The sequence below is a fragment of the Eubacteriales bacterium mix99 genome (assembly GCA_038396605.1).
Classification (GTDB): Bacteria; Bacillota; Clostridia; order Caldicoprobacterales; family DTU083; genus UBA4874.
In genome coordinates this window covers 2,076,174-2,191,516 of the sequence record CP121690.1, presented here as the reverse complement: position 1 = coordinate 2,191,516, position 115,343 = coordinate 2,076,174, and the positions used below count along the sequence as shown (strand labels likewise).

Genomic DNA, 115,343 nt, shown 5'->3' with positions numbered 1-115,343 from the left:
CCTTTTTCATAAGATACCCGGCAGCAGCAGGCAGATAATGAGCTACGCCCTCCGTGGAAGCATGCGCGCGGTGAGCTGTGCCAAACGCGTCATTTATGTAAACCTCCCCAAACCCTGCCAGCTCCTTGGCAAATCCGGGATCGTTCTTCTTTTCCTCTTTGTGGAAGCGAAGATTCTCAAGCAGTACCACTTCGCCTTCCTGTATATTTCCTGTCAGCGATTTTGCACTGTCCCCGATGACATCCTCCGCCGCATGAACTTCCATGCCCAACAGCTCACTCAGCCGCTTCGCCACGGGGGCCATGCTGAAATCCGGTTCAAAGCCGGTTCCCTTCGGCCTTCCCAGATGGGACATCAGAATCACCTTCGCATTATGATCAAGTAAATACCGGATAGTGGGAAGCGCAGCGCGGATTCTGGTATCATCGGTGATATTGTGCTCTTTATCCAGTGGAACATTGAAATCCACACGTACCAGAACTTTCTTACCGCTTACCGGAACATCTTCCAGTGTTTTTTTGTTCATAGGATCACTCCTTCTAATTAATCTGCATGACACCTCTTGTTAACCCCTTGTCAATGTTATTTTACTATACCGCAAATGAAAATTCAATAGTGCCGCACAGGTTGGCAGAGCAATCGCATCCTCTATATTCCTTTATATGATAATTCAAGTGCTTTCTTTAAATAATTATTATCCCATCCGCATCTTAACCGTTTGGTAATATACCCTAAAATTATGAAATGTCAATGAAACATTGGAAATAGCTGCATTATACCGGCTCATGCCATATGCTGCTTTTCCCGGTCAGGGCGCCTTCCCGCTTCAATCCGGTAAAATCAAGCTGTCTCATGGCTTCATACAAAACAATTGCCACCGAATTGGACAGATTCAGGGACCGTGCGCCGGGGATCATGGGAATCCGAATGGCCTTATCATAGTTGGCAGCCAGCAGGTTTTCCGGCAGGCCCGCCGTTTCCTTGCCGAAAAACAGAAAGCTGTTTTCCGTATAGGAAACCTCCGTATAGGAACGTTCACCTTTGGTGGTGCAAAAATAGAAATCTCCTGTAGGATAATCCCTGAAAAAATCGTCCAGTGACTCATGCTGTCGGATGTCCAGAAAGTGCCAGTAATCCAGACCGACACGTTTCAAATAGCGATCCTCCAGAGAAAAGCCAAGAGGCTTTACCAGATGAAGGACCGCTCCCGTTACTGCACATGTTCTGGCAATATTGCCGGTATTCTGTGGAATCTCCGGTTCCACCAATACAATGTTCAATGACATGAAAAATTCCCGCTTTCTGTAATTCACCGTTTCCGGTTCTTTTGTTTCAACAATCAACGCAATCCATGTTGACATGCTTTTCCGGCACAGCGGCAGGATCACGGCTGAGCAGTCTGTTCAGCAGTTTCGCACAATATATAAATATTCGTCCGGCCGTCGAAGAGTCAGATAGGGGTTTTCCTTATGCCGGCGCCGGGCCGCAGCCAGATCAATATCTGCCACCACCAGTTCAGATTCCGCGGATCCTTCCACAAGAATGTCCCCATCCGGATCGGCTAGCATGCTCTTTCCAATAAAACGGGTCCCGTTCTCCTCTCCCACACGGCTGCACATGCCGGCATACAGACAATTCTGATAGGCAATGGTCCGCAGCTCCGCCCGATACATATCCGGATCCTGTCCTTCCGCGATAAAGCCGGGAATCAGGATAATATCAGCTCCCCGCAATGTCAGGGCACGCGTCGCTTCCGGAAAATGCCGGTCAAAGGAAACCAGAACTCCCACTTTTCCGAATTTCGTATTGTATACCTGAAAATCCCCGCAGCTTGGTGTAAAGTAGCTCTGTGCACAATATCCCATGATCTGGGGAATATGTACCATACGGGATACCCCCAATAGCTTGCCGGAACTGTCTATGACGGGAGAGGAGCTGTAATATTCATAGTTGAACTGTTCCATATAGTTCAGGACGACTGCCATTTTTTGCTCTCTGGCAGCTTTCTGAAATCGCTCCACTGTCGGACCGGGGATCCCTTCCGCATACTGAAACGGATAATGATGATCCGCACGGGACAGGAAAAAGTCCGTTAAATGCATCTCCGGGAAGCAAAGAAGATTCACTCCCAGTTTTCCGGCTAAGGTCATGAAGTCCAGACATTCCTCCAGGTTTTCCGAAAACCGTTCCCTGCTTTTTGTCTGCGCAAATCCTATTTTCATGTCTCACACGCCCCTTTTTACAATCTTATGAAAACAGGCGAAAAAACATGTTGGGAGACAAGTCGGAAAAGCCCTATTTTTCAATATAAAAGAAGCCAAAGGAATTCATGTATCCGGTTCGTCCTCCCTGTCATCAAATAATATGGCGGGGCGAATGGCAAAAACGCCATGTTTCTCCCGAATGCGGTCCACTGTCCTCTCCAGCTTTTCCTGCTTTGTATTCTGTTCCCCTCCGGGTGTATCAAACAGCGAGATCTGATCTGCCGCAGAGTCCGCATCAAATCCGCTAATGCTGATGCCCAGCAGGCGCACCGGTTTGTTCCGGTTCCAGTTCTGCCGCAAAAGCTCCGTACCGGCTGTATAGATCTCCTTCGTAAGGTAAGTGGCACGGATTCCTTTCTGCCGGGTTATGGTATGAAAATCGGAATACTTTATGGTAATCTGCACGGTGCGGCCTTTCTTTTTATGCTTTCTGGCAGAGGTGCCGATGGAATCCGCCAGACGGTAGAGAATTTTCTCGGCTTCTGCGATATCACGGATATCCGAGCTCAGGGTGGTGGATCTTCCGATGGATTTCATTTCATGCTCGGCATGGGGAGTCACCTTCGACGGATCGATTCCGTTGGCCAGCCGGTACAGCTCCGTTCCTCCCTTGCCAAATTTCTCCCTCAGAAGCTCCTCCGGGAAGCGTGCAAGCTGTCCGATGGTTTCAATCCCCAGTCCATTCAGCTTTTCCGCCGTTTGCGTTCCCACCCCGTACATAGCTCCCACCGGCAAAGGCCACAGCTTTTCAGGGACATCTTCCTTCCACAGCTCCGTAATACCCATGGGCTTTTTCATATCGGAAGCCATCTTGGACAGGAATTTATTTTCCGAAATCCCAATGGAACACATCAGACCCGGCTTTCTCCGGATTTCCGCCATGATCCGGCGGGAAGACTCCAGTGGGGGACCGAATAACGCTTCACAGCCCGTCATATCCAGCCATGCCTCGTCAATGCTGTTCTGCTCAATCACCGGGGAATAACGGGACAACAGTTCCATAACCTCCCGGGATTTCCTTTCATAAAAGGCATGATCCGGGGGAACCAGGAGGATATCCGGACATAGCTTTCTCGCCCGATGCAGAAGCATGGTTGTTTTCACTCCATATTTCCGGGCTTCATAATTGGCTGCCAGGATAATCCCGCTTCGGTTTTTCGGATCTCCGGCCACAGCGGCGGGCCGTCCCGCCAGCTCCGGATTCTTTGTCGTCTCGCAGCTGATAAAAAACGCATTCATATCCACCAAAAAAACTGTTCTCTTCATGGTATCTCCCCACTATTATCTTATACCAAAACGACAGTTTTTAAAAGCCGGTAATGTTGTATTGCCATATAGAAGAGAACAGCAGAAATAGAGAGAGTTATTAAGCAAAGTTGAACTATGTGGCGATGATATTGCCGGGGTAAATAATGCAAGTAACCAATTGCCCTGATTCCTCCACAGGAAGTTTTAGATTTCGATCTGTTTCAGAAACTCTTTCAAAACTCCGGCGGAATGGCGGAATCCTTCGATCTCCTCCTCGCCGAGAGGCAGCTCCAATATGCGGGACAATCCCTTCTCATTGACCACGGATGGCAAGCTGAGGCACACATCCTCCACCCCATACTGCCCCTTCATCAGAGATGAGACAGACAGAATGGAATTCTCATTCCGGAGGATGGCTTCCACAATCCGGCGTACCGCAAGGGCCACAGCGTAATAGGTGGAGCCCTTCCCTTCAATGATGCGGTAAGCGGAGTTCTTTACCTCCTCAAATATCGCTTCCCTTTCCTTCTCCGCACAGTTTCTGCCACACTGCTTACAAAATTGTTCAATGGGCAGACCGGCAATGTTGGTGATGCTCCACGCCGGAACCTCCGTATCCCCATGCTCGCCTATAATATAGGCATGAACATTCTGAGGTGCCAAATGGCAATGCTCACTGAGAAGAAATCTGAGCCGGGCACTGTCCAGCACTGTGCCGGAACCAATCACCTGATGATCCGGCAGGCCGGACAGTTTCAGAGTGGCATAGGTCAGAATATCCACCGGATTGGTGACGACCAATATGATACAGTCCCGGTTTTGCTCCACAATTCCGGGAACGATCTGCCGGAACACATCGATATTGCGCTTCAGCAGATCCATCCGGGTTTCGCCCGGTCTCTGACTTGCTCCGGCCGTGATAATTACGATATTGGAGTCCGCGCAGTCCTCATATGTCCCTTTCCGGATGCGGACCCGGGGTACAAAGGAAATCCCATGATTTAAATCCAGCACTTCCCCTGCCAGCCTTTTCTCGTTGACATCGATCAATGCAATTTCCGAAACCACTCCGCCCGTCATCAGTGCAAAAGCTGTCGTGGCTCCAACATAACCTGCTCCGATAATGGAGACCTTATCCGAATTTATTTCCTTGCCTGCCATAAAACAGATCCTCCTTTCATGAAATCCATCTATAAGATATATAAAGCAGTTCCGGCATAGCGTAACCCAAAAAAGGAAAAAAAATAACAGTAGCGCAGGCAGAATAACGATAATGCAAAAAGCAGGAGTTTTTGATATAATGTTGACGAAACGACGAAATGGAGTCTGAAACGTAAAGTAATCAGAAAAGCTGCCGCTTTTCTGTAAAATCAAAAGGAATTAATAGCTAAAGCAAGGGAACCAATGCCGGGAAAGGAGTCACACATGCACGAGGAGAATTTTTCTTTTCAGAATATTCATGCTCAATTGGAAAGTACAGAAACGAAGGATCTATTTGCCAAATTATACGGGGGAAAGGAACAGACAGTACGTACACAGATAACCCGTTATCAAAAGCTGATTGAAACGTATCAGGAACAGTTCCCGGATGCGTCGGCCCCGATTCATCTGTTCAGTACACCGGGACGTACCGAAGTGGGCGGCAACCATACGGACCACAATGCGGGCCATGTCCTGGCCGCAGCGGTGCACTTCGATACCATTGCCACAGCAGAAAAAACCAGGGACAACAAAATCACCATTTGTTCCGAAGGTTATCCTGAGGTATTTCAGGCGGATTTAAGCACCCTGGAACCCATACCGGAGGAAAAGGAAACCACGACGGCCCTGATCCGTGGAATTGCTGCCCGGTTCCGTCAGCTTGGCTTTTCCATCGGCGGATTCCGGGCGTATGTAGCCAGTTCGGTCGCCAGAGGCTCCGGCCTCAGCTCCTCCGCTTCCATAGAGGTCCTGCTGGGGACCATTCTGAATGCCCTGTACAACGATGACCGGTTGGCACCTGCTTTGCTGGCCGTCGTTGGTCAATATGCGGAAAACATCTTCTTTGGGAAGCCCTGTGGACTGATGGATCAAATGGCCTGTGCCGTTGGCGGGTTTATAACCATAGACTTTAAGGACAACGAGAGACCTGCCATCCGCAAGATCAATTTTGATCCGGCAGCCCACGGATACCACATGCTGGTTGTGGACACCGGCGGGAATCATGCCGATCTGACTCAGGATTATGCAGACGTTCCCCGGGAAATGAAGCAGGTGGCAGAGGCTTTGGGAAAAAAGGTTCTGCGGGAGCTGACCATGGAGGAACTGATCGAAAACATCCCGACTCTCCGGAAAAAGGTGGGCGACCGGGCGATCCTACGGGCGATGCATTTCTTTGGCGACGACCAAAGGGTCGTTCGTCAGGCGAGAGCTTTGGAGGAAGACCGGTTCCGGGATTTCCTGGATATGGTCAACGAATCCGGCAGCAGTTCCTGGCGGTTTCTCCAGAACTGTTATTCCAATCAGAATCCGCAGGAACAGGGAGTCCCCCTGGCACTGGCGGTAACGGAAAACTTCATCCGGCAAAAGGGAGAAGGCGCATGCCGGGTACACGGCGGGGGATTTGCCGGAACCATCCAGGTTTATCTGCCGGACTCCTGCCTCGCCGAGTATGTGGAACAAATGGAGAAAATCTTCGGAGACAAAGCGGTCACCATTTTAAATGTCCGCCCCTTCGGAACACTGCACCTGAACCCTTATTGGAATGAATGAAACGGATGCCGGGACCATTTTTGCAGCCGGACAGGAAAGGATTCCTTCCGGCTGCATAGTATAAACTGGAACAAAAAGAGACTAATCAAGAAGAGGTGTACGGACTGTTATGAACGCTGATGAAGATCGTGGATCGGTTTTAATGGAGGAACTGCTGCACTTTGCCGTGCAAAATAAGCTGATTGAAGAGAGCGATGTGGTTTTCATGCGAAACCGGCTGATGGATTTCCTTGAAATCCGAGAGCCTTTGTCCCATCCCGAAGAGGTATGGGACAAAACCAGGGTGCCGGAGTATGCCACACCGATTCTGGAAAAGTTCCTGGACTACTGCTATGAAAAAGGAATTCTGGAGGAAAACACGCAGACCTTCCGGGATCTGCTGGACACCCGTATTATGGGACTGCTTCTGCCCAGGCCGTCCGAGATCCTCCGTAAATTCAAGGATTTTCAGCGCAGGGATGGCATCCGTGCCGCAACGGATTATTTTTATTGTCTGTGCCGAAAGTCCGATTACATAAGAATGGATCGTATTGCAAAAAACCGGAAATGGGATTATAAAAGCTCTTTTGGCAATCTGAACATCACCATCAATCTGACCAAGCCGGAAAAAGACCCCAGGGAAATCGCTGCACTCAAAAGCGCTCCTCAATCCGGCTATCCCAAATGTCTGCTCTGCCCGGAGAATGTAGGGTACGCAGGGAGAATCGATCATCCTGCCCGCCAGACGCACCGTACCCTGCCCCTGGATCTGTGCGGGGAAACCTGGTACTTCCAGTATTCCCCCTATGTTTATTACAATGAACACTGCATTGTCCTGAAGGAGAAGCACGTCCCCATGAAGCTGACCCGGGAGACCTTTGACCGCCTGTTCCAATTCCTGGACATCTTCCCCCACTATTTTATCGGCTCCAATGCGGATCTTCCCATTGTCGGCGGATCCATCCTGAACCACGATCATTTTCAGGGGGGCCGTTCCGTTTTTCCCATGGAAAAAGCACATGAGGAATATTCCCTTGTCTGCGACGGGTTCCCGGATGTTCAGGCAGCTGTGGTTCGCTGGCCCATGTCCACGCTTCGCCTGCTCAGCTCCGATCCGGAAAAGCTGGGAGATCTGGCCTTCCGGATCCTGACCGCCTGGAGGAAATATTCCGATCCGGAACGTGAGATCCTGGCTTTCACCACCGATCCGAAGGGAAATCATATTCCCCACAATACCATTACTCCCATTGCCAGAAGGAAACCGGATGAAAGTTTTGAACTGGACCTGGTCTTCCGGAACAACCGGACCAGTGAGAAATACCCTCTGGGGATCTTTCATCCCCATCCGGCGCTGCACCATATCAAGAAGGAGAATATCGGCCTGATCGAAGTGATGGGCCTGTTCATCCTGCCGGGACGGCTGCAGAAAGAGCTGGGCGGCCTGAAGGAACACCTGACCGGAACGGCAAAGGAAAGCGTGGATCGCCTGGACGATCCGGAGCATCCGCTGCATTCCCACAGCACATGGATCAGGGAGCTGATAAGCCAGTACGGCAGCAGCCTGTCCGAACCGGAAGCAGAGTCCGTACTGAAAAATGAGGTGGGAGCCGTATGTCAGCAGGTACTTACCGATGCCGGGGTATTCAAGGTGACGTCCGACGGCCGGAATGGGTTGGATCAGTTCCTTGCCACGGTGGGGCTACACCGGTAGCTAAAGAATACAGCGGCATTATTTAGTATTATTTTCATGAACTTTTCAGTTCATTTTGCCGGATTTCCGTAACGCCTTGCTTGTCCAGACCATTCATTGGCTCATCAAGCACCAACAATTTGGGCTTTTCCATAATGGCCTGGGCAATTCCAAGACGATGACGCATGCCCAGCGAATATTTGCGTACCGGCTTCCGGCTGTCCGGATCCAATCCGACCTGAACCAATGTATTGCGTATGTCTTTATCGGATATAACCCGCTGTACAGATGCCAAAAGTTTCAAATTTCTGTATGCACTCATGGAACCAATAAATCCGGGATCCTATCATTGAGCATAAGCCTTACGGCATTCTTAAGGAATATTCCGGACCTTTTTACTGAAAGATCCGGAACAACCAGCTGCGTTTGATTGCAACGGTTTTCTGCGGGCACAGCTCCTGGCAGCAATAGCATCGGATACATTTTTTCAAATCGACTTCCGGCCTGTGGTTCACCATGGTGATGGCCTTTGGCGGACAGTTCCCTGCGCAGTTCCCACACCCTATGCAGCCTTCCTGGAGAAAAACCGGCCTGGGGCCGAAATGAAAGTTAATAAACCGGCCAATCCGGCTGTCCTTGCCGAAATATTGTTCCACCATGCCCACATGTTTGTGTTCCGGTATCCGAAAATCCCGCACAAGCAGATCCTCCATGGGATCGCCAAGCAATGTCAGATCCTGCAGCCGGCTGCTGCACAGTCCCCTTTCCCGTGCCCTTTGGATGGTGCACACCGCGTCCGGGTCAATCCCCACCATGGAACAGGCCGCCACATCCAGTGCAAAGGGACTTTCGCTTGCCAGGATCGCTCCGATCTTCCTGGGATCCCCTGCGGAAGGTCCCTGCCCTTCCATTCCAACCACTGCGTCCATAACGGAAAGCACGGGTTTCACATAGGTGCAGATATCCACCAGCATATTGGAGAAGTCCTCCAGGCGCTTCATCCGCAGATGATATTCCGCCTTTGCCGTCCCTGGGATCACCCCGAACAGATTTTTTACTGCTCCGGTATAGATCGTCATGCCGTGGGTCTTGAGCTTGGCAATGTCTATCACGGCATCGACTTCCTGAAGGATCTCCATCACCGTCAGACTTCGGATAATCTTTCCCTCCGGATGGAAAACCTCCGTTTCCCCGACGTTTTCATTCAGCGCAACATGATCCCGCCGGGCGATCTTCTCCATTCCGCATCCCCGGTAAACCACCCTCAGGGCATGCACATTGAAAAGCCCGCTGGGGCTGTCGGCAAGAACTGGAACGGCACCGGCCTCCCGGACCAGCCTGGCAACAGCCGCCGCCACTTCCGGATGGGTCGTCGTCGCTTCCTCCGGACTCTTTTTCATCAGCAGGTTACATTTCAGTAATACCTTCTCGCCCGGCTTCACAAAATGATCCATACCGCCCAGAAGCCCAATGCTTCGGGACACCGCCTGATAAACCTGTTCCGACGTGTAGTCCCCGCATTTTATAATGGAAACGTTTTCCACCCTGCACCTCTCTCCCCTTTTCTGTTAATCCATGAATTGTCAAAGCAGCCTTCGCATCGATGCCTCTGTCTGGAAGAGCCTCACGCTGCAGGGTATTCCTATTCCCCGGCTGTGGTGCTTCGGGTACGGGGGATCCTGGCAGACGGGGATAGCTGCCTATCCTATATTTTTCTCCGCCATACCACAAGCCAAAAAGAAAAATCAAGGCGATCAGAACCCAGGTCAGCAGCTTTTTCATCTGAAATCCGCTTTCCCGGAAAAGTCCGACGGCATTCCCAACCAGATAACCGCCTGCCAATCCGCCGATGTGTCCCCAGTTATCAATCCCCGGCTGTACCATTCCGAAAAACAGGTTGATGCCAATGACCATCAGCAGACCCGTTCCAAACACACGATGGAACACTTCCCTGTTCCGCTGCCGGAAATACAGGAGGGATCCCAGCAGTCCGAATATGGCGCCGGAAGCCCCTGCCGCACTGTTGTCACTGAACAGATAGCTGAACAGACTTCCCGTCAGGCCGGACAACAAATAAATCAGCGCAAACTTTGCCTTGCCAAACAATCGTTCCACCACCGGACCATATACATAAAGCGCATAGGAGTTGAAAAGCAGATGAAGGAGGCCGACATGGAGAAACATGGCAGTCAACAGCCGCCAATACTGCCCATGGGCGATCAGTACATTGACCTTTGCTCCAAACACCAGCAGCTGCTCACTTTGATTTAAATTAAAATACGCCCCTGCAATGCGCATCAGCAGGTATGCGGCGATGTTCAGTCCCAAAAAAACATACGTCACATAAGGCGGACGGGAATCCATATACAGAAAACCCGGAGAATAATATCCTCCCGAGCCCGGATCTTCCCGGGCGTCCTTTTCGTTCACCACCTCATACTCCCCTTCGATAAAGTCTTTTCTGTCCTCTTGATCCGACATATCATCCTCCTAAACGGTTCTGCCGTCTGATTCATTCCACTATCCTAAAGCTGCTGCTGTCACAAACCCGCTATCACGGACCAATCCTCCTCCGTATAGCCCCGTTTTCTCAGCGGATCCAGAACATTGCTCTCCTTGTCCGGCACATAGGCGCGGATCACCGTGCCCTTCCCCTTCAGGACAAAAGAATTCAGGGAAGCCGGGATCAGACACGAACTGCCGGATGCCAGATTTTTCGAACCTCTTTCATATTGAATGACAGCGGATCCTTCCACACAGGTCAGGGTCTGAAACCGTTTGCCGTCCAGGTAAAGCTTCATGCTTCCGTCTATCTCCAGCTTTTCCATGGCAAAATAATCACAGGCTACATACAGAGTACGTCGGCCTCCTTCTTCCTCCAGAGTCAATCCCGACAGAGCGGTCCTGGTATACCTGCCTTCAAAGTCAATCACGTCCAGCGCCTTTTCCTTATGGAGCTGCCGGGGCCTGCCATCCGCATCCACCCGGTTCCAGTCGTAAACCCGGTAAGTGGTATCAGAACTTTGCTGAATCTCACAAATCAGAATTCCTGCCCCTATGGCATGTACCAGTCCGGCCGGAATGTACAGCACATCACCTGGCTTTACCTCCAGCTCCCTGAGACAATCCTCCAGCTTCCCCTGCTCCAGGCTGCTGCGAAACTCCTCTCTGGAGATTCCCCGGCGTACGCCGTACACCAGCCGGGCTCCCGGCTCGGCATCAATCACATACCACATCTCCGTCTTGCCCGATCCTCCGTTCTCATGCAGGGCAGCGTATTGATTGTCGGGATGAACCTGAACGGACAGAACATCCGAAGCGTCCAGAATCTTGATCAAAAGCGGAAACCTGCGGTATGGATCCTGATAAACTGCAGATCCCAGCAATTCTTCACCATATTTGTCGATGGCGTCCTTCAGGCTGAACCCCTTCAGCGAACCGTTCACAATGATGCCCATTCCGTTCTGCAGGCAGGCAATCTCCCAGCTCTCTCCAATTTTGCCGTCGGGCAGATTTCTATGATATTTTTCTGACAGCTTTCTGCCGCCCCATATTCTTTCCTTATAAACAGGGCGAAAAAACAATGGATACAAACTTATCACCTCATCATGAAACTTCATGAAACTTCCTTTATTATAATATGCTTTGCGGGAAATGAAAAGCAAAACTGCGTTCAATAAGGAAAAGCCCCTCCCTGATCCGCCAAAGGGGCTATGTCCCTATTCATCCGGTCAATGTAATTTTTGAAATAGCAGCGGACATCAATAATCATTCATCCGAAAAGAAAGCGTATAAAGACTGTCACTCAGGTGGACATTCTCCACAACCACGTCCTGCGGAACGGTAATGTCAACCGCCGCAAAGTTCCATATTCCCTTAATGCCATTGCGGATAACCCGGTCCGTAACTTCCTGGGCTTTTTCCTTGGGAGTACAAATGGCAGCGATCTGGATCGGATTTTGATCTGTAAAGCGCTCCAGATCATCCAGATCATAAATATTGATGCCCCGGATGGAAATTCCGATCAGCCTGGGATTGATATCGAACAACCCTTCGACAAGAAAACCATCTTTTTTGAATCCGTTATAATTGGCAAGGGCCTGTCCAAGATTCCCCGCACCGATCACAATGACATGATGGTCCATATTCAGGCCCAATATCTTTTGAAGCTCCTGCCGGAGCTCACTGACATTATAGCCATAACCCTGCTGCCCAAATCCACCAAAGCAATTGAAATCCTGTCGAATCTGAGAAGCGGTTAATCTCATACGCTGACTGAGTTCCCTGGAGGATATCCGTTCCGTCCCCATTTTTTCAATGTCTGTTAAATAACGGTAGTATCTTGGAATACGCCGCATCACCGCTTCCGAAACATAATTTTTCTGCTTTGCCAATTGTGAATCCCTCCCCTCTCATTACGTTAATTTTTCTACAATTTAATTCTACCATTCCCGGCAATCCAATGTCAATCATTAGCAGGATCACGAATTGGCAGCAGTATCCGAAGTTCGGAAGACAGCATCTGCCTGTCGGCATAATTCAACAGCATACCTTCAGATCTTTTCAATCCCGGCTGTTTTTGATAGAATAGTCTAGAAGCATGGAAGGAGAACCTTATGATACCATTATCCTGTGACAAAATCTCAAAATCATTCGGAGTGAATACTGTCCTGAGCGATATCAGCTTTTCTGTATCGGAAGGATCCCGCCTGGGCATCGTGGGAACAAACGGAGCCGGCAAAACCACTCTGTTCAAACTGATTACCGGAGAGCTTTCCCCGGACAGCGGCAGCCTTTACACGGCAAAAAATCTAACTATCGGCTATCTGAAACAGAACGAGGCTGCGGACTCCTCCCGAACCATATGGGAAGAGGCTCTTACCGTTTATGAAAGCACCCTGGAAATCGAAAGGAAACTGCACTCCGTGGAGCGAGCCATCTCTCAATACACCAATACGGACGATCCGGATTATATCTCCCTTTCCGGGGAATATGCCTCCCTGCTGGAGAAATTTGAGGCGAAAGATGGATATCTTTATGAAAGCCAAATAAGAGGTATCCTCATCGGACTTGGCTTTTCCGTGGAAGACTTTGACCAGCCCATCCGGCAGCTGAGCGGCGGTCAAAAAACAAGAGTGGCCCTGGCCAGGCTGCTTCTCCGGAAACCAAGCCTGCTTTTACTGGACGAGCCCACCAATCATCTGGACCTGGACGCCACCCAATGGCTGGAGACGTTCCTCAGGGATTATGCCGGCACCATCCTGCTGATCTCCCATGACCGGTACCTTCTGGATCATTTATGTAACTGCATCCTCGAAGTGGAACATCACCGGAGTACCCTGTATCATGGAAACTACAGTGATTATCACCGGAAAAAGCATCAAAAGCAGGAAACACAGGAAAAGGAATATAGCCTGCAGCAAAGGGAAATCAAACGCCAGGAGGCTGTCATCCGGCGATACCGTTCCTTTAACCGGGAAAAGAGCATTAAAGCAGCGGAAAGCCGGGAAAAAGCCCTGAACCGGATGATACCGGTGGAAAAGCCGGGGCAGCAGAAAGAGATCCGGATATCCTTCCATGCCGACCAACATTCCGGCAAGGACATCCTGACTGCTGAAAACCTGAAGATGGCGTTTGCCGGCAAAACATTATTTGAAAATGTGTCATTTTCCCTGAAAAAGGGAGACCGGGTAGGGATCATCGGCCCCAACGGCATCGGGAAAACCACCCTGTTCCGGATCCTGCTGAACCAGCTGACCCCCTCCGCCGGGAAGTTTCGCTTCGGCACCGGGGTGGACATCGGTTACTTTGATCAGGAACAGGACAGTCTGAATCCGGGCAATACGATTATGGACGAACTGTGGGATGCCTTTCCACAGAAGACGGAAACACAAATCCGGAACACCCTGGCTTTGTTCCTTTTCCAGGGAGACGATGTCCATAAAACCATCTGTCAGGCAAGCGGCGGGGAGAGGGGACGCGTCATGCTGGCAAAACTGATGCTGGCAGGAAAAAACCTTCTCCTCCTGGACGAACCCACCAACCACCTGGACATGTCGTCCAAGGAAGTACTGGAAGAATCGCTGAAAGATTATGATGGCACCCTGCTGGTCATCTCCCATGACCGATATTTTCTGAATCGGATTGTCCGCCGCATTCTGTTATTTAAAAAAAGCGGGATAACGGAATATCCCGGCAACTATGATGATTATATCGAAATCCGAACCAGACAGGAACTTCAGGAGTCCCCTCCGGCAACGAAGAAGGAAGAAAAAACGAAGACAGCCCGAAAAGAGGAACAGAAAAAGGAACGGGAAGAACGACAAAAGAAAAAAGCTGCTGCACAGCGCCTGAAGGATATGGAAGAACGGATCAATACTTTGGAAAAAAAGACCGGAAGACTGGAAAAGCAGTTATGCGATCCGGAGCTGTATCAGCAAGCGGACAAAATGCTGGAGGTCCAGCAGGAGTACAACGAGGCAAGGGCTTCGCTGAATGCTGCCTATGAAGATTGGATGAAGCTTCAGGATTCCTCTGCAACCTAGTGCCCGATATTTTCACACGATGCTTTTGTTATGATATTTTCATACTTTCTTTCTGGTTTCGTTCAGCAGCCCTCCTGCAAGCATAACCTTTTTCAGACGATCCGACAAAGGCATTTCCGTAACAATATCCAGATTTTTGGTTGGATTGTGTACAACCATCCTGTCTCCTGCCTGAATCTGCTCCACCGTATGCTCAATTACCAGGGTATCCCCGGAATCGATCCGGTCATAGTCCGATGGATCCGCAAAGGTAAGAGGCAAAATGCCGGAATTGATCAGGTTGGATCGGTGAATCCTGGCGAAGGATTTTGCAATCACCGCCTTGATCCCCAGATACAGCGGAGCCAGCGCTGCATGCTCCCGGCTGGACCCCTGCCCGTAATTCTGTCCTGCCACCAGGAACCCGCCACCCGCTTTTTTTGCCCGTTCGGGGAAAGTGGGATCCACAGGAGTCAGGCAATAATTGGACAGATGCGGAATGTTGGAACGAAACGGCAGCAGTTTTGCATTGGACGGCATAATATGGTCCGTAGTGATATTATCCTCCATTTTCAGCAGCACCGTACCCTTCACAAGCCCTTTCAGTTCCCTATTCAGCGGAAAGGGCTTGATATTGGGGCCGCGTACCACCGTTACGGAATCCGGATCCTCCGCAGGAGGAATGATCCCGTTATCGTGCACCCTGAAATATTCGGGCATGGGAATCACCGGAGGCTCCCCGCACTCGCGGGGGTCCGTCAGCACACCAGTCAGGGCGGACACGGCTGCAGTTTCCGGGCTGACGAGATATACGCCGGCGCTGACCGTTCCGCTTCGTCCGTAGAAGTTGCGGTTGAACGTCCGCAGGGATATGGCATTGGATGCCGGAGCCTGCCCCATTCCAATGCAGGGACCGCATGCGGATTCCAGAATCCTTGCTCCGGAATCAATCAGATCCGCCAATGCACCGTTTTCCGCCAGCATGGTATACACCTGCTTGGAACCCGGGGAAATCACCAGACTGACATCGGGATGGACAGTCTTTCCCCTTAGGATTGCAGCCACCTTCATCAAATCCAGATAAGAGGAGTTGGTACAGCTGCCAATGGCCACCTGGTTTACCCGGATCTTCCCCACCGACCGCACCGTCCCGACATTGTCCGGACTGTGTGGCTTTGCCGTCAGAGGTTCGAGCGTGCTCAGGTCGAGCTCCAGTTCCTCATCATATACCGCATCGTCATCTGCCTCCAAGGGCATCCACATCTCTTCCCTGCCCTGTGCGCGCAGAAACTCCCTGGTATTCTCATCACTTGGGAAAATGGATGTGGTGGCTCCCAGCTCCGCTCCCATATTGGTAATGGTGGCCCGCTCCGGCACGGTCAGGGAAGCGACACCGGGGCCGGCATATTCAATGACCTTATTGACGCCGCCCTTGACGCTGAGCATCTGCAGCACTTTCAGAATAATGTCCTTGGCAGATACCCAGGGCGGAAGCTTCCCCTTCAGCAGGATCCGGCAGACTCCGGGCATTGTCAGATAATAGGGACCGCCGGCCATGGCAACAGCCACATCCAGGCCGCCGGCACCGATGGCCAGCATGCCGACGCCCCCGCCGGTTGGTGTATGGCTGTCCGAACCCAGTAAAGTCCACCCCGGACGGCCGAACCGCTCCAGATGCACCTGATGGCAAATCCCGTTGCCCGGACGGGAAAAATAAATGCCATGTTTGGACGCTACCGTTTGAATGTATTTATGATCGTCTGCATTTTCAAATCCTTCCTGCAGAGTATTGTGATCGATATAAGCCACGGATTTTCTCGTCTTTACTTTTCCAACATTCATGGCTTCCAGCTGAAGATAGGCCATCGTGCCTGTTGAGTCCTGGGTCAGTGTCTGATCGATTTGAATGGAGATTTCCCTACCGGCAGTCATTTCCCCGGAAATAAGATGGCTTTCAATTATTTTCTGCGTGAGATTTTTTCCCAAAACATTGCCTCCTGATTTACTCTTCTTTTGTTTCATTGTATCCATTGGCGGAAAAGATGTCAAGAAATGACTGTGCCGAATTCATTTTGCTGAATTTATGAATGCTGCATTCGGTTCATTCCCTCCCCGAGGATCAATGGAAAGCTCCGACACAAGGTCTTATGATAGCCTGGAATGGGGATTGCTGGATTTCGTCAGGCGCTCTGCGATCTTTTTACCTGTCGGTGTAGCGGCAATGCCTCCCTTTGCTGTCTCCCTCAAGGATTCCGGCATGGATCGGCCCACTTCTCCCATAGCTGTGATCACCTCATCTGCCGGGATGACGCTTTTTATGCCGGCCAGAGCCATGTCAATCGCCAGAAGAGCCTGAACTGCGCCAAATGCATTTCTCTTGATGCAGGGACATTCCACCAGCCCGGCAACGGGATCACAAACCAGGCCCATAACCGCTTCCAGGGCAAAAGCCGAGGCATCGGCTGCCTGCCCGGGCGTCCCGCCGCACAGCTCCACACCAGCCCCGGCAGCCATGGCTGCTGCACTGCCGCATTCTGCCTGACATCCTCCCTCCGCACCGGACAGGCTGGCGTTTTCTGCGATTACTTCCCCGATAAAGGATGCCGTAAAGAGGCAGTTCACCACTTCTTCCTTCCTTTTATGATGCTGTTCTGCCAGGGAGATCAGGGTTGCCGGCAGAATCCCGCAGGAACCGGCAGTGGGTGCGGCTACAATCCTTCCCATGGAAGCATTGACATTGGCAATTCCCATAGCCCGGGCCGCTGCCCTCGGATAAAGCCCACCCCTGTGCTGTTCTTCATACTGCATCAGGCGGTGTCCTTCCCCACCCGTCAGACCGCTGACGGATCTCATTTCTTCCACAATGCCTGCCTTGTATACATGAAGCATCACATCATATCGCTCCTCCATGGCAGAAACAATTTCTTCCTCTGTCTTCCCCATGGAAAGTGCTTCCTTCTCCTTTACCAAAGCGAATATTGTACGGCTTTCCCGCTCCGCTGACTGCACCATTTCATCAAGACGATTCATATCTGTTCCCCGCTTTCACTTTCCACGTAAAATAGCTGCTTTCTCAATATATGGACGACTGGAGAGCAGTCCCTCTATTTCAAAAGGAATGGGATTGTCCGTTTCAACCATCATCAATACCCTGGAACCTTTTTGGGTTCGATACAATCGCATAAAGGCGATATTCACCTTCATCCTTGCCAGATAACCGGTCACCTCTGAGACTACACCGGGAACATCCCTGTGAACGGTCATCAGACAGGGATAATCCCCGGTATATTCCGTCTCATATTCGCCAATCCGGGTGATTACAATTCGTCCGCCCCCAACGGATTTTCCGGTAATCCTCATCTTATCCTTCCCCTTTTGCAAAAAAAGCTCCGCCGTATTGACATGAAATGAAGGATTATCCCCTAAAAACCGAACCACCGGCTTCATTCCCACTTGCTTTGCCTCTTCATAGGCATTTGCAATTCTGCCGTCATCCGGAGCATAACCCAGGATTCCCGCAATCAATGCCTTATCCGTACCATGGCCCTTTCCTGTCCCGGAAAAGGAATTATAAAGACGAATCTCCGCTTTGTCCGGCTGCTTCCCGAATATATTGCGGGCAACATTCCCAATCCGTACAGCGCCGGCAGTATGAGAACTGGAAGGCCCAATCATCACCGGGCCGATGATATCAAATGCATTCATCCCCGCGTTTCCTCCTGTCCACTTTTATTCTTCCCATCCTGTTTATTTAATCCTGTACATAATCTCTCGCCATTTGTCTGTTTATTTGGATCTGCCGTGATCTTCACCGTTTAGCTGTTTATTGGGCCCACATAATCTTTCGGCCCAATTTCCTGCCAGTTCAAGCATAGACGAGATCTTTCCTCCTGTCAATGGAAAAATGCAGGGGCAGATGCAAATCATCCGCTCGTGAATAGAAAAAGTAACATCCAGAGTCAAGCGACCTCATTGGACGTAAGTCTTACGGTAAATTCCAGAATAAGATTGCAAATCCAGGTTCCACAGTTCATAATGAAGGTGTACCGCCAAAGGAGGCCAATGATTATGAAGAGACAACTGCTTCATGACAATACTCATCTATCTTTGGAGGACAGAAAGATCATCCAGGTTGGAATTGAAAACAATTCCACCAAATCATCCATTGCACGGACCATCGGAAAAGATGCCACCACCGTCGCAAAGGAAATCAGGAAGCACCGCAGATTTAAACCCCGCAATCCGTTTAATCATCCCATTGTGTGCACCAAAATGCGCACCTGCCCAACAAAGCCCTGCGTTAAAAAATGCGTCTTCTATGAAGAGCCCATATGTAATCGCCGTGACAAATCTCCGGGAGCCTGCAACAAATGCAAGGACAGCCCCGGATGCCATCTCGATAAGTATTACTACAACGCGGTATCCGCTGATAAGAAATACCACGATGATCTTGTCGAGACCCGCGAGGGCGTCAACCTCACAACCGGAGAGTGTGACTCCATTGCCCAAATTCTTGTTCCCCTGCTTAAGAAAGGGCAGTCCATTCATCAGATCCTTTCCGCGCACCCAGAGGTAAAACAGTGTGAAAGGACATTGTATAATTACATTGAAAGCGGAATCTTCAAAGAGTATGGCGTAGACAACTTTTCCCTCAAGGAACAGGTCAATCGCAAACAGTTCCGGCAAAAATACAAAAAACGTAAGGCCCCGGCGAACTATGAAGGACGGAAATACGCCGATTATCTGCACTTCCTGTCTGAAAATCCGGAAACGCCAACAGTGGAAATGGATACCGTCTACAATAGTCAGGAAGGGCCTTACATTCAGACTTTCCTGTTCCCCAAAACTGCTTTCATGATTGGGTTCCTGCACCCGCATAAAACCAGTGAGAGCATGGCGAAAAGCATCGACTGGCTTCAGGAAAAGCTTGGAGCGGAACAATTCTCCAAACTATTTCCTGTCTTGCTCACAGACCGTGGGCCCGAATTTGAGATGCACCGACTTTTTGAGTTGAATCCATCCGGCAATTCGCGGCTTAGCATATTCTATTGCGACCCTATGCAATCATGCCAAAAGCCACATGTCGAAAACAACCACAACTACGTGCGTGATATCATCCCGAACTCTTATCCCCTCAGCGGTCTAACGCAGGAAAGCATTGATCTTATGTTTTCCCACATTAATTCGGCACCCCGAAAGTCCCTTGGTGATAAAACACCTTTTGAGGTCTTTTGCTTTCTTTACGGTAAGGACGTGCCGAAGGTTCTGAACATAAGAGAAATAGATCGTGATGATGTAGTGCTGAAACCGGAACTTATTTTCGCAAAATAGCGGAATAACTACAGTCCCAACCTTTTGCAGCATTTATTTCCGGCGGTACACAGACAACTCCAGCTCATCTTTGACTTGTGGAATTTAATCTTTCAGCTTTGAAATTTTAATTTTTTTCAGGTCTGTTTGCCATGCCCAAATTTTCTTCCAATTGATCATTTTTATCAATTTCACACTTTCCACACCTTCAATATCATCTCTTCAAGCCTCTATTCCAAGCCCTTTCCGGAACTTACCCCTTCATCTTTTATGGGGCTTTTGACTCTGGAAGGTACTTTTTCTATTCACACAAATCATCCGCTGCCGCCCGACATGCACAAAAACACCGTATACAATTGGGCAGCAACATGTTAATATTGAAATGGTACATCAAGCAGCAAAAACCGGAAGGGGCCCATGCAGTCTGGATTTATTTGTAAATCAAAGGAGAGACGAACTGTAGAAAGGAAAAAAGCAATGGTCATCTTCAACGCAAAAAAACGGTCCCAAATTCCAATATTTATTTCTCTTTTTTTATCGGCTATCATTCTGATCTCTATTTTGTTATCCGCATATATGATTACTATATCTTCCGCACATAAAATCATTCAATCCCAGATGGAAGATGCGAAAAACACCAACTTTCAGAGTATTATCAATAAAATCGCCAATACGTTTTCCAATGCGGAGAGTCTGGCATACAAGGTCTCTGCTTCCAATGTTGTTACAGACTATGCAAAGTCGACTCAGCGGGACCACTATACGGAATATGAAATTCGAAAATTTCTGGCCGATCTGGTAACCGGGTATGAAGATATCAAAACCTGTTATATTTACCTGCCACAGTATGATTATATACTCTCCAGTACAATCGGTCTGGACAGCCGCAGCTTTTTTAAGCGTTATTATCAGAATGGCTACAAAGATTGGATGAAGTCCCTGCATTCGAACAAGAATTGTCTCAACAGTTCCTATCCTGTGTCTTTATCCGTTCCTGCAGAAATATTTTATGAAAGGGGTACTGGTAGGATCGCTGAAAGAATAGCCAGGTTCATTTCTTTCCAGCCGCATCGGGAGGCATCAGGATAATCCGGTTTTCTTCCAGTTCCACTTTGATCTTATTCTTATCCTTCAGGCCCAGGGCTTCCAGATATTCCTTCGGTATCTGGAGCCTGCCGCTTCGGTCCACTACCGCCAGTTCCTCATGGGATTCCTCATCAATGGTCTCAAAACCGCCAATGGACTGTTTCATCTCTGCAATCTCCTCCGCATAGGATTTCCTGCGGATAAATTCGCTGCTGGTCCTTCCATCCCGTATAGCCACCACCCGATCCACTTTCCTGGACAGGCGCCGATCATGGGTAACAATGACAACCGTCACGCCATACGCCCGGTTAAATTCCCGAAAGACATCCAGAATCTGATCTGCGGTCCGGGTGTCGACGGAGCCGGTCGGCTCATCCGCCAGGAGCAGTCTGGGATTGTTTGCCAGAGCAATGGCAATGGCGACGCGCTGCTGTTCTCCGCCGGACAGCTGACTCAGCTTGCTGTTCCGCTTCTGGGAGAGGCCGACCATATCCAGCAGCTCCAGCGACCGCTCCCGCTTTGCCCTGCCATTCAAAAGCATGGGCAGCTCCACATTCTCCAATGCTGTCAGATAAGGGATCAGATTCCTGGCGCTGTTCTGCCAGACAAACCCGACGGTTTCCCTTTTGTATCGGATTAATTCCTTTTCATCAAATTTCAGGAGATCCCTGCCGTCCACGATCAGGGTACCTGCTGAAGGCCGGTCCAGTCCGCCCAGCATGTTCAGCAGGGTGGATTTGCCGCTGCCGCTGTTGCCGATAATGGCCATCAGTTCCCCGTCCTCCACCGTGAGGTCCAGTCCCTGCAATGCAACGACCTCCAGATCTGCAGCCTTATAGATTTTTACCAGGTTCCCGCAAAGAATCATATGGCCCCTCCTTGAATCCATGGTACTGAATGCTTTTCTGCTCTCTTATGTCCTGCCCGAAATCCTGCCATCCTCCAGGGTATAGACCCGGTCCGCTATCCCGACCATGCTGGGATCATGAGTTGTCATGACAACAGTCAGGCCTTTCTGCTGCACCAAATCCTTGAAAACCTTTATCACCTGCAGCCCCATGTTGGTATCCAGCTCCGCAGTGGGTTCATCTGCAAATACAACCTTCGGCCGGTGGGCAATGGCCCTGGCAATGGCAACACGCTGCTGTTCCCCGCCGGACAGCTCCTGGGGCCGGTGATGCATTCGCTTCTGAAGGCCCACCAGGGAAAGGCATTCTTCTACCCGGTCCTTCCTTTCCCCCGGATCAAACCCCGCAACCCGCAGGCCAAATTCTATATTTTCATAAGCGGACATCATGGGAATCAACGCAATGGATTGAAACACAAATCCCATATTATTTTTTCGCAGTTCATCCCGCTTTCCCTCAGAAAGCCCTGTGATCTCCTGTCCGTCAAACCAGATCCGGCCTGCCGTCGGCTGATCCAAAGCCCCGATCAGATTGATGAGGGTGGTTTTTCCGGAACCGGAACGGCCGCGCAGAATGGTAAGCGCGCCGGACTCCACCTCCATATGGACCTCCCTCAGCGCATGGACCACTTCCCGCCCGGATGGAAACTCCCGGGACAAATTTTCTGCCCGAATGATCTGCAACATAAAATCCCCCCTGACCTGTAAGGCTTCCTGATTCTTCAGTAATGCGCTGTTTCCGGCATTGTCATCCCATTGGTGCCATCAGTCTTCGCCAAGTTTTATGACCTGTGCAATGCGGATCCTCGAAACAAGGACGCCAAGCACCAGCAGGCAGACCGCCAGCATGAGGAAAACCACTCCAAAGATCCGTATAAAATCCATTGGGCTGGCGACCACATGAAAGGGCGGTACCTGTTCCGCCGTGTTGTTGGCAATCTGCAGAAGAGGGACAAACCACCCGCTGGAAACCAAACCGATGACAATTCCCATTCCAATGGACAAGCCGGAAATCAGGAACTGCTCACAGGCCAGCATGCCGATGACTTTGCGTCCGGACAATCCAATGGCGCGGAAAATGCCGAAGTTCAGCGCCCGCCTTTGAATGGACAGAATCCAGTAAATAAGAAATCCCGTCATGCAGATCACCATGGTTACGATGAAGCCCAGGGTCAGCACCCCGTTGATTCCCCGGACCATCGGATCCTTTTTCATCTGTATAATAGCCTGATCCGTATCCTTCAGGGAAACGACTTCAATTTCCTTCTTTTTGATATCGTTGTACACCTCTTCACTTTTGGCATCCGGTACCTTGTCCAGCCATATCTGATATGGTTCCAATGCCATCCCGGATCGGATATAGGAGTAGTTGGCCACCGCAAACTCGGGCTTTTCCTTCTGCTGATCCCTCTGGTTTGGATTAAACGCTGGCCAGTAATCCACAAAGGCATAAACGACACATTCCATCATCCCCTGATCCCCCCAGGTAAGAAATACGGAATCGCCTTCCTTTACCTCATACTTCTCCCGAAAGGAAGAAGAAAGCAGAACCGCACGGGGATCCTGTGCCATTAAGTTCAGATATTCATTGATGTGATGAGGGAGCAAACCGCTTCGGAACCACGCAATCCTTCCAAACTCGTCCGGAAGTATTCCCATAAGCTGAACGCGGCTGGCTTCCTTGTCCATACCGGAAACGTGGACGCCGTCCTTTACAAATACCCGGGTTGCCTCCCGGATTCCCTTCAGATTTTCAAATGGCCCGAAAGGCGGCTCCTGATATTCAATGGGTTCTTCCTTCGCGGAATCAGCGGAAGGCTCCTCCCCCATGGAAGGCCCCAGATCCTCTGCAGGGGCATTGTTGGGCCAATAGGCCTCCGCCACGATATCCGCCCCGTTTTCATACCGAATGCGTTCTTCATAGTTTGTATTGATGGTTCGGGCTGCATTGGCGTTGAAGATCCCGATGGACAATGTCATGATGAGAAACAGCATCAGAAACTGGTTCTGCCCGCCGGACCGGCCTACCTGGATAAAGGAGGCATAGAATACGGGAGACCATTTCTTCTTTCCCAACCAGAAAACAAACCGGATCAGAAGCGGATAAATCCTCAGGAAAACCAGCCCTGCTCCGAGAATGAACAAAGTGGAGATCACGAACAGCAGGGGATCCACCGAGACGGCAGATGCCTCCACATCCGTCATATGCAGGATATTCTGCCGCATGTGATAAGTATACAGTCCATATATTGAAACGCCCAGCAGCACAATATCCAGATAGAATCTTTTCCAGAACGGCTGTCTGCTTCCCCGGCTTTTTTTCTGATTATACCGGACAATATTGGTCCTGGAAGCAAAGGAGGCCGGGATCAGCATCGTCAGCATGAACAAAAGAACCGCCCACAGGGAATACAGATAAGCTTTCGGAGACAGGCGGATGGGCAGTGCCGTCCTCTGGACAAACTCCAGGAATCCATTGGAGGCGCCCAGAATATTGCAAAGAAACATTCCCAGCGGCGGGCCCAGCAAAAGAGCTGTCAGCCCCAGGATCAGGCTCTCCAGAAAATAGCTGCCAAAAACCTGCAGTCCGCTCCCGCCCCTGCTTTTCAGGACCGCGATCTCCTTTCTCTCGTTCCCGATGATCAGCTGGGAAACCATGAACAAATAAAAGGCCAGCATCAGCAAAATCGGTACCTGCAGCATCCACAGGGTCCGCTTCAGCTGAGCTTCCCGGATGCTGTATTTCTCCAGAATGGAATTGACCGGAAACTTCCATTCCAAACTCCGGTATTCGTCAAAATAAGCCTTATGGATTTTGCCTGCATCCAGCACCCCTTTCATGGCATCCAGTGTCATGGCATGGTAATCGAAGGCAAAATACCACTGGGCATCGGAAAGAAGCGGGGAATCCTCCCGGACAAAATCCTGTATCATCCGGTCAAAATCCATCAGAAAGCTGGACTTGTAAGCTGACAGATTTTGAAACCAATAGGGGTTCTGCGGATCCTTCATGCCAAATACCCCGACCACCTTGAATTTCAGGGGCCTGGAAACCCTCTTCACCAGATCAGTGGTCACATAGGTTTCCTCCAGACGCAGGTCCAGATCCTTCATTGCCTGCTCTGTGACAACAACCTCATAGCAGTCTCCCTGCTTTTCTCCGGAAAACAGCCGTCCATGCAGTATTTTTGCATGCTTCCCCAGTCCCTGTAACCCGTCTATTTTTACATTCCGTCTTTCCGGATCTTCCTCCCTCTTTACCTCCGGCAGTGCGGCAAAGTAGTCCATGGTAACCGTCCTTGCGCTGCTGATGACCGGCAGATGGATTTCCGGTATCCGCTCTTTTGTTATCGTCCGGTCCAGCATACGGTAGGCCTTTGCCCGGTCTTCCTGGGCATAGTTGGAATAAAAGCTTCCGCTGACCTGATACCTGCCCGGATAATACCCGGTATCCAGCTGATAATCCTCCAACTCCCCGGTGAGCATCCTCTGCAGTACCCCGTCCGTATACATGGGAATGCTGCTGACCATTGCCACGGCGAGGATCGAACCGATCAAAAGGCAGGCCATCATCCAGGGGTTGTTCCACATCTTGCGCAAAACCATACGAATCATGAGTATTCCCCCTCAACGAAGAATGATTTCCTCTCCTTCTTCCACTCCCTTGCGTACCTCCACCTCCGTGGCAGTTTCAATGCCGGTCTCCACATCCCGTTCATTGTTCAGACCGTCCTCCAGGATGTTTACATACTTCCGGCCCATGTAATTGCGTACCGCCTGCCTGGGCAGAACAATGGCATCCTTGCTTTCATCCAGTATCAGGGCGATTTTAGCATTGTCCCCCATTTCCACATCTTTCGGCAGATCCTTTATGGAAATGCCGATCTGCTCCTTCAGGCTTTCCTCCGCATCCGAAGGAACATTGGCCGGTGTCAGGATTACCTGCCCCTGGTACCCCTTATCGCCTATGGTAACGTCCACTTTTGCCCCCATGGGAAAACTGGACAGATCGGTGCCCGAATACGCCAGGTACAGATCCTTCGGATTTGCAATCCGTACCAGATTCTGAAAGGCATCCACGTTGTCTCCGGGACCGATATTCGTATCCACGTAAGTGACAGTTCCTTCCGCATCCGATATCAGCCGGGACTGCTCCTTCTGCTTTTTGAGCTCTTTGAGCTGCAGTTCGGCGATTTTGCTGTCAATGTAGGCTTTCTCCAGTTCATATTTATCGGCACCGCTTTCCTTCATTTGCTCATACGTGATCTGTGCCTTGCGCAGGAGGAGTTCCTGCTGTTTGATCTGGCTTTCCACCTCATCGGTATAAAGCTCCGCCAGAAGATCGCCCTTCTTCACCTTGTCCCCCTGTTTGACATAGATTGCCTTCAGTCTCCCTCCGCGAGCCGAAAAGTACACATATTTGCTCTCCGTGGATACAAAGCTGGCAGAACCCTGAATGGTCTTTACAATATCTTCCCGCTTTGCCTTTACGGTGCTGTAGGATACTTCCACCGGCTTCATAAGCGGAGGAGCCAGTACCTCCTCCTCCTTTGGAAACAAGACACATCCCGCCAAAATAAAGAGCAGCAAAGTCAGGGAAATCACCGAAGCGGAACGAATACAACGCTTCCCAGTCAACATCAGATCTGCCTCCTATTCACGCACTCATTGGTTCTTCACCCGGAAAAGCCCTTTCGGACAGGCCAGGTATGTCCTTAACGAAAATATTCCACGCCGGACCGGAAAATCATCTGATCCTTGTATCCCGGCGCATTCTTTGCAACATTTTTCCCGATTCGTTCGGAGTGCGCCTTCCTTCCGATCCAGACGAACCAGTACCACCGGACTGTCCGCCCGTTTGAACTCCGGGGACAGAACGTCCTCCGCACAGCACGGACACAGGGCAAAAGCCGTCACGGCAGGCGGAACGTCCCGGTCCTCAAAACTGCCGGACATGCTGTCTTTGCCTCCGATGGCCGGGTGGCGGGATCCTCCGTTCCTTCATAGAAAAGAATAGCTATGCATCTATACGATTATGTAAAAATGTTTCAATAAACAGACTGCTTTTTTATTATAGTATAAATCGCGGAGAATGTAAAATATTTCACATATTTGATCGTAAACTTAGGTGTCCGTATACAAAAAAGCAGTTCCGAAGAACTTCTTTTTTCGCTGTATTCCCTCATAGATGCGCTCCCTCACTCTGTTGAAAACTTCATCCTCCGTATAACGGGTACTGTCCGCTGCCACGGCTTTATCTGCTTCATCAAGCTTCAATTCGATTTCATCTGTCAGTGCGGCGTATTGTTCCAGACTGAGTACAACCATAGAGCCGTAGCCATTTCTGGTGAGATAAACAGGCTCACCCTTTTTTACGGTGTCTCAATTTCCGTGAATTTATTTCTTAAATCTGAAACAGGTCGAATGGTGATCATGTTGCACAGCCTCCTTCTACTGAAATCCAGGGTTTGCCTTCTGGCCTTATTTTATCAACAATTCCCCCGGGTTTTTGCTTCGTAAAAACCGGGTTAGGGCGTTCTTATCTCTTGTTATGTTATTCCTCCCGTCGGAGGACAGAGTATATACTGTCGGATTGAAGAAACCGGATCATTCGATTGGCGGTCCAATAGGAGATAGCAATGAAAACAGCAAACAGAATGGTGAACGGCAGTATTGCGTCCCTCAAAAGAGAGCTGTCATGAGTAAATAGGCTGAGAACCAGGTTCAATATGGTTACTGCAATAATACAGTCTGCAGAATAAATGCATAGCTCCAGAAATACTCCCGACGTTTTCTATAATCACACCAAGACTTTCGGGAAAGGAAATGTCCGATCCCAGCTTTTTATCAAAGACATATATTTCTCCCGATGTGGGTTTAATCAGTCCGCATATAGCCCGAAAAAGCATCGTTTTGCCGGAACCGTTCCGCCCAAGAAATCCATATATCCTGCTGCTGTCCAGAGACAGATTAATGTCATTCAAAATAGGTCTTCTTTTTATTTCCTTATTTACATGAATCATACGAATTGCTTTCATCCGTCAATCCTTCCTTTCGCTTCCCATAATTTCTATATTTTTTACAAGATGTATGCCGATAAGCAGCAGAATACCAATCAAAACGATAAGATATAGCAACGAGAACAAAATCGTAAAATGAGGTATGCAGCTTCCAACAAAATCACGGTACAGGGCAAGTTTCTTACTGTCGTGCCATACCAGCATGCTCTGGGAAAAAGGAAGAAATTTTACTGCTGTACTGTTTTGAAAAAGCATTGGCAATACCGAAAATACGACAGCTAAAAGTACGGTAAACAAATAAGCGTAATGCGTCCCCATTTTCAAAGACAAGACATTCACTGTCAGGACATAACAAAAAGAGAACATTGCCAGCAGGGCCAGCTCAGAAAGAATAATATGCCAGAAAGCAGCAGGGTCCGATATCGTAAGTCTGCCTAGAACTCTCCCGACTACAATCAGTACCGCAAACTGCAGAATATAATACAGAGCCACAAGAAAAAACAGGTCCGTACATTTATGTAAAAACCAAGCCCCTTTTCGGTTGCTTCGTGTAAAGATATAAACAGAACAGGTGCTGAAATCGTCTGACATATAATTTGCAAGAAGAAAGATCAGCAAAATCTGGGATACCAATGAATCCAGCAATAAGTTGATATACGCCCAGCCATCCTCTACGGGAAGACGGATCCCGCCGTAGCTGATCAAAAACAAATACTCATAGTAGGGTTTCTCTGAAACGAATGGGATTACAGATCCTCCGACGACAAATGCAAGAAATATTCCGATCAGCAATTTAAAAAAATAAGTTTTATGTATTCTATGTATTCGCATGCTCATTTCCTTCCATCTTTTCAGAAATCAGTTGTGCAGTTCATCCTTTTTAAATACGCCTTTCATAAAGATAATTGCCAGGCATACCATGAGGCAAAGAGCCATACAGAAGAAAAAATAGGAAGGCATCAGATCGGCGACTCCTCCCCCAAACAGATAAGCATACAGGGAATATTCATCTCCTAATAAAAACGCAGCTGTAAAATTCCAGACAACATAAATAATCATAGGCGTGGCAACAACGATCAGCCTGCTTTGCCCGTTGAGGAAGGAAACCGCATAGGACAACAGCGCAGACATACTGCCCAGGACGCTTGCCATAGCCATATACAGAAAATTATATAAATATGGCTTCCTGAGGAAAAGAGATTCAAACAGCAGCGTGTAAGTTGGATAAGAAGTATAGGCAGGCCAGCCGCCTAAACTATTCCTGGTGCTGTGAAGAGGAGCAATAAGGAAACATAAAAGCTGGTTGAGAAGCAATGGCAGAAACACGATTATAAAACCGGAAACCAAAATCACGACGCCTTTGGCTAAAATATAAGTGCTTTTCCTGCAGCGGCTATATATGTTTTTATACATCCCTGTTTTCAAATTCAGATAATGGGTATCCGCATAGACCAAAGCTGGCAGCAAAGGCAAAAGGAACAAATAATAGGCCTCACCCATATGATTATGAAAACCGACCCATAATTCATTTGCCGGAGGAATATATGTTATCTCCGTTTGATAGTATTTCATACAATCCATCAAAAACGGCACGATCATCCATACCAGATTAATCGTCATGACAATCAGAAATTCCCGTCTCTTCAGCAGAGAATGAACTTCTGTCCTGATAAGTCTTGTAAATTCCAAGCTGTACATCTGCCTTTCAAATATGTTTTATGTCTCGTCTATTATGCCATCAAAAATATTCCAAGTGAGTACTAAAACTAAATAAAATGAATAACCTTCATTTATTATTTTATACCCAACACTATTTATATCAAGGCGCATTCATATGTATGCTTAGTAATTCTCACAAATCCTACGGATTTCTTCCATATCTGTTAATATATCTGGTGCTTTCCTATTTGCGCTGCAATATGGTCTGTCATATGCGAAGGCAAGAATGAATCCGTTGCAGGTGGAAATACTAAAATCGAGGTGATTGGATTGAATGGTAAATTTGCCCAATGTGCAAAATATGCTTTGACTGGCATTCTTATAGTCCTGATGGTTGCAGGATGCGGCATACTCCGGCCGAAGGCGCCGAAGGAGGAAAAAGATCATAAAAAGAATCCTCCCAAGGCACTCAGCCAGATGGAAGAAGATACAGACAAAATGATCGGGGACCTGGAGGATGTCCGGGAAAAGAGAGCGAAACAGAAGAGGGAACAACAGCACCCCTCCAACCAAAGTAATTCCGGACAGACATCAGAACAGACAAAGCAGCAGGGCCAGGATGATGATGAGGATATCCGGAAGCCGGATCAGCAAAATGATCAAAACGAAGGACAGCAAAAGGAAAAAGGGCAAAAAGAGCAGGGGCCGCAGGAAACTCCAAAGCCTGTCCCTTTACCGGACTGGACGGAACTGGAATCCACATCGGAATCCCTCCATCGAAACTGGAACACATACGAGCCGAAGGCAAAGTCTGATGGTGCCATGGCGGAAACAATGAAAAGCTTTGAAGAGCAGCTGATTGCCCTGACAGAGCAAATTATGGCCCGCAATGAAGAAAAAACGCTGATTGCGGCAAACAGCCTGTATTCCCATTACCCGGAATTTCTCAAACTTTATTCCCATGATCAGCCACCGGAAGTAAAGGAAGTAAAAAGCCTGGCAAGACAGATCATTCTGTACGGTCAGCAGAACCAATGGGAAAAGACCCAACCGCTGCTGAAAGAAATGAAACCCGCCTGGCAGGAAGCCAAAGTCAAGATATCCAAACCTGATTCGGATCTGAACAGCAAAATTGATGCTGCTCTGTATGACTTCAATTACGTGGTTTCCAAAAAGAAAATCAACCTCGCAAAAATCAAGGGAGATATTCTGATCGGTAACCTGGAACAAATCAAATAGTGCTTAATATAGAAGAAAGGCCGGCAAGTTATGCCGGCTCAGACTTTTCAACTTTTGCATGGTAATTACCGGATTCATCCCGGATTAAATGGATCTGTTGCCTTCCAATCACAGTGTTATCGAAAGTTGCCTCGATGGATATTGTAGCTTTGCTGATCTCCATGGGAGTCTGGCCATCCAAGGGAGACCAGTAAAGGGTTTCCCCCCTGGACACACTATCAGACCGCCCTTTTGACACAACAATGCCTGTCTCACGATTCCACTGATTCAGCTCTCCTCTGTCCACCGATACATTTATAGACTGTAAAACAGGATCATACTCCATTCCATCTGCCACGTCAATTCGAAACGGAAAGCCTGGTACACTGTTCATACCAAGTGAATACTCCTCCAGTAATACTTCTACATTCAGTCCTGGCGATAATTCCCCGGATTCCGCCACATGGTCTGTACCCAAATACGTGGAGCCGGAATCAGATGCGTATCCAACGGAATCCATACCGTGCTGCACAGGTTCCTCCTGTTTCGCTGCTGCCGGCATTCGATTGCCCCGCATGAGTACCGCCATCGCCAGCAGTATAAGACAAGTCAACAACACACATAGAACTTTAGAGAATTTCCAACCTTTCATGGTACCCTCCTTTTACTTGCCACTGTGGCGGTACAGACATTATTCCAACAAACCATACCAATATCTTCTAATTTATTTATACAGCCTGTCACCTGGTATGTCAAATCCTATACCATGCAAAAATAACGCCGTATTCCTTACTATATCAGAATATGGCTTTTTTCCTGACTAATTCGCACTGTTGCGTTCATTTGCTTAGCTATCCGTGCACTAATCTATTCTGCCTTCCAGGAGCATTCACTCCCCTCCGGTTCCATCTTAATCATGCAATCCCATCCTTTCTTCTATCATACTGGTTTAAGTTCACAACTCGGGTAGCCTTCTCCAAAGTCCTGTCCCGATGTGTAATCCACACAATGGTCAGCCTGTCTTCTTTATTCAGTTTCTCAATGGTTTGAACAATTGAAAAGCCTTTAATTAAGATATTTTATTTCTGCATTATCAAACAATTTTTCTTTATATTTCTGGTAGTAATCTTCAAAGGCGTTATGAAACTCCGCTTCCGAAATATCGTTGTTTTTTTCTTTAAAATCCGGCTTTAATATTTTGTTTTTATAGGTACCCTGTATAATCAGCTTTTTGTAAATTGGCGTTACTATTTTAATGTACTCCTCTTCCGTAATATCAGCTCCCGAAAGATAATTCTGAAATTCTTTATAGGTTGTTGTTTTTTTTAGAAGTTTCATCTGATCCTCAATTACCTTGCTTACCTCATCGTCACTTACAGTGATATTGTGTTCTTGTGCTTCCTTCGTCAATAATATGTCGGTTGCAATCTTCTTTATTATTTCTTCCTCCGATTTTTTGTCACCAAAAATTTCATAAGACATCTTATAGTCATCTACTAACTTTTGAGTTATCCTTTTGCCGCCAACCGTAGCTAACACTTTGCTATCATCAACTTCTGCCTTTCTTTCGATGTTACCCTTGTAAAACTTCCCAAGCACTGTAAATGGATCATCTTTAAAAGCAATTGCGATGAATATGAAAAGTGCTGAAACTAAAAGAGCTAATGCCAAAATGAATCCAAATCTTTTTTTGTTTTTCATCAGAAAAACTCCTTCCTAACCAATTTCAAGATTTAAGACTCCTGTGACAAGTTTTGGTTCCTGATTAAATTATACCCTATACAATTATAAATTCAATAGTAAATTGAAGAAATAAAGCACCCAAAAGAAGCCTTTCGGCTGCTTCCTGGGTGCGATATATTTAAGGCTAAAGAGCTGTCAAAAGCTCCGGCAGCTGTTGACGGCCCTTTTCCATGCCATATATTTTTCTGTTCTCTCGGCGTCCTCCATCTGCGGAACAAATTCCCTTTCCGCCTGCCATATCGTTTGGATCTCCTTTTTATCCTTCCAGAACCCTGCTTCCAGCCCGGCCAGAAATGCCGCTCCCTGAGCGGTGGTCTCCACATTGGCCGGACGGATCACGGGAACGTTCAGGATATCCGACTGAAACTGCATCAGGAAGTTATTTGCCGATGCTCCCCCGTCCACCTTCAGAGCAGCCGGATGAATCCCGGAGTCCTCCTCCATGACGGACAGGATATCCCGTACCTGATAGGCAATGGATTCCAACACGGCGCGCACAATATGGTTCCGGTTCACCCCACGCGTTATGCCGAACAGGGCACCCCGTGCATACATATCCCAGTAGGGAGCCCCCAGTCCGACAAAGGCCGGTATCATATAAACACCCTGCGTATCCGGTACAGACATGGCCAGTTTCTCACTTTCCGCAGCTGTCCGGATCAGTCCCATTTCATCCCTGAGCCACTGGACCGCTGCGCCGGCAACAAAAACGCTTCCCTCCAGGGCATACTCGGTTTTCCCGCCGATCCCCCATGCAATGGTGGTAAGCAGATTATGGGACGACAGAATCTGCTTCTCCCCGATATTCATCAACAGAAAGCAGCCGGTCCCATAGGTGCTTTTTGATGCCCCGGTTTCAAAACAGGCCTGACCGAACAGGGCGGACTGCTGATCCCCTGCCGCTCCGGTTATGGGAATCTCCGCGCCAAACAGCGCCGGATCCGTCGTTCCCAGATATCCGCTGGACGTCCGGATCTCCGGCAGCATGGCACGCGGGATGTCCAGCAGCTTCAGGAGCTCTTCATCCCAGCACAGATCCCGTATATTGCAAAGCATGGTCCGGGAAGCATTGGTGACATCCGTGACATGACTTTTCCCCCCGGTCAGATTCCAGATCAGCCAGGTATCCATGGTCCCGGCCAGGATTTCTCCCCGCCTTGCCCGTTCCCGCAGACCGGGATTCTGATCCAGGATCCATTTGATCTTGGTGCCGGAAAAATAAGCGTCAATCACCAGACCGGTTTTCTGCTGAATCGCTTCTCCCAGCCCTTTTTGCTTCAGATCCTCACAAATGGAAGCGGTCCGGCGGCATTGCCACACCACCGCATTCCCCACCGGTTTTCCCGTACTGCGGTCCCATACCACCACGGTCTCCCGCTGGTTCGTAATGCCGATGGCGGCAATCTCCTCCGCCGATACATGGCAGTCCTTCCATACCGTACGGATCCTGCCCAGCTGGCATTGCCAGATCTCCTCCGCATCGTGCTCCACCCACCCAGGCCTGGGATAAATCTGGCGAAATTCCCTGGCAGCGGAACCGACTTCCGCTCCCTCCCGGTTGAACAAAATGGCACGGCAGCTGGTTGTCCCCTCGTCCAGTGCCAGTATGTATTTTTTCATGCGTTGCCCTCCCTCATCTCCTGTAACTTCCAATATTATTTTACAGGCATGGGAAGGCAAAGTCAATTTGATTCACTGCATGAATTCACAGGGCCAAAGGGCATCTGCGACATCCTCCGCCATTCCCAGATCCCACAGAAGGCGGCTGGCATTGTACTTATCCCGGATATCCCTGGTTGCATGAAACGTTTTCCGGACCACTTCCCCGGAAAGCCCCAGGGCTTCCGGATCCACAGGCGCTCCGACAGACTGCAGCAGGGCAACGGCTTCGGATCGCGGCGGCAGCTCTTCCTCCATGATATCCAGAATATCCTGCCACCCTTCCAGGATGATGTCCAGGCGCTTTGCATGTTTCTCCCGGTCATATTTTCCTTCCTTCTTTTCCAGAAGGATCAGACTGCCGGCGCTGGAACCCAGGAATTCCTTCAGAAACGCGTTGTGCCTTTTCATATCAAACCGGTTCACATATTCCAAAGCTTTTATCCGGTCCGGCTGAATGGTCCGGATCCTTTCGTAGACCTTCAGGGCCAATATGGTGCCGATTCCGACCTGAATGCCGTGAAGATCACTGCCTGTGTGAAACTCCAGTGCGCGCATATCCCAGACATGTGAAAAATAGTGCTCCACTCCGGACGCCGGACGGGAAATGCCGGCAAATCCCATGGCAATCCCGGACAATATCAGGCCTTCCAACACATCCGTCACAGCCTTCGGATCCCTGTCCGCCAATCCGCCGGCGGACTCCGCACACTTTTTCAGGGAGCGCCGCACCAGGGCAGCCACCTCTTCACAATAATATTCCCCATTGATCCGATGGGAGATCCTCCATTCACAGATACTTACGTATTTGGCCAGCATGTCTCCCAATCCCGCCTGAAGCATCTTCATGGGAGCCTGGCACACCACATCCGGATCTGCCAGAATGGCAACCGGACAGGCGCTGTCCAAAGATACCTTCACGCCGTTTACGATCATGGAAGAGGTGTTGGATGCAAACCCGTCCATGGATGGGGCGGTCCCCACAATCAGATACCGAAGGCCGGTCACTTTGGAAAGCATCTTGCTGATATCATTGATGGTACCGGTACCAATCCCCACAATAAAGTCGCAGCTCCGGTCAAAATTTATGGCAGCCTGGCCGACGGAAAATTCATCCGGCTCCAGGTGCTCCCGGGGAAAAGAAAAGCCCATAAAATCCATGCTGCTTTCCTTCAAAACGGACTCTGCTTCTTTTCCCGCTGCCGCATACGTATTCCGGTCGGAAAGGAGAAAAGGCTTTGTCCCGCCATACTTTTTTACAATCTCCGGCAATTGCCGCAATACCCCTTTCCCGATTCGGACTTCCCTTACATCGGTATGATGATGCTTTCCGCAGCGACACGCAAAGCCTTCCTCCCTCAGCAGCCCGCTTAACGGCAGATTGGAAAACCCTGTCTCCTGCATTCGGTCCTGTTTCACTACAGCCCCACCTCCGGTTTTTATTTCCCTTCCATTTACATGGCTGCAGGTCCATGCCTGCTATCCTCATTCCGTACCTTCGGGCTTTCTGCCTTCATACTGGCAGCCGGAACATTCCGCGTAGCCACCACATGGACGTTGGTGCCACATACATTGTCCAGCAGAACATCCCCGATCCGGACCGGCGCGAATGCATGAATGCGATGAATTTCCTCCATGCATTGCCGGATCTTCTCCTTTGGCACAGTTCGCTCCGTTTTTACCGATACAAGAGGAAAAGCCCCGCCCGCAACGGGAACCGTTGTCGTCAGCACCCGCTTCGGCGCGGTGCACTCCTCCCGCGCATAAGCACTGCCTCTTTTGCAGCCATTTCCTGTTACACGGCTAATCGTATCACCATTCAGGGTGACATTCAACTGACAGCCCATGGGGCAGACGATACAAGTCAGTTTTCTCTCTTCCATGAACAAACCCTCCTCGCTTTCGAATGGTATGGTCTATGAATCCTTTCACCTGTGGGTACACGTCTGACAGATGATCCCATTTCCTTTCATTTGTCCTGAGAAACAAGCTCAACACGGAGCTCTCTGCAGGGATCCAGATCCCCCGCCAGCTCCGGCTTCAGGGTTAGAGTCTCCATCTCCCCCGGCGCAACTTTTCTCTTTCGAACAGAATAAATCTCATGATCTTCACATTGCACCGCGATACGGACATTCCGGTAAATCCCATCCACCCGGAAAAACAGTTTGAGTCCCTCCGGATGCTCTCCCCGACTGACGTACTGGGGCACGACATATTTGATGCCATTCGCAGCCACCGTTTGAATCCCGTCGCTTTGGCGGCCTGCTTCTGCTGCCTCATCCGTTTTCTGATCCTGTACGGATCTGCCTGTTTTTCTGCCTTCATCCGAAACGCTTCCCGCATCATTATGCTTCAGAATATATTCGGCTGCGCAGCGGCCTGCGGTAATGCTTTCCCGGGTTACAAAGTCCACCAGATCGTGAACGTGCACCACATTGCCACAGGCAAAAATGCCTTTCACACAGGTCTCCATGGTCTCTTTCACAATCGGCCCGGAGGTAAGCCGGTCCAGCGGAACACCGGCTTCTTTGGAAAGCTCATTTTCCGGAATCAGTCCCACGGACAAAAGCAGGGTATCACAGGGAACATATTCTTCCGTTTCCCGGATGGGCTGCCGGCTGGAATCCACCTGTGCAACGGTAACCCCTTCCAGCCGTTCCTTCCCGAAGATGTTGGTCACCGTATGGCTGAGTTTCAGGGGAATCCGGTAATCCTCCAGGCACTGCACGATGTTTCGGTTCAGGCCGCCGGAGTAAGGAAGCAGCTCACAGACCATCCGGACTTCCGCACCTTCCAGAGTCAGCCGTCTTGCCATGATGAGCCCGATATCGCCCGAACCCAGGATGACAACTTTCCGGCCAGGAAGATACCCGTCCATATTGACAAACCGCTGAGCAGTACCGGCGGTATAGATCCCGGCCGGCCGGAAACCCGGAATATTCAGGGCACCCCTTGTCCGTTCCCTGCACCCCATGGCCAGCACCACAGCCTTCGCCTTTATTTTCATCAGCCCATCGGTTCGGTTGATCGCGGTAATGGTCCGATCCCGACTGAGATGCAGCACCATGGTATCGCATTTATACGGAATCCCCTGTTCCTCCACCTGTTCCACAAACCGTCCGGCGTATTCCGGGCCGGTCAGTTCCTCGCCAAAATAATGGAGGCCAAACCCGTTATGAATGCACTGCTGCAGAATACCGCCCAATTCCTTATCCCTTTCCAGGATGAGAACCTTTTCGATTCCATTCTTCCTGGCTTCCAGGGCAGCAGCCAGTCCTGCCGGCCCACCACCGATCACTGCCAAATCCACTTTCAGCATGATGGCCCCCTCTTTTCCGCCAATAATTCGGATCCTTTACCTTTTTTTGTCACTCTTTCTTCCGGTATCCGCAGTTCCCTTGCAAGGATGGCTGTCACTCTGGGCGTGCAAAATCCGCCCTGGCATCTGCCCATCCCGGCCCGGGTCCTCCGCTTGACTCCGTCCAGGCTCCTGGCGCCTGCCGGCCTCCGGATGCTGTCCACGATTTCTCCCTCCGTAATGATCTCGCACCGGCATATCACATTTCCATACAGAGGATTTTCACGGATCAGCCTCTGCTTTTCCTCATCCGTCTGTTCCCGGAATCGAACGGCGGGTTTTCGGACAGGCTGAAAATCGCCCCTGGGAACCAGCGGCAGCCCTTCCTTCCCTAAAAGGTCCACCGCATATTCCCCTATGGCGGGGGCTGCGGTCAGCCCGGGCGATTCGATTCCCACCACATTCAGGAAGCCTTTTACTGTCCCGGATGCTTCTATAATAAAGTCTCCGGTGTCCGGGGTTGCGCGCAGCCCGGCAAAGGAGGTGATGACATCGCGGAATGGAATATCCGGCACGGATTTGCCTGCTTCTTTTCTTATCTTTTCCAGTCCTTCCGCCGTCGTGCCGACATCGTCCTTTTCTGAAACGTCCAGGGCTGTGGGCCCCGTCAACAGATTGCCGTCCACGGTAGGCGCCACCAGGACACCTTTTCCCATTTTGGTCGGCGTCTGAAAAATCACGGAATGAACCAGATTGCCCTGGCTTTTATCCAACAGCAGGTATTCCCCTTTTCTGGGATGAATGGTAAAGCTCCTCTCCTGCACCATCTCCGATACAACCTCACCATAAACCCCGGCAGCATTAACCAGATAGGATGCACGGATTTCTCCCTGCTCCGTCGTCAACACAAAATTCTCCTGCCCCTTTTCCATGCTTTTTTCTTTTCGGATATCCAGTACGCTGCAGTTCCGCTTCAGATCCACCCCATTCTGAACGGCATTTTCCACGGCTCCCAGAGCCAGTTCATAGGGACAGGTAATACCTGCTGTCGGCGCATAAAGGGATCCCACCACCCGGTGGGATACATTGGGCTCCATGGCGACTGTCTCCTTTGCATTCAGCAGCCGAAGACCGGGCACTTTGTTCTGAATCCCGTTCTGATACAGCTGCTCAAGAACCGCCCGATCCTCTTCATTGAATGCCAGAACCAGCGAACCGATCCGTTTGAACGGAACCCCCAGCTCCCGGGTGGCCTGCTCCATCAACGCATTTCCCCGTACATTCAGAAGACTCTTCAAAGTACGATGCTTTGCATCATAGCCTGCATGCACGATGGCACTGTTTGCCTTGGTGGTCCCCATGGCCACATCTTCTTCCCTTTCCAGCAGGCAGACGTTCAGCTGATATCGGGAAAGCTCCCTGGCGATAAAGGCTCCTGTCACTCCGGCGCCAATCACCGCTGCGTCATAAACCATTTGTCCTACCCCCATCCATAATTTCAAGCAAAATCAAATAAAAAAGAGTACGCAAAAAAAGACAGGCTTCTGTCCGTTCCTTTTTGTGACTCCGTTTTCTCCGCACAAATTATTCTGTTATTCCAGGCCTATAAACTCCATAAACCAATCTTTCCAATGGATGCTCCCACGGCACCGGCCTTCAGAATCCCAATGATGTCGCACTTGGAATCCACCAATCCTCCGGCGATGACAGGTATGTGCACCTCTTTGCAGATCCTGCTGATCACATCCGGCATTACTCCCGGCATGATCTCTATCATATCCGGTTTTCCGGACTGAACCTGCCGGATCGCGGTACGATAGGACTGACTGTCAATAAGAAAAAAGCGCTGTATGGCAAAAAGTCCCTTCTCTTTGGCACGGCGAATCAGATTCCCCCGCGTACTGATGATCCCGTCCGGCTGCATCTTTTCCGCAATATAGTCCACTGCCCTTCCGTCACTTCCCAGGCCTTCCACAAAATCCATATGGACAAAAGCGCTTTTGCCTCTTTCCTGGATTTCTTTCACCAGGTACTTCAGGTTGAAGATGTCAGAATTCAGCAGGAAGATCGCCGTAACCTCAGAAATCAATGCCGCCTTCATTCCTTCGTCGTCGCGCACTGCCGCTATAATCGGGTTATCCTGCAACCGTTCCAACAATTCACTGATGAGACGTTCCCCTCCAATTCGGTGTGGCATCCGCTGCCTCTTTAATATACTCCAAGCCGTAAATCGTGTCAAGTTTCACAAAAATAGAGGAACAGTGTTGCAAAACAACGGAGCAATCTAATTGATATTTGCTCTGATAAATGTCTCAACATCTCCCAATGCGCTTCTATAAGACACAAAAGCAACATAGCCCGGCAGCATTTTAAATCTTTGAATTTTTTCTTACAGTATAATCTGTCTTCCCCGTACTGCCCATTCGGCACCGGCTTCCGAAGGCAAAATGCCTTTCGCGCAGCAATCATTCATTCGCTCATAAAGGCCGTCAATCCAGACGATTTCCTTCTCCTTATCGTAACGCCGGACGGCGTCCGGGAAATCCGGAATATTAGGAACGGAACGCTGCATGGCATCAATGCACAGCACATGGGAATAAGCCGTATGCAGATCGCAGGGAACTCTGCCCTTACCATGAACGGCATCCATCATGATCCAAAGTTTATTGGCCGCATTGCGGTTGGGATCCCCATACGACTTCTCCCTGCCATCCCAAAAACGGACGGTGATCCCTTTCCCGCTCTCCGGACCGTCAAAATAAGCGGTGCCATTTTCAAACTCATATTTGAAAACCGGCCCCAGGGATCGGTTTACCGCGTGGGTGGCGTAATAGCGCAGTTCTGCGCCGAAGGCGGTGGTAACCCGAACTGCTGCCGTATCAAAGTTTTCGATTTTGTTGGCCCGGTACAGCTCCGCCTCCACCTTTGCCGGAACCGCAGCGGTATTTTCCCTGTCCCCCAATACATAAAACATATTGTGCAGATAATGCGCCGTGGCGTTGTTGGCTACACTGTCCCGAATCATATGACCCTGTCCGTCGCTCATCTTCCCTGCCCAGCTCCGGGCAAAATAGTTTTTGTCCCTGGGCCAGAGGATCATGGTTTTCAGCAGCACCGGCTTTCCCAGGTCTCCCTGCCGGATATCCTCCTTCAATTCACGAACCGCCCGGCTGAAGGACCATTGAAAGCCGATCCCCACCAACAGCCCGGTGGATTTCTGAACCTCCATCATCTTCCTGGCTTCCTCCGGCATAGCGCTGATGGGCTTTTCACACAGTACATGACTTCCCTTCTCCAGGGCCATGCATACCTGCGCACAGTGAAAATGAATGGGGGACGAAATGACAGCGAGATCCGCCTTTCCGGAGCGGTAAAAATCCTCCATGGTATCGTACCGGGGAATCCCTGCCCGTTTTATTTCATCATATCTCCGGCATCCTTTCGGAAAAGGATCCACCACCCCTGCAATCTCTGCGTGATGCTCCCTGCCATGATCCAGCAAGGCGTTCACATAGGTATTTCCGTATCCTCCGATTCCCACCAGCAAAATAGATGTTTTCTCCTCCATTTTCCCCTTCCTTTCTGTTCTGATCTGCTGATTTCCCTGCAACTGTATCGTCCTTTTCATTCCATACGGACTTATTGCCAGCATATGGCCCTCCCGCCTTAAAACTCTGTCCATAGAGCCATTTCATACGAATTCATTGTCATCGCAGAATGTTTCCCTTCCGGTAATCCGCCCAGACATTTTCAAACCAATCGTTTTCTTTTGGAATGGGATGGACCGGCCGCCAATGCATGCTGCAGCTGCCGTTCTCATAGGATACCTCCTGAATCTGATCCGACAGAAAAGCATCATCGGATACGGAAAAGCGGAAGCTTTCCTCCAGTCCTTCCGCAGGCAGCTGTCCCTGCGGATCCGCAATCAGATAAGAGCCCCTGCTCTTTCCTCCCTGACGGATATAATCCACAATGGCGGAAAGATAGGCAATCTGCGTAATCAGCAGATCCAGATTCTGATAAGCATAATAAAGTTCCGAAGGAGAAGACAGACAGGTCTGCGCCCGGAAAGAGGCGAGGTCCCCTTTGGCTTCTTCCAGGGCGGCCTGTGCCCCTGAAAGGGACCGAATATGAGCTCCTGCATCCGAAGTTCGCCTGCCAATTCGCTCCCTCATCTGCCGGACATTGCTCTCCGGATCCGTCTTTTCCAGCAGAGCCTCCCCCAGATGGATTTTGGTTTCCAGGACCGGCCCTGTCTCCTGCAGAAAGCTCTCCCAAGTCATGGGCTTGTCTGAATAGTTCGCGGCAATGTACTGAGCTGCCCGGGTACTTCCCACCTGTCCGGAATTCAGGGCACTGCCTCCCGGGCGATAAATGCCATGGCTGCCGTTTCCCTCGCCTACCGGGAAGAAATGGAGGAGATTGCTTTCCCACCAGAGACTGCCGGAAAGGCCGCCGTTGTTATGCTGGGCACACACGGCGATTTCAAGATAGTCCTCCTCCAGGTCAATCCCGTGATCCCGGTAAAGATCCACGGCAGGTTGGTTCATGTGTCTCAGCCTCTCTATCGGCGTCCCGAACAGGGCGCCGGAATTCTTCAGATAGGCATGGCTTTCCCTTCCCAGAATATCAAAATTCAGATCACCGCCGGAGGGACCCGCCGGGTTTCGGGTATAATCCAGAAAAACCCTGCGCCCTTTCCGCACGGTTTCCCGATAAACCAGGATGTCGATCAGGGAAGAGCCGAATTCCAGCACTTTTCCCGGATCAAAAGGCCACTGATACCCTTTCAGGAATATCGCGTCCAGCATTTTCCCGGCATCCGGAAAGGTATCCAGGAGAAACTCCCTTTCGTCACTGCCATCCTTTTCTGTGGAAACATAGCGCGGCAACACCTGCTGATAGGTGCCCGACAAATTCCACCGGAACCGGATCGAAGCAATCCCGTACTGGGACTCCGTCAGGTTTTTGCCTTTTGCGCCGGCTTCCAGGGCAATGCCAGTCCCGCCGGTCTGACTTTCGGGATAGACCGAAGTGCGGTACAGCCCGGCCGGACCGCCGGTGGCATAAACAATGTTGGTGCAGCGAAATATCACATATCGGTCATCGGGGTTTTCCGGATGATTCCGGTCCAGGGCCAGCAGCCCCACGGCGTGGCTTTTGCCCCGGTCGGTCAGTACGGCAATCGCCTGATATCCGTCAAAAATCCGTATCTTTTCCTGCAGTACCTGCTTCTGCAGGCACTCTGTCATCATTCTGGAAGTCAGGGGGCCGGCGGATGTGGCCCGCTGCCGCGGATCATGGTCGGTTTGATAACCCACATATTCCCCAAAGCGGTTATGGGGAAAGGGAACCCCTGTTTCCACCAAATGGTGGAAGCACCCCACTGACATGGCGGCTTCCGCCAGGGCAATATCACCGTCCATGGCCCCTCCGTCAAAAAGCGTTTCTGCCATACCCATGACGGAGTCCGGGGTATCACCGCCCAATGTCAGCTTATAATAGGTCTGCTTGTCGGAGCCGGTGTTCCGGGAAGTCCCCATGTTCCAGCCTTCCGTTATCAGAGCGATATCCTTCTGCCCAAAATGAACCAGCCGGTCCGCGGCATTCAGACCCGCCGCACCGGATCCCACCACCACCGTATTCAGGGAAAAGGTCCGGATGCTGCGCCCGCAAAGGGAAATGCGTTCCTCTTTCATGGCTATAACCTCCTGATATGAAACCCGCCGTCCACATCGATGGCCTGGCCGGTGGTGTAAGCCAGCTTTCCCGAGCAAAGGGCGGACACGGCATTGGCGATATCCTGCGGCTCTCCCCAGCGCCTGATCGGAAGGAGACCTTCCGAAATCATCCGGTCATACTTTTCCGAGACCGTCTTTGTCATATCGGTCCGGATGATGCCGGGCCGGATTTCATACACCGGAATACCGTCCCCGGCCAGTCGGTCCGCAAAGAGTTTGGTCATCATTCCCAATCCGGCTTTGGACATACAGTATTCTCCCCGGTTGATGGAGGAAGTGTATTCCGAATTGGAGGATATGGTGATGATAACGGGACGGAAGGCAGGATCCTGGGCCTTTGCCTTCAGCATATCCTTTGCAATGGCCTGGGTCATAAAAAATGTCCCTTTCAGGTTGATGCCGATGACAAAATCAAAACTCTCCTCCGTCATCTCCAGAAGATCCGCCCGTACTTTGGGGGCAACACCGGCGTTGTTCACCAGGACATCCACCCTGCCATATTTTTCCCGAACTTCCCGTGCAAAGACTTTCCGATCCTGAGAGGAGCCGAGGTCCCCATGGAAATAAAACAAATTGCCGTTCACGGAACGGATCTGCTCCAGATTGTCCCGAACCTTTTCCTTGTAATTGATATCCATAATTGCCAGTTTATAGCCTTCCTGTGCCAGCTGCAGGGCTATGGCATGACCGATTCCCCGGCTTCCGCCGGTTACGACTGCCGTTTTTTGATTCATTGCGATTCCTCCCTTTATTCATGCCGATTCTCTGATTCCATGATGCATTGATTCTTTCTGTCCCTTGTCGATTGTCTCACAATGAGCTCCGTATTCATCACACGTACAAACGGTGCGCTCTCTTCCGAAGTGGACGCTTTCCCTTCAATCTGTGAAATAATCCGCTCCGCGGCAGCTGCCCCCATTTGATATAAAGGCTGGCGCACGGTGGTCAGCGGAGGATCCAGAAACGGGGCGGACTCCAGATCGTCAAATCCCATCACCGAAATATCATCCGGAACCCGGTACCCGGCATCCTTCACAGCCCGCATCACCTGCAGTGCCATGGGATCGCTGGCGGCAAACACAGCGTCCGGTGCAGGCCGGGCTGCAAGAAATTCAAGTACGGATTCATAACAATTCTGAACATCCGGAATCTCCAGAGCAAGGGATGGATCAAAGGCAAGACCGGACTCCCGCAATGCTCGCAGATAACCCTGAAACCGCTCCCGGTAAAGTGTCAGTCCCTGATCCCCGTTTACCATGGCAATTTTCCTGTGACCGGTCCGGATCAGATAGGCAACCGCTTGCCGCGCCGCTTCGATATGATCCACAACCACCGCATCCACACGATCCTCCAGCCTGCGGATCAGCAGGACAACGGGCAAACCACTGTCCTTTAATTCCGTAATGTGCCCGCTCTGCTTCCCCGACGTGGCCAGAATGATCCCGTCCACCCATTTCTTCCGCAGTTTCTGAATGTATTCCATTTCAATGTTCACATCTTCATCGGTATTGCATAATATCACCGTATATCCGAACTTCCTGGCGGTATCTTCCACCCCCCTGGAGACCAGCGGAAACACCGGATTGCAAATATTGGGAACGATCAGGCCGATGGTCCCGGTCCGGCCTTCCTTCAGTCCCTTTGCCAGTGCATTTGGCTGATAATTCAGCTTTTGGGCTGCTTCCAGCACTTTTCTCCGGGTGGATTCCTCCACCGGAGTTCTCCCGCTGAGCGCCCTGGAGACCGTGCTGGCGGATACTCCGGCGACCCTTGCCACATCCTTTATGGTAATCATCTGACCGTTCCCTTTTTCCATGCTTCCTGTTCTGCTTTCTCTGCCTTATTTATCTGTCTGCTTCCTCTGCCCTGTTTATCTATTTGCTCCACCCATCCCCGGACGACCTGACTCCAGTTTATTCGTCTGTCATATTCTTCCATCATCCCATGTCCGTCCCGGACGACCTGACTCTAGACATGTTCCGCCAGGCGCTTGTCAATCAGCGTGGGTTTCCCGCCCCGGCATTCCCGGTACTGCTGTGCATATACCCCGCTGTCCCTTACCACACATCCGGTTTTTCCGCCAAATCGCATGATTTCCGAACATTTGCTGCAGGAAATACAGCATTTGGAGCGTTTCATCCCGCCTTCCCGGAAGATATCAAGGGGAAAGTCCGGATAAGCTATGGCCTGCCGGCCAAATCCAGCCAGTTGAAACCAGCCTTTGCCAATGGCTCCGGCAGCAACCATGGCGCCGTATTCCCTCAGCCAGCTGAGGCCCGTTCCCATGACGATCATCTCCGGCACCGCCTTCTGAATCTCCCTGCCGCAGCGCAAAAGCCGCTCCGTGCTGACCAGGGGATGCTCCGGAGGAGTGTAGAATCCCAGGTCATAGGGCCGATTGATATGCGGATTATAGTATGGATTGCCGCATGTTACATTCAGAATGCGGACGCCTCTCTCCCAAAGCATTCGGGCCAGCTTTTTCGGTTCGGACAAATCCGGCACCCGATAATCCTCCCGATCCACTCCCCACCCGTAAGGATACGGAATGCCATCGCAGGCATTCAGCCGCACGGCAATCGCCATGCTGTCTCCCAGACGGTCCCGGATTTTCTCCACAATATTCAACAGAAAGCGGGTGCGGTTTTCAAAGGAACCGCCGTATTTTCCTTCACGGGTAAAGGCAGATAACAGTCCGGAAATCAGATATCGGTGGGAAGCCTTCACATCCACCGCATCAAATCCAACCTTCTGCGCCAAAACGGCAGCCTCCACATATTTGTCTTCCAATGCTTCCAGCCCGGAGTCCGTAATCACGCAGTCGTCGCTCATATCCGGTCCGTCCAGATAGGGATTCCGGGCCGCAATCACAGGCTCCGACTTCCCCTCCGGCCGGCTGTAGCGCCCGGAATGGGTCAGCTGCAGCACAGTATACGGTTGATCCTCCGGAGACCGGCTGTCCCGGATCCGGGAGCACAGCTCCCGGAATCCGTCCTGTGTCCGGGGAGTCAGATAAAATTGTCTGGGATTGGCTCTGCCGTTTTGGGTCACCGCGTTCGCCTCCAGCCAGATAAGTCCGGCCCCGCCTTTTGCAAACCGTTCGTACCGGCGAAAAGCCAGCTCATTCGGGGATCCATTTTCCTCTCCGTCGCACCCCTCCATGGGCTGAATGGCCAATCGGTTGGGGATGGTTTTCCCGCCAATCGACAATGGACTGGAAAGAACCGCCCAATCCTCCGACAACGGAAGCTCCACACCGTTATCCGCCATTGCATGCTTAAATCGTTCCAATGTGTCCATATCAAAACGCTGATGCACTGTCATGACGCACCTCCTGATCGTGATTTATCTCGTAGATATCTGTGATTTCATCTTCTGCAATCGATTGTGCAATCGTTTTCTTCTTCTTATTAAACTATTCGATGAAAAAGATGAAGTTCCTGCCAAAAGAAATAAATAAGATGAAAAAAATTACATGATTACATGATTACATGATTACATGAAAAAGGCATCGCCGCAATCCCATAAAAAAAGACAGGCACTGCCGTTCAATGCAATGCCCGCAGTGCCTTTTTATTTTCCTTGTTCCGCCTTTTACAGGCCCATTTGTTTCAGATTCCGCCTGCTGATCGCAAGGCTCTCAAAGGGATCACGCTGGCAGACATCCTGTTCCACGCAGGCCCACTTTACATCGTTCTTCGCACAGGCCTCCGTAATGCCCTTCCAGTTCAAATTTCCTTCCCCGATCTCCGCCATGATCTGCCTGCGTTCCTTGCCGACATCCGCCATGACCATATCCTTGTAATGGACAACATCCATGCGGCCTTTTACCTTATTGATCCATTCGATGGGATCCGCTCCGCCATGCTGGACCCAATAGGTGTCGATTTCAAAGTCCAGTGCCGCAGGATCGCTTTCCTGAAGCAGGATTTCCATGCCGGTCACCCCGCCGAACTTCCGGAATTCAAAGTTGTGATTGTGATAGATGAGCTGCAATCCGTTATCCTTCAGAATTCTGCCATACTCCGATGCCTTTTTGGCAAAGGACACCAATCCATCCTTATCTGCCTGATAATTGCCGGGCATGGAGCCGATGCCCACATAATGGCAGTTCCAAAGCTTATGCTGGGCGATCACATCTTTCATATCATTTTCCAGCCGGTCAAAGCTGATATGGGTTGCACAGATGGTAAGGCCGAATTCATCAGCCAGATCCTTCATTTCCTGATGCCCGATGGGGCCGATAGCAGACACCTGCACGGCATCATATCCTGCCTCCCTGATCTTTTTCAGGGTTTCCCGGATGGCAGATGGAGTCTTTGTAAACTCCCGTACGGTATACATTTGCGCTGCAATTTTTGGATAATTCATCATGAATACACCTCTTTCCCAGGATCAGAACGTACCGTCCACATTCAGGGTACTGCTGCCTGCTGTCTTTTTGAAGGTGGAAGTTTTAACTTTCTCCTGCAGTTTCTCATAGTACAGATCCTCATCCACAGGAATGTCCACCCAGTCATCTGTCCAGGCAGACAGATGCATTGCATTGGAAATCTGCAGGCCGTTGATTCCTTCGATGCCGGGCGCCAGCAGAGGCGTGCCCTTCAATATGGCCTCAACCCAGTTTTTCGTAATGCCTTTGTGCTCTGTGGCTTTTCCCCGGACAGGAATTTCACACTTCCAGCATTCGGGTTCGCCGAATCCACCCTTATACTCCGCATTGAACTGCCGTTCCGGGACCCTCAGGCGCCAGAAAGTAATCTTTCCGTCCTCCACTACCAGTTTCCCACGGTCCGCAGAGATTTCAAACCGGTTGGTCCCCGGCGTCTCTCCTGTCGTGGTGACAAACAGGCCGGTCGCACCGTTTTCATATTCCACATAGGCCGTGACGTCATCTTCCACTTCAATATTGTGATATTTGCCGAAGGCACAGAACGCCCGCACTCTCTTTGGCATCCCGCACATCCACTGCCACAGATCCAGCTGATGGGGATCCTGGTTCAGCAGCACGCCGCCGCCTTCTCCTCCCCAGGTGGCCCGCCATCCGCCGGAGTCATAATAGCTCTGGGAACGATACCAGCTGGTGATGATCCAGATGGTCCTTTTGATTTCCCCCAGTTCCCCGGACCTGACCAGATCCCGTACCTTCTGATACAGGGGATTGGTCCGCTGATTATACATAATGCCGAATACCCGATCGCTTTTCTGAGCGGCTTCGTTCATCTCCCGGACCTGACGGGTATAAACGCCGGCCGGCTTTTCCGTAAGGGTGTGGTATCCCAGCTCCAGGGAGCGGATTGCCAGCGGGGGATGAAAATAATGTGGGGTGGCAATCATAACCGCATCCATGGCTCTGGAAGCAAAAAACGCTTCTGAGTTGTCAAACCTCTGAACCTTGTCACCAAGATGCTCCTTTGCCCATTTCAACCGTTCGGGATTGATATCGCATACCGCAGTCAGCTCCGCATTGGGAATGTCCCCTCTGGAGAGATAGGAGGCATGATTGCTGCCCATTCCGCCGATTCCGATAATGCCGATCCGAACCTTATCCATAACTTTCCTCCTCTCATACTCGCATGATATGTAAGCGCTTACATAAAAGTATGAAACAATTCTGTTTCCTTGTTTATTATAGCATCATTCTGCCGTTTGTCAATTTTGTTGCTGATGGGAATCCTCCGGTATACATGAATATATCCTTTTGTCCCTCGAATCGTCCACATGCCCGTCCGTGTACTCCGTTAATTTTTCAATCAGATTGGCATCCGGAGAATAACCATTTTCTGTCTGCCCTGAACTCCATACCTCCATCATTCGATCATAGCTGTCGGTCTCCGGATCAACAACCTCAGTGAAGGGATTGCGATAAAGGAACCAGTCGTCTAATGTACTTTTTGCCCCTTTATAAGTCCATGTGGCCCAGCTGATGCCTTCCCGGTTATAAGCGGACAATGCGTAATCCCATATTCCTCCGCTCTGAAATTCTCCCACCAGTACCGGCACTTTCCAATCGGCCCGATCCCTGATGTCGCGGATTTTCTGATCCACCTCTTCCGTTTTCCAGTTATAGTTGTGTGTCTGATACAGCATATTTGTCCAGCCATAGGAACGGGGATCCGGCAGATTGTTTATTTCCCATACCCCTTCCACCGAAATGACATGCTCCGGATCCACTTCACGTATGGCACGGATGATCCGATCATACATATTCCATAACTTGGCATCACTTTTGCGCAGGGCATCAAAACCGTTCATCGGCTCATTCAGCAAATCATAAGCCGCCACAGCTGCTTCGCTTTTATACCGCTCTGCAATGCGCGTCCACAGCTCAATCGTAAGAAGACGGTATTTCTCTCCGGATTCGGTGTCCTCAAACAGCCCGCTTACCCCAACACGTCCGCTGCTGTGGTCGTCGCTTTGGAAGCCCGGCGCACCGTGCATATCCGGAATGACATACATTCCACGCTTCGCACACTGCTCCACCAGCCAGTCCAGACGTTGAAAGCCAGGATTTTCATCCATGTTTTCGTCGCCATAATAGGTTCCGTTGCCGTCCTTCTGAAAATTACGATACCAGAACGGCACCCGGACACAATTCATCCCCATGGACGCAATCTTATCCAAATCCTTTTCCGTGATCCAGTTGTCCTGATAGGCGTCAAATAATCCGAGAACCTGCTTCTCCGTAAAATCCCGCTGCTCCAGGGCATGCAGGGTATCCCAGCTGCCCCAGGCCTTATCAGGCTTCGCCAGCGGACACATCCATGCTTCCTGAATCAGCCACCCTCCCAGGTTGGTTCCCCGCAGCACAACCAGTTCCCCTCTGCGGTTGAAGAGCTTTCCGTCCTTGCCTTCCAAAAAATCCTCCTCCGTCAGCGCCGCATGCCCAGACTGCGGTATAACCTTCTTCTGTTCAATCATCATTCAGGACATCCTCCTCCGGATCCGTGATATTGTCCGCAGGCTTGTGCAGATCCCCGGAAAAGCGGATCGCACAGGAAGCCCGAACCACCAGCTGCGTCTTGATCCGGGACATCTGCCCTTTTGTTTCCGGCTGCATCAGACGCAGCAGCTCCTCCACGGACTGACGGGCGATTTTGGACGTGGGATTCCGAACGGTGGTCAAAGACGAATCACAGCGCAGCACGGCGTCTCCATCGTCAAAGCCCATGACACTCATCTGTTCCGGCACGGCAATCTTCAAATCCTGCAAGGCACGCAGGCAGCCCACTGCCATTTCGTCATTGGCACAGAAAATGGCATCCGGCCGGAAGGCAAGATGGGACATTGCACCCCGGACAGCGCTGTAGGCAGCATTCTCCTCAAAATATCCCTGAATCATCCATTCCGGATCGATGGGCTGTTTAAAATGCCGCATGGCCTGCTGAAACGCCTGATAACGCTCAACGCTGTCAAAATTGTTCGTACCCTTCAGAAACGCAATCCGCTTGTGCCCGGTATGGACCAGATATTCCACACCCTGGGTGATACCCATTTCATTGTTGACCAGCACACTGGACAGTTTGTTCCCGGCTACCTGTTTATCCAGAAAAACATAGGGGATCTTTTTGCTTTCCAACACGCCTACATCCTTATCCAGCAGATTCTCATTGAGGATGACAGCGCCGTCAATATTGGAGGAAAGTATCGTGGCAGCCAGGCGCCGGCTGGTATAGGAATCGCTGATATGCACCAGCATGGCAAACCCTGCATTGCTGCAGGCGGAATACATTTCCTGAACCAGACGGGTATAAAACGTTGTGTGAAAATTGGGCAGGAAAAGACCGATATTGTTTGTTTTCCTCTTTTTCATCAGTTTTGCATTCAAATTGGGTACATAATTTAATTCCTTCGCCGAGTCAATAACCCGCTGCCGGGTTTTCTCCCCTACATTGGGCATCCCGTTCAGTGCATTGGATACGGTGGAAATGGATACCCCTGCCCTTTTGGCTACATCCCGGATTGTGATCATGCTGTCTCCTCTCTCCTGTTGCTTCATGCTTATTCCCCAAAATGTTATGGAAGTTATGGAAGAATTGTCGACTGCAGATTCATACGGCTCCAAATAATTAAAACGTTTTACCTCTGTGTGCCTTCCATAATTGCTCTGCTCTCTGATTTTCCGTTTGCTTCCGTCCTGTAAAGACTATCATTTCATGATGTATTTTCACTATTTTTATTATATTTGCACAAAAACGTTTTGTCAATACAAAATAGAAAATTCCCTCAAAATAGGCTTCTTTTTCCACTCTATCTTACTGAATAGTATTTTGATCCATTCCAGAGCTATGTTTCCTGCACTTTTCATAAAACGTTTTATATTAAGACGTCCATAGGATCATGTGGAACTGCATATTTTTTCAGGAGCGCATCTTGCGGTACGCTCCTGAAAAGTCTGAAGAAAAAAAGTCCTTGCCATAATTACCGGACATCCCATGCGAACAAATGGGCTTTCTGTGAGCCCCAGGTCTCTTCCGGAATGAAACGAACAGCAGATGTCCGGATATCCATCTCCATTTTCAGCAGTCGCTGATAATTGTTGTCAACATGCCATAGCGTTTCCCATTGCCCGTTTTCCTTCTCCATCTCTATCCGGAATGTCCGGACGAGAGTCTCCGGAACCTTCCGGTCATTGCCTGAAAGGGGAAAATTGCAGGGCATATTGTGCGTTTTCCGGTTCAGATCGCTGTCAAAGACAAACCGCATTTCACGAATTTGCTCCGGCTTGTCAAACCGGTATTCGATCCAGGATTCCCGCAGCAATCCGGTCCAGCCGTTGTCCTTGCCGCCTACGGGACGATCCATGCCGTTTCGCAGCGGCTCCGGATTTCCTTCGGAAGAATGCAGATGGGCCCTCCGGGTCAGACCGCAGATCTCCCTTTTCTGCCAGGGCAGGTAGCAATCATCCTCCATCAATGTCTGCTGCAGTTCCTTCACGCTTTTTTCATAAACCTCCCGTGGGCTCAGGCCATCCCTTACCGCTATGGCGCAGGCAGTCCCCACGGCCTGACCCAAAGTGGCGCAGGTCGCCATGACCCTTGTGGCACTGAGGGCTGCATGGGTGACGCTGATATTTCTTCCTGCAAAGAACAGGTTTGCAATGTTCCGGGAATACAAACACCGATAAGGGATCCCAAAGGGGGATGGCGCCGGGTGATAAATGGTCGGATATCCGGGATATCGGAATCCCGCCGGATTGTGATCGTCCATGGTCCACCCGCCATAGGCAACCAGATCCGGAAATCTTCCTTCCGCACGGACATCATTTTGCGTCAGGATATGATCTCCAGCGTACCTGCGGCTTTCCCGCTTTCCCGGGAGAAATCCGACCCAGTCCAGCGTCCAGTTTTCTGCGCCATGATCTCCGTGATTCTTCACATGATCCCACACGCCAAAGGCGATTTTCAGCAGTTCATCCCGCATCTCTTCCGTATCATCAATGCTGTCCCTGTCTCCGCCCAGCTCAATCCACCAGAAGTTGGATGCTTTTACATCATGACTCCGGCAGGGCAGATCCTCATCCGTAGGATACGAGTATGCCCACGCAGGCGGAATAAACTCCTGATGCCGATTGGTTTCCCGGGCCTGGATCAGGCAGCTCATACCCATGGTCTTCCCGTCAGCCTGCTCCGGCTCAATATCTTCCTGAAACTCACCCGCCGCTTCCCGTCCCATCCGGTATTCCGCACCGGTAAGGGGCGCCAGGATGCTGTCCCCCGAACAGTCTGCAAACAGACCGGCCTCCACCGTATGCCAGGTCTGCGTCGTCATCTGCCAGCCCCGGACGGACCGGATACGATTTCCGTCCATCGTCACGCCATTGCAGGTACAATTCAGCAGCAAGGTGATATTCTCCTGATATTTTACCTTTTCATACAGGACACTGTCCCATATGGAAAAAGAGGTAGCGGGATTCCGGTATCTGTTTTCCAGCTCAATTTCCTCCAGAATCCCCGTCTCGCGGTTGTTTTCCCCGTGAGCTCCGCAGATCCACATACGTATCTCTGATGAGACATTGCCGCCAAGAACCGGCCGGTCCTGCATCAAGAGCACCCGGACGCCGTGCCGTGCCGCAGAAATGGCCGTACACATTCCTGCCAGTCCGCCTCCCACCACACATAAATCTGCCTGATGTGTTCTCTCCTTCATTCTTCCTTCTCCCTTCCTGAAAGCCGGCATACCCGGCCCGGCTTGACTTCAGCCGCCCTGCCGTCCACACCGATCCACACGCTGTTCGCCGAAGGATTATACACAGCGGAACCATCCGCAGAGAACTCCAGGTCCTTCAGGGACTTTACATAACGGCATATCTCCATATTGGTTGCAAACCAGATTTCTTCCTTTCCGGAGACCATCTGGAAGAAATCCTCCATGACATCCCAGTTATTGTCCCTGGGAAATTCAAAACTGTGTCCCCATACATACAACAGTTGCATTCTTTGATATCGTTGAGGTTCCAGGAAACGCCGGGCATTTTCCAAAAGATTGTGATTATGATGACAGGTAGGGTGCCATTGCATAAAGTCTTTGGGAAGTTCAAAGGAATCGGTGGCCAGCGTCGTTCTGCTGTATACAATTCCCTGTGCTTTCAGGAGGCTTATCACTTCCGCATCATATGCGCCGAAAGGATAGGACATGCCATGGATCGGATAATTCACCGCTCTCTCCAGGTTGATCCGATCCTGCCGGACCTCCTGACAGATCCGCTCCCGGGAAATATGATTGAGAAAGGGGTGCGTCAGGGTATGTACGGAAACTTCATGCCCCTGGTACAACTGCCCAACTTCTTCTTTGGTGACATACCCTTCTCTTCCGAAGAAACCGGAGTTCAGATGAAACGTGGCTTTCATTCCATAGCGATTACACAGGTCCACCAGTTTCCTGTCATAAATTCTCCCGTCATCATAGCTTAAAGTAATTGCTTTGGTCTTTCCACAAGGATAGTAATTCAGAGTTACGTCCATTTTGTTTCCCCCCAGGATAGTGAAATCATATTGTCTCATGTATTTACAGATTACATTCCGAGTCTAGCCCCATTCCATCCCATAGTCAATACATTAAAAACTTGATTGGATATAAAAGTTATCAATCATTCATATATTCTGATTTCATACAAACCGATCCGGGAACTGCCGTTGGTGGCAAGAAATACAACCCTGACTCCGTCGGTTTCCATGGAATCCATCGGAATCCGGTTCATCCTCTGATGGTTGCCCCTTACCTCCCGCAGTTTTTCATATCTGTTCCCTGTCCGGCAATAGATATCATAGTCTCTTACGATCTGTGGAATAACGTTGTTCTCTGAAGGTTGGAAACGATAGTTGAGATCCGAATCGAAGAAAAGAATCATTTCAGACAGCCGCCTCTTTTGGGTCCACGAGAGTGTAACAAACTCGCCTTCCGCTTTCTCATCGGAAAGCCAGATATTCGGCAGGCCATAGGGACGGGCATACCCGTTTGTCAGATTCTCCGAAGCATACATGTTTACTTCCGGAACCGTACAAAACACAATGTCCTGTCCTTCCATGGATGCCACATGAATTCCTTCATTTTGAGGGTATCCACATCAACGATGGTATCTCCCTTGTTCTCTGTTTTATCCATCGTTATAACACCCGTCAGATTCCCGGATGCCAGCCCGATTTGTACATCGGGGTCTGATGTCAGCTCAAGGAATACCTTATTCCGATCAATCGTCCGGTTAATCGGAATGCGGGTCCATTCCAAATCCTTTGAAGCCTTTATCTTCAACACACCATCCGCTATTCTGCTCTCCGGATTATAGTTTTCCCTTTTACAGGGTTCGTATATTGTATAACGCAGCGTTGTATCATGAGATGACTTTATTTTTACACATACCGATTCCAGGAAGCCGTCCACCGGCAGAATCAATCCCACGGGATTCTTCATGGAGTATATGCGTTCCACTTTCTCCATACTGAATTTCCGAACAGAAGAAGTCTCTACAACTGCATCCCGGGCAATATCATCCGGGTCCTCATTCTTTCCCCCAACAATATATTGATCATATTTCAGGAGAAGCTGCTGCAGCTCCTTTCGACGCTCCTGATAAACCCCACGGGGAGTTGTTCTGTATTTTTCACAGAGGTAGGCAGCAGCCCCCAATGCCTGCCCCAGGGTACTGAGAGTCGCCATGACCCGAGTTGTTCCAAAGGCAACATGGGTTGTGGACATGCAGCGACCTGCCATAAACAGGTTTTTGATGTTTCTGGAATACCCGGTACGATAAGGTATCTGATAAATCCCTTTTAAAATGATATGTCGGTTGACCAGGTCCCTGGAAAAAAAGCCTTCCAGAGCATGAAGGTCAATGGACCAGCCCCCATGCCCCACGGTGTCCTCAAAATCCTTTTGCCCGACAATATCGCTTTCCTTCAGAATATAGTCACCCACCAGGCGCCGGGATTCCCTTTTCCCGGGAACCGGGGCCACATATTCCAGATCATAACGGGCAGAACCATATTCTCCGCTGTTTTTAATATGATCCCATATGCCGTATACGAGCTCCCTGTGCATCACCCACTATCTCAAACCCCATACCTTTCCAGTCTACCAGTCCAATTAATCCTTCCCGCATGATTTCTTCATCATCTACAATAATTACCCGATACATAATGCTCCCCCATTTTCTTTTCTCAGGCCAGGCAATTGCCGGCTGTTCGACGATCCGGCGTTCTTTCTGAGAATTTGCCTTTTTGTAATGGTTGATTCAGGTGTCGAAAGTCGCCAGGGATTCCTGCATGCTTCTCAGGCCATTTCAGAATTCCGGACATACTGATTCAGGCCCTGTAGATAAGCTCCCCATAGGCTGTACAGCGGGTCTGAAACCTTCCGGGACTTTGATTGCTTAATGCAATACATTTATTCTATCAGATTTCAGGCTGCTTTTGAAGAAAGTGTGCTAAATCTTCAAGATACAAAAGTTATAGTCAATACAGTGAACCGCTCCCATCTTTCCTGCTGTTCCAACAAAAAAGATCGGTTGCGTTCAAAAGACATGGCCCGCATATTTTCATTCCCTTCGGAAACAATAACCAAAACCGAGTCCACCTCCCATTCTCAAAGACGAATAACAACAGAAAGGATGAAACGATATCATGAACAAACAACAGACAACCATCAAACCTCCCACAAGTTTTCCGGAACAGCATCAGGGCATGCAACCCGGTTCCCAGAAAAATATGAATCCCAAACCCATAACGGAGGATCCGTGTTACAAGGGCTCCGGCAAGCTGGATGGCCTGACCGCCATTGTCAGTGGCGGAGACAGCGGCATCGGACAGGCCGTGGCAATCGCCTTCGCAAAAGAGGGTGCAGACATTGTTGTTCCCTTTTACAGTGAAAAGCCGGATGCCGATGATACGGTGAGCATGGTAAAAACGACGGGACGCCGGTGCATACTGGTCAAATGTGATCTGAAGATGGAGGATTCCGCAGAGCAGGTTGTGAATACTTCCATGAAGGAATTCGGCCATATCGATATCCTGGTAAACAATATTGCCGTACAGTATCCGCAGAACAGCATTAAGGACATTACCGCCCAACAGCTCACCAATACCTTTGCCACAAACGTATTCAGCTGCTTTTATATGACAAAGGCCGTTCTCCCGCATTTGAAATGCGGTGCCTCCATCATCAACACCACTTCGATCACCGCTTACAAGGGGGATCCCACGCTGATCGACTATTCCGCCACCAAAGGCGCCATCGTTTCCTTCACCCGATCCATGGCACTTTCCCTGGCCAGTGAGGGAATACGGGTCAACGCAGTTGCTCCCGGCCCGGTATGGACTCCCCTGATCGTATCCAGCTTTTCCAGACAGGAAGTCGGCAAGTTCGGCAAGGATGTGCCGCTGGGAAGAGCTGCCCAGCCGGCAGAACTGGCGCCGGCCTATGTCTATCTTGCCGGTAAGGATTCATCCTATGTATCCGGACAGGTCCTTCACATAAACGGCGGAGTGATTACAGAAAGTTGAGAAGGGATTTCTTTCATGCGCAGTTTTCACGGGGCGGGAAAATGCCGTTCCTATTTTGAAGGCTGGTACTTCAAACAGCAAAACGGCAGGGATACAGTAGCCTTGATTCCTGCATTTCACAGGGATGAAACCGGAAAGCCTTCCGCCTCCCTGCAGATACTTACCGATACGGAATCCGTAAGCCTGCCCTTTCCTGCGGAAGCTTTTTCCGCTGAACGGAACAGGCTTAAAATCCGGATCGGGGACTGCTTCTTCTCAGAGCAGGGATGCCGGCTGGATGCCAAAAAGGATGACTTTGAAATCCACGGCCAGCTGAACTATGGCCCTTTCCGCAAGCCAAAATACGACATGATGGGGCCGTTTCGCTTTGTCCCTTTTATGGAATGCCGTCACAGCGTATTCAGCCTGATTCATTCCGTAAACGGGGATCTTGTGATCAACGGAAAGACCATTTTGTTCCGCGGGGGAACAGGATATGCAGAGGGAGATCGGGGAACTTCCTTCCCAGGCCGCTATCTCTGGGCCCAGTGCTGCCGGGGGAGAGAAAGCTTCATGGTGTCCGTGGCGGACATCCCTTTTTTCGGAAACAGCTTTGTCGGATGTCTTGGATTCTGGTACCAAGACGGAAAAGAGCACCGTATCGGTACCTATGCCGGAGCACGGCCCCTCCATATGGATGAAAAGAAAATCGTGCTTCGGCAGGGTCGGGTCCTGCTTTGCATTGAGGCGCTGGAAGCCCGTGGTCAGCCGCTGAAAGCCCCGCAATTTGGAAATATGAGCCGAACCATCCATGAAAGTGCGGCCTGCCGTGTTTATTTTCATGCCTCAGATCGGCAAAGGGTCCTCTTTGATTTTGAAAGCAGCCAGGCGAGTTTTGAAAGCAACTGGGAAAAAAGCGGCACCGCGCAGCAGAAAAGTCCATAGCAACCGGATACCCCTGTTTTCAGATTCCGGAAGGAATTCTGTAAAATATGTAGAATATCATTAATTATACAAGTGGATATATCGGCAGAAGAAAATATATCTGCAATAATTTTACAGGGGTGACGAGTATGGAAGCAGGGAAAACCACAATTAATGATGCCGTATTTGTAGAAATAGCAAAGGAAGCGATGAAAAAGGTCGGGAGCGTATACCGGCAGGAGAAAAGAGGGACGCTGAACGGGATTACACGGGCCTTTACGGAAAAGTTTGATCCGCATATTACCGTGAAGAAAGCGGAAACGGAAGATACGGAAAATGAGTACGGCACCATTGCCCTTGATCTGAGGATCACCGTTATCTATGGTGTTGTGATTCCCGAAGTGGCGAAACAGCTCAAGGAGAAAATCATCAGTGAGATACAGACCCTGACAGGTTATTCCGTGGAACGTGTCGACATCTATGTTGAAAAGATCATTCTGCCGGAGCAGGTCGAGGAAGCAAACGATAACGAGGAAGAAACCGAATCAGAATAAGAAAAAAGATATTATTCTGAAGCACCCCGCACAAAGAAGCAAGCCTGACGGATTTCATTCCGGAAAACATAAAAAAGAGATAAAAAAGGGAAAGATAATGAAAAGGATCGGCTGCATGCAGCCGATCCTTTTCACGTGGTACTCCCAAGGGGATTCGAACCCCTGTTACCGCCGTGAGAGGGCGGTGTCTTGAACCTCTTGACCATGGGAGCCTGTAAGAGACCCCGCTTCTTCTGACAAGCGAGGCCGTTGGCTGCGGAACTAGGATTCGAACCTAGACAATACGAGTCAGAGTCGTAGGTGCTGCCGTTACACCATTCCGCATTACACTCACCATCTGTCCATTGGATGCCGCACATTCGGTGACAAGGGATATTATAAGCATTCCCTGCAGAAATGTCAACCCCAATTTTGAAATCCTCATGAAAAGCTCCTGCACTGCCGGGACCTTATCCTGTTTATGGAACCATGCTTATGGAATAAGCCCCCAATCCCTTGAGGGCCTATTTTCCCAAGATGTCGGTCTTCTATGAATTTAATACCCGCCTCACGACAGGTGGGAGACCTGCTGCGGACTTTTATCTTCCCATGTCAGGCATGATATCCATCCGCAAACCCGGATTCCCGTATTTTAACTGTGGGTTAAATACAATAGAATTCGTGCACCTCAGGATTCCCTAGTTCTATGATAATACATTATTGTGTCCATATCAAGCATTTTGGCCCGAATCCTGAAAACTTTTCAGAGATTCCTCCATTTCATCCGGACAGCTGTCCCGCAAACCTTCATGCAAGATGGTCCAATTCTGCCGGGTGTTCCTGTTCTGCCGTGACAGCCCATTTCCCACAGCGTCCTCCCCACCTTGCCCGGACGCTTCCGCCGGAAGTGATCTCAACGACTTCGCACAGGTTCGGACAGCCGCTGCACGCAAATGTCTGGGCATGGAAGTCTTCCGGAATCGCATGGAATCCCCGGAAATGGGTCGCTCTGCCTTTTTGTGTTTCCATTTTGGCCAAAATTCCTGCGCCAAGGGCTCCCATGACGTCATAATGCTCCGGAACGAACACCGGCTGTCCCAATACCTCTTCAAAGGATTTCTTGATGCCTGCATTGGCAGCTACTCCGCCCTGAAAAACAATTTGCGGGAGGATCTCTTTCCCTTTGCCTACATTGTTCAGGTAGTTGCGGACCAGAGCTTCGCACAATCCTTTGATAATATCCCCGGAACTGCATCCCATCTGCTGCTTGTGAATCATATCCGATTCAGCAAACACGGCACACCGGCCGGCAATGCGGACCGGCGAATCAGACTGCAGCGCCATATTTCCAAACTCCTGAATCGGTATATTTAGTCTAGCGGCCTGCCTGTCCAGAAAGGAACCTGTGCCCGCGGCACAAACCGTGTTCATGGCAAAATCCGTTACAATACCATTTCGCAGCAAGATGATCTTGGAGTCCTGCCCTCCGATTTCCAGTATGGCCTGTGCATCCGGAACACAATGCAGCACAGCCATGCCGTGAGCGGTTATTTCATTTTTTACAACGTCGGCATCCACCAGCGCATTTGCCAGTTCCCTGCCGCTGCCCGTTACCCCAACTCCGGCAATCGCACAACCTGCGGGCATGGACCTGCACATTCTATCCAGCCCATCCCGCAGCACAGGAATCGGTTTGCCTTCTGTCCGCAGATATAGCTTTTCCAGTACATTACACTTTCCATCCATAAGTACCAGGTTCACACTAACCGAACCCACATCAAGTCCCAGATACAATTCCATCCTGTTCATACTTCCTTTCCTTCTTTTGTGACAGCAGGTCCACAAACGCTTCGAGTCTTGTCAGATAACCCGCCTCTCCGGTCATTTCATCCACTGTCAGGGTCATGACAGGAAAGTCCCGGTCCCTGGATATGGCCGGCAAAATGCTTTCTGCAACAATTTCCGGCATACAACCGAATGGCAGGATCTGTATTACACCATCCAGCCCCATATCGCAGTAATGGACGGCAGAGGCAACTGTCTCCCACGCATGCCCACCAATGCACAAACCCAGATATTCCTTTCCCCTCTCCATCTTTTCTTTCCTTTGCTTTCTGTAGTCCCTGTCCGGATACAAATGCGTCCGGACCCAATCGGTAATGGTAATCCCCCGATAAACCTCCACGCCCAGCGCTCCAAGCTTATTCTCAATGTTTAAATTCACATAGGGCTCAATCAGGGTATAGATCTCTCCGATCAATCCTATTTTCAGCGGATCCCCGTTTTCTTTTTCCTCAATCCCTGCAAAAATATCCTGATACTGATGGATCAGGCCCAGAATTTCCCTGCTGCCGCAGCAGCTTCGCACCTGCTTTTCAAACTGCGTCAGAGCCCGGTCCGTTTCGCCGCTGTTCTTCTCTCTTGGCCTTTTTCTTAAGCTCAGGTCCAGAAGTTCATCCACCTGTGTCAAGATTCCATATGCCTGCAGAAACGATTTCCCGATGGCCGGCCAGGATTGGTTCCCTGATATTTTCCGGATCCGCTGAAAAAAGGCTTTCGGATCCCGGGTTGGGGATTCGAGAATCACGACATCAGCATTGTAGCCATTGTCCCTCAGAATCTCCTGCTCCATCACTCCATAATATCCAAAACGGCACGGCCCGCAGGTCCCCGTAAGGACAATGGTATCCGCACCCTGCGCAATGCTCTCAATATAGTTCCCAAGATTGATTTTCAGCGGCAGGCAGGCGGTTTCAGGAGAAATCCGGGTGCCAATCTCCAGGGTTCTCTGACTGACCGGGGGCGGAATCACCGTCTTTACGCCCAGATCGTCAAACAGTCCTTTGAGGGTAATATACATCCGCCCCATGTGAGGGAAAGTAAGAATCATATTTGCGCCTCCATTCCAACATATCCAGAAATGCTTCCAGCCTGGTGTCAATGCCAGCCTGGCCGGTGTGCTCATCCAGTGTGATCGTTGTCAGGGGAACATGGTATTCTCTTTGATTGGCCCGCTGCAGCAGATCATCGATAAAGGAATCAATTCCACAGTTAAAACCCGTCACCAGAATCAATCCGTCTACTCTCCCCTGTTCCATCATGGTCAGCCCGCTTCCCAACAGATTCTTTCCATAGGTCCAGAACAGTTTTTTCGGATACCGTTCACAGGCCCTTTCAATCTCACAGGATGGAATATTTTCCGGAAACAGACAGTCATATCCTCTCGCATCCAGCTTTTCACAGATGTTCATATTGACATACTGATCGTAAACCAGATAGGGATGGCCGATCAGCCCGATCCTTCCCCTGACTTTCGTAACCTTTTTACAGGCTTCTCTGTTCTTTCCTCGGACTCTTTTGTCCGGTTGTTCGTCAATCCTTTTCCCTGCGTTTTGCTGATCCCGGATCTCAGACAGCAGCTTTTCGTTTTTGCCCAAAATTGCATTGGGATTGAATCCCATGAGCAGGAGACGGGTATAGGCATCCTGCGTCTCCATAGCCTTCCGCAGAGCATGCCGGATTGCAGCATGGGATGCACCCAGCTTCCTTCCCAGGCTCCGCATGCCCTGATATCCATTCTCCACACCCCTGTGGACATTGAAGTCCATAATAAGAAGCTTTGGTTTTCCAGGCACGGAATTTTTAATCATTTCCGGTAAGCCGATAAACTTCGGGCAGATATACTCGCCGGGTTTTACACGAATCAGCCTGGGAATCAGAATCCGGTCCACTTTTCCCATCAAATCCATGACATGTCCATGAAACAGCTTTACCGGCAGGCAGGCATCGTCTACACAGTTCTTTACGCCGTCATCCAATATCCTGCGGTTGGTCGTGGAAGACAGGATCGCCTCATGGCCCAGCTCCTGCAAAAACGTTTTCCACAATGGATAATAAATAAAACAGAGCAATGCTCCGGGAATTCCGATTTTCAAAAAATCCCTCCCACAATCATTTTTCCCAAACGCCCAAAAAAGACTATCGGATCTATTGTTTCCTTTTCTTTGTAATTTAAGCTTCCTGAACAGAAACGATACAATATCCTTCCCAAATGAAAAAAATGAGGAAGGTATTGCTACTTATCGCGGGATAGTGGTATACTGGTAATGAAATATTACATATAGGAGGTAAGCATATGAAAACTGTCAATATCAAGTTGTCTCTGGCGGAGAATGTAAAAAATTTCGTCAACATCGTCAACAAATACCCCTATGAGATTGACCTGCGTTCCGGACGTCACGTGATCGATGCGAAGTCTATCCTGGGAATCTTTAGCCTGGATTTGAGCAAGCCGGTAATCGTTGAGATTTACAACGACGACTGTGATGATTTCCTCGAAGATATCAAGAGCTTTATCATATAATCCGTCGATGCTGCATAAAGGGCGCCTTTGAGGAAACCCCGGGACGGCAAACAGAGATGCAGGATCTCTGTAAAATTCGGCATAGTCTCTGTTGACTATGCCGTTTTTAATATATTCCGGCTATTGCCCGACTCTGGCAATTGTAAGATCGTGACAGATATTTTTTCTTCTCCCGGTTTTATGGTATAATTGTTTCATTCTGATAATGTAGGTGAAGATACAATGAAGATGGCGGAACTGGCGGACAATAAGCTGTCCATCCTTTTTTTTGCACAGTGTCTGAGGATCCCTCTTACCAATGAGCAAATCACCGAGTTCTTCATCACGAAATATCTGATGAATTACTTCGAACTGCAGCAGCTCCTGTCGGAACTGGTGGAATCCCGGCATCTGAGCTACATGGAGGGACGTCAGAGCCATTATTATACCCTTACCGACAAAGGAAAAGAAGCGTTGCATTTTTTTCATTCCCGGATTGATTACCAAACCAGGGAGATGATTGAGGCTTATGCGGATCAGAACCGGAACCGTATCCGGAAGGAAAGCCAGCTTACGGCCGAATACAGGCGTTTGTCCAGCAACGAATATGAAGTTCTGCTTAGAGTAATGGAAAAGGACATCACCCTGATGGAACTGCATCTGAATGTAACCGATGCCAGTCAGGCCAAGACCATTTGTTCCAACTGGAGGGCAAAAGCGCCCGCTGTTTATAAAAAAATAATGGAAACCCTGATTTGATGCCGAATGAAAGAAGAAAAGTCGGGAGACCCGGATCTCCCGACTTTTTGTCTTTTTAAGCCTTTTTGAACTTTGAAAGGGACAATTTACTTTTCGTATTCTTCCAGCCTCTGTTTGCTCAAAGCCACCGGAGAGACCGCATTAATGGAAAACGGCTTCAAACGAATGGAAAACCGGAACGGCTCCATATGCAGCAAATATTTCTCCAGGGGAGCCGGCCCACAGCTGTTGGTTCCCAGTCCGATCTGCCGATAATCCAGATTCCAGGTGATAAAATCCTGTTTCACCAGATCACAGGTATGCTTTGCCTCCTCCAGATTTTCCTGGGTATATAAATGAGCACTGAAGTTCAGCTGCGGCATCACCGCCAGCAGGCCCATACCGTTGAGATCGGTTGCCGCCACCCAATGGACATCGGTCCGGTTTCCGTTTTCCTGGGGATAAACGTAAGGAGTATACAGATCCTCTATCCCTGCTGTATAAATTCCCATCCGGTTGGCTTCCCTGCTGTCGGCATAGGACTCGCCGGGGCCCCTGCCATACCACTGAAAGCGGTCCAGATCCCCGGGTACCTCCATCTGCAGTCCGATCCGCGGCAGGGTATCCGGAAGGGATTCGCCCTGAGGCGTTCCGGAAACCTCCAGGACCACATCCCCGCTCCCACAGATGCGGTAGACGTACTCCGCAGGAACTCCCCAGGTCAGCACAGGAGGCGCAATTCGTGTCCGTATCCGGACAATGACGCAGTGATCCTTTTTGTCCCATGCAAAGCCGTCGGTACGATGCTTCATGGCATTCAGTCCAAAACTCTTCCATTCCTTTCGGATTTTTCTTTCATTGTCCGTGGGAGCATGCCAGAAATTCAGCCGGGGCCCTTTCACCAGGAGGGATTTTCCCTTATAAGTCCAGGATTTCAGGACTCCATAAACTTTATCAAACACCAGGCAGAAGTCTTCTCCTCTGACCACAAGGGCATTTTCTTCTTCCCAGCAGGAAAGGGCCGGCATCCTTTCTGTTTTCACAACCGGGGCAGCGGGGACCGGCAGTGGGAGCCGGAACTGTGCCCAGGCGACTTCATAGCCCCGTTTGGCCCAGTTGGTATCTTCGCCCAGCAGGAACCGGACATTCACCAGATAATCCGTCTCCGGCTCCGGATTCTCCGGAATCTGATAAGGCAGTACCACCTGCACATTTCCTCCTGCAGAAACCTCCGGAAGCTCCAGCGTATCCTGCTGCAGTATCCTGCCATCCGCTTCCAGGGCCCAGGCCGCCCGAAGATGATCCAGGCCGAGGAAATCATAGTGATTGAGGATCCGGACGATTCCTTTTTTCAGATCCACTTCCTCCACCTTGACCGGCTCAATGACCTTTTTATATTCCGTCAATCCGGGCGAAGGTGTCCGATCCGGGAAAACCAGTCCGTCTATGACGAAATTCCCATCATTGGGCTGATCTCCGAAATCGCCGCCGTAGGCATAATACCGTTCTCCCTTTTCATCCTTTTTCGGGATGCCGTGGTCCAGCCATTCCCAGATAAAACCACCCTGCAGCCGTTTATAAGTGTAAAATGTTTCCCAATATTCCTTCAGCCCGCCGGGACCATTTCCCATGGCATGTGCATACTCACAGAGAATATGGGGGTTTTTCATCGTTTTCCTTCCCACTTCCTCCATTTCCTCAACGGAGGTATACATGGTGCTGTGGATATCACAGGCCTGCAGCTCATAATTCTCCTCTTTAAAATGTCTGCCGGATTCCCCTTCATAGTGAACCAGACGTGTCGGATCCTTGGCTTTGATCCATCGATACATCGCTTTATGGTTCCGGCCAAATCCGGATTCATTGCCCAGGGACCAGAGAAGGATGGAAGGATGATTCTTATCCCGCTCCATCATTCTGGCAATCCGGTCGATATAGGCGTCCTCCCATTCCGGATCGTCACTCAGAGCCTGATAGCCATGGGTTTCCAGATCGGTTTCATCGATCAGGTACAGGCCGTATTCGTCACATAGGTCATAAAACCGGACATCATCCGGATAATGGGAAGTCCGCACGGCATTGATATTGTGCCGCTTCATGAGAAGCACATCCTGCAGCATGGTCTCATAGGGAACGGTACGCCCAAGGCGGGGATGGTGCTCATGGCGATCCACGCCCTTGAACTTGATTGCTTTCCCATTCAGCAGAAGGGCTCCGTCTTTCAGCTCCACCATCCGGAACCCGATCCGGGAAGAAACAGCCTCCACCGTATGGCCATCGGCATCCGACAGGACCAGCAGGGCATGATACAAACAGGGAGTTTCTGCCGACCACTTGTCAGGATCCGATACCGAAAGGGAGAGTGCTACGGTACGCCGGCCTTTCCTTATGGTGAGATTCTCTGCACTGCGGCTTCCGATTTTTCTTTTATCCGCATCCAGAAGGATCATTTCCAGTTCCCAACCGGCAAGATCTGTTCCGCTTACATTGGACAAGGACACATCCGCATCCAGTACTGCATCCCGATAATTGGAATCCAGCCTCGTCCGGAAGAAAAAATCCGCCACCCTGGCCTTTGGCATTGCCAGAAGGGAAACATCGCGAAAGATACCGCTGAGCCACCACATATCCTGATCTTCCAGGTAACTTCCATCGGACCATTGATAAACCCGGACCGCAAGAATGTTTTCTCCCGGATGAATCAGTGCACTGATGTCAAACTCGGAAGGCATCCGGCTGACCTGGCTGTATCCTGCTTCCTTTCCGTTGATCCATACATGGAAGGCACTGTCCACGCCGTCAAAACGCAGGATGATCTGCCGGCCCTTCCAGTCCTCCGGCAAAGTGAACGCCATGCGATAGCAGCCGGTGGGATTTTCAGCAGGTGTATGGGGCGGATCCACCGGGAACGGATAATTCACATTGGTATAATGGGGATGTCCATATCCCTTCATCTGCCAGCTGCAGGGAACCTCAATATTGTCCCATGCGGAACAGTCAAAATCCTCGCTCTGGAATCCGTCCGGAGCCTCCTGAGGGGAAGGGGCATAATAAAATTTCCATACCCCATTCAGCAGCCGAAACCAGGGAGAACCCTGCTGCTGTCCGGCCAAAGCGGACTCCGGGTCCGGACAGGGAATATACCAGGAACGGTTTTCCAGCCTGTGGCGCTGCAAAACCTTGAGATTGTTCCAGTCTGCAGGGCAGGTCGTTTTTTGCTTCATCAAATATCCTCTCCAATCCTCTGTTTTTGGTACCTTTATTTTTCCTTACTTTCCGTTTGCTCCAGATTGGCAGCCTGTTCCAGAACATGTTTCAACATGTCCTGGTATTTCTCCTGCTTTTCCCGTTCTGCCTGCACAATGGCAGCAGGCGCTTTCCGGATAAACCCTTCATTGGACAGTTTTGCCCTGGCTCTTGCCAGTTCCTTTTCCAGATTGGCTTTTTCCTTCTTCAGGCGCTTCTTTTCCTGTTCAAAATCAATCAGATCCTTCATGGGAATATAAATCTGTGCCTTTGCGGTTACCACCGATGCGGTATTCACCGGAATTCCTTCTTTTCCGGTCCGGATGCTCACTTCGGATGCACCGGCAAGCTTTTCAAAATATACCTCCGCATTCTGAAACAGAGCGGCATTGCCCGGTTCCACCACCAGGATCAGCTTTGCCTTTCTGGAAGGAGAAACCTCCTTCTCTGCCCGGATATTCCGGACGGCACGGATGACATCCATCACAGCCTGCATTTCTTCTTCTGCATCCTCATTCAGCTCCTCCTGCCGTTCCACCGGCCAGCTTGCTGTCATGATGCTTTCCCCTTCATGGGGCAGATGCTGCCAGAGCTCTTCCGTCAGGAAAGGCATGAAGGGATGCAACAGCTTCAGGGTATTGGAAAGAACATAGGTCAGGGTGGAAAGCGCCGTGTCCCGGACTTCTTTTCCGGTGCCGTACAGCCTTGGCTTCACCAGCTCGATGTACCAGTCACAGAATTCATTCCATATGAAATCGTAAATTTTCTGCGCAGCCAGCCCCAGCTCATATTTATTCAGGTTTTCCGTCACTTCCCCGACCAGGCGGTTGTATCGGCTGACGATCCATCGATCGGCGATTTCCGGCTGTCCTGCCGGACTCCATCGGCTCTGACTTTCCGTCTTCCGCGGCTGTTCCTGCCCTGCCCCCGGATTCATGAGAATAAAGCGGGTGGCATTCCAGATCTTGTTGGCAAAGTTCCGGCTTGCCTCCACCTTTTCGTAGTAGAAGCGCATATCATTGCCGGGGGAATTGCCCAGAATCAGGCTCATGCGCAGGGAATCAGCACCGTATTGATCAATGACCTCCAGCGGATCGATGCCGTTTCCCAGGGATTTGCTCATTTTTCTGCCCTGGGAATCCCGGACGATGCCGTGAATCAACACATCCCGGAACGGAACTTCCTTTGTGTGCTCCAGCCCCGAAAAAATCATTCGGGCCACCCAGAAAAAGATAATATCGTATGCGGTGACCAGAACATTGGTGGGATAATAATAGGAAAGCTCCTGCGTTTCCTCCGGCCAGCCCAGCGTGGAGAATGGCCACAGGGCAGAACTGAACCAGGTATCCAGCACATCCTCATCCTGCCGGAATTGATCATTTCCACAATGGCTGCAATGGGCGGGCTTTTCGCTGGCGACTACGGTTGCGCCGCATTTTTCACAATAATAGGCCGGGATCCGATGCCCCCACCAAAGCTGCCTGGAAATGCACCAGTCCTTTATGTTCTCCATCCAGTTGTAATAGATTTTGGCAAACCGGTCCGGCACAAACCGGATCTGTCCGGAACGTACCGCTTCAATGGCGGGCTCTGCCAGCGGCTTCATCTTTACAAACCACTGTTTGGAAATAATGGGTTCCACCGTTGTGGCGCAACGGTAACATTCCCCTACATTGTGCGTATGCTCCTCGATCTTCACCAGCAGGCCCAGTTTCTTCAGGTCCCCAACAATCGCCTTTCTGGCTTCATAGCGGTCCATTCCCTCATATTGTCCCGCCTCGGCATTCATGGTCCCGTCATCGTTCATGACCCGGATCTGAGGCAGCTGATGCCGCAGCCCCACCTCAAAGTCGTTGGGATCGTGGGCCGGCGTAATCTTCACCACACCGGTACCGAAGTCCCGATCCACATAGGTGTCGGCAATGATGGGTATCTCACGGTTCACCAGCGGAAGGAGGACGGCTTTTCCGATGAGATGCTGATATCTTTTGTCCTCAGGATGCACTGCCACAGCTGTATCGCCCAGCATGGTCTCAGGCCGTGTGGTGGCAATGGTCACCCGCTCCTCACTGCCCTTTATGGGATAAGCAATATACCAGAACCAGCCCTGCTTCTCTTTGTATTCCACTTCCGCATCGGAAAGGGCGGTTTTGCATTGGGGACACCAGTTGATAATGCGGTCTCCCTGATAAATCAGTCCTTTCTCATACAAGCGGACGAACACCTCGGTGACTGCCTTGCTGCAGCCTTCGTCCAGGGTGAAGCGTTCCCGGGACCAGTCGCAGGAAGATCCCAGCTTTTTCAGCTGATCAACAATCCTTCCGCCGTATCGGTCCTTCCATTCCCATGCCCGTTTCAAAAAGCCATCCCTGCCCACATCATTCTTCGTGAGTCCTTCTTCTGCCAGCTTTGCAACGATTTTTGCCTCCGTGGCAATGCTGGCGTGATCGGTGCCGGGCACCCACAGCGTACTGTATCCCTGCATGCGCTTCCAGCGTATCAGAATATCCTGCCAGGTATTGTCCAGCGCATGGCCCATATGAAGCTGGCCCGTAATATTCGGAGGCGGGATCACAATACAGAAAGGTTTCTTGTTTTTATCCGGCTCCGCATGAAAATATCCTTTTTTCGTCCATTCCTGATAGATCCGATCCTCCACCTGGCCGGGATCATAGGTTTTTGCAATATTCCCGGTCCGAGTTTCCATTTTTTCGCTCATAACGATACTCCTTCATCCTTAAATTTTATTACACGTTCCAAAAACAAAAAAGCTCCGCCCCAAAGGACGAAGTCTGTTTCGTGGTACCACCTTTCTTTCCGCCAGGCTTCCAAAATAGCCCGGCAGACGCTCTGGCCCTGTAACGGGAGCACCCGTAATGACCTACAGGGTATCAATATCCCTTCGGTCAAAAAGCTCAAAAGCGACGTTCCATATTGTCTTCTCCCGGGAACCTTTCAGCCCCTGAGCTCCCTTCTCTGCGGAAAGACCAATATGTACTCCTCTTTCTCCCTGCCGTTGTTCTCTTTGTTATTATAACCCAAAAACAGGTATTGTCAATCGCCTTTCCCGGTAGACCCGGCGGATTGTTCCAGCGGCACATCCTTGTCTGAAAGCCTGCCGTCCCAATCCTTGTTCCACCTTTCCCCTTCTGTTCCCTGCTTCTTCTCTCCATCCGGGCCTCTTCCACTCTTCTGCCCTTTCAAAACATCACACTGTTCTGCCATTACACCCTGTTCTTTCATTTCTTTTTTCTTTATGAGGGTCGAATAAGCATACTGCAGGGAAGAAACAACTGTGCTCGCGATTGCAGCCCATAAAACGTATTTTGCATAGGTGAAATTGAATACCAGGGCAGTGATGGCAATGTAAAACAAAACCGTGGCAAACTTGCCATAGAAATTGGATTGTACCACAACCCTTTTTTTGCCGTATAAAAGCGCCACCCCGAAAATCATCAGCAGTTCTTTTAATACAACAACGGATACGGCCCAAAGCGGAATCCTGTGATCAATAAACAGACAAATCAAAACGGTCATCAGCATCAGCTTGTCCGCCAGCGGATCCATCATCTTTCCCCATTTGGTAATCTGATTGTGGCGTCGGGCAATCTCACCATCCAATATGTCGGTCAGCCCCGCCAGGAGAAAAACCAGGAATGCCCACATTTCATTATTTGCCAGGCCCTCATTGAAATACAAAAAAGCATACACGCCAACCAAAAGAAACCGCACCAAAGTCAGAGCGTTTGGCAGATTCATCAACAAAAAAGAACCTCCGTTCAATATATTTTCTGTTATATTATTCGATTTCGGGACCTAAAAATCCTCCCTTTCCGCCAAAAAGACAAAAATGTTTTCAGCGATGTGCTTCGCCCTCACAGCGAACCATTCTCCAATTCAGCCGCTGCAGTCCTTAACTCCTCAAGGTATAATTCCGCAGATGCATCGCTGGGCATACGCCAGTCCCCGCGGGGAGACAGACAGACCGAACCTACCTTTACCCCATCCGGCATACAGGATCGTTTGAACTGCTGTGTAAAAAATCGTCTATAAAAAACGGTCAGCCATTTCAGAATTCCCCGGGGAGGATACGATGGAAACGCCAGAGTCGCCAGCTTCAGGATTTTTGCAGGCGAAAAGCCATGGCGGACCATGTGATACAGAAAGAAGTCATGAAGATCATAGGGGCCAATGGTTTCTTCCGTCTTCTGGGCGATATGCCCGTCTTTATCCGCCGGCAGCAGCTCCGGACTGATGGGAGTTTCCAGGATATCCCTCAGCGCCTCTGCGACTCTTTCGTTCTTCGCCGTCTCCGAATACCAGGATACCAGATGCCGCACCAGGGATTTCGGAACTCCGGCGTTCACAGCATAGTTGCTCATATGATCGCCGTTATAGGTGCACCAGCCAAGGGCCAGCTCCGATAAATCCCCGGTACCGATGACAAGGCCTCCTTCCTGATTCGCCACATCCATCAGGATCTGCGTCCTCTCCCGCGCCTGTGTATTTTCAAATGTGACATCATGAACCGAAGCGTCGTGACCAATGTCCCGGAAATGCTGCATACAGGCCTCTACAATTGATATTTCCCTTGTGGTTATGCAAAGCTCCTGCATCAATGTCACTGCATTCTGATGCGTTCGTTTCGTTGTGCCAAGGCCCGGCATGGTAATCCCGATAATATTCTTACCGGGAAGGCCAAGAGTACGGAATGCTTTCGCTGTCACCAGCAAAGCCAACGTGGAATCCAGTCCGCCGGAAACAGCGATCACTGCCTTCTGAATACCGGTTTTCCTCAGCCGTTCCGCCAGGCCTACAGACTGCAAGCGGAAAATTTCCCTGCATCTTGCATCTTTCTCCGAGGCATCGCCGGGAACAAAGGGATGAGGATCAACCGAAAAGCACTCCTTTACATCCGGATCCCCGTTCCATTCCAGCTTGATGGACCGATAGTCCTCCGGCCTCGCCTTTGCCGTAAAACTGTTGCTTCGGATCCGGTCGTTCCGGAGCTTCTCAATGTCCATATCATAACAGGCGCAGGCAGAAGGCTCCGGAAAAATCATTTCACGGGCGATATGTCCGTTTTCCGCCAGTATGGTATGCCCTCCGAAAACCAGATCGGTGGTAGACTCTCCCTGTCCGGCAGAGCAGAACACATAGCCTGCAAGGCATCTTGCGGACTGCTGCCGGACCAGCTCCCGCCGGTAATCGCTCTTTGCAACAGTTTCATTGCTGGCAGACAGATTCAGGATCAGGTTGGCCCCATGAAGCGCATGGCGGGAGCTGGGAGGAATCGGCATCCACAAATCCTCGCAAATCTCCACGCCGATACATAAATCGGAATCCTCTGACTGAAACAGAATATTCTCACCGAACGGAATCTCCTGATCCAGAAGTCGTACCGAATCATGGATGCGGTCCGAAGAGGAAGCAAACCATCTTTTCTCGTAAAATTCATTGTAATTGGGCAGGAATGTCTTTGGGATCACACCAAGGATCCTCCCGGAATGAAATACCACCGCACAGTTGAACAGCCGGTTCTCCGCCTCCACCGGCATTCCGACTGCGGCAAGCACATCACAATGTTTTGTCCGGTCCAACAGTTCCTGCATTGCCTGTCGGGCAGCGTCCAGCAGAGAACTCTGGTGAAACAGATCGCCGCAGGTGTATCCTGTCATCGATAACTCCGGAAACACCATTACCTTCACGCCATGGCGGTCCGCATCCCGGATCCGATCGAAAATCTCCGCGGCATTCCGTGCCGGGTCCCCGATCCGGACATCGGGAACCGCTGCCGCAACTCTTAGGTATCCATATTTGCCCAATTTCATTTTGTATTCCTCCAATGAACAATATCATTTGTCCGCATCCGGCACTTGATATCATTCCGCATTATCTGTCATATATTTCAATTTGTTTTTTGCCCTCATTTTATTATATCACCCGTCCGTCGGAAACGAAACTCTTTTGTCCTGCCTTCCTGCCTGTCCGGTTTTTTCAGAAACAGAATCTTTGCCGGCTGTCTTTGGAAAACAGTTCAAAAAAGTGCGGCAGGAAAATCCTGCCGCACCCCCTGATCAAAACATCTGCAAATCAAATGAATTGATCGGTACTTATCCATCCCACATCCTGTGAAGCGAACCTTTCGCACTTATTTGTAATTGGCCAGAAAATCGTCCAGCTGACGCTGCAGCTCAGCAACAACCTTGTCATCCCCGGCAGCTTTCAACTGCTTTTTCAATTCCTTTGTGCCGGAGTCCATATCCACATAGCCAAGCTTCAGAGGATCGTAATACTGGGCCATGACATTCGTTACCGCTGCATATTCGCTTTTGACCGGATCAGTATCCATTGCAAACGCACGCATTGGATTGGTGTGCAGGGTATCCCGGATCTCGTCGCGCTTTTCCGGCAAAGAAGCCGGAGAACCGGCATAATCCCGGGTAAAGTCATTGGTCCGCAGGCCCCAGGCCCAGGGATCCAGATTGAAGTTATCGGGATCCAGTGCCCGTACCGTATTGTCCTTTTCAATCCCGTAGGTCTTTCCCTCAATTCCATATACCAGCATGTCATACAATTCTTCATCCGTACGGACAAGATTGATAAACTGCAGGGCACGTTCCGGATTTTGGGAAGAATTCGGAATTGCCATGGCATCCTGCATGGCAGAAAGTTCTTCATTATACTTTACCATGTTGTAAAACCGCCAGTCCCAATCCGGATGACGCTGATACTGGGAAACCCAGTTGTCCAGACTGTGGGTGCCGGAAGCAGCCTTGCCGGTGGACATCATATCGCTGTCCTTGTTGGAAAGGGCAGCTTTCGGCCAGTATCCCTTTTTGCTCCATTCGTTCATCATCTTCAGCATGTCCGGCGTGCCTTTCCAGCTCATTTTGTTGAACACAACCGGCTTTTCGGCATCCAGATCCACCCAGTAAATGGATTTTGTATTCCCGGTCAGCGGGTAAAGGCCGTGATTCATATAGTAGACATCATCAATCTCACTGCCGCCGGAATATACGTCTGTCGCCTGCATGGAAGGCTCGTTGTCCACAATCGCCTGCATATAGGCGGCATAGTCGTCAAAGGTCCTGATCTCCGGCAAATTGTATTTCTTCATCAGGTCTCCCCGGACAATCACCCCAAATGCGTTATAGGTGGACTTGCCCGAAGGAATTGCGTAAATATGATCATCGACCATAGCCGTTTTCTTATTGACATCTGAAATCTGTGCCCATGCGTCCGGCGCATATTTGGGGATCAGATCGTCCAGCTCCATAAACGCGCCCTTCCTGGCCTGTTGGAAAAAATTCAGCCAGGTTGCAGTATAGATCATATCAAAGGACTCTCCGGAGGAAAGCAGCAACGGGTATTTGGTCTCGTAATCGCCCCATCCGATGAATTTCACTTTCAGAGTCGTATTGAGCTTTTCCTTCAGCTTTTTATTGAAGGGCTTCATTACTTCCTCATGGCGATTGGGCTCGGTACCCAGTGCATACGTCACCAACTCCACCTCTTTTTTCGGCTTTCCGGCTTCATCGGCCGATTGTGAAGGGTTGCCGGGAGTTTCAGAAGGGTTTTTGCCGCTCTTCCCGCAGGCAGCCAGTGGGAAAAGCATAATCGCTGTCAATGCTACGCAAATCAATTTTTTTATGTTCATGGACTTCCTCCTTTTTCTTTTTGCCAATCTGTCGGGTCTGCATCTGTTCTTCCAACCATGCACAATCCGACAAATAGAATCGGATATCTGGGGCGATTTCCGGAATGCTCACCCCTTGACGGATCCAATGGTGATTCCCTTCTCAAAATACTTCTGTACAAAGGGATAAACAAGAATAATGGGCCCGGTCGCCACAACTGCCATTGCCATACGCAGGGATTGTCCGGGAATATCCACCATGCTTACATTTGCAGAAGAGGCAAGCTGTGATAATGCCTCCGTGGAAGCAAGCATGTCATACAGCATATACTGCAGCGGAAATTTCTCACGCGAGGTCATGTACAGCATGGCATTGTACCAGTCATTCCAGTAGTCCAGGGCAATAAACAGGGTAACGGTCGCAAGCCCGCTTTTTACAAGCGGCAGGGCAAACTGAAAGTATATCCTGAATTCTCCTGCACCGTCTATCTTGCAGGATTCAAAGATCGTCTCCGGTATCGAACTCATAAAACTGCGCATAATGAGCAGATAAAAGACATTTACCATCAAAGGAAGAATCAGTGCCCAAAGGCTGTCCTTCAAATGAAGATAGCGGATAAAGAATACATAGGTGGAAACCATGCCGCCATTGAACAAGGTAGTAAAGTACAGAAAAAACGAAAATTGGTTTCGGTATCGAAACGATTTTCGGCACAGCACATATGCAGCCATCGAAATGACCAGCAAGGCCAGTGTCGTACCCATTACCGTGATAAAGACCGTCACGCCATATGCACGGAGAATCGTCTGGGGATAGCGAAAAAGCAGCTTATACGCTTCCGTGGAAAACTCGTGCGGAATCAGGCTGAAGCCATCACGGACAATTGCTTCTTCACTGGTAAGGGATCCGGAAATCAGCAGAATAAACGGAAGAAGGCAGAAAACCGACATAATCGTGAGCAGAATCACGCCTACCCAGTTAAATGCAACGGTAGCCGGCGGATTCTTGATTCTGGAAGCCTTCTTTCGCATGACATTGGAATTTTGCATGGAATCTCTCCCTCCTTTCAGGATAGATTAAAACAATGCGCTTTCTTCATCGGCTTTTCGCACCCTCGCATTTACAATCGTAATAATGATGAAACACAGCACAGATTGATACAATGTCGCAGCGCTGGTCATTCCAAGATCTCCGCTGGTGGTCAGGGAGCGGAATACAAACGTATCGATTACATCGGTGGCATTGAAAAGCTGACCGTTGTTCCCGATGATCTGATAAAACATCTGAAAATCGCCCCGCAGGATACGGCCGACCTGCATCAGCAACATAATGCTGATGGTGGGCTTAATCTCCGGGATGGTAATATGAGCGATCCGCTGCCAGATATTTGCACCGTCAATATCGGCCGCCTCGATGCATTGCGGATCCACGTTGTTTATGGCAGCAATATAGATAACCGAGTTATAGCCTGCCCATTTCCAGCTGTTGAATGCCATGATGATCCATTTCCAGACACCCGGCATGGAGTACACATTAACCGGCTGCGCTCCGATTGCTTTCAGAAAATTGTTCAGGGCACCGGTTTCAAAGTTAAAAATGTTGTAAACAAAGGTGCCAACAATAATCCACGAAATAAAGTAAGGCAGAAAAACAAGGGACTGGGTCACCCGGGTAAACCTTTTCGCGGTCATTTCCGAAATGATAATCGCCAAAAGAATGGCCAGGCCCTGTGAGGTAATGGTATTTATCGTGTTATAGACAATTGTATTGAGTGTCACCTGCAGGCCCTTTCCGGAAATGAAAAAGAACCTGAAATTATCCAGCCCGCTCCATGGACTGCCAAAAATACCCATATTGTAATGATAATCCTTAAACGCCAGCAACAGGCCGCTCATCGGCAGATACATCAGTACAATCGTGAGAATGCAGATTGGAGCAATCATGAGAAACAAAGGATAATTGTTTTTCCATTCCTTTCGCAGGCCGGTGCTTTTTGATTTTTCTCTTTTTTCTGTTTGAGACACGGGTCCATCTTCCTCTCCATCCATCTGGCAAAACCAGGGATTTATTTCCTATAGAATCATAGTGGATACAGAATCTGCAGCCAGCGAAAAGCGCAGCCAGCTTCCCTTCCGCCCCAACTGAATATCGTTGCGCGAGCCTCGGTTCACAAATACAAGAGCAACGCTTCCATCGGGATTTTTGTAAGCAGTAGCTCTTACCCCTGCCGGCATTTCCGTCAGCTGTGAGAGTTCCACTCGGTACGCACCTCTCCGGATATGGCTGGTATATTGCTTTAATGCCCAGTACATGCCGCTTTTTTTGATGTCACATGTCCTGGAATGGACGGTGACAATCCCGCCGCATGGAAAAGGTCCGATATTCGGGCAGCTGGTTTCATCCAACGCAAGATTCCATGCGGTAAAACTTTCACATCCGTACTGGAATGCTTCGCCGATTCTATCTGCCCAGCGGCACCAATCCGTTTCATATCCATCGCCTATATCCGGGCCAACTTCCGTCAGATGAAAGGAAATTTCCGGATGACGTTTGCGGAGCAGCAGCATATCGTCCGCCTGTCCTTCATAAGGATGGAATGCAACACCGGCGGCATGAGCGCGCACATCTTCATCCTGAAGCAGGTAATCTGCCCTTTGCCAGTGCACAAAGTTGTGATCCAGAATCCACAGCCTGGTTTTCAGGTTGTTTTTCTCCAGACGTTCCGGCATAAGAGAACCTACCAGTCTTTTTTCATAGTCCGGATGCAGCAGACAGGCAGGCATTTTGGAGATTTGATCGGTTTCGGGCTCGTTTTGGCAAGTCATTGCATTAATCCCGATTCCCTCTGCCTGATAGGCAAGCAGATACCGGGTGTAATAATCAGCAAACGCATTCAGATAATCGCCGCGCAGCCATCCGCCACACATGCTGCCGCTGGTCTTCATCCAGCCGGGACAGCTCCACATGGACGAAAACAGAAAAAGATCGGGATTGACGTCCTTTGCCTGACGAACGACCGGGATCAGGTATTCCCTGTCTTTTTCCACTGTAAAATCCTTCATTTCAAAGTCATCAGCGGTTTCATCGTAACAATAACATTCTGTGGCAAAATCACTGGCTCCGACATTCAGTCTGCCAATATTCAGGCCAAGGCCTTCCCTGCCAAACAGATCCCGGATCAGGGCCTTCCGTGCTCCCGGCTCCAGCCGGTTCAGGGTGTAGCAGCTTCCATCCGTAAAGGAAGCGCCAAAGCCCAGTATCTTCTGATGCCGGACGCTGTCGTCCAGCAAAAGGGTGGGCAAACCGTAATAACGATTTGGGCTGAAATCCTGTGTGCGGGCCGGAGAAAATTTTTGTGTTTCGTCCGTACGATAAACTTTTGGCATAACCAACCTCCTGATTGATATATATCCAGTATTCCGCGGGATTTTTATTTTAAACAAATCCTGTGTTGTAATAAATTCCGCGTGGTTTATCATAACATTTATTCGAAACGTTTTCAATAAAAATTTTAGTAATAGTAATAAAAATAGTCTTTTCTTTGATTTACATGCTATTATTATCCTTATAGTCCTGCTTTTATCTTCTTTTTTATATTATTTGGATATAAATATAAAAACGTTTATGCTTATTACGCTATTCTATGTTATTCTTATAGACAAGACTATTTTAAAATGCGATGATTGACTTGTTACAATCGATTTTATATGGTATCCTGTAGGAAGAAATCTCCATGCTGCAGCGTGGTGAAATAAAAAGTTTTGCTGATGAGGAGGCTGCAGAAATATGGCAACAATCAAGGACATCGCCAAAAGAGCAGGGGTTTCCATTTCCACTGTTTCCAACGCATTGAACAATGTTCCCATCGTAAAGGCAGAAACCCGGGACCGGATCCTGAAAATTGCCGGCGAATTGAATTATTATCCCAACATCAACGCAAGGCTGATGAAATCCAGGACGACACATAATCTGGGACTGTTTTTACCTGCCATCAACAGCGACTATTTTCTGCGGCTCATGCAGGCCATGTATCCGATTTGCCATCAGAATGACTACTCACTGCTCGTCTACATCAGCACCCGTCACGAAAGCAAGGCAGTTCTCTCAGAGATTCTGTCGGCGAATGTGGATGGGGCAGCCGTGCTCAATGAAAACCTGACAGAAGACGATTATCTGGAACTGGAACGGAGCTCCGTCCCTTTTGTATTCCTGGACCGCGCCGAGGTAACAAGCCAGCAGCGAATTTCCAGTATTCTGATCAACAATGAAAAGGGAACGATAAGTGGGCTCGAATACCTGGTCCATGCCGGGCACAACAGTATTGGATTCCTGCTGGGAAACGACAATTATGACGGCAATACCCGTTACGCAGCTTACCTGGCAGGAATGAAAAAGCTGAAAATTCCGGTGGACCAACGATTTGTGCTAAATGGCTATTTTGAAGAAAACGCCGCATATAATGCAGTACGCAGCGCTGTTCAGCAATATGGCAGTACACCCGAGGCCTTTCTGTGTGCAAACGACAAAATGGCAATCGGCTGTATCCGCGCTTTGAAGGATATGTGCTACTCCGTACCGGAACAGGTAAGCGTGGTTGGATTTGACGATATCGAAAATTTTCCGCCGGATATTCCACCGCTTACCACGGTTCGTATTCCCATTGATCAGATGGGACAGCTGATCTCGAAGGAACTGCTGCGGCTGTTGAATCAACCGGACAGTTATGGGCGTGTCATGATGATCGATCCGGTATTGAAAATCCGTAAGTCCACCCGTTTACGCTTTGAAGGGCAGCTGTGAAGGGCAGCAGATTGCTGCCCCTCAGCCGGAGAAAAATCCGAAATACCCTCTTCCTCAAATATCGCCTTTTGCTAAAACAGTAACGCCGGTATCCACTGTGGAGCCGTCCCCTTCATCGCTGCCATCCAATGCGGCAACGGCAGCTTTCACCCCTTCATAACCCATTTTGTCCGGATTCTGAGCCATCACACAGAGAAGGGAACCATCCCGGACCAGGCCAAGAATCGTATCCGATTGATCAAATCCAACACCGATGGCTTCTCCGCCTGCTTCCTTGATTGCATTGCCCGTGCCGACCGTGCTGCCTTCATTGGTCCCGAAAATCCCGACGCAGTCCTGAGCAATGTAGTTGGTGGCAATATCCTTGGACTGAGCGGCATCGCCTTCACTGTACTGCGTTTCCAGGAGTTCGAAGTCACTTCCCTCAAAAGCGGAGCGGAATCCGCTCTCACGGTCCACCGTGGACTGGGTAGCAGCGTTGACTCCGATAATGCCGATCTTTCCGGAAGTTATGCTTTTTTCCTTCAGAGCAGCAAGCAGCTGTTCTGCTGCAGTTGCTCCGGCCGCCTTGTTATCGGTACAAAAGGTTTTTACGGCTGGCAGATTGGCCGGAGAATCCACATAGACAATTTTTACGCCTGCGGATTCTGCTTCCCTCAAAGCCGAAACAGCTGCGTCCGGGCCGTTGGCAGCCAGCAGAACAGCGTCCGCGCCGTCCGCAACCGCATTATTGATGCATTCGATTTGCTTGGCATCATCCTTTACATCCGGCGCAGTCCATTTGTAATCAACATTTCCCAGCTCCTCCACTGCCTTCTTTGCTCCCTTATCCATATTGACCCAATGCTGATCCATCTGATCCATCGAAATCAAATAAATCCGGTATTTTTCTCCGTCCCCATCCGAACCCTTTTTACCCGGGCTCTCGCTTTCCGATGGCTTTGGCGTTACCTTGCTGCCGGAAGCAGATTTCCCGGAATCACTGCTGCAGGCAGCTGCAAACAGCAACATCGCAGCTACGGTCAGTAAAGCAAGGGACTTTTTCCAAATGACTTTTTTCATGACATAGCCTCCTTTATTTTGTTTCCTTTATTTTCAGGAAAGAAAGCAGGAAATGCTCTCCTGTCAGGCCGGGGTATTTTTTCCTTCCACTCCGGATGCAGGACCGTTTTTCCTGAAAATGCGGCGGGGCCGGCTGCCGCGCAGGACAACATCCAGCAAAACCGATACCACTACAATGATGCCGATAATAATATTCCGGATGGCAACCGGGGCACCTGCAAACTGCAGACCATTCTGCAGAACGCCCCAGATAAATGCGCCAATCACCGTGCCCGGTAAAATACCCTGTCCACCGAGAGTGGAGACACCGCCGATTACTGAAGCAGCCACGGCAAACATTTCATATCCGTTCCCCGCATCCATGGTCCCCATGCCACTGGTAGCACAGATGATCATCCCCACCACACACGAGCAAAAAGCACTGACAAGATAAACCTTGATGGTGGTACTGTTGATATTGACGCCGGACAGCCTCGCCGCTTCCGGGTTGGATCCGATGGCGTAAATATGCCGACCGGTCCGCGTGCGGCTAAGCAGAAAATTGCAAACCAGCCAAAGAACTGCTGCAATCCAGATGGTATTGTACAGGCCCAGAAACCTGCCATAATAAAAGAAATTGCGGAAGCCTTCGGCAGCCTCGCCGATGGAATCGGTATTATAATTGTTGTTGGCAATCTGGGCAATGCCGCGGGCAATGGTCATGGTTCCCAATGTGGCAATGAAAGGCGGCAGCTTACAGCGGGCAACCAGCTCCCCATTGACGATCCCTATCATAAGACAGCAAGCCAGAGTAGCAAAAGTGGCTACCCAGGGATTCACTCCATTGGCCATCATGGTGGCGGAAAGCATGCAACTCATTCCCACCACGGAACCAATGGAAAGATCAATGTTTCCGGTAATCAGAACAAAGGACTGCCCGATACCGATAATGAGGATCGGCGCTACCTGGCGCAGCAAATTTCCCACATTCCGGCCGGAAAAGAAGGATGGGTTGAGAATGCCGAATACAACGCACAGTACCACAAGGCCTATGGTCACTGTGATCACCTGGCCCATGCCGCGTATCGCCGAAATCCTGTGCAGGGGATTTCTTTTTTGTGTTCTTTCCATGTTTTTCATGCTCCTTCCGATGTGTAGGCAGAATCGACCTTTTGAAATTTGCTCTCAAATCGGGTGGCACACTCCAGAATTTCATTTTGGGTACTGCTTTCCGGAAAAAGTTCGCCGGTCATCCGCCCGTCGCACATGACAAGGATACGGTCCGCAACTCCCATGATTTCCTGCATTTCAGAGGAAACAAACAACACCCCTATCCCATCTTTCTTGAGCTCATTCATCAGATGATAAATCTCAACCTTCGCTGCAACATCAATGCCCCGGGTCGGCTCATCAAACATCACCACCCGGGAATTTCGGGCCAGCCATTTGCCCAGTACCAGTTTCTGCTGATTGCCGCCGGAAAGGCTTCCGGCATCTGCCTCAATGTCATGCATTTTTATGGTCAGGCCCTTCTGTGTCTGCCGGACCATTCTCCGTTCCTTCCTGCGGTGAACAGCACCCAGCCTGCTGCACAGAATATCCAGGTTTGGCAGTGCAACATTATCCCGAATGGAAAGTCTGGTGCAAAGGCCATCCCGTTTGCGGTCTTCCGGAACCAAAACAATCCCGGCGCGGATTGCATCCTGTGGACAGTGGATTTCCACCGGCTGTCCATTTAAAAATAGCTGACCGGATTCCCGGGCATCGGCTCCGAAAATTACCCGGGTCATTTCGGTTCGGCCCGCCCCCATCAGACCGGCTACTCCGACAATTTCCCCTTCATGCAGTTCAAAACTGATGTCCCGGACCATTCTGCCGGCGTTCAGTTTCTCCACCTTCAGTATGGTTTTGCCGATTTCACATTGTACTTTTGGAAACTTTTCCTTTATTTGCCGACCGACCATGCCGGCGATTATGCTGTCCATGGTAAAGGAGGAAAAATCCCCGGTTGTAATCCGTCTCCCATCCCTCATAATCGACACACGGTCCGCAATATGCTGCAGTTCTTCCAGCCGATGGGAGATATAAACAATGCCACAGCCGGAATCACGCAGCTTTCGGATGATGGCAAACAAATCGCTTATTTCCCTTGAAGTGAGTGCGGAGGTGGGCTCATCCATAATCAGGATGCGCGCATTGGTAGAAAGCGCTTTCGCGATTTCCACCATCTGCTGTTTGGAAACGGCAAGATCTCCGATAACGGTTTCCGGATCGATATCCATGCCGAGACGTTCCAGAATGTTCCTTGCTTCCCGGTTCATTTCACTTGCAGACAACACCATGCCCTTTGTCTTTTCCCGTCCCAGAAAAATATTCTCCGCAACGGTTAAATGCGTACACATGTTCAATTCCTGGTGTATGATGGCAATGCCCAGCTCCTGCACCTTTTTGGGCGTGAGACCTTCAACGGTGCTGCCAAAAACCTTTATTTCCCCGGAATCCGGCTGATATACGCCGCTGAGAATTTTCATCAAAGTGGATTTTCCTGCACCATTTTCCCCGATCAGGGCCATCACTTCGCCCACATTCAGATCAAATGAAACATCATCCAGTGCCTTTACACCAGGAAACGATTTGTTGATGTGGGAAAGCTCCACAATCCTCTGCTGCATTCCATTCCACCGACCTTTCGCTTTCTGATTGCAATTATAGTATAGCATCCTTCCCGGCAGGTTGGCAGGGGGGCCATTTTGGTCGAATGGGGGTTTTTTTCAGGACTTTGGCCAATCGTACTTTGCCGATCCTTGCGGCTCCTGCTCAGCGGCTTACCTGGTCCGGTGAGGATCGTACCCTTCCTGCGGACTAAGAGTATGGAAATCATCCCGGGCATATTCCCGGATCAAACGGCCATTTTCCACAATCAGAAGCCGATCGGCTATGGAAAGGCTGTCCGATATATTCACCGACAGCAGTATCGTGGATATCCTGCGCTTTCGCAGCATCTCCAGAAGAGTGATAATGTGATGACGAAGATACATATCTGCTCCCAGAAAAGGCTGCATGCAGAAAACAGCTTTGGGATGATACAGATGCATCCGGTAGTATATCAGGTCATACTGTTCCCGATGGGACAATGCACGAACATCCTGTTCCGCGAGAGCGGACCGCAGATACGCCGAATACTCCTCCCTGATACTGCGCCGGATTCCAGGATCCAGCCAGATCCGCGGAATGCGCTGATCGACTGAAATACAAAGGTTATCCAGTACGCTCATTCCCGGAAAAAGCATGGCATGGACCGGATCCTCCGGGATAAATCCCAGTTCCTGTCCCGGCTCAGGGCGGAGATGTGGTCCGCAGGGAGCGCCATTCACCAGGATGTTTCCTTTTTTCGGCTTGCTTTCCCGATTCATAAGAGACATGATGTCACCCAGAATGGTGTTGCTCCGATCCAGAATCACAACGCATTCCCCCGGCCAGACAGAAAAACTCAGGGAATGGATTGCATCGGTGCACACCCGATCCATGCAAAGAACCGGCATGGAAACCGGCCGGGAAACGGGGACAGCCGGCCGCCGGAAATCCAGTGCACGGTACCAGATCGCCTCATCGCTGGAAAACGGCTGATCCATTGTAAGAACGACACTTCCTTCCTCCATGACGGAGATGCGGTCGCAGAAGGGAAAGGCTTCTTCATGATGGGCACAGATATAGAGAAAGGAGAAACCTTTTCGGGTACAATGATGCATGAGTTTATGAAAATGTTTCAAATCAGACTCTGATAAAATGTTGCTGATATCACGCACCACCACCAGCTTCATTCCTGCAAGAACCGCACGCAGAAGCTCCGCCACACACCGCTCATAGACAGGCAGGTCTTTTACCAGCGCATCCGCCGGAATCGATACTCCAATCTCCCGGGTGCACCGTTCCAGCTGATCCTGCAATATCCGCGGGCGGATCCAATATTTTTTGAACCCCCGGCGCAGAACAAAAATATTGTCCGCCACCGTCAGATCATCAATCAAACGATTCTGCCGGTCAATCACCGAAATCGCGTTTTCGGTCATGGGACTTTTTTGATAACTGTTTACCAGCTTTTCCTCCAGATAGACAAATCCGTAATGCAGCGGCAGATTTTTCTGCAGAAGAAGCACCAGCTCGTCCTTTCCCTGATCATTCATGGGAAGCATCCCCATGATTTCACCTTGAAAGATATGCATGCTGAACCGATTGAGACGGGTTACCCCGTCCACAATGCGTGTGACACGATCCATCCGCAATACTTCCTGTTTCATCCCGTCACCTTCACACTGCGGGTGGTACGCGGCAAAGTGATTTCCACGTCCGTGCCCACTCCGGGCGTACTGTAAACGCAAAGTCCATACTGTTCCCCAAACAGCAGTTGAATCCGGTTATTTACATTCACCAGGGCAATGCCGCCTTCACGGCCGTTATCCGCATTCACATACTGAAATCGTTTTGTAGCCAGCTGACGGTTCAACCCTGCAAGCACTTCCTTTTCCATGCCCACTCCGTTATCCGATACGGTAATAATCAGGCGCTTTTCGGTTCCTTCCAGCTTGATGCGCAAATTTCCCCTGCCCATTTTTTGCTCCACTCCATGCACTATGGAATTTTCTACAATGGGCTGTAACGTCAGCTTTGGAATACGGCAGCGGATCAGCGCAGCATAGTCTTCTTCCCCGCAGACCACCTGCATTTGCAGCCGTTCTCCAAAACGATACTGCTGGATGAGAAAGTAATTTTCAATATTGCCGAGTTCATCTTCCAGGGTTACCAGATTCTCTAGATTGGAAATGGTATAGCGGAAAAATGTAGCCAGAGCCTCGGTCATTTTGGCTACCGTACTCAATCCGGCGGCAATGGCTTCCCCCCGGATTCCCTCCAGGGTGTTATACAGGAAATGTGGATTGATCTGATTCTGCAGTGCGATGTACTGTGCTTGCCTTTTGGTCGCATGGATCATGTCGTTGGTGGACAGAAGCTCCTTAAGCTTGTCAAAAGCCGCCTCCGTTGCGGCACTGGCAGGATGATCCTGACTGGAAACACCCTGCAGGGTATACCCTTCCGTAAACAGCTCCATCATTTTTTCGGTTTCCTGAAACGGGTGCTCCAGCTCCTTCCGGATCAAAACAATCAGCAAAATATACAGAGCTGCAGCAGGCAGCAGGAAAAACAGCATTCGGTGCAGATAAAGACAGCTGACTGCCAGGGCAAACAACAGGACAGCTCCAAACCCAAGAAGAAGAAGGATCACCCAACGCACACGTTCCGATAAAAACTTCCATTTTTGTTTCATCCCATCCCCTCCGTCAGGAATAAAGCTTGCGAAATTCACTGGGTCGGATGCCGGTATTCTTCCTGAAATTTTTGGTGAAATGTTTCAGATCTGCATAGCCGACCTGTTCACATATTTTTGCGATGGACAGATTGCTTTCCTTCAGCAGTTCCTTTGCCCGGTCCATCCGGACCTGGGACAAATATTCCACAAAGTTCTGTCCGGTTTCCTTTTTGAAAAGCGTGCTGAAATAGGAGGGATTGAAACCTGCCACACCGCTGACCTCTTCCAGGGTAAGCGGTTCGGAGGCATGTTCCCGGATGTACTGCCTTGCCATACGGATCGGCCGGATATTTCCCTGCTGTCGGAGGGAGATCAGTTCCTCCATGGAAGACCGGATGGCTGTACAGAGTTCCTCCCAGACAGCACGGGCCGATGCACAATCCTCCGTACGGACCTGAAAATCGTTCACAAAACCGTCGGTATCGGGCAATTCACAGGGAAGGCCCCGAAGAAACAGAACATAGGAACTGCAAACTTCGTTTGCCAGATACAAAACATCTCCACCCGTCGTTGATCCGCAGTTGAAAAGCCTTTCCCCCATCCGGCGGACTGCGTCCACCACCGATCGGGGATCCATGATCTCCAGTCCTTCCTCCATCTCATGAACCGTACGCGCCAAAAGAGAACGATGACGCAGGAATGGATGGTCTTCGGGCGGTGCATACAGCAGTTTGCCCACTCCCTCCACCAGCCGCTCATCCAGCGCATGGCAGGCACTGTCCATGGACTGAGCCAGCCCCCCGGTGGTCTCCACCACTTTCCCCAAACCAATGGAAAACTGTCCGGGAAACAGATCCATGCGTGCTGTCATTTCATCCAATGCCGCCTTGAACTGACGGCGCACCGTCTGACGTTTTTCCGGAAGATAATTCAGGATACCCCATGCCCTGGTACCCTGATAGTAAAATTCGGATTCCATACAAAACGGACTCAACAGGGTGCGTAAGATATGAAGGACCTTTTCCCCCAGTACCTCAATTGCCTCCGGGGTAAGCCTGCCGCAACTTCCGTCCGCCTTGACAGCCACTGTTTCATAGCAGCCGGGACGCAATGCATAATGATAATTTTGATTGATCCGTTCCAGCTGAAGTGCCCGGGGATCCGTATTCCTGCTCAGCAACAGGTCAGTAAACAGACCGGAACGCAGTCTGTCCCGGTCACTTTGCAGGCGCAGCTTCAGCTGTTCCTCCTGCGTAAGCTGCTCGGTCCGGCGCCGATAATGATCCTGCATTTTTTTCAGGGAAGAAGCCAGTTCCTCCTGCTTTACAGGCTTGAGCAGATACTCCCCCACCCCGTATTTAATGGCGGTCTGCGCATATTCAAAGTGTCCGTATCCGCTTATAATAATAAATTCCAGCCGGTCGTACAGCTGTTTTGCACGGCGGATCAGGTCCAGCCCGTCGCAGCCGGGCATACGAATATCGGTAACCATCAGATCCGGCAAAAGGCGTTCCACCAACTCCAAAGCTTCCAGGCCGTTGTGAGCTGTGCCGACAATCTGCATATCAAATGCCGGCCAGTCCACCAGGTTACAGATCAGCTGACAGACCTTCTCTTCGTCATCCGCTACGACCACCTTGATCACGGTACCCACTCCCCCCTCCACATTGATTCACTTATACTAAATTATTCTATCGTCTTTTGAACAGTTCGTCAAATAATTTGCCCTGACAAATGCATTCCATTTTGGGTTCCCATGCATTTTCGATACCGATTGGGCGGACAGCCATACTTTTTCCTGAAGGAACGATTGAAATACCCGATGTTATTGAAGCCAACGTCCAGGGCGATCTGCAGAATCTGTTTATCGGTATGCAACAGCTGACAGGAAGCTTTGGACAATCGCAGATTCACCAGGTATTCAATCGGGGAATAAGATGTCATCTGCCGGAACGATTTTCCAAAATATCCCGTACTCATGTTTGCCATGGCGGCAAGCTGTGGCACAGTGATAGGATCCGACAGATTTTCATTCATATAGATAATTGCCTTTTTCACACTTTGGGCCGCTCCGGCCGCGCCCTGGCCATGTTTTGGCCTTCGGACGGCATCTGTTGAAAGCACCACATAAGCAAGCAGTTCATACAGACAGGACTTTGCGAGGAGTTCATAGGGGCCGGTCGGATTACACAAAGTATGATAGGTTTTCTGAAACAAGGGATAAATCCGGTCTCCCTGCCACATCCCCGGCGGAGGACTGTCCGGCAGAAATATCCCGGCTCCCATCTGATTGGCGCATAACGGCTCCATATACTTTGTCTGCACAACATCGTCCAGCAGTCCCTGAAGAAAAGGCATTGAAAAAACAATGCTTCGGTATCGGCATTTGCTGTCCCTGTAGGGTACGGCCGTATGCAGACTGTTTCCGGGGACAAAAATCACATTGTTTTCCTTCATCAGCTTCTTTTCCCCGTTGACCGAGAAGACAGTACATCCCTCATAAATGGCAAAAAACTCCCATTCGTCATGCCAGTGGCATTCCAAAACCATTCCGCTGATATCCGGACCGTACCAGTCATATGTGGCTATGGGAAAGTCCCTGCCCCCATGAGTCCTCATTTCGCGCATCGTCCTGTCAACCATAGATAAAATCAACTCCTGTCTCTTTATCCCTTAAGACAATACATCCGTTGTTTCCTGAGCATATTGTTTCCTGACCGGTTTGTTTATAAATCAACTGCTTTCTGTATGTATTGTATAAAAAATATTGCAATAGTGCAACAATACATTGGAATAATGCAAGCATATTCATGTGGCAGGCGATACCATTGGAACGGGAACAACAGAATATCTCCATCCGGGCAAACTTATAATCAGTAATATGATAAAATTTTCAGGGAGGTCTTTCGTTGAAATTCACCAATGGACACTGGCTCTTAAAAGACAACGTAAAATGTTATGGCGCAGCTGCGGTTACGGATGTGGCCATTATGCAAAATCGCGTAATTGTGTATGTTTCCCCGGCAAAAATATCCCACAGGGGGCAGACTCTCACCGGCCCGCTGCTGACCATTGAATTTACTTCCCCACATATTGATGTGCTTGGCATAAAGGCGTATCACTTCAGGGGCACGATGAAACGCGGGCCGGAATTCGAGCTCCATGCAGAAGATCTGCATCTGACAGTTGTCCAGGATAAAAAGAAGCTGACCATCACTTCCGGCAGCCTGACCGCCCAGGTGGAAAAGGATCCTTTCCGTATCTGCTATTTTTACGGTGAAAATCTCCTCACCCTGTCCGATACCAAACAACTCGCTTATCTGACGGTGGATCAGAAGCCCTATATCCGGGAGCGCCTGAACCTGTCCGTCAGCGAATGCCTGTATGGCCTGGGGGAACGCTTTTCCAATTTCGTGAAAAACGGCCAGTCGGTGGACATCTGGAACGCAGATGGAGGCACTTCCTCCGAACAGGCATATAAGAACATCCCTTTTTACGTTTCCAACAGAAAATATGGGGTTTTTATCCGCCACACCGGAAAAATCTCGTTGGAAATCGGATCGGAATCGGTCTCAAAAACCCAGTTCAGCGTAGGCGGCGAAGAGCTGAATTACTTCATGATCGCCGGAGACAGCCTGAAGCAGGTCCTGATCAACTATACGGATATGACCGGAAAGCCTGCGCTTCCTCCCGCATGGAGCTTCGGCCTGTGGCTGTCCACCTCCTTTACCACTGACTATAACGAAGAAACTGTCACCCATTTCCTCGATGGCATGGAAAAACGCGGTATCCCGATTTCCGTCTTTCATTTTGACTGTTTCTGGATGAAGGAATACGAATGGTGCAATTTTCGCTGGGACCCGGATAAGTTCCCCCATGCCGAATCCATGCTTGCCCGTTTAAAGGAAAGGGGGCTGAAAATATGCGTCTGGATCAATCCGTATATCGGCCAGAAGTCTCCGTTGTTCCAGGAGGGAAAAGAGAACGGATATCTGCTGAAAAAGGCGGATGGAAGTGTCTGGCAATGGGATATGTGGCAGCCGGGAATGGCGATTGTGGATTTTACAAATCCCGATGCTGTAAGCTGGTATAAGGGATATCTCCGGAAGCTTCTTCAGCAGGGGGTGGACTGTTTCAAAACAGACTTCGGCGAAAGAATCCCGCTGGACGTGTGCTACAGTGACCATTCCGATCCCGCTAAAATGCATAATTACTATACTTATCTTTACAACAAGGCCGTCTTTGAACTTCTGCAGGAATGCAGGGGACCGCAGGAAGCCGTATTGTTCGCAAGAAGTGCAACGGCAGGTTCCCAGAAGTATCCGGTTCATTGGAGCGGGGACTGCGAAGCCACCTACGAATCCATGGCGGAATGTCTTCGCGGAGGGTTGTCCCTGGTCCTGGGAGGCTTCGGCTACTGGAGCCATGATATCGGCGGCTTTGAAAACACCGCCACGGCAGACCTGTACAAGCGTTGGGTGGCGTTCGGATTATTGTCCACCCATTCCCGGCTGCACGGCAGTTCGTCCTATCGCGTGCCCTGGCTGTTTGACGAAGAATCCGTCGATGTATTGAGGTATTTCGTAAACTTAAAAATGAAGCTTATGCCTTATATCTACAGCGCAGCATGTGAAACTTCCCAAACCGGCATCCCGGTTATGCGGCCCATGGTGATGGAATACACGGACGATACAGCGTGCGCTTATCTGGAAAGGCAGTATATGCTGGGAGAAAGCATTGTTGTAGCACCGATTTTCAACCAAAGCGGTTCTTCGGAAGTATATCTGCCGGAAGGAAGATTCACTCATCTGCTGACCAACGAGACGATCCGCGGTGGACGTTATATCAGGAGAACCTACGATTATTTCAGCCTTCCCCTGTGGGTCCGGCCAAACAGTATTCTTGCCATGCTGGAGGAATCGGAAGCGGACAAAGGTACCACGTATGACTGTTCCACTCCCATGCTCTTTCATATCTACGAACCGGAAGCGGATGCAAGGGCCAACCTGTATGACAGCAGAGGGGATTATATGTGCACCGTACACGCAAACTCAGACGGCAACAGGGTTATGGTCCGTTTCGAAGGCAAATGTCCAGGCGGCACGGTCCGGGTGTCCCGGAAGGGACAGACCGGGACAGCGCCGATTGACAAGGAAGCGGCGGAAGCTGTCGTGCTTTTGTCGTAATTCCTGTCTGGATCCATATGCAGCCTGGAGACAGGCCGCATATGGATATTACGCAATGCATTATATGTGATTCCATTAGAAGAAGATTCTTAATATAAACTCAGGTGAGATAAAAAAGCAGAAAAATCATGAAATGTGGAATGAAAGAATTTTAATAAATATATAGGAGGTTTTGATACGATGAATGCGCTTGTGAAAAAAAAGCAAAGGATTCTCCCCCGCCCACTAAGGCAAAAAAAGTTCATTCGGGACGTTATCCGGGACAAGTGGCTATACCTTCTTTTACTTCCGGGTATATCATTCTTTCTTATTTTTAAGTACATACCCATGATCGATCTGCGGATTGCGTTTATGGACTATAATCCGTTTGCTCCTGAAAAAAGTACATGGGTAGGTTTCGACCAGTTTAGGAAATTATTTTCCAAACCTTCCTTCCTCAAAGTATTAAGAAACACTATTTCCATCAGTCTATGGAAAATGTTAATTGGGTTTCCAATTCCAATTATACTGGCTTTGATGATGAATGAAATGAGAAGTCTGCATTTCAAAAAAATTTCCCAAACCCTGCTTTATTTACCGTATTTTGTTTCATGGGTTGTATTGGCCGGAATCATCATGAATTTCCTGGATCCTTCCACCGGAGTGATCACCCACCTTATCAAAAAAATTACTGGTCGAAATATGCAGGTGCTTACCAGTAAAGTCGCTTTTGTTCCTATGTTGGTCATAACTGATGTATACAAGAATATGGGATGGGGAACAATTATTTATTTTGCAGCTCTTTCCGGAGTGGATACTCAACTATACGAAGCAGCTTATATAGATGGCGCAGGGCGGTTTCAACAGCTCCTTCGCATTACCATTCCAGCTATTATGCCTACCGTAATTATCATGCTGATTATGAATTGCAACAATATTCTCAATGCTGGTTTTGATCAAATCTTCATGCTTTATTCAGCATTGGTTTATGACGTTTCTGACATTATTGACACTTATGTTTATCGTATGGGCATTCAGAAAACAGACTATTCCTTTACCACCGCAGCAGGAATGTTCAAGTCTGTTGCTGCATTGATTATGATCGTCAGTGTAAATTACACTGCGAAAAAATCCGGTAACGAGGGTATTTGGTAAGGAGGGAAAATAGGTATGGTAAAAAGAGAAACGACGGATATCGTTAAAAGAACGAACAGTATACAACCCTCACCCAGTGAAAAGGCATTTGCAGTATTCAATTATATTTTCTTTACAGTGCTGTGCCTCATAATGATTTATCCTTTTTGGCATGTGGTGATGCTATCCTTAAGCAGCATGGAAGAAGCACTGAAAGGCGGGGCTTTCTTATGGCCAAAAGGATTCAATTTGGATACCTATCATTCCGTATTCAAGAATCCTGATATCTACACAGGTTTCAGTACTACATTACTCGTCACTGTTGTTGGCACTGTGCTCGGGACATTGCTGACCGCCATGACGGCATATCCTCTCAGTAAGCCCAGACTTCGCGGCAGGAAGATATTGATGATGATTATTTTGTTTACCATGATTTTTAATGCAGGGATGATTCCTAATTATTTGCTTATCCGAAATCTAAATCTTTATGACAGTCGTTGGTCTTTGATTCTTCCTCTTCTGATGAGTGCATATAACTGTATTATTATGAAAAGCTTTTTTCAGTCTATTCCAGACAGTCTGGAAGAATCCGCAAGAATTGACGGTGCCAATGATGTCCATATTTTCTTTCGAATTATCATCCCGCTATCCAAAGCTACTATTGCGACGATTGCCTTGTTTACAGCGGTGATGTATTGGAATGACTATTTTTCAACAGTTCTCTATATTAAAAGCACGGATAAATGGTCAATGCAGGCAGTGCTCCGTAATATGCTGACGAATACCCAGCAGGCTATGCAGGCGTCTGGCGTAAACGTGCGGGCGCAATCCAATACGAACGCTGAAACAATCAAAGCAGCTTCCATCGCTGTAGCTACGATTCCTATCCTGATAGTATATCCATTTGCACAAAAGTACTTTGTCAAAGGTGTCATGATCGGCAGTGTAAAGGGATAACAGGCTGCAGTTTATGGATAAGTCAGTCTAAGAAATTTGGTGTCATATGCTGAAAAGCAGGCAATCCAAAATAATAAAACAATTATAATAAAGGAGGAAAATCAGTATGAAAAGTTGCTGGAATAAAACGCTTAGTATCCTGTTGGTAACTGTACTTTGCAGTTTATTTGCAAGCTGCAATGGAGACAGGAAAGGTTCTCCCCAAAGCAAGTCGTCTTCGAAAACAGGAAATGGGAAAGTATCTGATACAGAATCCAAAAGCAATGATACTGTCTCATCCAATAAGAAAGTGGATCCTATATCCTATAAGGAACCTATGGATGTTTCCATTGCCGTCATGACTGGCTTTACCCAATCTGACAGCCGGGTCGAAAAAATGCTGGAAAAAAAGTATAATGTTAATATTAACCTGGTTGTATTACCGGGTTGGACGGATGGCCAGTCCAAGGTCAGTCTTCTCATGGCTGGGCATGATATGCCTGATATCATGTGGTGGTGGGGCATGGACAATGAATTCTTGCAGTGGAGAGATGCAGATTTGCTTGTGGATGTCTCGAAATATCTGAATAAGTATACGAATATCCGGGACTATTACAACAAAATGGACCCTAAAACCTTATTTTATGCCACGGAAGATGATGGCGCTATCTATCGTATCCCCGGCGATGTAGCTGAGCCTTCCTGCGAATGCCTTTGGATTCGCCAGGATTGGCTGGATAATCTAAATCTGAAAGTACCGACCACCATTCAGGATTTGGAGGAGGTTATGCGTGCTTTTACGGAGGATGACCCAGACGGAAATGGAAAGAAAGACACCTATGGTTTAGGCGGCGCTGGCAATGATTTCCGTTCCTTCTGGCCATGGATTCAAGGCTATGACTATACTCATTATGACCGCTTTTCTGTAGATGATCAGGGCAAGGTTATTTATGGCCCTTCCCATGGAAATACAAAGAAATGGTTAGCTGAAGTCGCAAAACTATATGATAAGGGATATATTACTCCCAACATTACTCAAACAACCGACCGTGATGAGGAAATGGCAAATGGTGGATTTGGTGTTACATACAACTGGTGTGCTTACAATAATCCGGATTCCCAGACGATGATCAGTTTCTATGACAGCAATCCGAATGCCAAATGGGTTCCCATTGATATGGTAAAAGGAAAGAACGGAAATCCGCAGGAAGATCCTGCTACCAGCTCGGCCTGGTGCTATTTTGGCATTACGAAAGCGGCCACTGATCCTGAAAGGTTATATGCCATATATGATGATATGTGCAGCCTTGACAATTACATTGAGAGAAGATATGGAGTGGAAGGCGAAGACTATACCTTTGATAAGGATGGTGTTTACCAGCCAGTCATTGGGCCCGAATCGGAAGAAAACAATACAAAGAACATAGGACTCAATCTATTCCATAACCTGTTTAACAGAAAAGATGAAGGGTTAATCAGCAATACGCCCGAAACCAAAGCACTTTTTAAAAAATCTGGTGAAAATAGCCGCGATCGTGCCGCTCAGCTGATAGAATGGAAGAATCCTGCTTCCCTTACAGAATGGGTCGATTGCCGGACTGATATTGAAGACGAAAAAAACCGCTATATGTGGGGTGTTATCGCTGGCACAGAATCAATCAAGAAATGGGACAATTACATCGCCACATTGGATTCGCTTGGCCTGCAGGATGTTCTTGAAGAAGCTCAAAAAGTTTACAATGCAGAAAAGGAGAAAATGGAAGACTATATGAGTAATAAAGTCAACCAGAAGTAAAGGGCTTCCTGTTATTCCTGGGTAGGAAGCAGAAAAGTGATGATTTCTTTTCTGCTTCCTGCATTTATTCGTATTAATCATTAATAAGAAAAGGGGATCTGCATTTGTATAAACTATCATTAGGCGGGGAATGGAAACTTCGGGCCGAATTTTTGGATGTTGGTCCGGAACGGTTTATGGAAGTCCTGGAAAAGCCAGAAGGGCAATTTACTGTCTATCAGGAGCCAAATGCCTTTCCTTCCAAGACGGGTTTCATGAAGGCTATGATTCCATGTGATGTTATCACTCCTTTAATTGAAAATGGAATCCTTGAAGAACCATTTTTAAGGCAGAATACAAAAAAATGTTTATGGGTCAGGGACTTGTCCTAGTGGTTTATTAAGGACTTCGAAGTTCCAAAAGAGTTGCTTCAGCAGGATGTGATCCGGCTGTTCATTGAAGTACTGGATTTTAAAGCAGATATTATTTTAAACGGCAGACCGGTAGCCCACCACACCAATGCTTTTTGTCCCTTTTATGAAGACGTAAAGCGATTTCTAAAGATGGGAAAAAACACTATCATAATTCGTCTCACATCCGGTATGGAAGATCATTATCCAAGGGATTCCATTTCTTTTTACTGTGGCGGTAACGATTCGATCTGTAATCAACGAATTTATGTACGCAAACCACAATATACTTATGGATGGGACTGGTGTCAGCCTGTCCCAACCTGCGGCATAGGGCGTTCCATTTATCTCGAAGGATTCAGCGGTGCCAGGATTTCGGAATCCCGGTTGGATACCTTATCGTTGGAAAACGGAACCGCCTTGGTGGAATTATATTTTGAGCTGGATAAAACCTGTATGACTTCTTCGGAAGAGGCAGTATTGGAATATGAGCTGTCAAGAGATGGAAAGACAGTGCTTACAGGAAAGAAGCAGCTACTCTTGGTGGGAGGATGGAATTTTGTTCGGGAAATTACGAAGATTCCGGATGTCAGTCTTTGGTGGCCAAACGGCTATGGAGATCCATGTCTTTATGAGTTGAATGCCCGTTGTATCTGCCGGGGATTCATCAATGAGGATCGAACAAAAAAAGTCGGTATCCGCACAATAGAAATTGATCATTCCAAAAGGACGGACGGTACGAGAAATTTTTTCATTAAGGTCAACGGTGTGCGTATATTTTGCAAAGGAGGGAACTGGGTTCCTACAGATTCTATTTATCTACGAACACCGGATTCCAGTTACCGTATTCTGGTAAACGAAGCCAGGGCAGCAGGGTTCAACATGTTTCGTATATGGGGCGGGGGGACTTATGAGCCGGATTGTTTTTATGAATACTGTTCAGAAAATGGTATTCTATTGATGCATGATTTTATGTATGCTTGTGGATTTTATCCTGATCAGGATAATGGCTTTTTGTTCGAAGCACAGCGAGAAGCGGAATATCAGACGAAACGTCTTGCTCATTATCCCTGCATGGCCGTGTGGACCGGTAATAATGAGATCCATGAGTCCTATACAGACTGGTTCCCGGAGTTGGTTGCTCCGGATCGCTTTTATGGAGAAAAAATATTTAATTATGTTCAGCCGGAAGCAGTTCACAGAAACAGCCCGCAAATTCCCTATATGCCATCCTCTCCTTATTTTGGAACGGTAGCCAATCAGACAGACGATGGTGACGTGCATGCCTGGACTTGTCTTGGTCGCAAAAAAGAGACCCGGTTTCGATATACATATGAGCTGGAAGCCTTTGATAGGATGCCTGCCAGGTTTTCCAGTGAATACGGTTTTTTTGGCGCACAGATGGAAAGTACAGTACGGCGATATCTGGATGGGCAGGAAATGTCATTTCGAAACCCAAGTTGGATTCATCACGGGGAATTTGAGCGTAAGCGGAGGAGTATCGATGGTGCCATCAATCGTCACCTCATCAACTTTTCAGGGCTGGATGAAAGGGCATATCTGCTTTATAGCGGTGTTATGCAAGGTTGCCTTTATTCAGAAATGGCAGAAGCCATGCGCCAAAAGCCCTATGGTTCCGGAAACCTCATTTGGATGTACAACGATTGCTGGCCGGAAACCGGTTGGACGATCATTGATTATTATCTTACCAGAAAAATCTCCTTTTATTTTTTAAAACGTGCTTTTGCAACGAGGAAGCTCATTATACGAGCCAGGAAATACGATGCACAGGTTACGGTAATCAACGAAACGCCTGAAAATACCGACCTGGTAATTACCTGTGGATACATGGATTTCTATGGGAACACCTCTCATGTTATAGTTCGTAGACTGGAAGCAAAAGCGCATTCCTGGCAGCAGTTTGCTTTTGAGGCGAAGGGGGATCTGAAAAAAGGATTCCTCTTCGCCAAGGCACCAGGGACTGGATTTGAAATGGCAGACAGTCTGCGTGCTTATTACCGGGATTATATCTTTCCAAAAGCAAATATTCAGCTGGAAAAATTAGATAATGAGGGAGAAGATCTCGTTATTAACGTATCCGCGGATTGCTATGTACCGATCATCTGTCTGAAAACCAGTGATGACAGGGTACATTACAGCGATAACTACTTTAAACTTTATCCTGGCGAGAAAAAAGAAGTGAAGCTGGAAGCCTGCAATGAAACTCCGGAAGCATTTGCCCTGGAGTTGGAGCCTAACGAAAACGCCTCTACGGTTTGCAGTTTGCCTAATTCCAGGGCAGATCAAAATGTATGAGCATGAGAAAGGAGTTCGAATGAAACCATTATATCGTTTTCAATTGACGTCGCTTTCTTTTGAGGAAAGAGCGAAAGATCTGGTATCTCATCTGACCCGGGAAGAGAAGATTGGGATGGTAACCTCCCGTCTGGACGATGTACCCCGCCTGGGAATCAGGAAGACGAACTTTGGTGTGGAAATTGCCAGGGGGCTGGTTCAGCGCGACAACAAGCGGGAGACCACTATTCTCCCCCAGCCCTGGGGTATGGCTGCCATGTTTGACGATGCTCTCATGGAAAAGCTGGGAGATATGGCCGGAGATGAGGTGCGCATCAGCAATCAGATGGAGGAAAGCCCCAGTTCCCTGGTATTATTTGGCCCAACTGTGGATATGGAACGGGATCCCCGCTGGGGACGCAATGAGGAAGCTTATGGAGAAGATCCCTGTCTGACCGGGAAAATGACAGTTGCCTATACGAAGGGCCTTGCGGGAAAGGACCCAAAATATCTGAAGTCCGCTCCCCTGCTCAAACACTTTTATGCAAACAACTACGAAAACGAACGTCAGACCACCAGTGCAAATATCACGCCACGCCTGAAGCATGAATACTATCTCAAGGCATTTGAGCCCGCAATCCGCGAAGGTGGTGCAGTAGGCCTGATGACCGCTTACAATAGGATCAATGGAGTAGAAGCCCTGAATAACCCGGATGTATCAGAAATCTGCAAAAAGAAATGGGGCATGATTTTTGCGGTCAGCGATGGCGGAGATTTTGCACAAAATGTGTCAGCCCACCGCACCTGGGCAAATCATGCAGAGTCGATTGCAGGCGTTCTCGGTGTGGGAGCAGATATGATGCTGGACAGCCGTGACATAGTAGATCCAGCTGTGCGTGAAGCATTGAACCGGGGATATCTTTCAGAAGAAAACCTGGATAAGGCTTTGACTGCCATGCTTCAGATCCGTTTCATGCTTGGAGATTTCGATCCGGAGGAAAATCCATATGCTCATATGGACCCTTCCCTCCTTGCCTGCAGTAAGCATAAGCAATTGGCAGTAAGGGCAGCGGAAGAATCGATGATCCTTCTGGAAAACAGAGGCCTGCTTCCATTGAAGGACGATGGTAAATGTAAACTGGCAGTTTTGGGGCCACTTGCCAATAAAAACTATACCTGTTGGTACTGTGGCTATGCTCCGCATCAAATATCTGTGACAGAAGGATTACGGGAAAAGCTGGGAGAAAATCGGGTTCTTATGGATGAATGTTTTGATCATATCATTCTCAAATCCCGACGGACCGGAAAATATGTCCGGACTGGTGAAAATGGGGAACTGATTGCAGATTCCCCTATCGAAAGGGCGGAGGTGTTTGAATGCTGTGATTGGGGATTCGGATCCTGGACCCTCCGTTCCTTAAGAACCCGAAAATACATCACGGAAGGCAGCGGGTTGAAAAAAGCTCCGGATGGAATCAAAACGAATAATACTTCTGCCATTTCGATTCATCCGGGTATGAATTGTGTCTCAGAGGAAGCCTTTGGCTGGTTTGTCAAGGAATTGATCAAAGCCAGGAACGAAAATGGTGTTCTGTATCTTAAATCCTGGCAGGACCGTGATATTATTGCCGATGATTCAGGGCATATCGTTTCCGCATCAACTCCCGGGGACGGTCTGGAAAAGCAATTTGAAACAGAAGTCTTGTCCTCTGGTAAGGACAGAGCGTCAAAACTGGCTGGAGAAGCCGATTATGTTATCGTTTGTGCGGGCAATCATCCGCTTATCAACGCCCGTGAAGAACACGACCGGCCGGATATCTGTCTGCCTTTAAAGCAAAGTGCATTATTGGACGCTGCATGCCATGCCAATGAGAATACCTTGTTATATTTAATTACTGGATATCCCTTCGCCATTGAGAAGGAACGAAGAATAGCAAAGGCAGTACTCTGCTCTACTCATCTTGGCCCAGGTCTCGGGCGGGTAGCAACAAATACAATTTTCGGCGATAACAATCCTGCCGGCCGGACTCCAACGACATGGTACCGTTCTGTTCGGGATCTACCTGCCATGAACGATTATGATATTATGAAAAACAGGACCACTTACCTATATTTTGATGGAGATCCTCTCTATCCTTTTGGCTATGGACAAAGTTACACTGAGTTTGACTACTCCAACGCAGAAACAGAAAAGAAGGTATACAAAGAAGACGAGAAAATCAGCGCTTCTGTAACCGTGGAAAACATCGGCCCTTGTAATGGAGACGAAGTGGTACAGCTTTATGTGGTCCCGCCTAAATCGGTCTATCCCAGGCCCCGTAAAATGCTGAAGGCTTTTCAACGTGTTTTCGTGAAAAAAGGTCAGTCCGTTTGTGTGAACCTTTCCTTTCGGGCTTCTGATCTGGCGTTCTGGTGTACGGATACGGAATGCTTTGTAGTAGAGGACGGAGATTATATCCTGCAAATTGGAGCATCTTCCGAAGATATACGATGTAAAGTTACGGTTCATGTAATTGGCACAGAGATCACCGGCAGGGATGCCCAAAAAAGGAGGAGTGCCATCGATGTGGACGATTACCGTGAAGTACAGTTTCTCACAGACAGGAAAGACGCAAAGCCCTATCTGGAAGCCAGGGATTTTCGGAGTTTTGCCGTATATAAAGGACTGGACCTAAAAGGCTGTGATGCCTTCGAAGCGTTGATTTCATCCCCTGCAGGACATGCGGACCTGATCCTTGCGGACAATAACACAGGAGAGATGATAGGCATTTGCAGATCTGCAGGCACCGGAAGCCTGACACAATTTTCTCCCGTTTACTGCAAGATCTGCCCGCAGGATGGGCTATTCGATCTTCGCATTTGCTTTACGGTACAGACTTCGTTGAAATTTTTCCGCTTCTATTTGAACAAAAGCATAATAGTATCATAGGAATCATGGGACTCATTCAAGTTATGTATTGCTGAGATAGGCGAACGCTTTGTTCAGATCATTATTCAAACTCGTCGCCGGAGGTAGCTGCTCCATCTGCCTCCGGACGACAAGTCCCGTATTGGAATGTATAACAGCTAAGTCGCCTGGATTAGAGATGTCTTTGCATCACAACAATTACGTGGCTTTCTGTTTGTGCTTCTACACCTGTTTTTTGAAAATGATTCTTGATCCAAAAGGATTCACTTTGAGGATTTCCCTTCATATATCCAAGCTTTACAGAAGAAAATCCTGATTCTTTTAAGTATTTGCAGGCTTCCGTGATGATGGCGGTCCCAATTCCCTTCCCCTGTACTTGCTGATTCATCATGAAGAAGCCTATAAAGGCGGTTTTTGCATCGGGATACCCGGATATTAAATCCATCACCGCAATAAGCAATTCACCTTTATAAAAACCAAGATAATATTTATCTTTCAGTGCTTTTCCCTTTGGTAATGACGTCAGATCTTTTTTTAAGCTGCAAATTGTTACAAATGGCGGACAATATTGATAATACAATGGATTGTTTTTACAAAGCATATACACTTCCGGTATATCGGCTTCTTCCATTCGCTTCACTCGATATTTCGTAGACAATAATTCAATTTCCATCTGCTATTATTCGCCGCCTCCATTCTCTTCTGCCAGTCTTCCATGATACGCAGCTTGTCTCCAATATGAGTTACGGCATATGACCATGCATCAGGGTTCCGTGGTAATATAAGTCAGGCATGTTTAAACTCCTCTGAAAACTGATTCCCGCAACGGGCGAGTTCGCCCAACACCCGTTCTACGCCGTAGTCATGATTGTGCCAATTGTCGCGGTTGATGCCGTAAACATCCACGGGAACAACCATAATTTCCGCTTCGGGGAAGGCAAACTGATAACACATCAGGCATCGACGAGCGTGAAAGGATTTGCAAACCACGATCGCCGTGCTGACATCCAAACCGCATTCATCAGCAGCTTTCCTGGACAAGGCAGCATTCTCTTTAGTGAAACCTGATTTATCTTCGCCAATGATTGCGGAATGCGGAACCCCGTTTTTCAGCAATACATCCGTATAGAAAGCGCAGTCTGTTGGGTAATCGCCGCAATAAATGTCGGCCTTACGCTGAACTTGCCCGTTTTAATACTCGCTCCACCGGATGGAATAATAAATAGAGCAAAGCCGTCTGCAAACAATTCAGCCGCTTTTTCAGGAATAGTTGGGTCGCTGCCACCCGGTAGCAGGATAACATCTGCTTTGCGTGGCTTATCGGATATAAATATGAAATCGGTGATTTCGTCATTAATTCTATTGTTCATCCCAGTACCTCACTTTTACTTTCCAACAGCTTTTCTACTGCCGTCTGCAATTTCCCATCCTTGACCATTGCCAGTAATCCTTGTCCCCAATCCGGGAAATTTTTTCGCCCGCAAGCAATATGCAGACCGTTCAAAAGGTTTACCACATCATCAACGAGCTTTTCTTTTTCGTCAAACGAGCCGTATTCAGTCTGAAATGACTTTCTTGCGTCTTCGTTTCCCAAATGCCCGCACACATTGCGGATGTCGGAATACACATACCCATTGCCCAGCATATTGTAATCAAACACCAAAGCGTCAGAGCCGTCCTGAGCCACAGCAAGATTGGTAAAATGAAAATCATTGTAGGTAAGAGTTCGCGGAAGACTCATGGCGGCAGTTTGGATTTGAATAAAATGTTCCTCAATCAACCGCCAAACGGGCAACCCACTTGTACCGGTTTTTCCTTGAATGGCTCTCATGTTATCAAAGGTCAGGCAGTCGCACTCGTCATAAAGCGTATGTGTATTGGCATACTCTCGCCCGTTTTCATGAAGTGTCTTATACCAGTGGGCAATCAGTTTAGCAATTTCGGGGTCGTTAATATCTTCCGAAGTGCCTATCCGATAGGCACTGTGTTCTATATCCTCAATCACAAGAGAGCAGTCGGTGTGAGCGATTACCCTCAGCGAGGGAACGCCAAGCGATTTCAGAAGCTGATAGTTGGCAATTTCGCGGCGGTATTCCGGCTTGTCAAAACATTTCGCTACATAGCTATCTGCTTCGGTCATTACTCGCCAGACCGAAACGCCGTCTTTATTACGGATTAACGAGAGGGTGGTGTAGGTGGTGTTCATGCGTTGCAGTTCTGATTCCACAAAACGCCTGATTGTATTCGTAAATTCCTCATCTATAACATTCGCAAACCGTTGAATAACAGCATTATCAACGCGCTTTTCTTGTCCGATGTGTGCTTCTTTCCGATTCCGAACAGCTTTTTGCATAGCTTCTTTATCGGGGCATAAACCATTTTCCAACGCCCATTCACCGGCGTCAGTTTTAGCAATGATTTTACCAGTTCTCAGGGTGTAAATACCTCGTGCAATATCCAACAACCAACCTACAACAACACCGCATTTTCGCGCTGCCTGAACATGACGGGCAATATCGTCGCGCATTTGCGCATATGTGGGATAGTTCATTTTGCTGCGAATATCATCACCATAAAGCAGGATGCCGCTGTCCAGCAGTTCCGCCATACCGAAGCTGTCCATCTTATAGTTATTGGCTATACGCTGACCGCTGGTTCCCCAATATACCGTTCGATCGTTTTTGCCATTCAGAAAAGCATCTGCTGTGAGCATACCGCCTTCAAACAAGCGAAAGTATGGATTGCCGTGGTAGCGTTCCAGTATATTCTGCCGAAGCCCGACCAATGTGTTTACTTGTTGCTCGGTGATTTCACGTTCGGTCAGAACAAGTATATCAATGTCGCTCCAACCGAGCCTGAAATCGTCAAGCACAACCGAGCCGAAAAGATAAATGGTCGGAGTGTTGTCGACGAGGACAGATACGATTTCGTTTGTCATGGTTTGGATGGCTTCGTTAAGATTCATTCTGCAGTCCTCCATTTTTCCAATGTCTTTACTGAGAAATTCGCCTTTGTTCATCATTCCACGGAGTTTATCGGCGGTAACACACATTGCATCGTGTATTTTGGTTGGAATTTCCTATTTATTTTTCATCCTCTCAATCTGATTTTTAAAATATTCGATATAGCTTTGGAATCGTTCAATCTTTGGCTCTTCATGTAATGCCTCTACCAGAGCAAGTGCTCGCCTGGTTTCGGAAATTGCCTCACTTGCTTTACCATCTGCTTCATAGCATTCGGCTATTTTCCACATCATCTGAATCAATATCTCAAAGGAAATCCATTTTTGCTTTTCTGCAGCTTCGTATTTTGGTTTTCCTGTCAAAATAAATGCCATTTCGGAGAGCTTTGTGAAATACAGCTCAGGTATTTGCTTCATAGCTGCAATGGCTGAGGTGGTATCGCCCTTTGCGTTATAAGCGTAAGCTAGAAAGCGGAGTGCATCGTATTTGATATCGTTTTCGGTAGTTTTCTCAATCAATCGGCTGGCGAGAGTAATGGTTTCATCCGGGTTATTCGTGTAGTTCATCACATAAAGAAGATTGTTAAGAAGAATGTCATTATCGGGATATTGTTTCAAACCTTCTTCAAGTATACGGCGACTTTCTTCCGGATTTTTTTCACGATATTGATATGCTTCTGCACAAATGACATCAATTTTTTCCTTCATTTCCTTGAGGTTGAACTCAAACAATTCATCCATCGTCACCCCGAAATAACTGGCAAGAGACGGTGCAAGAGCAATATCGGGCAAGGCAATATTGTTTTCCCATTTTGACACCGCTTGAAAAGATATACCAATAGCATCGGCGAGTTGCTCTTGCGTAATGCCTCGAGCCTTACGCAAAGTTTTAATTTTGTTTCCGAGAAGTAATTTCATAATGCTCACCTTTTTTAGCAAAAGTAAAGGGCGCTCTTTCTGATCCTTATTCTAACAAATGAATCAAAGCAAAGCAATAACTGCTTAAGCGAAGACAATTCTACCGTGAGTAGAATCCAGTCTTTCATGGATTTTCGCTACACGTAGTTGTGCTTTCTTATTTTACCTCCAAAAATATAAATATAACTCAAGGCTACTCGTTCAATTCCAGTTTATCTGCATATTATATTAAAGCCTGCATCTATAATTCTGAATTTTGAGACATAGAGAAAGACATAGCTTACCTTTGGCGGAAGCTATGTCTTTCTGGTCGGGGCGACAGGATTTGAACCTGCGGCCTCTTCGTCCCGAACGAAGCGCGCTACCAAGCTGCGCCACGCCCCGATAAAATTGGAGCCAATAAAGGGATTCGAACCCTTGACCTGCAGTTTACGAAACTGCTGCTCTGCCAGCTGAGCTATATTGGCAACCGTTATGCATTACAGCTACTGATTATAACATAAAATTCTCAATCTGTCACCTATTATTTCTGAAAACCGGATTTTACCGCTTTGGGCTTTCACAGTTTTCCCCCACAGGAATATTATAGAGTAATCATCTGTGTGATTCAAGCATTATTTTGGATAAGTCAAGGGGGGATAGTATGAAATCAAGAAACCTGAAATTGTTCGCAGCTCTGTTTACATTGGTTTTTCTTGCTGCGGCCGTACTGACAGGTTGTAACACAAAGCCGAAAACATCTAAGATAAGACTGTGGGAAGTGACGCATTCCATTTTCTACGCTCCTCAATATGTCGCCATGTATAAAGGCTACTTCGGGGACGAAGGAATTGAAATCGAACTGATGAACGGAGGCGGCGCCGATAAAACCATGACAGCCGTTCTTGCCGGCCAGGCAGACATCGGATTTATGGGCCCGGAGGCCTCCATCTATGTATATAACGAAGGCAAGGAGGACCATCCGGTGGTATTTGCCCAACTGACGCAGAAAGATGGGTCGTTCCTGGTGGGCAGGCAGCCGGAGCCGGATTTTAAATGGGAAAATCTCGCCGGCACCACCATCATTGGCGGAAGAAAAGGCGGAGTACCCGCCATGGCACTGGAGTATGCCCTGAGAAATCACGGATTGGTACCAAACAAGGATCTGGAGTTTCTGACGAATATCCAGTTTGATCTGACAGCCGGTGCCTTTACCGGTGGAACCGGAGATTATGTGGCTTTATTCGAGCCGGTCGGCTCCAAACTGGAAGAGGAAGGAAAAGGCTACGTGGTCGCATCGGTCGGGGAAGCAGCCGGAAACCTGCCTTATACGGCATATGCGGCAAAAAAAAGTTATATAAAAAACAACTGGGATCTGGTGACACGGTTTACCCGTGCCATCTATAAAGGCCAGCAATTTGTCGCCAAAAACAGTCCGGAAGAAATCGCAAAAGTGATCAAGCCGGCTTTCCCGGACAGCGATGAGAAGTTTCTGACCAAAGTCGTGAAACGTTACAGGGATCAGGATACCTGGCCGGACAATCCGAAAATGAACAAGGAATCCTTTGACCGGCTGCAGGATATTATGGAAACTGCCGGAGAATTGGACGAACGTGTTCCTTTCGAAGAAGTGATCACCAATAAATATGCTGACAAAGTGATTCAATAACTTCATTTGGGAACGATTCCCTTTGAAAATAATTTCCTTTGTACAGAGATATAACGGGTCGGAGAGAAAGTGGCAAAAAGGGCCGAAAAGAGGAACGATGTACATCGTTCCTCTTTTCGGAAGAATCATTTCAGCTGCATTTCAGCTATACTATTGATATTCTCGCGTTCCTGATACTTTGCTGATATACCTGCGTTCCTGATACTTTGCTGATATACCTGCGTTCCTGATAAACTTGCGTTATTGACTACACCCGCACTATTGATTACACCCGCACTATTGATTACACCCGCACTATTGATTACACCCGCATTATTGGTATATTTTATGTTCCGTCCCCTTATGCTTTTTCCATGCCACCCAAAGCGGTCCCGCAATGCAAATGGTGGAATAACACCCGCTGATGGATCCAATTGCCATGGGAAGGGCAAAGCTCTGCACCGATTCGATACTGTTGACCTGAGCCAGGATAAAAACCAGACTGACGCTGATCAAAACAGCAAGGTTGGTATTGATGGATCTCGTCATGGACTGGGTGATGGAAAGATTGGTCATCGTTTCTATGGGCTCCTTCGGATATTTCTTGAAGTTTTCCCGAATCCGGTCGTATATGACGATGGTATCATTAATGGAATATCCGATGATGGTCAGTGCCACTGCCACAAAGGAATCCCCAATGGGGATCCGGAAAATGACACATGTGACATACACCACCATAAGGTCATGAAACAGAGCCACCAGAGCCATAATTCCTGCGGAAAGGCCTCCAATCCTGCGGAAGCGAAACCACACATAAATCACCACCAGGACAGAGGACAACAGAATTGCCTTGATGCCGTTGGTGAGAAATTTCTTCCCGAAAAAGGGTTCCACCATGGTGGACTCGGAAAGTTTCAGCTTTGCATCGGGAAATTCTTTCTTCAGCGCAACATCCAGCTTTTCCTGATCCTTTACATCCAGGCCGTAATCTCCGGCAATGTTGATGATCAGTCGTTTTTGCCCGCTCGACAGATCCGTTGTCGTCTGGGTACTGACTACCCGTTTGGTCAAATCCGTTGTAATATCCGCTGCCTTATCCGCATCGATTTTGCCTTTGTAACTGTACTTCAGCATGGATCCGCCCTTAAACTGGATATCCAGCTGAACGCCATTGAGAAAGCTCATAACCACACCAATCACCAATATGGTCATGGAAATTGCAAAAAAGATCCAGCGCTTCCCGTAAAAATCAATCACCTTCATAACGTCACCCTCCTTGACAGGCAGGTATAAAGCCTGGGCTTTTTCAGGAACTCAAACTGGCTCAGGGAATAGATCATCAGCCGGGATGCCGTTACCCCTGCAACAAAATTGAAAAAGATACCGGTCAGCAGGGTGTACGCAAAGGACAGCAAAGACCCGGAACCAAAAATCATGAGGATGGCGCCAACGATCAGCACGGTGATATTACCGTCAAACACAGAGGAAAAGGCATTCTTGAATCCAAGGGATATGGCATATCCCAGGCTTTTTCCGGACTTCATCTCCTCACTGATCCGTTCGGAGATGATGACATTGGCATCCACGCCCATTCCAATGGAAAGAATGACACCTGCAATCCCTGTCAGGGTCAGGGTAATCTGTGGTATGGACAGGGCCAGAATCTGCCCGGCTACCTGAATCAACAGGGAAATACAGGCGACAAATCCAGGCAGACGATAATACAGGATCAAAAGAACACAGATTATCAGAAACGCAGTTCCTCCTGCCTGCACCATCACTTCAAGAGCTCCGCTTCCCAGCGTCGGGCTGATGGTGGAATGGGTTTTGGCAGTCAGGGAGAAGGGCAATGCTCCGGCATTGATCTTGTCGGAAAGGGCCTTTGCCTCATCAATCCCCTTCATTCCTTCAATAATTGCCTTGCCGTTGGGAATATGCGTTTGTACAACCGCGGACTGAATCATGGTCTCATCCATATAAATGTTGATTTTCTGTTTCACCAGCCGTTCTGTCGCATCACTGAAGAGCTGTGTCCCTTTTTTATCAAATTCAAGCTGTACAACATAGCGTCCGTCTTCCGGATTCGTACCGACATTTGCCTTTTTGACATGGGATCCATTGAGCAGAACATTTCCCTGTTCATCCTGAAATGTCAGCATGGCAGTCTCACCCAACTCCCGGATGGCTGCTTCCGGATCGAAATCCTTTTCATCCGCCTGCCATGGAAACCGCACAATCACATAACCGTTCTTGTCATCTATGGTCACATCCCGATCCAGGATATTTTGATTGTCCAGCCTTGTTTCAATAATGGAGCGTGCTGATTCCAGCTCCTGCCTGGTAGGCTTCCGCTTCAGATTGACCGGCTCAAATGCCGCATCCACCCCGCCCCGGATATCAATGCCAAACCGTATGTCCTTTGCCCCCGGAATAACGAGCTCCAAAGCCCTGCCCAGAGGAATGACCAGACCGAACGCAGCTGTATAGGCCATGATGGCTGTGATGATCAATATGATAAAAAAGACCGGTTTTCTGTTTTTCATCTGATAACTCCCTTCCCGCATCTGATTTTATGAAAAATTCATCCGGCAACAACACAGGCAGGAGGAGCATGCCCCCCGATACGCAGGGAAAGGACCGAAGTGCAGCCTTTGGAACGATGCATAAATTTCCGGAAGCTTCGCTGCCAGAACATCAGACAGGCAAGCAGAATCCGGCAAAGAATGGGAAGCCGGATCAGAAATTCATTTTTGATCAGAAGGGATCTGTCCTTTGCCCGGGTCAGAACCAGCTCATCAGACGTTTTGTTTTCCGGAAGGGGAACAGGAAGTCGGAGAGCATAACTTTGTTCCAAAAAGTCCTCCTGAATGGGAAAATCCCGCCCGGCCTCCGGACAGTTTCCCATCCCCCGTTCCTCTTCGTTGAAGAAGTCATTGGGAAGAATACACAAAATAAAGAGAACAAAAACCAGCAGCAAAAAAGCCGAAGCTTTCCTTCCCTGAAGACAAGTCCTTCCCACTGTGCTCCCTCCCTGTTTTATCTTTTGGACGACCCTTTTATTATATATGGAAAAAAGACCGGTGTAAACATAAACCTGTTAACCTGTGTTAACCTGTTTTTTCAAATTGATTCAGGATTCCATTCACATTGACACACGTTGAGAAATATAGTATTATCATATCATTATTATATACTTATCATATATGATAAGTCGGCTATCAGCACATGGTATGGGACGGGTAAAAAAAATGCGGGCCTGACTTTCAGACTATCGTGGAAAGGAACTTTTATTTTGGATGTTGATTTTATGATAAAATATACGCCTCTGTACGTTGAAGCAGCAGGAAGAACACTGCGGATTGCTTTCTGGGGAATCCTCTTTTCCCTGGTGGCAGGGCTTGTGTGCAGCCTGATTCAGTATTTTAAAATACCGATACTCAAACCGCTTACGTCCATTTACATCGAATTGTCCCGCAATACACCGCTTTTGGTTCAGCTGTTCTTTTTGTACTTTGGCCTTCCTAAGCTGGGCCTGGTAATCAGCTCTGAAGGATGCGCCATAGTTGGTCTCTCCTTTCTGGGAGGCAGCTATATGGCGGAAGCATTCCGAAGCGGACTGGAGTCGGTGGAAAAAGGCCAGGTGGAAGCAGGCCTCAGTATTGGTATGAGGCGCTCACAGATCATTCGATATATTGTTTTGCCGCAGGCTGTCTCCATATCCGTGCCCGCATTTTGTGCCAACATCATTTTTCTGATAAAGGAAACTTCGGTTTTCAGCGTTGTTGTCCTGGCTGATCTGATGTATGTGGCAAAGGACTTGATCGGGCTATACTATAAGACAGATGAGGCGCTGCTTATGCTGGCACTGTCCTATCTCGTCATTTTGCTGCCGATCTCCATCGCCGCGTCCCTGTTGGAAAGGAGGCTGCGCTATGCAGGATTTGGGCATTCAGATACTTTTTGAGGGAAACAATTTTGTTCGCCTGCTTGGCGGTTTGTGGATCACGGTAAAAACTGCCTTGACTGCTGTTTTCCCTTGTTCTGGGAATTTTCATGGGGACGCTGATGACCCTGAAAAATCCGGTTGTCAGGATACTGACCAGACTTTACCTGGAATTTGTACGCATTATGCCGCAGATGGTTTTGCTGTTTCTTGCTTATTTCGGCCTGGCCAGAGCCTTTCACATTAATCTCTCCGGACAGCTGTCCGCCCTGATCGTTTTTGTGGTATGGGGTACCGCGGAGATGGGAGACCTGGTAAGAGGTGCCCTGATCTCCATACCCAAACACCAGTATGACAGTGGCAGGGCCCTGGGATTGGACAATCTTCAGGTTTACCGGTACATCATCATACCGCAGACGGTGCGAAGACTGATTCCCCTGGCGATCAACCTGACGACACGCATGATAAAGACCACTTCCCTGCTTGTCCTGATCGGTGTGGTGGAAGTATTGAAGGTGGGCCAGCAAATCATTGAAGCGAACCGTTATACAGCGCCTTCCGGTGCATTATGGATCTATGGCACGATTTTCTTTCTCTATTTTATCGTGTGTTATCCCATTTCGCATCTGGCAGGCCGAATTGAAAAAAGATGGCAGAATTGAGGGGCGAAAACATGGAACAAACAGAAAATCTGCTGGAAATCCGGCATTTAAAAAAAGCATATGACAAGGAGCCGGTTTTGCGGGATATTTCCCTGGAGATCCATAAAGGCGAAGTTGTGGTGATCATCGGTCCATCCGGCTGTGGTAAAAGCACACTCCTGCGATGCCTGAACGGACTGGAACCCATTCAGTCGGGAGAAATCCTGCTGGGTGGACAGATCATTACAGATGGCAAAACACAATGGAATCAGGTCCGGCAAAAAATAGGCATGGTATTTCAAAGCTACGACCTGTTCCCTCACATGACGGTAATGGAAAATATACTGCTTGGCCCAACGAAGGTACAGGACCGTAAAAGGCCGGAAGCAACAGCCGCTGCCCGAAAGCTGCTCCAACGGGTGGGCCTGCCGGATAAATCCGATGCTTATCCCCGTCAGCTGTCCGGCGGTCAGAAGCAGAGGGTGGCAATTGTCCGGGCGCTGATGATGGAACCGGAATTGATGCTGCTTGACGAGATCACGGCGGCATTGGACCCTGAAATGGTGCATGAAGTGCTGAATGTGGTATTAGAAATGGCAAAGGGCGGGATGACAATGGTAATTGTAACCCATGAAATGCAATTTGCCAGAGTGATTGCAGACCATATTGTTTTCATGGACGACGGTGAAATCATTGAGTACAGCAAGCCGAGGGAATTCTTTCACCATCCAAAAACGGAGCGGGCGAACAGGTTTTTGAATAATATTTTTAATTTTCAATAGGAAAGAGGCAGTATTATGAAAAGACGCAAAAAGGTTTTATCTCTGATTTCCCTGCTGATGATTGTTCCAATGATTTTCGTCAGCTGCAAAGGCACAGGATCTTCTGATGATACAGCTTCCGGAAGCCGGGCTGCATCAAGTGCGAAGGACAATACCGGTATGGCAAGGTCACTAAATGAAATCAAAACAAGCGGAAAAATACGAATCGGAGTGTTCAGCGACAAAGCCCCCTTTGGGTATGTGGATTCCGACGGCGCTTATCAGGGCTATGATGTGTATTTTGCAGAACAAATCGGAAAGGACCTGGGCGCAAAAGTCGAGTATGTGTCTGTGGAACCGGCCAGTCGGGTGGAGTATCTGAAAACCGCCAAAGTGGATATTATTCTGGCAAACTTTACCGTCACGGAAGAACGGGCACAGTCCGTGGATTTTGCTCTTCCGTATATGAAGGTTTCCCTCGGTATTGTCAGTCCGGATAAATCCCTGGTCACCGATATGTCCCAGCTGAAGGGCAAAACACTGATCGTCGCCAAAGGCACCACAGCAGAAACTTATTTTACCGAAAATTATCCTGGCGTTGAATTGCTCAAGTTCGACCAATACACGGAAACCTACAATGCGCTGCTGGATGGACGCGGCGATGCTTTCTCAACAGATAACACAGAAGTGCTTGCCTGGGCTCTTAAGAACAAGGGCTTTACCGTGGGAATCGAAAGCCTTGGCAATGTCGATACCATCGCGCCGGCAGTTCAGAAGGACAACACAGAACTGCTCAACTGGCTGAATGAAGAAATCAAAACCCTTGGCAGAGAAAACTTCTTCCATAAAGATTATGAGGAAACACTGGCGCCTGTTTACGGAGAAGCGGTCCGGCCTGACAGCCTGGTGGTGGAGGGAGGCACTGTCGAATAACCTCCTTCTGATCATTTGTTACCCATTTGGTATGTTCAGAAAGGAAAGTCCGGGAAAGACAAGCCTTTAAACCGGGCTTTCCCTTTTGCAGATCCTCCGGAGGATCCATCCGATGAAAAAGCCGCAGAATGCGGGAACAATCCAGCCAAATCCAAGCCCGAAACCCGGCAGAATCCGTTCTGCAAACTGAACCAGATGCTTTACGGCCGGCAATTCCTGAAAAGGCTTCGGGAAAGCCTTGCAGAAATCAAAGAAAGCCGCAATCCCTGCAAACCCCGTGGTCCATCGGTAAATATCCCTCTGCCTGTGAATCCACGGAGCAAGCAGGGATAACAGGATCAGAGTAATCGCCAGTGGATAAAGGAACATTAAAATCGGTACAGACCATTGTATGATGTTGTTTAATCCGAAATTGGCAATGAAAAAGGATAAAAGCGTGAACAAAGTCACATACCCCCGGTAGGATACGGATTTGGGAAACAGCTTGCAGAACATTTCCGAACAGGCGGTAATCAGTCCGATCGCTGTCTTGAGACAGGCAACGGCTACAATTGCCGCCAGCAGCACCTGCCCGGGGATGCCAAAATAGTGGCGGCTGACCATGGACAGGATCAGGCCGCCGTTGTCCGCCCGGCTGATGCTGCCAGGGCTGGCAGCTCCCATATACGCCAGGGCTGCATAAATAATACCCATCAGAAAGACGCTGACCAGACCGGACTTGCAGGTCTCCACTGCAATGGAATGCGGCTTTCGGACGCCCAGATTCTGAATGCCGGAAATAATAATAATGGCAAAAGCCAGGGATGCCAGCGCATCCATCGTATTGTACCCGTCCAGCAGCCCGGTAAAAAAAGGCTTCGCTTTGTAATCTCCCTGAGGTGAAAATGTGCCCGCATCTCCCATGGGCTTTGCAAAAACAGCGATCAGCAAAACGGAAAGAAGGATCAGAAAAGCAGGAGTAAGGTATTTTCCGATCCAATCCATGATTCGACTGGGCCGCAGGGTGAAAAAGACAGTCAGGGAGAAGAAGGCCAGTGAAAACAGGAACAAACCCGGTTTGATCTGCTCTCCGGAAACAAATGGGTGAAGCCCCACTTCAAACGCAACGGTAGCGGTACGGGGAATTGCGAACAATGGTCCGATGGTTAAGTACAGCGCACAGGTAAACAACACCGCATAGCCGGAACTTACCGGCTTTGCCATATCAAACAGGCTTTCACTCCCTGAAAGCGCGCTGGCAACCACGCCCAGTACCGGCAGGCCCACACCGGTGATCAGGAATCCGATCATCGCCGGCAAAGTATGATTCCCTGCAGCCTGTCCCATTTGTACCGGAAAAATTAAATTGCCTGCGCCAAAAAACAATCCGAATAACAGGGAGCCCACCAGTAAGTTTTGTCGTAAATGTAATTTTTCTTTCATACAGCACCTTTCTTCTATTCTGCCCATATTTTTTCTGCCTGGAATGATCTCAATTGTAAAATATCCCAACAGAGACCGTCCACTGTTGAAAGATATAATTCGACAGAAATTGCAAAAATCCTTCTGCCATTGTCTTACACAGGGTCACGTTTTATACAGGATAATCGCATGGATCCCCCCTGTCCCTTCTGAACATATTCGATGACGCAGAATAGGATATAACAGGGACTTTTTGAGGAGGTATGGCATGAATGAAAGAAAAAAACATCGTAACGCTGAATCATGTAAATTTAAATTATCAAAGCCTCGAAGGGGAGACTCCTGCCCTTGAAGACATTTGCTTTTCAGTTGCAAAAGGAGAATTCATCGGCATCATAGGGCCGAGCGGATGTGGTAAAACCACTATTTTATCCCTGATTGCCGGACTGATGAAGCCGACGTCCGGGACGGTCCTTGTGGAAGGAAAGGAAGTGGATGGCCCTTCCGGCAAGGTCGGATACATGTTGCAGCAGGATCACCTGTTTGAGTGGCGTACGATCCTGCAAAATGTCATGCTGGGACTGGAAATTCAGGGAAAGGTCAATAAGGAAAGCAGGCAGAAAGTGCTGCATTTGCTGGAAACATACGGCCTGGCAGACTTTCGGAATCACTATCCCCAGCAGCTGTCCGGCGGAATGCGGCAAAGGGTCGCCCTGATCCGCACCCTGGCCATCAATCCCGATGTGTTGCTGCTGGATGAGCCTTTCTCTGCGCTGGATTATCAGACCCGGCTGGCACTGTCGGACGAAGTGGCCGGCATTATCCGGAAAGAAGGCAAAACAGCACTGCTGGTTTCCCATGATATCTCGGAAGTCATCAGTATGACCAGCCGTGTGCTGGTACTGAGCAAGCGGCCCGGTACCATAAAAAGCATTTATGATATCAGGCTGTCCGGACCGAACCGGAATCCTGTGGAACTGCGGAAAGCTTCGGAATTCCGGGAATATTTCAATCATATATGGAAGGAGCTGGATGTCCATGTCCAATAGAAATACGCAAATTCCAGACCGGAAGCCGGCATCTCCGGAACATCTGGCTTATCTGAAGAAAGTAAAACGAAGGAAGACCGCGATCCGGGCTACACAGGTTGCCATTCTCACTGTCTTCCTGGTTCTTTGGGAAGTGGCGGCAGACCTGAAATGGATCGATCCCTTCATCACCAGTCAGCCGTCACGAATCTTTCATACCCTGCAAAACCTCCTTCGGACGGGAGAACTGTGGAAGCATGTTTCCATTACCCTTTACGAAACGATTGTCGGGTTTCTGGTCGGAACCATTCTGGGTACCCTTATCGCCATCATCCTGTGGTGGTCGGATTTTATTGCAAAGGTAGCCGATCCGTATCTGGTTGTACTGAACAGTCTGCCCAAAGTGGCACTGGGCCCCATTATCATTGTATGGATCGGTGCCGGTACCAGGGCCATACTCGTTATGACCCTGCTGATCTCCATTATTGTCACCATTATCGGCGTACTCAGCGGTTTTCTCGAAGTCAGCAGGGATAAAATCAAGCTGCTGAAGACCTTTGGAGCCACGAAGCGGCAGGTACTCACTAAAGTTGTACTCCCTGCCAGTATTCCCACCATTATCTCGGCATTAAAAATCAATGTGGGAATGTCCTGGGTCGGCGTCATCGTCGGGGAGTTTCTGGTATCCAAAGCCGGCCTGGGATATCTTGCCGTATACGGCGGTCAGGTCTTTCAGCTGGATCTGGTGATGACCAGCGTTGCGATTATGCTGGTTGCAGCGGCGATCATGTACCAGGGGGTTGCCTGGCTGGAAAAAAAGTATTTGAAGTGGCGCCAATAAACCAAAGCCTATTCCAGTCCGGAA

At 49.1% G+C, this 115,343-nt stretch carries 91 protein-coding genes, 4 tRNA genes, 1 other RNA gene, 5 pseudogenes and 1 other annotated feature (2 of these 102 cut by a window edge); of the genes and pseudogenes, 25 read left to right on the top strand and 76 right to left on the bottom strand.

Annotated features, from left to right (window positions below):
• From QBE55_09655 to QBE55_09635, 5 genes are all read right to left on the bottom strand, one after another.
• A protein-coding gene (locus tag QBE55_09655) for a phosphoglycerate kinase (protein WZL77808.1) crosses the window boundary here: on the bottom strand, positions 1-526 show its 5' end (the start). The gene continues 662 nt to the left of window position 1, outside the view; the window shows 526 of its 1,188 coding nt (coding positions 1-526); its start codon is at positions 524-526; its stop codon lies beyond the left edge, outside the window.
• A gap of 247 nt (positions 527-773) precedes the next feature.
• Positions 774-1,286, bottom strand: coding sequence for a tRNA (uridine(34)/cytosine(34)/5-carboxymethylaminomethyluridine(34)-2'-O)-methyltransferase TrmL (gene trmL / locus QBE55_09650; protein ID WZL77807.1), 513 nt, complete (start codon positions 1,284-1,286; stop codon positions 774-776).
• Between the two features lie 117 nt (positions 1,287-1,403).
• Entirely contained in the window at positions 1,404-2,222 is an 819-nt protein-coding gene (locus QBE55_09645) for a carbon-nitrogen hydrolase family protein (GenBank protein WZL77806.1), read from the bottom strand.
• Between the two features lie 105 nt (positions 2,223-2,327).
• Positions 2,328-3,530 (bottom strand): DNA polymerase IV, encoded by a 1,203-nt coding sequence (locus QBE55_09640; GenBank protein ID WZL77805.1) that lies wholly within the window; start codon positions 3,528-3,530, stop codon positions 2,328-2,330.
• A 186-nt stretch (positions 3,531-3,716) separates the two neighbouring features.
• Positions 3,717-4,673, bottom strand: coding sequence for an L-lactate dehydrogenase (locus tag QBE55_09635; protein ID WZL77804.1), 957 nt, complete (start codon positions 4,671-4,673; stop codon positions 3,717-3,719).
• A gap of 264 nt (positions 4,674-4,937) precedes the next feature.
• On the opposite strand from QBE55_09635, the gene QBE55_09630 reads away from it, so the two are divergent.
• Together QBE55_09630 and QBE55_09625 are read left to right on the top strand one after the other, a co-directional pair.
• Complete coding sequence (locus tag QBE55_09630; protein ID WZL77803.1) at positions 4,938-6,263, top strand: galactokinase family protein; 1,326 nt, start codon at positions 4,938-4,940, stop codon at positions 6,261-6,263.
• A 109-nt stretch (positions 6,264-6,372) separates the two neighbouring features.
• A complete protein-coding gene (locus tag QBE55_09625; protein WZL77802.1) occupies positions 6,373-7,953 on the top strand; it encodes a UDP-glucose--hexose-1-phosphate uridylyltransferase in 1,581 nt (526 codons plus the stop codon).
• 43 nt (positions 7,954-7,996) lie between these two features.
• On the opposite strand, the pseudogene QBE55_09620 reads toward QBE55_09625, so the two are convergent.
• The 5 genes and pseudogenes from QBE55_09620 to QBE55_09600 form a co-directional block, all read right to left on the bottom strand.
• Positions 7,997-8,272 (bottom strand): annotated as a pseudogene (locus QBE55_09620) (ATP-binding cassette domain-containing protein).
• Between the two features lie 55 nt (positions 8,273-8,327).
• Entirely contained in the window at positions 8,328-9,416 is a 1,089-nt protein-coding gene (locus QBE55_09615; protein ID WZL79913.1) for a DUF362 domain-containing protein, read from the bottom strand.
• Positions 9,340-10,413, bottom strand: coding sequence for a rhomboid family intramembrane serine protease (locus QBE55_09610; protein ID WZL77801.1), 1,074 nt, complete (start codon positions 10,411-10,413; stop codon positions 9,340-9,342). Before QBE55_09610 ends, QBE55_09615 begins: the two co-directional genes overlap by 77 nt.
• Before the next feature lie 59 nt (positions 10,414-10,472).
• A complete protein-coding gene (locus QBE55_09605) occupies positions 10,473-11,552 on the bottom strand; it encodes a class I mannose-6-phosphate isomerase (protein ID WZL77800.1) in 1,080 nt (359 codons plus the stop codon).
• A gap of 141 nt (positions 11,553-11,693) precedes the next feature.
• Entirely contained in the window at positions 11,694-12,290 is a 597-nt protein-coding gene (locus tag QBE55_09600; protein ID WZL79912.1) for a redox-sensing transcriptional repressor Rex, read from the bottom strand.
• A 258-nt stretch (positions 12,291-12,548) separates the two neighbouring features.
• Here QBE55_09600 and QBE55_09595 point away from each other — a divergent pair, with 258 nt between their 5' ends.
• Entirely contained in the window at positions 12,549-14,477 is a 1,929-nt protein-coding gene (locus QBE55_09595; protein ID WZL77799.1) for an ABC-F family ATP-binding cassette domain-containing protein, read from the top strand.
• Positions 14,478-14,516: 39 nt separating this feature from the next.
• Here QBE55_09595 and QBE55_09590 read toward each other — a convergent pair whose 3' ends face one another.
• The 3 genes from QBE55_09590 to sdaAB form a co-directional block, all read right to left on the bottom strand.
• On the bottom strand, positions 14,517-16,442 hold the full coding sequence (locus QBE55_09590; GenBank protein ID WZL77798.1) for an aconitate hydratase: 1,926 nt from the start codon (positions 16,440-16,442) through the stop codon (positions 14,517-14,519).
• 159 nt (positions 16,443-16,601) lie between these two features.
• Positions 16,602-17,486, bottom strand: a complete 885-nt coding sequence (gene sdaAA / locus QBE55_09585; protein WZL77797.1) for an L-serine ammonia-lyase, iron-sulfur-dependent, subunit alpha — start codon at positions 17,484-17,486, stop codon at positions 16,602-16,604.
• A 15-nt stretch (positions 17,487-17,501) separates the two neighbouring features.
• Positions 17,502-18,161 (bottom strand): L-serine ammonia-lyase, iron-sulfur-dependent subunit beta, encoded by a 660-nt coding sequence (gene sdaAB / locus QBE55_09580; GenBank protein ID WZL77796.1) that lies wholly within the window; start codon positions 18,159-18,161, stop codon positions 17,502-17,504.
• 363 nt (positions 18,162-18,524) lie between these two features.
• On the opposite strand from sdaAB, the gene QBE55_09575 reads away from it, so the two are divergent.
• Entirely contained in the window at positions 18,525-19,787 is a 1,263-nt protein-coding gene (locus tag QBE55_09575; GenBank protein ID WZL77795.1) for an IS30 family transposase, read from the top strand.
• Positions 19,788-20,715: 928 nt separating this feature from the next.
• Positions 20,716-20,811, top strand: a pseudogene (locus QBE55_09570) (carbohydrate ABC transporter permease).
• Positions 20,812-20,817: 6 nt separating this feature from the next.
• Here the strand turns inward: QBE55_09570 and QBE55_09565 are convergent.
• The 9 genes and pseudogenes from QBE55_09565 to QBE55_09525 form a co-directional block, all read right to left on the bottom strand.
• Positions 20,818-21,720: an ATP-binding cassette domain-containing protein gene (locus QBE55_09565; GenBank protein ID WZL77794.1), complete on the bottom strand. Its 903-nt coding sequence runs from the start codon at positions 21,718-21,720 to the stop codon at positions 20,818-20,820.
• Positions 21,721-21,765: 45 nt separating this feature from the next.
• Positions 21,766-22,446, bottom strand: a complete 681-nt coding sequence (locus QBE55_09560; protein WZL77793.1) for an ABC transporter ATP-binding protein — start codon at positions 22,444-22,446, stop codon at positions 21,766-21,768.
• 78 nt (positions 22,447-22,524) lie between these two features.
• Complete coding sequence (locus QBE55_09555) at positions 22,525-25,374, bottom strand: FtsX-like permease family protein (protein WZL77792.1); 2,850 nt, start codon at positions 25,372-25,374, stop codon at positions 22,525-22,527.
• 12 nt (positions 25,375-25,386) lie between these two features.
• Positions 25,387-26,400 (bottom strand): efflux RND transporter periplasmic adaptor subunit, encoded by a 1,014-nt coding sequence (locus QBE55_09550; protein WZL77791.1) that lies wholly within the window; start codon positions 26,398-26,400, stop codon positions 25,387-25,389.
• Positions 26,401-26,424: 24 nt separating this feature from the next.
• Positions 26,425-26,715: a hypothetical protein gene (locus QBE55_09545; GenBank protein ID WZL77790.1), complete on the bottom strand. Its 291-nt coding sequence runs from the start codon at positions 26,713-26,715 to the stop codon at positions 26,425-26,427.
• Positions 26,716-26,883: 168 nt separating this feature from the next.
• Positions 26,884-27,194 (bottom strand): annotated as a pseudogene (locus tag QBE55_09540) (type II toxin-antitoxin system Phd/YefM family antitoxin).
• A gap of 261 nt (positions 27,195-27,455) precedes the next feature.
• Complete coding sequence (locus tag QBE55_09535; protein ID WZL79911.1) at positions 27,456-27,782, bottom strand: ATP-binding cassette domain-containing protein; 327 nt, start codon at positions 27,780-27,782, stop codon at positions 27,456-27,458.
• Between the two features lie 18 nt (positions 27,783-27,800).
• The gene (locus QBE55_09530; GenBank protein ID WZL77789.1) at positions 27,801-28,610 is read right to left on the bottom strand and encodes a hypothetical protein; all 810 of its coding nucleotides are present in this window, start codon (positions 28,608-28,610) and stop codon (positions 27,801-27,803) included.
• A gap of 27 nt (positions 28,611-28,637) precedes the next feature.
• Positions 28,638-29,468, bottom strand: a complete 831-nt coding sequence (locus tag QBE55_09525) for a hypothetical protein (GenBank protein WZL77788.1) — start codon at positions 29,466-29,468, stop codon at positions 28,638-28,640.
• Positions 29,469-29,768: 300 nt separating this feature from the next.
• On the opposite strand from QBE55_09525, the gene QBE55_09520 reads away from it, so the two are divergent.
• On the top strand, positions 29,769-30,677 hold the full coding sequence (locus QBE55_09520) for a hypothetical protein (protein WZL77787.1): 909 nt from the start codon (positions 29,769-29,771) through the stop codon (positions 30,675-30,677).
• A gap of 28 nt (positions 30,678-30,705) precedes the next feature.
• Here the strand turns inward: QBE55_09520 and QBE55_09515 are convergent, their stop codons facing one another.
• From QBE55_09515 to QBE55_09415, 21 genes and pseudogenes are all read right to left on the bottom strand, one after another.
• Positions 30,706-31,308: a hypothetical protein gene (locus QBE55_09515; protein WZL77786.1), complete on the bottom strand. Its 603-nt coding sequence runs from the start codon at positions 31,306-31,308 to the stop codon at positions 30,706-30,708.
• Between the two features lie 413 nt (positions 31,309-31,721).
• Positions 31,722-32,357 carry a SurA N-terminal domain-containing protein gene (locus QBE55_09510; GenBank protein WZL77785.1) on the bottom strand — a complete coding sequence of 212 codons (636 nt, stop codon included), beginning with the start codon at positions 32,355-32,357 and terminating at the stop codon, positions 31,722-31,724.
• A 177-nt stretch (positions 32,358-32,534) separates the two neighbouring features.
• Positions 32,535-34,019 carry a glycerol kinase GlpK gene (gene glpK / locus QBE55_09505; protein WZL77784.1) on the bottom strand — a complete coding sequence of 495 codons (1,485 nt, stop codon included), beginning with the start codon at positions 34,017-34,019 and terminating at the stop codon, positions 32,535-32,537.
• A 72-nt stretch (positions 34,020-34,091) separates the two neighbouring features.
• The gene (locus tag QBE55_09500) at positions 34,092-35,477 is read right to left on the bottom strand and encodes a sn-glycerol-1-phosphate dehydrogenase (GenBank protein WZL77783.1); all 1,386 of its coding nucleotides are present in this window, start codon (positions 35,475-35,477) and stop codon (positions 34,092-34,094) included.
• A gap of 110 nt (positions 35,478-35,587) precedes the next feature.
• Positions 35,588-35,941: pseudogene (locus tag QBE55_09495) on the bottom strand (DUF1667 domain-containing protein).
• A gap of 86 nt (positions 35,942-36,027) precedes the next feature.
• Positions 36,028-37,377, bottom strand: coding sequence for an FAD-dependent oxidoreductase (locus tag QBE55_09490; protein ID WZL77782.1), 1,350 nt, complete (start codon positions 37,375-37,377; stop codon positions 36,028-36,030).
• On the bottom strand, positions 37,371-38,831 hold the full coding sequence (locus tag QBE55_09485; protein WZL77781.1) for an NAD(P)/FAD-dependent oxidoreductase: 1,461 nt from the start codon (positions 38,829-38,831) through the stop codon (positions 37,371-37,373). Before QBE55_09485 ends, QBE55_09490 begins: the two co-directional genes overlap by 7 nt.
• Before the next feature lie 128 nt (positions 38,832-38,959).
• A complete protein-coding gene (locus QBE55_09480; GenBank protein WZL77780.1) occupies positions 38,960-39,553 on the bottom strand; it encodes a glycerol-3-phosphate responsive antiterminator in 594 nt (197 codons plus the stop codon).
• 192 nt (positions 39,554-39,745) lie between these two features.
• Positions 39,746-41,008, bottom strand: coding sequence for a Gfo/Idh/MocA family oxidoreductase (locus QBE55_09475; protein WZL77779.1), 1,263 nt, complete (start codon positions 41,006-41,008; stop codon positions 39,746-39,748).
• A gap of 55 nt (positions 41,009-41,063) precedes the next feature.
• Positions 41,064-43,055 carry an FAD-binding protein gene (locus QBE55_09470; protein WZL77778.1) on the bottom strand — a complete coding sequence of 664 codons (1,992 nt, stop codon included), beginning with the start codon at positions 43,053-43,055 and terminating at the stop codon, positions 41,064-41,066.
• A 2-nt stretch (positions 43,056-43,057) separates the two neighbouring features.
• A complete protein-coding gene (locus tag QBE55_09465) occupies positions 43,058-43,831 on the bottom strand; it encodes a 3-ketoacyl-ACP reductase (protein ID WZL77777.1) in 774 nt (257 codons plus the stop codon).
• 14 nt (positions 43,832-43,845) lie between these two features.
• The gene (locus QBE55_09460) at positions 43,846-44,913 is read right to left on the bottom strand and encodes a LacI family DNA-binding transcriptional regulator (protein ID WZL77776.1); all 1,068 of its coding nucleotides are present in this window, start codon (positions 44,911-44,913) and stop codon (positions 43,846-43,848) included.
• A 152-nt stretch (positions 44,914-45,065) separates the two neighbouring features.
• On the bottom strand, positions 45,066-46,421 hold the full coding sequence (locus QBE55_09455; protein ID WZL77775.1) for an NADH:flavin oxidoreductase: 1,356 nt from the start codon (positions 46,419-46,421) through the stop codon (positions 45,066-45,068).
• Positions 46,422-46,691: 270 nt separating this feature from the next.
• On the bottom strand, positions 46,692-47,471 hold the full coding sequence (locus tag QBE55_09450) for a sugar phosphate isomerase/epimerase (protein ID WZL77774.1): 780 nt from the start codon (positions 47,469-47,471) through the stop codon (positions 46,692-46,694).
• Positions 47,472-47,492: 21 nt separating this feature from the next.
• On the bottom strand, positions 47,493-48,650 hold the full coding sequence (locus QBE55_09445; GenBank protein ID WZL77773.1) for a Gfo/Idh/MocA family oxidoreductase: 1,158 nt from the start codon (positions 48,648-48,650) through the stop codon (positions 47,493-47,495).
• Positions 48,651-48,749: 99 nt separating this feature from the next.
• The gene (locus QBE55_09440; GenBank protein WZL77772.1) at positions 48,750-50,021 is read right to left on the bottom strand and encodes a cellulase family glycosylhydrolase; all 1,272 of its coding nucleotides are present in this window, start codon (positions 50,019-50,021) and stop codon (positions 48,750-48,752) included.
• Positions 50,011-51,096, bottom strand: coding sequence for a LacI family DNA-binding transcriptional regulator (locus QBE55_09435; protein WZL77771.1), 1,086 nt, complete (start codon positions 51,094-51,096; stop codon positions 50,011-50,013). Before QBE55_09435 ends, QBE55_09440 begins: the two co-directional genes overlap by 11 nt.
• Before the next feature lie 422 nt (positions 51,097-51,518).
• Entirely contained in the window at positions 51,519-53,246 is a 1,728-nt protein-coding gene (locus tag QBE55_09430; GenBank protein ID WZL77770.1) for an FAD-dependent oxidoreductase, read from the bottom strand.
• Positions 53,243-54,061, bottom strand: coding sequence for a polysaccharide deacetylase family protein (locus tag QBE55_09425; protein WZL77769.1), 819 nt, complete (start codon positions 54,059-54,061; stop codon positions 53,243-53,245). Before QBE55_09425 ends, QBE55_09430 begins: the two co-directional genes overlap by 4 nt.
• 125 nt (positions 54,062-54,186) lie before the next feature.
• Positions 54,187-54,633 carry a hypothetical protein gene (locus tag QBE55_09420; GenBank protein ID WZL77768.1) on the bottom strand — a complete coding sequence of 149 codons (447 nt, stop codon included), beginning with the start codon at positions 54,631-54,633 and terminating at the stop codon, positions 54,187-54,189.
• Positions 54,582-55,634 carry an FAD-dependent oxidoreductase gene (locus QBE55_09415; protein WZL77767.1) on the bottom strand — a complete coding sequence of 351 codons (1,053 nt, stop codon included), beginning with the start codon at positions 55,632-55,634 and terminating at the stop codon, positions 54,582-54,584. The genes QBE55_09420 and QBE55_09415 overlap by 52 nt, the downstream gene beginning before the upstream one ends.
• Positions 55,635-56,215: 581 nt before the next feature.
• On the opposite strand from QBE55_09415, the gene QBE55_09410 reads away from it, so the two are divergent.
• The 3 genes from QBE55_09410 to QBE55_09400 all read left to right on the top strand — a co-directional run bounded on the left by QBE55_09410 (position 56,216) and on the right by QBE55_09400 (position 58,551).
• Positions 56,216-57,094: an SDR family oxidoreductase gene (locus QBE55_09410; protein WZL77766.1), complete on the top strand. Its 879-nt coding sequence runs from the start codon at positions 56,216-56,218 to the stop codon at positions 57,092-57,094.
• Positions 57,095-57,109: 15 nt separating this feature from the next.
• Positions 57,110-58,018, top strand: a complete 909-nt coding sequence (locus QBE55_09405; protein WZL77765.1) for a hypothetical protein — start codon at positions 57,110-57,112, stop codon at positions 58,016-58,018.
• Positions 58,019-58,146: 128 nt separating this feature from the next.
• Entirely contained in the window at positions 58,147-58,551 is a 405-nt protein-coding gene (locus QBE55_09400) for an Asp23/Gls24 family envelope stress response protein (GenBank protein WZL77764.1), read from the top strand.
• Positions 58,552-58,687: 136 nt separating this feature from the next.
• On the opposite strand, the gene QBE55_09395 is transcribed toward QBE55_09400, so the two are convergent.
• From QBE55_09395 to QBE55_09370, 6 genes are all read right to left on the bottom strand, one after another.
• Positions 58,688-58,763, bottom strand: a tRNA-Glu gene (locus QBE55_09395).
• Between the two features lie 38 nt (positions 58,764-58,801).
• Positions 58,802-58,875: transfer RNA gene (locus tag QBE55_09390), tRNA-Gln, on the bottom strand.
• A gap of 180 nt (positions 58,876-59,055) precedes the next feature.
• Positions 59,056-59,228, bottom strand: a non-coding RNA gene (ssrS, locus tag QBE55_09385) — 6S RNA.
• 109 nt (positions 59,229-59,337) lie between these two features.
• A complete protein-coding gene (locus QBE55_09380; GenBank protein WZL79910.1) occupies positions 59,338-60,330 on the bottom strand; it encodes an acyl-CoA dehydratase activase in 993 nt (330 codons plus the stop codon).
• A complete protein-coding gene (locus QBE55_09375; protein ID WZL77763.1) occupies positions 60,308-61,420 on the bottom strand; it encodes a CoA protein activase in 1,113 nt (370 codons plus the stop codon). The genes QBE55_09380 and QBE55_09375 overlap by 23 nt, the downstream gene beginning before the upstream one ends.
• Complete coding sequence (locus QBE55_09370) at positions 61,362-62,465, bottom strand: acyl-CoA dehydratase activase-related protein (GenBank protein ID WZL77762.1); 1,104 nt, start codon at positions 62,463-62,465, stop codon at positions 61,362-61,364. The genes QBE55_09375 and QBE55_09370 overlap by 59 nt, the downstream gene beginning before the upstream one ends.
• A gap of 200 nt (positions 62,466-62,665) precedes the next feature.
• Here QBE55_09370 and QBE55_09365 point away from each other — a divergent pair, with 200 nt between their 5' ends.
• Both QBE55_09365 and QBE55_09360 read left to right on the top strand, forming a co-directional pair.
• On the top strand, positions 62,666-62,893 hold the full coding sequence (locus QBE55_09365) for an HPr family phosphocarrier protein (protein ID WZL77761.1): 228 nt from the start codon (positions 62,666-62,668) through the stop codon (positions 62,891-62,893).
• 222 nt (positions 62,894-63,115) lie between these two features.
• Positions 63,116-63,631: a DUF4364 family protein gene (locus QBE55_09360; protein ID WZL77760.1), complete on the top strand. Its 516-nt coding sequence runs from the start codon at positions 63,116-63,118 to the stop codon at positions 63,629-63,631.
• An 86-nt stretch (positions 63,632-63,717) separates the two neighbouring features.
• Here the strand turns inward: QBE55_09360 and QBE55_09355 are convergent, their stop codons facing one another.
• The 8 genes from QBE55_09355 to QBE55_09320 all read right to left on the bottom strand — a co-directional run bounded on the left by QBE55_09355 (position 63,718) and on the right by QBE55_09320 (position 77,882).
• Positions 63,718-66,834: a glycoside hydrolase family 2 TIM barrel-domain containing protein gene (locus QBE55_09355; protein WZL77759.1), complete on the bottom strand. Its 3,117-nt coding sequence runs from the start codon at positions 66,832-66,834 to the stop codon at positions 63,718-63,720.
• Positions 66,835-66,869: 35 nt separating this feature from the next.
• A complete protein-coding gene (locus tag QBE55_09350; protein ID WZL77758.1) occupies positions 66,870-69,575 on the bottom strand; it encodes a valine--tRNA ligase in 2,706 nt (901 codons plus the stop codon).
• Between the two features lie 59 nt (positions 69,576-69,634).
• Positions 69,635-69,876, bottom strand: a binding site (T-box leader).
• A 34-nt stretch (positions 69,877-69,910) separates the two neighbouring features.
• Positions 69,911-70,615 (bottom strand): CDP-diacylglycerol--glycerol-3-phosphate 3-phosphatidyltransferase, encoded by a 705-nt coding sequence (pgsA, locus tag QBE55_09345; protein WZL79909.1) that lies wholly within the window; start codon positions 70,613-70,615, stop codon positions 69,911-69,913.
• Positions 70,616-70,731: 116 nt separating this feature from the next.
• Positions 70,732-72,687 (bottom strand): NAD(+) synthase, encoded by a 1,956-nt coding sequence (locus QBE55_09340; protein WZL77757.1) that lies wholly within the window; start codon positions 72,685-72,687, stop codon positions 70,732-70,734.
• Positions 72,688-73,007: 320 nt separating this feature from the next.
• Entirely contained in the window at positions 73,008-74,516 is a 1,509-nt protein-coding gene (locus tag QBE55_09335; GenBank protein WZL77756.1) for an extracellular solute-binding protein, read from the bottom strand.
• A 108-nt stretch (positions 74,517-74,624) separates the two neighbouring features.
• The gene (locus tag QBE55_09330) at positions 74,625-75,545 is read right to left on the bottom strand and encodes a carbohydrate ABC transporter permease (protein ID WZL77755.1); all 921 of its coding nucleotides are present in this window, start codon (positions 75,543-75,545) and stop codon (positions 74,625-74,627) included.
• Positions 75,546-75,572: 27 nt separating this feature from the next.
• Positions 75,573-76,520, bottom strand: coding sequence for an ABC transporter permease subunit (locus QBE55_09325; GenBank protein ID WZL77754.1), 948 nt, complete (start codon positions 76,518-76,520; stop codon positions 75,573-75,575).
• 48 nt (positions 76,521-76,568) lie between these two features.
• Positions 76,569-77,882 (bottom strand): glycoside hydrolase family 30 protein, encoded by a 1,314-nt coding sequence (locus QBE55_09320; protein WZL77753.1) that lies wholly within the window; start codon positions 77,880-77,882, stop codon positions 76,569-76,571.
• 400 nt (positions 77,883-78,282) lie between these two features.
• On the opposite strand from QBE55_09320, the gene QBE55_09315 reads away from it, so the two are divergent.
• Positions 78,283-79,296, top strand: a complete 1,014-nt coding sequence (locus QBE55_09315) for a LacI family DNA-binding transcriptional regulator (GenBank protein ID WZL77752.1) — start codon at positions 78,283-78,285, stop codon at positions 79,294-79,296.
• A 54-nt stretch (positions 79,297-79,350) separates the two neighbouring features.
• Here QBE55_09315 and QBE55_09310 read toward each other — a convergent pair whose 3' ends face one another.
• The 7 genes from QBE55_09310 to QBE55_09280 form a co-directional block, all read right to left on the bottom strand.
• Positions 79,351-80,358, bottom strand: a complete 1,008-nt coding sequence (locus QBE55_09310; protein ID WZL77751.1) for an ABC transporter substrate-binding protein — start codon at positions 80,356-80,358, stop codon at positions 79,351-79,353.
• Between the two features lie 63 nt (positions 80,359-80,421).
• Positions 80,422-81,468 carry an ABC transporter permease gene (locus tag QBE55_09305; GenBank protein ID WZL77750.1) on the bottom strand — a complete coding sequence of 349 codons (1,047 nt, stop codon included), beginning with the start codon at positions 81,466-81,468 and terminating at the stop codon, positions 80,422-80,424.
• A 5-nt stretch (positions 81,469-81,473) separates the two neighbouring features.
• A complete protein-coding gene (locus QBE55_09300) occupies positions 81,474-83,009 on the bottom strand; it encodes a sugar ABC transporter ATP-binding protein (GenBank protein WZL77749.1) in 1,536 nt (511 codons plus the stop codon).
• Between the two features lie 153 nt (positions 83,010-83,162).
• Positions 83,163-84,614, bottom strand: a complete 1,452-nt coding sequence (locus QBE55_09295) for a sugar ABC transporter ATP-binding protein (protein WZL77748.1) — start codon at positions 84,612-84,614, stop codon at positions 83,163-83,165.
• Between the two features lie 17 nt (positions 84,615-84,631).
• Positions 84,632-85,660: a sensor histidine kinase gene (locus QBE55_09290; GenBank protein WZL77747.1), complete on the bottom strand. Its 1,029-nt coding sequence runs from the start codon at positions 85,658-85,660 to the stop codon at positions 84,632-84,634.
• Positions 85,661-85,673: 13 nt separating this feature from the next.
• Positions 85,674-87,296: a response regulator gene (locus QBE55_09285; GenBank protein ID WZL77746.1), complete on the bottom strand. Its 1,623-nt coding sequence runs from the start codon at positions 87,294-87,296 to the stop codon at positions 85,674-85,676.
• A gap of 59 nt (positions 87,297-87,355) precedes the next feature.
• Positions 87,356-88,285 (bottom strand): AraC family transcriptional regulator, encoded by a 930-nt coding sequence (locus QBE55_09280; protein ID WZL77745.1) that lies wholly within the window; start codon positions 88,283-88,285, stop codon positions 87,356-87,358.
• A 266-nt stretch (positions 88,286-88,551) separates the two neighbouring features.
• Between QBE55_09280 and yicI the strand changes: the two genes are divergently transcribed.
• The 6 genes from yicI (at position 88,552) to QBE55_09250 (ending at position 100,285) form a co-directional block, all read left to right on the top strand.
• Positions 88,552-90,828, top strand: coding sequence for an alpha-xylosidase (yicI, locus tag QBE55_09275; protein ID WZL77744.1), 2,277 nt, complete (start codon positions 88,552-88,554; stop codon positions 90,826-90,828).
• A gap of 180 nt (positions 90,829-91,008) precedes the next feature.
• Positions 91,009-91,962, top strand: coding sequence for an ABC transporter permease subunit (locus QBE55_09270; protein ID WZL77743.1), 954 nt, complete (start codon positions 91,009-91,011; stop codon positions 91,960-91,962).
• 15 nt (positions 91,963-91,977) lie between these two features.
• A complete protein-coding gene (locus QBE55_09265; GenBank protein WZL77742.1) occupies positions 91,978-92,898 on the top strand; it encodes a carbohydrate ABC transporter permease in 921 nt (306 codons plus the stop codon).
• Between the two features lie 316 nt (positions 92,899-93,214).
• On the top strand, positions 93,215-94,672 hold the full coding sequence (locus QBE55_09260) for an extracellular solute-binding protein (GenBank protein WZL77741.1): 1,458 nt from the start codon (positions 93,215-93,217) through the stop codon (positions 94,670-94,672).
• Between the two features lie 404 nt (positions 94,673-95,076).
• The gene (locus QBE55_09255; GenBank protein WZL77740.1) at positions 95,077-97,377 is read left to right on the top strand and encodes a hypothetical protein; all 2,301 of its coding nucleotides are present in this window, start codon (positions 95,077-95,079) and stop codon (positions 97,375-97,377) included.
• Between the two features lie 19 nt (positions 97,378-97,396).
• Entirely contained in the window at positions 97,397-100,285 is a 2,889-nt protein-coding gene (locus QBE55_09250; GenBank protein ID WZL77739.1) for a glycoside hydrolase family 3 C-terminal domain-containing protein, read from the top strand.
• Positions 100,286-100,436: 151 nt separating this feature from the next.
• On the opposite strand, the gene QBE55_09245 is transcribed toward QBE55_09250, so the two are convergent.
• The 7 genes from QBE55_09245 to QBE55_09215 all read right to left on the bottom strand — a co-directional run bounded on the left by QBE55_09245 (position 100,437) and on the right by QBE55_09215 (position 104,611).
• Positions 100,437-100,937 carry a GNAT family N-acetyltransferase gene (locus QBE55_09245; GenBank protein ID WZL77738.1) on the bottom strand — a complete coding sequence of 167 codons (501 nt, stop codon included), beginning with the start codon at positions 100,935-100,937 and terminating at the stop codon, positions 100,437-100,439.
• A 113-nt stretch (positions 100,938-101,050) separates the two neighbouring features.
• A complete protein-coding gene (locus QBE55_09240; GenBank protein WZL77737.1) occupies positions 101,051-101,380 on the bottom strand; it encodes a YdcF family protein in 330 nt (109 codons plus the stop codon).
• On the bottom strand, positions 101,374-101,634 hold the full coding sequence (locus tag QBE55_09235) for a hypothetical protein (protein ID WZL77736.1): 261 nt from the start codon (positions 101,632-101,634) through the stop codon (positions 101,374-101,376). The genes QBE55_09240 and QBE55_09235 overlap by 7 nt, the downstream gene beginning before the upstream one ends.
• Positions 101,631-103,229, bottom strand: a complete 1,599-nt coding sequence (locus QBE55_09230; GenBank protein WZL77735.1) for a DUF4111 domain-containing protein — start codon at positions 103,227-103,229, stop codon at positions 101,631-101,633. The genes QBE55_09235 and QBE55_09230 overlap by 4 nt, the downstream gene beginning before the upstream one ends.
• A 114-nt stretch (positions 103,230-103,343) precedes the next feature.
• Positions 103,344-104,144 carry a helix-turn-helix domain-containing protein gene (locus QBE55_09225; GenBank protein WZL77734.1) on the bottom strand — a complete coding sequence of 267 codons (801 nt, stop codon included), beginning with the start codon at positions 104,142-104,144 and terminating at the stop codon, positions 103,344-103,346.
• A 307-nt stretch (positions 104,145-104,451) separates the two neighbouring features.
• Positions 104,452-104,528 (bottom strand) — tRNA-Pro (locus QBE55_09220).
• Positions 104,529-104,535: 7 nt separating this feature from the next.
• Positions 104,536-104,611, bottom strand: a tRNA-Thr gene (locus QBE55_09215).
• Positions 104,612-104,787: 176 nt separating this feature from the next.
• Here QBE55_09215 and QBE55_09210 point away from each other — a divergent pair.
• Complete coding sequence (locus tag QBE55_09210) at positions 104,788-105,792, top strand: ABC transporter substrate-binding protein (GenBank protein ID WZL77733.1); 1,005 nt, start codon at positions 104,788-104,790, stop codon at positions 105,790-105,792.
• 312 nt (positions 105,793-106,104) lie between these two features.
• Here QBE55_09210 and secF read toward each other — a convergent pair whose 3' ends face one another.
• From secF to QBE55_09195, 3 genes are read right to left on the bottom strand one after another with little or no spacing between them, the layout of a single operon-like run.
• Positions 106,105-107,034: a protein translocase subunit SecF gene (gene secF / locus QBE55_09205; protein WZL77732.1), complete on the bottom strand. Its 930-nt coding sequence runs from the start codon at positions 107,032-107,034 to the stop codon at positions 106,105-106,107.
• Positions 107,031-108,314, bottom strand: coding sequence for a protein translocase subunit SecD (gene secD, locus QBE55_09200; GenBank protein ID WZL77731.1), 1,284 nt, complete (start codon positions 108,312-108,314; stop codon positions 107,031-107,033). Before secD ends, secF begins: the two co-directional genes overlap by 4 nt.
• Positions 108,315-108,352: 38 nt before the next feature.
• The gene (locus QBE55_09195; protein WZL77730.1) at positions 108,353-108,790 is read right to left on the bottom strand and encodes a hypothetical protein; all 438 of its coding nucleotides are present in this window, start codon (positions 108,788-108,790) and stop codon (positions 108,353-108,355) included.
• A gap of 273 nt (positions 108,791-109,063) precedes the next feature.
• Between QBE55_09195 and QBE55_09190 the strand changes: the two genes are divergently transcribed.
• The 4 genes and pseudogenes from QBE55_09190 to QBE55_09175 all read left to right on the top strand — a co-directional run bounded on the left by QBE55_09190 (position 109,064) and on the right by QBE55_09175 (position 112,049).
• Positions 109,064-109,735: an amino acid ABC transporter permease gene (locus QBE55_09190; GenBank protein ID WZL77729.1), complete on the top strand. Its 672-nt coding sequence runs from the start codon at positions 109,064-109,066 to the stop codon at positions 109,733-109,735.
• A pseudogene (locus QBE55_09185) lies at positions 109,704-110,376 on the top strand (amino acid ABC transporter permease). The gene QBE55_09190 and the pseudogene QBE55_09185 overlap by 32 nt, the downstream one beginning before the upstream one ends.
• 11 nt (positions 110,377-110,387) lie before the next feature.
• On the top strand, positions 110,388-111,137 hold the full coding sequence (locus tag QBE55_09180) for an amino acid ABC transporter ATP-binding protein (protein WZL77728.1): 750 nt from the start codon (positions 110,388-110,390) through the stop codon (positions 111,135-111,137).
• Positions 111,138-111,152: 15 nt separating this feature from the next.
• Positions 111,153-112,049 (top strand): cysteine ABC transporter substrate-binding protein, encoded by an 897-nt coding sequence (locus tag QBE55_09175; protein ID WZL77727.1) that lies wholly within the window; start codon positions 111,153-111,155, stop codon positions 112,047-112,049.
• A 66-nt stretch (positions 112,050-112,115) separates the two neighbouring features.
• Here the strand turns inward: QBE55_09175 and brnQ are convergent, their stop codons facing one another.
• Entirely contained in the window at positions 112,116-113,471 is a 1,356-nt protein-coding gene (brnQ, locus tag QBE55_09170; GenBank protein WZL77726.1) for a branched-chain amino acid transport system II carrier protein, read from the bottom strand.
• A gap of 251 nt (positions 113,472-113,722) precedes the next feature.
• Here brnQ and QBE55_09165 point away from each other — a divergent pair, with 251 nt between their 5' ends.
• Both QBE55_09165 and QBE55_09160 read left to right on the top strand, forming a co-directional pair.
• Complete coding sequence (locus QBE55_09165) at positions 113,723-114,499, top strand: ABC transporter ATP-binding protein (protein ID WZL77725.1); 777 nt, start codon at positions 113,723-113,725, stop codon at positions 114,497-114,499.
• A complete protein-coding gene (locus QBE55_09160; GenBank protein WZL77724.1) occupies positions 114,489-115,319 on the top strand; it encodes an ABC transporter permease in 831 nt (276 codons plus the stop codon). Before QBE55_09165 ends, QBE55_09160 begins: the two co-directional genes overlap by 11 nt.
• A gap of 8 nt (positions 115,320-115,327) precedes the next feature.
• Here the strand turns inward: QBE55_09160 and QBE55_09155 are convergent, their stop codons facing one another.
• Positions 115,328-115,343, bottom strand: the final stretch of a protein-coding gene (locus tag QBE55_09155; protein ID WZL77723.1) for a DUF2207 domain-containing protein. It continues 1,712 nt past the right edge of the window; only the last 16 of its 1,728 coding nucleotides appear in the window; its start codon lies off the right edge, out of view — the gene reads right to left on this strand; it ends in the stop codon at positions 115,328-115,330.

What these genes read in the sequence shown, in the direction of transcription:
- QBE55_09265 (WZL77742.1), top strand. Translation starts at nt 91,978, where the DNA reads ATGGTAAAAAGAGAAACGACGGATATCGTTAAAAGAACGAACAGTATA.
- QBE55_09515 (WZL77786.1), bottom strand. Translation starts at nt 31,308, where the DNA reads ATGAAAGGTTGGAAATTCTCTAAAGTTCTATGTGTGTTGTTGACTTGT.
- QBE55_09465 (WZL77777.1), bottom strand. Translation starts at nt 43,831, where the DNA reads ATGAATCAAAAAACGGCAGTCGTAACCGGCGGAAGCCGGGGAATCGGT.
- QBE55_09595 (WZL77799.1), top strand. Translation starts at nt 12,549, where the DNA reads ATGATACCATTATCCTGTGACAAAATCTCAAAATCATTCGGAGTGAAT.
- QBE55_09635 (WZL77804.1), bottom strand. Translation starts at nt 4,673, where the DNA reads ATGGCAGGCAAGGAAATAAATTCGGATAAGGTCTCCATTATCGGAGCA.
- QBE55_09560 (WZL77793.1), bottom strand. Translation starts at nt 22,446, where the DNA reads ATGTTGCAGATCATTCGGGCAGAAAATTTGTCCCGGGAGTTTCCATCC.
- QBE55_09355 (WZL77759.1), bottom strand. Translation starts at nt 66,834, where the DNA reads ATGAAGCAAAAAACGACCTGCCCTGCAGACTGGAACAATCTCAAGGTT.
- QBE55_09425 (WZL77769.1), bottom strand. Translation starts at nt 54,061, where the DNA reads ATGGACGTAACTCTGAATTACTATCCTTGTGGAAAGACCAAAGCAATT.
- QBE55_09430 (WZL77770.1), bottom strand. Translation starts at nt 53,246, where the DNA reads ATGAAGGAGAGAACACATCAGGCAGATTTATGTGTGGTGGGAGGCGGA.
- QBE55_09165 (WZL77725.1), top strand. Translation starts at nt 113,723, where the DNA reads ATGAAAGAAAAAAACATCGTAACGCTGAATCATGTAAATTTAAATTAT.
- QBE55_09565 (WZL77794.1), bottom strand. Translation starts at nt 21,720, where the DNA reads ATGATTCTTTGCGGGAACCTGGTAAAAATCTATAAGGCTGCAGATCTG.
- sdaAA (WZL77797.1), bottom strand. Translation starts at nt 17,486, where the DNA reads ATGAATCGTCTTGATGAAATGGTGCAGTCAGCGGAGCGGGAAAGCCGT.
- QBE55_09545 (WZL77790.1), bottom strand. Translation starts at nt 26,715, where the DNA reads ATGTCCGGCAGTTTTGAGGACCGGGACGTTCCGCCTGCCGTGACGGCT.
- QBE55_09180 (WZL77728.1), top strand. Translation starts at nt 110,388, where the DNA reads ATGGAACAAACAGAAAATCTGCTGGAAATCCGGCATTTAAAAAAAGCA.
- QBE55_09245 (WZL77738.1), bottom strand. Translation starts at nt 100,937, where the DNA reads ATGGAAATTGAATTATTGTCTACGAAATATCGAGTGAAGCGAATGGAA.
- QBE55_09460 (WZL77776.1), bottom strand. Translation starts at nt 44,913, where the DNA reads ATGGAAAAAGGGAACGGTCAGATGATTACCATAAAGGATGTGGCAAGG.
- QBE55_09600 (WZL79912.1), bottom strand. Translation starts at nt 12,290, where the DNA reads ATGCGGCGTATTCCAAGATACTACCGTTATTTAACAGACATTGAAAAA.
- QBE55_09260 (WZL77741.1), top strand. Translation starts at nt 93,215, where the DNA reads ATGGATGTTTCCATTGCCGTCATGACTGGCTTTACCCAATCTGACAGC.
- QBE55_09410 (WZL77766.1), top strand. Translation starts at nt 56,216, where the DNA reads ATGAACAAACAACAGACAACCATCAAACCTCCCACAAGTTTTCCGGAA.
- QBE55_09490 (WZL77782.1), bottom strand. Translation starts at nt 37,377, where the DNA reads ATGCTGAAAGTGGATTTGGCAGTGATCGGTGGTGGGCCGGCAGGACTG.
- QBE55_09360 (WZL77760.1), top strand. Translation starts at nt 63,116, where the DNA reads ATGAAGATGGCGGAACTGGCGGACAATAAGCTGTCCATCCTTTTTTTT.
- glpK (WZL77784.1), bottom strand. Translation starts at nt 34,019, where the DNA reads ATGAAAAAATACATACTGGCACTGGACGAGGGGACAACCAGCTGCCGT.
- QBE55_09640 (WZL77805.1), bottom strand. Translation starts at nt 3,530, where the DNA reads ATGAAGAGAACAGTTTTTTTGGTGGATATGAATGCGTTTTTTATCAGC.
- QBE55_09575 (WZL77795.1), top strand. Translation starts at nt 18,525, where the DNA reads ATGAAGAGACAACTGCTTCATGACAATACTCATCTATCTTTGGAGGAC.
- brnQ (WZL77726.1), bottom strand. Translation starts at nt 113,471, where the DNA reads ATGAAAGAAAAATTACATTTACGACAAAACTTACTGGTGGGCTCCCTG.
- trmL (WZL77807.1), bottom strand. Translation starts at nt 1,286, where the DNA reads ATGTCATTGAACATTGTATTGGTGGAACCGGAGATTCCACAGAATACC.
- QBE55_09405 (WZL77765.1), top strand. Translation starts at nt 57,110, where the DNA reads ATGCGCAGTTTTCACGGGGCGGGAAAATGCCGTTCCTATTTTGAAGGC.
- pgsA (WZL79909.1), bottom strand. Translation starts at nt 70,615, where the DNA reads ATGAATCTGCCAAACGCTCTGACTTTGGTGCGGTTTCTTTTGGTTGGC.
- QBE55_09230 (WZL77735.1), bottom strand. Translation starts at nt 103,229, where the DNA reads ATGAATCTTAACGAAGCCATCCAAACCATGACAAACGAAATCGTATCT.
- QBE55_09610 (WZL77801.1), bottom strand. Translation starts at nt 10,413, where the DNA reads ATGTCGGATCAAGAGGACAGAAAAGACTTTATCGAAGGGGAGTATGAG.
- QBE55_09235 (WZL77736.1), bottom strand. Translation starts at nt 101,634, where the DNA reads ATGAACAATAGAATTAATGACGAAATCACCGATTTCATATTTATATCC.
- QBE55_09530 (WZL77789.1), bottom strand. Translation starts at nt 28,610, where the DNA reads ATGCGAATACATAGAATACATAAAACTTATTTTTTTAAATTGCTGATC.
- QBE55_09550 (WZL77791.1), bottom strand. Translation starts at nt 26,400, where the DNA reads ATGTTGACTGGGAAGCGTTGTATTCGTTCCGCTTCGGTGATTTCCCTG.
- QBE55_09270 (WZL77743.1), top strand. Translation starts at nt 91,009, where the DNA reads ATGAATGCGCTTGTGAAAAAAAAGCAAAGGATTCTCCCCCGCCCACTA.
- QBE55_09605 (WZL77800.1), bottom strand. Translation starts at nt 11,552, where the DNA reads ATGAAGTTTCATGATGAGGTGATAAGTTTGTATCCATTGTTTTTTCGC.
- QBE55_09330 (WZL77755.1), bottom strand. Translation starts at nt 75,545, where the DNA reads ATGCAAAATTCCAATGTCATGCGAAAGAAGGCTTCCAGAATCAAGAAT.
- QBE55_09210 (WZL77733.1), top strand. Translation starts at nt 104,788, where the DNA reads ATGAAATCAAGAAACCTGAAATTGTTCGCAGCTCTGTTTACATTGGTT.
- QBE55_09160 (WZL77724.1), top strand. Translation starts at nt 114,489, where the DNA reads ATGTCCAATAGAAATACGCAAATTCCAGACCGGAAGCCGGCATCTCCG.
- QBE55_09485 (WZL77781.1), bottom strand. Translation starts at nt 38,831, where the DNA reads ATGGTTTATGACGCAGCGGTGATTGGCGCCGGAGTGACAGGAGCCTTT.
- QBE55_09470 (WZL77778.1), bottom strand. Translation starts at nt 43,055, where the DNA reads ATGAAAGAGGAACGCATTTCCCTTTGCGGGCGCAGCATCCGGACCTTT.
- QBE55_09480 (WZL77780.1), bottom strand. Translation starts at nt 39,553, where the DNA reads ATGCCACACCGAATTGGAGGGGAACGTCTCATCAGTGAATTGTTGGAA.
- QBE55_09225 (WZL77734.1), bottom strand. Translation starts at nt 104,144, where the DNA reads ATGAAATTACTTCTCGGAAACAAAATTAAAACTTTGCGTAAGGCTCGA.
- QBE55_09630 (WZL77803.1), top strand. Translation starts at nt 4,938, where the DNA reads ATGCACGAGGAGAATTTTTCTTTTCAGAATATTCATGCTCAATTGGAA.
- QBE55_09175 (WZL77727.1), top strand. Translation starts at nt 111,153, where the DNA reads ATGAAAAGACGCAAAAAGGTTTTATCTCTGATTTCCCTGCTGATGATT.
- QBE55_09455 (WZL77775.1), bottom strand. Translation starts at nt 46,421, where the DNA reads ATGACAGTGCATCAGCGTTTTGATATGGACACATTGGAACGATTTAAG.
- QBE55_09415 (WZL77767.1), bottom strand. Translation starts at nt 55,634, where the DNA reads ATGCACAGGGAGCTCGTATACGGCATATGGGATCATATTAAAAACAGC.
- QBE55_09440 (WZL77772.1), bottom strand. Translation starts at nt 50,021, where the DNA reads ATGATGATTGAACAGAAGAAGGTTATACCGCAGTCTGGGCATGCGGCG.
- QBE55_09555 (WZL77792.1), bottom strand. Translation starts at nt 25,374, where the DNA reads ATGATTCGTATGGTTTTGCGCAAGATGTGGAACAACCCCTGGATGATG.
- QBE55_09475 (WZL77779.1), bottom strand. Translation starts at nt 41,008, where the DNA reads ATGCTGGCAATAAGTCCGTATGGAATGAAAAGGACGATACAGTTGCAG.
- QBE55_09625 (WZL77802.1), top strand. Translation starts at nt 6,373, where the DNA reads ATGAACGCTGATGAAGATCGTGGATCGGTTTTAATGGAGGAACTGCTG.
- QBE55_09400 (WZL77764.1), top strand. Translation starts at nt 58,147, where the DNA reads ATGGAAGCAGGGAAAACCACAATTAATGATGCCGTATTTGTAGAAATA.
- QBE55_09645 (WZL77806.1), bottom strand. Translation starts at nt 2,222, where the DNA reads ATGAAAATAGGATTTGCGCAGACAAAAAGCAGGGAACGGTTTTCGGAA.
- sdaAB (WZL77796.1), bottom strand. Translation starts at nt 18,161, where the DNA reads ATGAATGCATTTGATATCATCGGCCCGGTGATGATTGGGCCTTCCAGT.
- secF (WZL77732.1), bottom strand. Translation starts at nt 107,034, where the DNA reads ATGAAGGTGATTGATTTTTACGGGAAGCGCTGGATCTTTTTTGCAATT.
- QBE55_09380 (WZL79910.1), bottom strand. Translation starts at nt 60,330, where the DNA reads ATGGAATTGTATCTGGGACTTGATGTGGGTTCGGTTAGTGTGAACCTG.
- QBE55_09435 (WZL77771.1), bottom strand. Translation starts at nt 51,096, where the DNA reads ATGAAGCAACAGGAGAGAGGAGACAGCATGATCACAATCCGGGATGTA.
- QBE55_09320 (WZL77753.1), bottom strand. Translation starts at nt 77,882, where the DNA reads ATGCCAAAAGTTTATCGTACGGACGAAACACAAAAATTTTCTCCGGCC.
- QBE55_09365 (WZL77761.1), top strand. Translation starts at nt 62,666, where the DNA reads ATGAAAACTGTCAATATCAAGTTGTCTCTGGCGGAGAATGTAAAAAAT.
- QBE55_09295 (WZL77748.1), bottom strand. Translation starts at nt 84,614, where the DNA reads ATGGATCGTGTCACACGCATTGTGGACGGGGTAACCCGTCTCAATCGG.
- QBE55_09350 (WZL77758.1), bottom strand. Translation starts at nt 69,575, where the DNA reads ATGAGCGAAAAAATGGAAACTCGGACCGGGAATATTGCAAAAACCTAT.
- QBE55_09315 (WZL77752.1), top strand. Translation starts at nt 78,283, where the DNA reads ATGGCAACAATCAAGGACATCGCCAAAAGAGCAGGGGTTTCCATTTCC.
- QBE55_09335 (WZL77756.1), bottom strand. Translation starts at nt 74,516, where the DNA reads ATGAACATAAAAAAATTGATTTGCGTAGCATTGACAGCGATTATGCTT.
- QBE55_09290 (WZL77747.1), bottom strand. Translation starts at nt 85,660, where the DNA reads ATGAAACAAAAATGGAAGTTTTTATCGGAACGTGTGCGTTGGGTGATC.
- QBE55_09300 (WZL77749.1), bottom strand. Translation starts at nt 83,009, where the DNA reads ATGCAGCAGAGGATTGTGGAGCTTTCCCACATCAACAAATCGTTTCCT.
- QBE55_09340 (WZL77757.1), bottom strand. Translation starts at nt 72,687, where the DNA reads ATGAAATTGGGCAAATATGGATACCTAAGAGTTGCGGCAGCGGTTCCC.
- secD (WZL77731.1), bottom strand. Translation starts at nt 108,314, where the DNA reads ATGAAAAACAGAAAACCGGTCTTTTTTATCATATTGATCATCACAGCC.
- QBE55_09310 (WZL77751.1), bottom strand. Translation starts at nt 80,358, where the DNA reads ATGAAAAAAGTCATTTGGAAAAAGTCCCTTGCTTTACTGACCGTAGCT.
- QBE55_09450 (WZL77774.1), bottom strand. Translation starts at nt 47,471, where the DNA reads ATGATGAATTATCCAAAAATTGCAGCGCAAATGTATACCGTACGGGAG.
- QBE55_09535 (WZL79911.1), bottom strand. Translation starts at nt 27,782, where the DNA reads ATGATTCATGTAAATAAGGAAATAAAAAGAAGACCTATTTTGAATGAC.
- QBE55_09375 (WZL77763.1), bottom strand. Translation starts at nt 61,420, where the DNA reads ATGATTCTTACTTTCCCTCACATGGGGCGGATGTATATTACCCTCAAA.
- QBE55_09305 (WZL77750.1), bottom strand. Translation starts at nt 81,468, where the DNA reads ATGGAAAGAACACAAAAAAGAAATCCCCTGCACAGGATTTCGGCGATA.
- QBE55_09250 (WZL77739.1), top strand. Translation starts at nt 97,397, where the DNA reads ATGAAACCATTATATCGTTTTCAATTGACGTCGCTTTCTTTTGAGGAA.
- QBE55_09445 (WZL77773.1), bottom strand. Translation starts at nt 48,650, where the DNA reads ATGGATAAGGTTCGGATCGGCATTATCGGAATCGGCGGAATGGGCAGC.
- QBE55_09510 (WZL77785.1), bottom strand. Translation starts at nt 32,357, where the DNA reads ATGAAAAACAAAAAAAGATTTGGATTCATTTTGGCATTAGCTCTTTTA.
- QBE55_09280 (WZL77745.1), bottom strand. Translation starts at nt 88,285, where the DNA reads ATGGTTGACAGGACGATGCGCGAAATGAGGACTCATGGGGGCAGGGAC.